At 58.1% G+C, this 99866-nt stretch carries 85 protein-coding genes and 1 pseudogene (1 of these 86 only partly in view); 38 read left to right on the top strand and 48 right to left on the bottom strand.

Annotation, left to right across the window (positions count from 1 at the left end; all coding sequences use genetic code 11):
• On the bottom strand, positions 1-337 hold the 5' portion of the coding sequence (locus ACIPL2_RS21015) for a TetR/AcrR family transcriptional regulator (RefSeq protein WP_401359193.1). The gene continues 302 nt to the left of window position 1, outside the view; only the first 337 of its 639 coding nucleotides appear in the window; the start codon lies at positions 335-337; its stop codon lies off the left edge, out of view.
• Positions 338-465: 128 nt separating this feature from the next.
• Between ACIPL2_RS21015 and ACIPL2_RS21020 the strand changes: the two genes are divergently transcribed.
• The 4 genes from ACIPL2_RS21020 to ACIPL2_RS21035 all read left to right on the top strand — a co-directional run bounded on the left by ACIPL2_RS21020 (position 466) and on the right by ACIPL2_RS21035 (position 4068).
• On the top strand, positions 466-1422 hold the full coding sequence (locus tag ACIPL2_RS21020; RefSeq protein WP_401359195.1) for an NAD(P)H-dependent flavin oxidoreductase: 957 nt from the start codon (positions 466-468) through the stop codon (positions 1420-1422).
• Positions 1419-2414, top strand: coding sequence for an NADPH:quinone oxidoreductase family protein (locus ACIPL2_RS21025; protein ID WP_401359197.1), 996 nt, complete (start codon positions 1419-1421; stop codon positions 2412-2414). Before ACIPL2_RS21020 ends, ACIPL2_RS21025 begins: the two co-directional genes overlap by 4 nt.
• Positions 2415-2429: 15 nt before the next feature.
• Entirely contained in the window at positions 2430-3191 is a 762-nt protein-coding gene (locus ACIPL2_RS21030) for an enoyl-CoA hydratase/isomerase family protein (RefSeq protein WP_401359199.1), read from the top strand.
• A gap of 70 nt (positions 3192-3261) precedes the next feature.
• Positions 3262-4068: a FadR/GntR family transcriptional regulator gene (locus ACIPL2_RS21035; protein WP_401359202.1), complete on the top strand. Its 807-nt coding sequence runs from the start codon at positions 3262-3264 to the stop codon at positions 4066-4068.
• Between the two features lie 15 nt (positions 4069-4083).
• Here ACIPL2_RS21035 and ACIPL2_RS21040 read toward each other — a convergent pair whose 3' ends face one another.
• The 4 genes from ACIPL2_RS21040 to ACIPL2_RS21055 all read right to left on the bottom strand — a co-directional run bounded on the left by ACIPL2_RS21040 (position 4084) and on the right by ACIPL2_RS21055 (position 8361).
• Positions 4084-4797 (bottom strand): cache domain-containing protein, encoded by a 714-nt coding sequence (locus tag ACIPL2_RS21040; RefSeq protein WP_401359205.1) that lies wholly within the window; start codon positions 4795-4797, stop codon positions 4084-4086.
• A gap of 467 nt (positions 4798-5264) precedes the next feature.
• Positions 5265-6017: an enoyl-CoA hydratase-related protein gene (locus ACIPL2_RS21045; RefSeq protein WP_401359207.1), complete on the bottom strand. Its 753-nt coding sequence runs from the start codon at positions 6015-6017 to the stop codon at positions 5265-5267.
• 24 nt (positions 6018-6041) lie between these two features.
• Complete coding sequence (locus tag ACIPL2_RS21050) at positions 6042-7238, bottom strand: acyl-CoA dehydrogenase family protein (RefSeq protein WP_401359210.1); 1197 nt, start codon at positions 7236-7238, stop codon at positions 6042-6044.
• Between the two features lie 10 nt (positions 7239-7248).
• Positions 7249-8361, bottom strand: a complete 1113-nt coding sequence (locus ACIPL2_RS21055) for an acyl-CoA dehydrogenase family protein (protein ID WP_401359213.1) — start codon at positions 8359-8361, stop codon at positions 7249-7251.
• Positions 8362-8605: 244 nt separating this feature from the next.
• Between ACIPL2_RS21055 and ACIPL2_RS21060 the strand changes: the two genes are divergently transcribed.
• A complete protein-coding gene (locus tag ACIPL2_RS21060; protein ID WP_401359216.1) occupies positions 8606-9418 on the top strand; it encodes a FadR/GntR family transcriptional regulator in 813 nt (270 codons plus the stop codon).
• Between the two features lie 39 nt (positions 9419-9457).
• Here the strand turns inward: ACIPL2_RS21060 and ACIPL2_RS21065 are convergent, their stop codons facing one another.
• Positions 9458-10237: a DUF2889 domain-containing protein gene (locus ACIPL2_RS21065; protein ID WP_401359218.1), complete on the bottom strand. Its 780-nt coding sequence runs from the start codon at positions 10235-10237 to the stop codon at positions 9458-9460.
• Positions 10238-10255: 18 nt separating this feature from the next.
• A complete protein-coding gene (locus ACIPL2_RS21070) occupies positions 10256-10981 on the bottom strand; it encodes a 2-phosphosulfolactate phosphatase (protein ID WP_401359220.1) in 726 nt (241 codons plus the stop codon).
• Positions 10982-11241: 260 nt separating this feature from the next.
• Between ACIPL2_RS21070 and ACIPL2_RS21075 the strand changes: the two genes are divergently transcribed.
• From ACIPL2_RS21075 to ACIPL2_RS21090, 4 genes are read left to right on the top strand one after another with little or no spacing between them, the layout of a single operon-like run.
• Positions 11242-12450: an acetyl-CoA C-acetyltransferase gene (locus tag ACIPL2_RS21075; RefSeq protein WP_401359222.1), complete on the top strand. Its 1209-nt coding sequence runs from the start codon at positions 11242-11244 to the stop codon at positions 12448-12450.
• Positions 12451-12489: 39 nt separating this feature from the next.
• A complete protein-coding gene (locus ACIPL2_RS21080) occupies positions 12490-14640 on the top strand; it encodes a 3-hydroxyacyl-CoA dehydrogenase NAD-binding domain-containing protein (protein WP_401359225.1) in 2151 nt (716 codons plus the stop codon).
• A gap of 35 nt (positions 14641-14675) precedes the next feature.
• A complete protein-coding gene (locus ACIPL2_RS21085) occupies positions 14676-15788 on the top strand; it encodes an acyl-CoA dehydrogenase family protein (RefSeq protein ID WP_401359227.1) in 1113 nt (370 codons plus the stop codon).
• 21 nt (positions 15789-15809) lie between these two features.
• Positions 15810-16982 (top strand): acyl-CoA dehydrogenase family protein, encoded by a 1173-nt coding sequence (locus tag ACIPL2_RS21090; RefSeq protein WP_401359229.1) that lies wholly within the window; start codon positions 15810-15812, stop codon positions 16980-16982.
• Between the two features lie 200 nt (positions 16983-17182).
• On the opposite strand, the gene ACIPL2_RS21095 is transcribed toward ACIPL2_RS21090, so the two are convergent.
• From ACIPL2_RS21095 to ACIPL2_RS21110, 4 genes are all read right to left on the bottom strand, one after another.
• Positions 17183-17911, bottom strand: a complete 729-nt coding sequence (locus ACIPL2_RS21095; protein ID WP_401359231.1) for a hypothetical protein — start codon at positions 17909-17911, stop codon at positions 17183-17185.
• 175 nt (positions 17912-18086) lie between these two features.
• Positions 18087-18617: a hypothetical protein gene (locus ACIPL2_RS21100; protein WP_401359233.1), complete on the bottom strand. Its 531-nt coding sequence runs from the start codon at positions 18615-18617 to the stop codon at positions 18087-18089.
• A 17-nt stretch (positions 18618-18634) separates the two neighbouring features.
• On the bottom strand, positions 18635-18940 hold the full coding sequence (locus ACIPL2_RS21105; RefSeq protein ID WP_401359235.1) for a hypothetical protein: 306 nt from the start codon (positions 18938-18940) through the stop codon (positions 18635-18637).
• 353 nt (positions 18941-19293) lie between these two features.
• Complete coding sequence (locus tag ACIPL2_RS21110) at positions 19294-19557, bottom strand: hypothetical protein (RefSeq protein WP_401359237.1); 264 nt, start codon at positions 19555-19557, stop codon at positions 19294-19296.
• 218 nt (positions 19558-19775) lie between these two features.
• On the opposite strand from ACIPL2_RS21110, the gene ACIPL2_RS21115 reads away from it, so the two are divergent.
• The gene (locus ACIPL2_RS21115; protein WP_401359240.1) at positions 19776-20924 is read left to right on the top strand and encodes a sensor histidine kinase; all 1149 of its coding nucleotides are present in this window, start codon (positions 19776-19778) and stop codon (positions 20922-20924) included.
• A 394-nt stretch (positions 20925-21318) separates the two neighbouring features.
• Here ACIPL2_RS21115 and ACIPL2_RS21120 read toward each other — a convergent pair whose 3' ends face one another.
• A complete protein-coding gene (locus tag ACIPL2_RS21120; RefSeq protein ID WP_401359242.1) occupies positions 21319-21999 on the bottom strand; it encodes a hypothetical protein in 681 nt (226 codons plus the stop codon).
• Positions 22000-22559: 560 nt separating this feature from the next.
• Here ACIPL2_RS21120 and ACIPL2_RS21125 point away from each other — a divergent pair.
• Positions 22560-22838, top strand: a complete 279-nt coding sequence (locus ACIPL2_RS21125; RefSeq protein WP_401359245.1) for a DUF1652 domain-containing protein — start codon at positions 22560-22562, stop codon at positions 22836-22838.
• Between the two features lie 284 nt (positions 22839-23122).
• Here the strand turns inward: ACIPL2_RS21125 and ACIPL2_RS21130 are convergent, their stop codons facing one another.
• The gene (locus ACIPL2_RS21130) at positions 23123-23533 is read right to left on the bottom strand and encodes a response regulator (RefSeq protein ID WP_401359248.1); all 411 of its coding nucleotides are present in this window, start codon (positions 23531-23533) and stop codon (positions 23123-23125) included.
• Positions 23534-23972: 439 nt separating this feature from the next.
• On the opposite strand from ACIPL2_RS21130, the gene ACIPL2_RS21135 reads away from it, so the two are divergent.
• Positions 23973-25547 (top strand): phospholipase D family protein, encoded by a 1575-nt coding sequence (locus ACIPL2_RS21135; protein WP_401359250.1) that lies wholly within the window; start codon positions 23973-23975, stop codon positions 25545-25547.
• 48 nt (positions 25548-25595) lie between these two features.
• The gene (locus ACIPL2_RS21140) at positions 25596-25994 is read left to right on the top strand and encodes a DUF5329 domain-containing protein (protein ID WP_401359253.1); all 399 of its coding nucleotides are present in this window, start codon (positions 25596-25598) and stop codon (positions 25992-25994) included.
• Between the two features lie 498 nt (positions 25995-26492).
• Here ACIPL2_RS21140 and ACIPL2_RS21145 read toward each other — a convergent pair whose 3' ends face one another.
• The 9 genes from ACIPL2_RS21145 to ACIPL2_RS21185 form a co-directional block, all read right to left on the bottom strand.
• Positions 26493-27398, bottom strand: coding sequence for an acyl-CoA thioesterase (locus ACIPL2_RS21145; protein WP_401359256.1), 906 nt, complete (start codon positions 27396-27398; stop codon positions 26493-26495).
• On the bottom strand, positions 27388-28155 hold the full coding sequence (locus ACIPL2_RS21150) for an enoyl-CoA hydratase/isomerase family protein (protein WP_401359259.1): 768 nt from the start codon (positions 28153-28155) through the stop codon (positions 27388-27390). Before ACIPL2_RS21150 ends, ACIPL2_RS21145 begins: the two co-directional genes overlap by 11 nt.
• A gap of 25 nt (positions 28156-28180) precedes the next feature.
• Entirely contained in the window at positions 28181-29329 is a 1149-nt protein-coding gene (locus ACIPL2_RS21155; protein WP_401359261.1) for an acetyl-CoA C-acetyltransferase, read from the bottom strand.
• 29 nt (positions 29330-29358) lie between these two features.
• The gene (locus ACIPL2_RS21160; RefSeq protein ID WP_401359264.1) at positions 29359-30531 is read right to left on the bottom strand and encodes an acyl-CoA dehydrogenase family protein; all 1173 of its coding nucleotides are present in this window, start codon (positions 30529-30531) and stop codon (positions 29359-29361) included.
• Positions 30532-30674: 143 nt separating this feature from the next.
• Positions 30675-32807 (bottom strand): fatty acid oxidation complex subunit alpha FadB, encoded by a 2133-nt coding sequence (fadB, locus tag ACIPL2_RS21165; protein WP_401359267.1) that lies wholly within the window; start codon positions 32805-32807, stop codon positions 30675-30677.
• A gap of 44 nt (positions 32808-32851) precedes the next feature.
• Entirely contained in the window at positions 32852-33844 is a 993-nt protein-coding gene (locus ACIPL2_RS21170) for an NAD(P)H-dependent flavin oxidoreductase (protein WP_401359269.1), read from the bottom strand.
• Positions 33841-34998, bottom strand: a complete 1158-nt coding sequence (locus ACIPL2_RS21175; RefSeq protein ID WP_401359272.1) for an acyl-CoA dehydrogenase family protein — start codon at positions 34996-34998, stop codon at positions 33841-33843. The genes ACIPL2_RS21170 and ACIPL2_RS21175 overlap by 4 nt, the downstream gene beginning before the upstream one ends.
• A gap of 11 nt (positions 34999-35009) precedes the next feature.
• On the bottom strand, positions 35010-37166 hold the full coding sequence (locus tag ACIPL2_RS21180) for a 3-hydroxyacyl-CoA dehydrogenase NAD-binding domain-containing protein (protein ID WP_401359274.1): 2157 nt from the start codon (positions 37164-37166) through the stop codon (positions 35010-35012).
• 17 nt (positions 37167-37183) lie between these two features.
• Complete coding sequence (locus ACIPL2_RS21185) at positions 37184-38392, bottom strand: acetyl-CoA C-acetyltransferase (protein ID WP_401359277.1); 1209 nt, start codon at positions 38390-38392, stop codon at positions 37184-37186.
• A 225-nt stretch (positions 38393-38617) separates the two neighbouring features.
• On the opposite strand from ACIPL2_RS21185, the gene ACIPL2_RS21190 reads away from it, so the two are divergent.
• The 3 genes from ACIPL2_RS21190 to ACIPL2_RS21200 are packed head-to-tail and all read left to right on the top strand — an operon-like array spanning position 38618 to position 41708.
• Complete coding sequence (locus ACIPL2_RS21190) at positions 38618-39643, top strand: phosphotransferase family protein (protein WP_401359280.1); 1026 nt, start codon at positions 38618-38620, stop codon at positions 39641-39643.
• Positions 39644-39666: 23 nt separating this feature from the next.
• The gene (locus ACIPL2_RS21195) at positions 39667-40953 is read left to right on the top strand and encodes an acyl-CoA dehydrogenase family protein (RefSeq protein ID WP_401359283.1); all 1287 of its coding nucleotides are present in this window, start codon (positions 39667-39669) and stop codon (positions 40951-40953) included.
• A gap of 2 nt (positions 40954-40955) precedes the next feature.
• On the top strand, positions 40956-41708 hold the full coding sequence (locus ACIPL2_RS21200) for an SDR family NAD(P)-dependent oxidoreductase (protein ID WP_401359285.1): 753 nt from the start codon (positions 40956-40958) through the stop codon (positions 41706-41708).
• A 328-nt stretch (positions 41709-42036) separates the two neighbouring features.
• Here ACIPL2_RS21200 and ACIPL2_RS21205 read toward each other — a convergent pair whose 3' ends face one another.
• Together ACIPL2_RS21205 and ACIPL2_RS21210 are read right to left on the bottom strand one after the other, a co-directional pair.
• Complete coding sequence (locus ACIPL2_RS21205; RefSeq protein WP_401359288.1) at positions 42037-42192, bottom strand: MbcA/ParS/Xre antitoxin family protein; 156 nt, start codon at positions 42190-42192, stop codon at positions 42037-42039.
• Positions 42193-42817: 625 nt separating this feature from the next.
• Positions 42818-43066, bottom strand: a complete 249-nt coding sequence (locus ACIPL2_RS21210) for a helix-turn-helix domain-containing protein (protein ID WP_401359291.1) — start codon at positions 43064-43066, stop codon at positions 42818-42820.
• A gap of 111 nt (positions 43067-43177) precedes the next feature.
• On the opposite strand from ACIPL2_RS21210, the gene ACIPL2_RS21215 reads away from it, so the two are divergent.
• From ACIPL2_RS21215 to ACIPL2_RS21225, 3 genes are all read left to right on the top strand, one after another.
• Positions 43178-43759: a hypothetical protein gene (locus tag ACIPL2_RS21215; protein ID WP_401359294.1), complete on the top strand. Its 582-nt coding sequence runs from the start codon at positions 43178-43180 to the stop codon at positions 43757-43759.
• Positions 43756-45141 (top strand): DEAD/DEAH box helicase, encoded by a 1386-nt coding sequence (locus tag ACIPL2_RS21220; protein WP_401359297.1) that lies wholly within the window; start codon positions 43756-43758, stop codon positions 45139-45141. The genes ACIPL2_RS21215 and ACIPL2_RS21220 overlap by 4 nt, the downstream gene beginning before the upstream one ends.
• A gap of 202 nt (positions 45142-45343) precedes the next feature.
• Positions 45344-46351 carry an inositol monophosphatase family protein gene (locus ACIPL2_RS21225; protein ID WP_401359299.1) on the top strand — a complete coding sequence of 336 codons (1008 nt, stop codon included), beginning with the start codon at positions 45344-45346 and terminating at the stop codon, positions 46349-46351.
• Positions 46352-46938: 587 nt separating this feature from the next.
• Here the strand turns inward: ACIPL2_RS21225 and ACIPL2_RS21230 are convergent.
• A complete protein-coding gene (locus tag ACIPL2_RS21230; RefSeq protein WP_401359302.1) occupies positions 46939-47280 on the bottom strand; it encodes a DUF6124 family protein in 342 nt (113 codons plus the stop codon).
• 129 nt (positions 47281-47409) lie between these two features.
• On the opposite strand from ACIPL2_RS21230, the gene ACIPL2_RS21235 reads away from it, so the two are divergent.
• Complete coding sequence (locus ACIPL2_RS21235) at positions 47410-48057, top strand: LexA family protein (RefSeq protein ID WP_401359305.1); 648 nt, start codon at positions 47410-47412, stop codon at positions 48055-48057.
• A 39-nt stretch (positions 48058-48096) separates the two neighbouring features.
• On the opposite strand, the gene ACIPL2_RS21240 is transcribed toward ACIPL2_RS21235, so the two are convergent.
• The 4 genes from ACIPL2_RS21240 to ACIPL2_RS21255 all read right to left on the bottom strand — a co-directional run bounded on the left by ACIPL2_RS21240 (position 48097) and on the right by ACIPL2_RS21255 (position 53770).
• Positions 48097-50052 (bottom strand): acetyl/propionyl/methylcrotonyl-CoA carboxylase subunit alpha, encoded by a 1956-nt coding sequence (locus tag ACIPL2_RS21240; RefSeq protein WP_401359307.1) that lies wholly within the window; start codon positions 50050-50052, stop codon positions 48097-48099.
• On the bottom strand, positions 50052-50867 hold the full coding sequence (locus ACIPL2_RS21245) for a gamma-carboxygeranoyl-CoA hydratase (protein ID WP_401359309.1): 816 nt from the start codon (positions 50865-50867) through the stop codon (positions 50052-50054). Before ACIPL2_RS21245 ends, ACIPL2_RS21240 begins: the two co-directional genes overlap by 1 nt.
• Before the next feature lie 119 nt (positions 50868-50986).
• A complete protein-coding gene (locus ACIPL2_RS21250; RefSeq protein ID WP_401359312.1) occupies positions 50987-52594 on the bottom strand; it encodes a carboxyl transferase domain-containing protein in 1608 nt (535 codons plus the stop codon).
• A 12-nt stretch (positions 52595-52606) separates the two neighbouring features.
• The gene (locus tag ACIPL2_RS21255) at positions 52607-53770 is read right to left on the bottom strand and encodes an isovaleryl-CoA dehydrogenase (protein WP_169374004.1); all 1164 of its coding nucleotides are present in this window, start codon (positions 53768-53770) and stop codon (positions 52607-52609) included.
• Between the two features lie 290 nt (positions 53771-54060).
• On the opposite strand from ACIPL2_RS21255, the gene ACIPL2_RS21260 reads away from it, so the two are divergent.
• A complete protein-coding gene (locus tag ACIPL2_RS21260; RefSeq protein WP_401359314.1) occupies positions 54061-55755 on the top strand; it encodes an AMP-binding protein in 1695 nt (564 codons plus the stop codon).
• A 9-nt stretch (positions 55756-55764) separates the two neighbouring features.
• On the top strand, positions 55765-56043 hold the full coding sequence (locus ACIPL2_RS21265; protein WP_401359316.1) for a hypothetical protein: 279 nt from the start codon (positions 55765-55767) through the stop codon (positions 56041-56043).
• A gap of 368 nt (positions 56044-56411) precedes the next feature.
• On the opposite strand, the gene ACIPL2_RS21270 is transcribed toward ACIPL2_RS21265, so the two are convergent.
• From ACIPL2_RS21270 to ACIPL2_RS21280, 3 genes are all read right to left on the bottom strand, one after another.
• On the bottom strand, positions 56412-57311 hold the full coding sequence (locus ACIPL2_RS21270) for a hydroxymethylglutaryl-CoA lyase (protein ID WP_401359318.1): 900 nt from the start codon (positions 57309-57311) through the stop codon (positions 56412-56414).
• A 129-nt stretch (positions 57312-57440) separates the two neighbouring features.
• Complete coding sequence (locus tag ACIPL2_RS21275) at positions 57441-57839, bottom strand: MerR family DNA-binding transcriptional regulator (protein ID WP_059406574.1); 399 nt, start codon at positions 57837-57839, stop codon at positions 57441-57443.
• Positions 57840-58019: 180 nt separating this feature from the next.
• Positions 58020-58949, bottom strand: a complete 930-nt coding sequence (locus ACIPL2_RS21280) for a LysR family transcriptional regulator (RefSeq protein WP_059406575.1) — start codon at positions 58947-58949, stop codon at positions 58020-58022.
• Positions 58950-59136: 187 nt separating this feature from the next.
• On the opposite strand from ACIPL2_RS21280, the gene ACIPL2_RS21285 reads away from it, so the two are divergent.
• Positions 59137-60366: an acyl-CoA dehydrogenase gene (locus ACIPL2_RS21285; protein WP_401359322.1), complete on the top strand. Its 1230-nt coding sequence runs from the start codon at positions 59137-59139 to the stop codon at positions 60364-60366.
• A gap of 125 nt (positions 60367-60491) precedes the next feature.
• Here ACIPL2_RS21285 and ACIPL2_RS21290 read toward each other — a convergent pair whose 3' ends face one another.
• Both ACIPL2_RS21290 and xthA read right to left on the bottom strand, forming a co-directional pair.
• Positions 60492-61832, bottom strand: a complete 1341-nt coding sequence (locus tag ACIPL2_RS21290) for a substrate-binding domain-containing protein (RefSeq protein WP_401359325.1) — start codon at positions 61830-61832, stop codon at positions 60492-60494.
• Positions 61833-62038: 206 nt separating this feature from the next.
• Positions 62039-62851: an exodeoxyribonuclease III gene (xthA, locus tag ACIPL2_RS21295; RefSeq protein ID WP_027925073.1), complete on the bottom strand. Its 813-nt coding sequence runs from the start codon at positions 62849-62851 to the stop codon at positions 62039-62041.
• A 321-nt stretch (positions 62852-63172) separates the two neighbouring features.
• On the opposite strand from xthA, the gene ACIPL2_RS21300 reads away from it, so the two are divergent.
• From ACIPL2_RS21300 to ACIPL2_RS21330, 7 genes are all read left to right on the top strand, one after another.
• Entirely contained in the window at positions 63173-63823 is a 651-nt protein-coding gene (locus ACIPL2_RS21300) for a GNAT family N-acetyltransferase (protein WP_401359327.1), read from the top strand.
• A 66-nt stretch (positions 63824-63889) separates the two neighbouring features.
• Positions 63890-65617, top strand: a complete 1728-nt coding sequence (locus tag ACIPL2_RS21305; protein ID WP_401359329.1) for an autotransporter assembly complex family protein — start codon at positions 63890-63892, stop codon at positions 65615-65617.
• On the top strand, positions 65614-69288 hold the full coding sequence (locus tag ACIPL2_RS21310; RefSeq protein ID WP_401359331.1) for a translocation/assembly module TamB domain-containing protein: 3675 nt from the start codon (positions 65614-65616) through the stop codon (positions 69286-69288). The genes ACIPL2_RS21305 and ACIPL2_RS21310 overlap by 4 nt, the downstream gene beginning before the upstream one ends.
• Positions 69289-69533: 245 nt before the next feature.
• Complete coding sequence (locus ACIPL2_RS21315; RefSeq protein WP_401359333.1) at positions 69534-70007, top strand: MarR family winged helix-turn-helix transcriptional regulator; 474 nt, start codon at positions 69534-69536, stop codon at positions 70005-70007.
• A complete protein-coding gene (locus tag ACIPL2_RS21320) occupies positions 70004-71473 on the top strand; it encodes an efflux transporter outer membrane subunit (protein ID WP_401359335.1) in 1470 nt (489 codons plus the stop codon). The genes ACIPL2_RS21315 and ACIPL2_RS21320 overlap by 4 nt, the downstream gene beginning before the upstream one ends.
• Positions 71474-71488: 15 nt before the next feature.
• A complete protein-coding gene (locus tag ACIPL2_RS21325; protein WP_401359337.1) occupies positions 71489-72691 on the top strand; it encodes an HlyD family efflux transporter periplasmic adaptor subunit in 1203 nt (400 codons plus the stop codon).
• Positions 72692-72851: 160 nt separating this feature from the next.
• On the top strand, positions 72852-74381 hold the full coding sequence (locus tag ACIPL2_RS21330) for a DHA2 family efflux MFS transporter permease subunit (protein WP_401359339.1): 1530 nt from the start codon (positions 72852-72854) through the stop codon (positions 74379-74381).
• A 112-nt stretch (positions 74382-74493) separates the two neighbouring features.
• Here ACIPL2_RS21330 and lpxH read toward each other — a convergent pair whose 3' ends face one another.
• The gene (gene lpxH, locus ACIPL2_RS21335) at positions 74494-75237 is read right to left on the bottom strand and encodes a UDP-2,3-diacylglucosamine diphosphatase (protein WP_401359341.1); all 744 of its coding nucleotides are present in this window, start codon (positions 75235-75237) and stop codon (positions 74494-74496) included.
• Positions 75234-75737, bottom strand: a complete 504-nt coding sequence (locus ACIPL2_RS21340; RefSeq protein WP_401359343.1) for a peptidylprolyl isomerase — start codon at positions 75735-75737, stop codon at positions 75234-75236. The genes lpxH and ACIPL2_RS21340 overlap by 4 nt, the downstream gene beginning before the upstream one ends.
• Before the next feature lie 250 nt (positions 75738-75987).
• Between ACIPL2_RS21340 and ACIPL2_RS21345 the strand changes: the two genes are divergently transcribed.
• Both ACIPL2_RS21345 and cysS read left to right on the top strand, forming a co-directional pair.
• Positions 75988-77688, top strand: a complete 1701-nt coding sequence (locus ACIPL2_RS21345; protein WP_401359345.1) for a glutamine--tRNA ligase/YqeY domain fusion protein — start codon at positions 75988-75990, stop codon at positions 77686-77688.
• A gap of 17 nt (positions 77689-77705) precedes the next feature.
• The gene (gene cysS / locus ACIPL2_RS21350; protein WP_401359347.1) at positions 77706-79088 is read left to right on the top strand and encodes a cysteine--tRNA ligase; all 1383 of its coding nucleotides are present in this window, start codon (positions 77706-77708) and stop codon (positions 79086-79088) included.
• Positions 79089-79286: 198 nt separating this feature from the next.
• Here the strand turns inward: cysS and ACIPL2_RS21355 are convergent, their stop codons facing one another.
• Positions 79287-81128, bottom strand: a complete 1842-nt coding sequence (locus ACIPL2_RS21355) for a sigma-54-dependent Fis family transcriptional regulator (RefSeq protein ID WP_401359349.1) — start codon at positions 81126-81128, stop codon at positions 79287-79289.
• Positions 81129-81497: 369 nt separating this feature from the next.
• On the opposite strand from ACIPL2_RS21355, the gene ACIPL2_RS21360 reads away from it, so the two are divergent.
• Genes ACIPL2_RS21360 through ACIPL2_RS21385 form a run of 6 tightly spaced genes read left to right on the top strand, consistent with a single transcriptional unit; the run spans position 81498 to position 87434 of the window.
• Positions 81498-82592, top strand: coding sequence for an ABC transporter ATP-binding protein (locus tag ACIPL2_RS21360; protein WP_401359351.1), 1095 nt, complete (start codon positions 81498-81500; stop codon positions 82590-82592).
• The gene (locus tag ACIPL2_RS21365) at positions 82592-83683 is read left to right on the top strand and encodes an ABC transporter ATP-binding protein (protein ID WP_401359353.1); all 1092 of its coding nucleotides are present in this window, start codon (positions 82592-82594) and stop codon (positions 83681-83683) included. The genes ACIPL2_RS21360 and ACIPL2_RS21365 overlap by 1 nt, the downstream gene beginning before the upstream one ends.
• A gap of 2 nt (positions 83684-83685) precedes the next feature.
• Positions 83686-84552 carry a carbohydrate ABC transporter permease gene (locus ACIPL2_RS21370; protein WP_401359355.1) on the top strand — a complete coding sequence of 289 codons (867 nt, stop codon included), beginning with the start codon at positions 83686-83688 and terminating at the stop codon, positions 84550-84552.
• A gap of 8 nt (positions 84553-84560) precedes the next feature.
• The gene (locus ACIPL2_RS21375; protein WP_017339615.1) at positions 84561-85361 is read left to right on the top strand and encodes a carbohydrate ABC transporter permease; all 801 of its coding nucleotides are present in this window, start codon (positions 84561-84563) and stop codon (positions 85359-85361) included.
• Between the two features lie 10 nt (positions 85362-85371).
• Positions 85372-85644 carry a DUF2160 domain-containing protein gene (locus tag ACIPL2_RS21380; protein WP_008146061.1) on the top strand — a complete coding sequence of 91 codons (273 nt, stop codon included), beginning with the start codon at positions 85372-85374 and terminating at the stop codon, positions 85642-85644.
• A gap of 47 nt (positions 85645-85691) precedes the next feature.
• Positions 85692-87434, top strand: coding sequence for an ABC transporter substrate-binding protein (locus ACIPL2_RS21385; protein ID WP_401359358.1), 1743 nt, complete (start codon positions 85692-85694; stop codon positions 87432-87434).
• A gap of 640 nt (positions 87435-88074) precedes the next feature.
• Here the strand turns inward: ACIPL2_RS21385 and ACIPL2_RS21390 are convergent.
• The 11 genes and pseudogenes from ACIPL2_RS21390 to ACIPL2_RS21440 form a co-directional block, all read right to left on the bottom strand.
• Positions 88075-88389: a helix-turn-helix domain-containing protein gene (locus ACIPL2_RS21390; protein ID WP_401359361.1), complete on the bottom strand. Its 315-nt coding sequence runs from the start codon at positions 88387-88389 to the stop codon at positions 88075-88077.
• Positions 88379-88729 (bottom strand): toxin, encoded by a 351-nt coding sequence (locus ACIPL2_RS21395; RefSeq protein WP_401359381.1) that lies wholly within the window; start codon positions 88727-88729, stop codon positions 88379-88381. Before ACIPL2_RS21395 ends, ACIPL2_RS21390 begins: the two co-directional genes overlap by 11 nt.
• A gap of 334 nt (positions 88730-89063) precedes the next feature.
• Positions 89064-90527, bottom strand: coding sequence for an NADH-quinone oxidoreductase subunit NuoN (nuoN, locus tag ACIPL2_RS21400; protein WP_401359363.1), 1464 nt, complete (start codon positions 90525-90527; stop codon positions 89064-89066).
• A 7-nt stretch (positions 90528-90534) separates the two neighbouring features.
• Positions 90535-92067: an NADH-quinone oxidoreductase subunit M gene (gene nuoM / locus ACIPL2_RS21405; RefSeq protein ID WP_401359365.1), complete on the bottom strand. Its 1533-nt coding sequence runs from the start codon at positions 92065-92067 to the stop codon at positions 90535-90537.
• Between the two features lie 40 nt (positions 92068-92107).
• A complete protein-coding gene (gene nuoL / locus ACIPL2_RS21410; protein ID WP_401359367.1) occupies positions 92108-93961 on the bottom strand; it encodes an NADH-quinone oxidoreductase subunit L in 1854 nt (617 codons plus the stop codon).
• Complete coding sequence (gene nuoK, locus ACIPL2_RS21415) at positions 93958-94266, bottom strand: NADH-quinone oxidoreductase subunit NuoK (RefSeq protein ID WP_007946416.1); 309 nt, start codon at positions 94264-94266, stop codon at positions 93958-93960. The genes nuoL and nuoK overlap by 4 nt, the downstream gene beginning before the upstream one ends.
• Positions 94267-94268: 2 nt before the next feature.
• Positions 94269-94772 (bottom strand): NADH-quinone oxidoreductase subunit J, encoded by a 504-nt coding sequence (nuoJ, locus tag ACIPL2_RS21420; protein WP_059406598.1) that lies wholly within the window; start codon positions 94770-94772, stop codon positions 94269-94271.
• A gap of 9 nt (positions 94773-94781) precedes the next feature.
• Complete coding sequence (gene nuoI / locus ACIPL2_RS21425; protein ID WP_401359383.1) at positions 94782-95330, bottom strand: NADH-quinone oxidoreductase subunit NuoI; 549 nt, start codon at positions 95328-95330, stop codon at positions 94782-94784.
• A gap of 9 nt (positions 95331-95339) precedes the next feature.
• Positions 95340-96347 (bottom strand): NADH-quinone oxidoreductase subunit NuoH, encoded by a 1008-nt coding sequence (nuoH, locus tag ACIPL2_RS21430; protein ID WP_401359371.1) that lies wholly within the window; start codon positions 96345-96347, stop codon positions 95340-95342.
• Positions 96344-99058, bottom strand: a complete 2715-nt coding sequence (nuoG, locus tag ACIPL2_RS21435) for an NADH-quinone oxidoreductase subunit NuoG (protein WP_401359373.1) — start codon at positions 99056-99058, stop codon at positions 96344-96346. Before nuoG ends, nuoH begins: the two co-directional genes overlap by 4 nt.
• Before the next feature lie 138 nt (positions 99059-99196).
• Positions 99197-99820, bottom strand: a pseudogene (locus tag ACIPL2_RS21440) (NADH-ubiquinone oxidoreductase-F iron-sulfur binding region domain-containing protein); the annotation flags it as partial.
• Between the last annotated feature and the right edge of the window lie 46 nt (positions 99821-99866).

Below are 99866 nucleotides of genomic sequence, written 5' to 3' on the forward strand. Positions count from 1 at the left end.
GGATTCGATAAACCCGAGAGCGAATGATCGATTCGTCTTCGGCCGCCAATCGGGATACAAGCGAGTAGGGATTGTTGAACGGTCGGGATCCATCGGTGAGTTTGAGTAGTTGCTGTTCAAGGCTGGCGTGCATGTGCTCGATCAGCGCTGCGCGACTCTTGAAGTGGTAGTAGGCCGTGCCTCGTGTCACACCGGCACGTTGAGCGGTGGCCTTGAGGTTGACCGCAGCTTCACCACCTTCAGCCATCAGTTCTACAGCAGCGGCAAGCAACTGTTCGCGAGTGATGCGCCCGTTCGCGCGTTCGGTGCCGGCGGCAGGTGTCGAAAGCGAGCTCAAGTGATTCTCCAGGTGTCAGGGAACAAGGCTTAATTGTACAGGCGTGAATAAATAGTTGCAGGGCAAAATCCAGCGCCGCTATGATCCAGGCAGACGCTGGACCGATACTCATAAAAAAAGGATTCCTCATGGCTTTGCCCCCTTCGATAGCACAGCGGCTGCGTTTGCCCTTGGTCGGCGCACCGATGTTCCTGGCATCGACACCAGCGCTGGTCGCGGCTCAGTGCCGGGCGGGAATCCTCGGTTCTATGCCCGCGCTCAATGCGCGCAGCAGTCAGCAATTGGACGATTGGCTGTTCTCTCTCGAGCAGCAACTTGATGACAACCATTGCGCGCCATTCGCCATCAATCAGATCGTTTCCCGTGGTAATACGCGCCAGGAACAGGACCTGGAGATTCTGGTCAAGCATCGAGTGCCAGTGGTTATCACCAGTGTCGGGGCGCCTGGGGAAGTGGTTGAGGCTGTGCATGCTTATGGGGGGCTGGTTTTTCATGATGTGGTCAGCATACGGCACGCCGAAAAGGCTGCGGCGGCCGGTGTCGATGGGCTGGTCGCAGTGTGCAGTGGCGCAGGTGGGCATGGCGGGCATCTGAATCCGTTTGCTCTGGTGAACGAAATCCGACGGTTTTTCGACGGCACGTTGTTACTTTCGGGTGCCCTGACCACCGGTAGGGATGTGCTTGCCGCGCAGATCATGGGTGCTGACCTGGCCTATATGGGCAGTCGGTTTTTGGCGACGACTGAATGTCAGATCGACGACTCTTATAAACAGATGCTCCTCGATGCCGATGCCGATGGCATCGTACCGAGCGATCTGTTCAGCGGATTGCGCGGAAATTATCTAGCCGCAAGTATTGCTCGCGCCGGGCTGGATCCCCGCAATCTACCTGGCGCTGCGACGCCGGGAGTGGGGACCGGCGGGCATGGCGCCTACAAATTATGGAAGGATATTTGGGCCGCCGGGCAGGGCGTCGGCAACATCGATGACTTGCCCTGTGTGGCTGAGTTGGTAGCGCGGCTGGAGCAACAGTACCAGGATGCGCTCGGGCGCTGCACTGAAGGAGCGGGCAGGAGGCGAGTATGACGTCTGCGCAAATGTACGCCGTTGTTGGGCAGGAATTGAAACTGGAAAGCTATCAACTGCAGCGTGTTGATGTGCCTGAACCTGGAGTCGGAGAAGTCCGTATTGCGCTCAAGTGTGCAGGGGTAGGGTTTGCCGATGGATTGTTGTGCACTGGGAAATACCAGATCAAGCCGTCGCTACCTTTCATTCCGGGGTGTGAGTTCAGTGGAGTAGTCGATGCTTTAGGTTCACAGGTCGATGACTTACACATCGGCCAGCCGGTATCAGCGATTGGTATGGGCGGCGGGTTTGCTGAGTACGCGGTGGTGCCCCGAGCGTCCGTTGCTCAAATTCCCGTAGGTCTGGATTTTGCTGAGGCGGCAGTATGCTGGGTTGATTACACCACGGCGTTGCACGCTTTACGCGACCGCGGCCATTTGCAAGCGGGAGAAACCGTTCTGGTGCTAGGTGCCGCTGGGGGCCTCGGCCTGGCGGCGATTCAGGTTGCTCTCCTGCTTGGAGCCAGGGTCATTGCGGCAGCATCAAGTGAGGCCAAGCGCGACGCGGTGTTGCGGATGGGCGCTTGGCAGGTGCTGGATTATACCGATGCCAGTTGGAGTGAGCAGCTCAAGACACTGACGGGAGGGCGGGGGGTGGATGTCATTTTCGACCCAGTCGGAGGGGCCGCACTGGAAGCTGCGTTCCGCCGACTGGCTTGGGGAGGGCGACACTTGGTGTTGGGGTTTGCCGCCGGTTCGATCCCCGCATTGCCCGCCAATCTGCCATTGCTCAAGGGGGCGTCACTGATTGGCGTGGACGTACGCCAGTTTGCACTTTATCAACCGCACGAGGCGGCCCTCGCGCGTGCCGAGTTGGCGCGCGTGATTGCCGAAAAACGTCTACAGCCCCGGATTGGCCAGCGTTACGCACTGGCTCATTTTGCCGAGGCGCTTGCGGCATCTCTTGATCGCCAGCGTATCGGCAAGACGGTGCTGGACATCATTTCCCCATAAATCGAGGTAGAAACCATGATGTCGGTCGTGCGCGAAGATATTGGACATTGTGCTGTGCTGACGCTCAATCGGCCCAACGTACTTAATGCCATCAACAACGAATTGCTCGATGAGTTGGAGCGGCATCTTGATCTCCTTGAAACTGATAGCAGCCGAGCGCTGGTGCTGACAGGGGAGGGCCGTGCCTTCTGTGCCGGCTCTGATCTCAATCAACGTCACGGTGATCCCGCGGTGCGCATGGCGCGCATGCACCGTTTGGTGTTACGTCTTCAGGCGTTTCCCAAAATCAGCGTTGCTGCGATCAATGGTGTTGCCTTGGGCGGAGGACTTGAAGTGGCCATGGCCTGTACGTTTCGCATTGCTTTGCCTGGGGTGCGTCTGGGGTTGCCGGAAATTTGCCTGGGATTGATTCCGGCTTATGGCGGTACCCAGATGTTGCCGCATCTGGTAGGTCGCAGCAAAGCGTTGCAGATGATGCTTGATGGTGCGCCAATCGAGACCGAGGAGGCGGTTCGGATCGGGCTGCTGGACAGACTCGCAGTACCTTCGTCGGGGTTGCTGGAGCAAGCGTGCACTTGGGCAGTAAGCATGGGGCGAAATGGGCTTATAGCCCAGCAGGCTATCCGACGCGCCGTGAGTGAGGGGTTGCAGATGGATTTGTCACAAGGTCTGGCGCTTGAGCTAGGATTGGCTACCAAAATTGCGGAAAGTGCCGACGCCCAAGAAGGAATTCTCGCTTTCGTCGAGCGTCGTAAGCCGGTTTTTTCTGATTGCTAATCCTATGGTGTATTTAAATGATCCAATCAGTAGAATGAATAGGACGCTCTACGGCTACCAGGATTGAACAATGAACAAAATTGGCGAAATGCCCCCCGCCTTTGGCTTGTCTTCTGCCAAGAAGCAGCCTCTGCATATTCCTAAAGCGCCGCAGATTGTTGCCTCGCGCCTGAAGAAGATGATCGTTGGCGGTGAGCTCAAGGAAGGGGATCTGCTACCTGCAGAGAGTAAATTGATGGAGGAGTTCGGCGTATCCCGGCCGACCATCCGCGAAGCCTACCGGATTCTTGAGGCCGAACGATTGGTCACAGTGTCGCGTGGTGCGCGCGGTGGTGCCGTCATTCATTCGCCAGATCCGGACCTTATTTCCAACTATGCGTTGATGGTTCTGCAGTGTGAAGGGACCAAGGTTGCCGAGGTCTATCAGGCGCGGATGGCGTTTGAGCCGTCAGTTGTGCGGCTGGTGATCAAGCAGGCGCGCAAGACTGCGCCTGATGTCTTGCGCCTGGCATTGGCCAAGGAGCGCGAGGCCCTCGGTGATGCTTCTGCCTTCGCCCAGTCCATAGCCAATTTCCACAAGGTGTTAGTGGAGTTGTCCGGCAATCGTCCACTGATCCATCTGTGGTCGGCCATTCACCAGGTGGTCGAACGTCATCAGGCACTGGTAGTGTCGGTGTACCGTCGCAATCAGGCCACTGATGACATTATTGCCAATGCTTCGGTTGGATTGCGTTCGCAAGAAAAATTAATCAAGTTGATCGAAGCCGGCGATGAGGATGAGGCTGAAAACCACTGGCGCAAGCATATGCAGGCTGCCTACAAAACCTGGGTCAGCGGCTACGAAGAAATGTCACTCTCTCAGTTGCTTCAGGACTGATGCTTGGAGCCAGGCTTAGTGCTTGGCGTTTTCAGTGGGCACTGCATAGTACCCCACCGCAACAATGTAGCGGCCACTGCGCTGTAGTAGCGTTTCTTTTGGTTCGGGTTTGTCCGTAACAGGATTGCGCCAGAAGTAGTTGGCGTGTGCTTTGTCCCGGCCCTTCAGGGCCGCCAACATCTGTTGGCCAATCGGCTGGCCATCGACCGACATTAGCTTGCGAAAATCGGTATCGATCAAACGCCGGTTGTAACCATGAGCGACCATTTTCAGATTGTCCGTATCGACAATGAAAACGTACAAGTCGTCGCGTGTCAGCCGATTGTCCAAGTGGTTGATGCGCTGAATCGTATCGCCGGGTGCCTTCTGCAGGTCCTTCACTGCATCGTCGAGCAATGCCTGCGCAGCGCTCGGGCTGGAACGGGGCAAGTAGTAGCCAACGGCAAAGACCTTGTCATCGACCCGCTGGTAATACGCCTGTTTACGCTCCACCCTGCCATCCTGCGAATTCATCCAGTGATATTCCTGACTGTGAATTGCCTGACTGGCAGGTTGATTCAACGCATTGGCAAATGCCTCGGTCAATGATGGATCGAGCAGCTCGCCGATATTGCGGCCAATATACAGCGCCGATGGGCCGCCACTGGCCAACATTACGCCGTGCGTATCGACCACGTAAACGTATTGCTCACCCTGGACAAACTCACCCTGACGGCTGAATTCGGCCAATGCCTTGTCGCCTACTTGACGATAACGATCGACCGCTTGCGCGAGCAAGTGCTGGGCTTGAACAGCCTGATTCTGATAGCTGGGCTCTACCGCAGCGTCTTGGGCTGAGGCATGAGTCAACACACTCAACCCAAGATAAAACGACAGAACAAATCCCGTGGTTTTCACACAACACTCCAATGATTAAGGACTGCATTTCGTCTCAGCGTAAGGCTGCAGGCCAGGTGGGATCGTACATGGGGGTGCACTTTGCCCCATCGCAAACCGGAGCTAAGCCGGTTGGGTCTGCTTGTCCGTGGTGGAGCTCCTGGCATCCACAGAGCATGGTCAGGCCAAATAGCAGCAGCGATCGCACGATCGTATTCATCTTCATCCCCGGATTATTGTTGTGTGAGATTCAAAGATGAATATCATTGTAATCGTATGCAGGTATAGTTCAAGGGGCTTGGACGCCGTCGATCATCCATTCAACGTCGTTTGTTTACGAAATCTTCTAGAGCCTGACGGCATTCCGGGGTTTGCAGGCGGGCAATGAAGTTTAGATTTTCTTCGCGAATGATGTTGAGCACGCTGTCTCGCAGCGGTGCTTTCATCAGGTGCTTGGCCGTTTGCAGCGCGGCGGGGGAGGCGATCGCCAGGCGCTCTGCATAGTCTCTCGCAAAGGACAGGCATTCCTGCCCTTGATCAAACAGATGTGTGCATAAGCCCAGAGTGTGAGCCTGTTCCCCATCGATGCTTTCGCCGCCTAACAGCAGGCGAGAGGCATGGCCATGACCCAATCGTTGTGGCAGTAGCAGGCTTGCGGCGAACTCCTGGCACAGACCTAGCTTTACGAATGGCGTGGCAAAGCGGCTGTTACGTGTCGCCATCACCAGGTCGCAGTGCGGCAGTAACGTAGTGCCAATGCCAATAGCTGCACCACAGACCGCGGCAATCAAGGGTTTGTCGAGCGCAACCACCGCGGCCATGAAGCGAAAGGCGGGAGCGTCGAGGTTGTTTGGGGGCGATTGGAGGAAGTCCGCGAGGTCATTCCCTGCAGTGAAGCATTCCGGGCCACCATGGATGATGACTACTCTAACGTCATCATCAGTTCCAGCAGCCTTGAGCATTTCACTCAAGCTGTCATACATGGCGTTGGTCAGGGCATTGTATTTGTCTGGACGGTTCAGTGTGATCGTCAGGCAATGCCGATGACGTTCGACCCGGATATGTTCGGTCATTCAAACTCCCTCATGACGTTAGCGTCAGCGGCATTGTGAAAAAGGTATGTTCTTGTCTACACGGATCTCTCCCGGCATACCCAGGACTCGCTCGGCGATTTGGTTGCGCAGGATTTCGTCGGTGCCACCGGCAATTCGCAGCGCAGCCGCCCACTGATATCCGTGACCGAAACGTGTCGCCGCGGCTTCGGCGTGGTCGTTGGTCATTCCCTCCAGGCCCAGGTTGTCCAGTGCCAGTGCTGACAGCTCTTGAAGCACGTTGGCATAAACCAACTTGCTCATGGCAGAAATCGGGCCCGGGGTTTCGCCTTTGGACAGGGAAGTCAGCAAGCGGAAGCGAAAATAACGCAGCCCCAATTCTCGGGTGAGGAGGCTGGCAATCTTGAAGCGATCCTGAGTGACCTGGCTGCCACTTTTTGTAATCTGCTCCAGCAGTTCGACTACAGATGGAAGTGCCTGACTTTCACCGCCAACATTGACTCGCTCATTCATCAGAGTGGTCATAGCGCACTTCCAGCCATCGCCGACCTCACCGATGCGATAGCTGTCGGGGATACGCAGATCCGTGAAGAATACTTCGTTGAATTCCGACTCCCCGGAAATCTGCTCAATAGGCCGTACATCGATACCGGGACTGCGCATGTCCACCAGGAAGAATGTCAGACCCTTGTGTTTGGTTGCTTCAGAGTCAGTACGTGCCAGTAGAATCCCCCAATCAGCGACATGCGCCCAAGAGGTCCAGACCTTCTGCCCGTTGATGACCCAATCATCGCCATCCTTGACTGCGCGAGTGCGCAAATTCGCGAGGTCAGATCCTGCCGATGGTTCCGAGAAAAGTTGGCACCAGATCAGGTCGCCATTGAGTGTAGGGCGTGTAAAGCGCTCAATCTGCTCGGCGGTTCCGTGGGTGCGCAGTGTCGGGATCGCCAGTTGCGTGCCAATAGTCACCAACGGGCCGACCGGTACTGCATAGCGAGACTCTTCTTCCTGGAAGATGACTTCCTGCATCGGTGTCCCGTCCAGCCCGCCTTCTTTGCGCGGCCAGCGGATAGCGGCATATCCCGCCTCTGCCTTTTTGCGTTGCCATTGTCGTGCATTTGCGGTGAATGCTTCGACATCCTGTTGCCCGTCGGCACCCAGTACGCTGGTAACGTTGTCCTGCAGCCAGCCGCGAACTTGTTGGCGGAATTCGGCTTCAGCCGGGGAATCGTTGAAATCCATGTTCGTCTCCTTAGTGGGCCTTCAGCAGTTTCAAGGATTCATCCGACAACAGTCGGTCGACCCAGGCCCCGGGCTCGCCCAGTGTTATGGCCAGCAAGCGCGAGCGCTTATAGAAGAAGTGGCAATCGGCTTCCCAGGTGTAACCGATGCCGCCGTGCACATGCAGGCATTCACGCGCTGCATACTCGAAGGCCTCGGTTGCACTCAAGCGGCACGTGGCGGCGGCCAGTGCGCGCTCGTCCGGGCTGCCTGCGTGCAGGGCCCAAGCACCGTAATAGGCATTGGAACGGGCCAATTCGATTTTCACTGCCATATCAGCCAGCTTGTGCTTGATGGCCTGGTAACTACCGATAGGACGACCGAACGTATGTCGCTCCAATGCGTAGTCGCGTGCCAGCTCGCAGGCTGCTTCGGCTCCGCCGATCTGTTCGAAGGCTGTCAAAATGGCGGACTGGTCGACGACCTGTTGCATCGCAGCAATAGCCTGCGCTCCAGCCAGAAGTCCAATAGCCCGGACCCCGTCGGCCTGCAGGGCGGCAAACGGAATGATTTCGTCAGGGCTGTTCAAAGGCACTGCCTGCAACCCTAGGTCACCTAGCTTTACCAGGACCACAACCGGGTGGCCGGCTTGCTGAGCTGGCAGCAATGCGTAGTGAGACTGTGCGGCATAGGCCAGAGGGCGGCTGCGGCCTTTTAGTGTCTTGCCGTCGAACTGTAAAGGTTGGTCGGCCCAGGATTGCCCAGGTGCAACCACATTCGTCGCGACGATGGCCTCTTCACCGGCGATCGCTTGCAGCAGATCTTGTGCCTCAGGGGCTGCGCTGAGCTTGAGCAGTTCTGCAGCCAAAAAAACTGTGCTTTGGAATGGAATCGGCGCCAGTGTTCTTCCGAGCTCCTCGGCCAAAACACACAGCTCCAGCATACCCAGGCCCAGCCCCCCCTGGTCCTCACTGATCGCGACTGCCGGCCAGCCTAGTCCGGCAACCTGCCTCCACAGATCCGAATTAAATGGCTGATGCGTTTGAAGCAACTGTCGCACCGTATGGAAGTCGCTGACCTCGCTCAGGAGGCGACGGGATTGATCCCGTAGCATCCGCTGCTCATCTGAGAAATCGAAATTCATGGAAGCCCCTGCGGCGTTATTGTTATTTAAACGTATTAATCATATACATAATAAAATCACGTTGTCCAGAGAAGCGTGTCGACCTTCGTTGATGCAAAAAAGATCCTGAAGCGTCCCATTATTGCGCGTTGCGCACTCATGAAGAAGCGTTATGATTTCTATGTGTTATATTTAGATCATGTTTATCATATGGCTGATTATGCTGATATGAATACGACGATTCCACTGACTCAGGGTTGAAGTTATGAGCGATTTGAAAGAGTTTTCGTTTTCTAATGGGAGAGCCCCCGGCGAGCGGCGACAAGTGCTGCATATTCCCAAGGCACCGCAGATCGTTGCCGGCCGAATCAAGAAGCAGATTGTGCGCGGAGAGCTGAAGGAAGGTGACCTGCTTCAGGCTGAAAGCAAGCTGATGGAGGAATATGGCGTATCACGACCGACCATTCGCGAAGCTTTTCGCATTCTTGAGGCCGAGCACCTGATTACCGTTGCCCGGGGAGCTAAGGGCGGTGCAGTCATTCATGCACCCGATCCGATTTTGATCGCCAATTACGCATTGATGGTATTGCAGTTCGAAGGCACTACTGTGGCGGAGGTCTACCAGGCGCGGATGGCATTCGAGCCCTCGGCCGTTCGTTTTGTGGTCGAGAATTCGGCAGAGCGCGCACCTTCGATCTTGCGTGAGGCAATAGAGCGGGAGCGAGCTTTTATCGAGGATCCGGCCGGCTTTGCCACTGAAGTGGCGCATTTTCACAAGGTACTCGTGGAGTTGTCCGGCAATAAACCGTTGATCCATCTGTGGGGAGCCATGCATGAGGTGATTACCCGGCATCAGACGGCGGCCGTGGCGTTGCAGCGGCGCAGTATTCCCGTAGAGACTTCTATCATGGCGGCTGTCGCCGGATTGAAGTCCCAGGAAAAACTCATTGCCTTCATTGAAGCGCGCGACATCGACGGTGCCGAAGCCCACTGGCGCAAACATATGATGCGTGCCACCAAAGTCTGGGTGACGGGCTTCGAGCATATGCGAATTTCCGACCTGTTCCATGCCGGTTAAATCATCGGAGCCACCGGGTGGTGGCTCAAGGCGTCGGTGTCAGGGAATCTCTCGCACGTTAATCAACATGTCCGCGGCACTAATCGCATAGTCCCGGGTTGTTCCACGGCTACGCAAGGCTTTGTGGCTGCGTTCGGGCTGAAAGCTGTAACAGAGCGCAGGTTGACCAAATTCGGCGGCATTGTGGAAGCGGTCATGGTCAATCGTTCGCCCACCAGCCACAAGGATGGCGCGTCGTAGCAGAGTGGCTTGTTCGGCGGCTTCTTCGGAAAGCGACTCGGTCCATTGGCGAAAACCACGCTCCAGTGTCTGGCCAGTAAAGGGCGCGGGACCAGTAATACAGCCGTTGTCCACCTCCCAATACATAACTTCTTCGCCATCACGCAACACGCGCGCGCGGGTCGGTCCCATAGTCGGATGAATCCCGTTCCAGGCATAAACCTCGCGATCCTCGATGGTTATCTCATAACGACGCTCGCAATCTCCGCGCTTGATATGCGCCAACGTCAAACCCGTCAAATCGTGGACATGGGTGCACTGTTGACGCATATCGATCAGCGCGCCGATATCCGAAGCGCGACTGATCAATGGGCTACCGACGAGCGCCTGCAAGGGGGCTTGGGCTCCGGAACAGGTGACCCAAGGTGAGCGCGGCGCAGCCATGCGGACAGCGGTGATGTGCAAGTCATCGTGCTCTACGGTCACGCCGAAGTGATGGAAGTCATCCTCCAGCCAGCCGACTACCTGCCCCGGTGTCTCCTGGCGCAGAATAATCAGTCGGCGCAGGCGGCCACCGCTACGCGGAAAAGTATCGCTCATTGTTAGTACCTCGAAGGGTCACAAGCAGGTGAGGTAATTGCCCTGGAGGCGAGGCACGATATCGAGCAAACCAAGCTGGGCCGAATACTCGACTTCATTAAGCATGTCTTCCTTACACAGTCGAACACCCAATTGGCTTTGCATCAGGCAGTCGTGTGGCGAGTCGCAGTACTGGCCATACACTGAACGAGCGATGTGGCAGGTATCCGACTGGGTCCAGTGACCTGGGTGAAGGGTTTCCAGTTGCTCAACAAGGTATCCGGCCAAATACAGGTCTTCCAGATTGACCCGACCAGCCGATCCTGAGCAAACCAGCACGATTGACTGGTCCTGATGTTTCTGAAGTTGTCGGATTATGGCAGGTGCATTCAGTAATGCGGCGGCATATACATGCTTGGCGGTATCCGCCTTGCGCAGCGCGACGGTGCCATTTGTGGTTGAAAATACGACATTGCGCCCTGTAAGCGATTCTTGCGCCAAGGCAAGCGGAGAATAGGCGACAAAGCCTGGAATATTCTGTAGGTGGTTTTCTCCGGCCAGTATGTAACTGTCTGGTTCCAGACCGTTTACCGCGTCGCATGCCATTTGCCGGTTAGCTGCCGGATACACGGCTCTGGCGCCGTAGTGCAGGGCGGCGACAATAGTAGTGGTAGCGAACAATACATCGATGACCACGGCAACTTTGTCGTAGAGGAAGGCTGGATCGAGGTCCTCCTTACGCAGAACCACATTGATTTTTGGCATTAAATGACGCTCCGGCATGCGGGAATCGAAAAATCAGCTTTTTTGGCTGAAAAACAGCTTAATCATACGTATCATTGTACGCAAGGCTGAATCGTCCTGTTTCGCGGCGGAGTGGCAGTTATACCCCGGCCATCAATGTGAGCTTTGTGAGCAAGCCTGTTGTTTATCATCTTAAACATACATATCATTATGATCTATGTCGTCGGGGGAACAGGCACTGGTTTGCTCGATGTTGAATGGTCCGGATGGGGAGACATACAGTGGCTCAAGCCTATATTTTCGATCATGTGCGCACGCCTCGTGGCCGCGGACGCCCCAATGGCGGCTTGCACGCGGTCAGCTCAACTGAACTGGCGGCACAGGTGCTGCGTGCCTTGCGTGACCGCAATCAACTCGACAGCGCCGAAGTCGGCGAAGTAGCGTTGGGCGTGGTCACACCATTTGGCGAGCAAGGTTCCAACCTGACGCGTCCTGCGATTTTGATGGCTGGTTACGCTGAAAGCGTGCCGGGTTTTCAATTGGACCGGGCATGTTCTTCGGGGCTCGACGCGGTCAATATGATGGCAGCCCAAGTCATGGCCGGGCAGATCGATCTGGCCATCGGCGGAGGTGTGGAATCCATGTCACGCGTGCCGATGGGCTCCCAGGGCAGCGCCTGGGCTAGGGATCCTGCTATTGCTTATGCCACCGCATTTGCACCCCAGGGGATCGGCGCCGATCTGATTGCGACACGCAGTGGTTTCAGCCGTGAAGATGTCGATGCCTACGCGCTGGCCAGCCAGCAGCGTGCCGGGCGTGCCTGGGATGAAGGCCGCTTCAAAGCTTCCGTGATACCTGTAGTGGATTCTCTTGGTTTCCCTTTGCTTGAGCGCGATGAACATATGCGTCCGCAAACTCGCCCAGAGGACCTTGCCAGCTTGCAACCGGCCTTTGCGCAGATGGGCACACTGGGCGGTTATGACGCGATTGCCCTGCAAAAATACCCTGATGTTTTCGAGATTGAGCACGTGCATACCGCCGGTAACTCGTCGGGCATCGTCGATGGTGCCGCCGGGGTACTGGTCGGTTCGCTGGAAGCAGGAAAACGGCTGGGCCTGAAGCCCCGCGCTCGCATCCGTAGTTTCGCGACCATCGGTACAGACCCGACCATCATGCTCACTGGCCCGGCTCCGGCATCGCTGCGCGCCTTGCAGCGAGCAGGAATGACCGTCGCCGATATTGACCTGTTCGAGCTCAACGAAGCGTTCGCTTCTGTGGTGCTGGAGTACATGCGCGTGTTGGACATCGGCCATGAGCGAATCAACGTCAATGGTGGTGCCATCGCCCTGGGTCACCCTCTGGGGGCGACTGGAGCGATGTTGCTCGGCACAGTCCTCGATGAACTTGAACGCACGGGTGGCACTACCGCACTGGTCAGCCTGTGCGTCGGCATCGGCATGGGCGCGGCAACCATCATTGAGCGCATCTGAATTCGATCTTCACCCCATTCTGCAAGGACGGGTCATTGCATGTTTGAAACCATTGATTTTGCGTTGGGTAAAGATGGCGTTGCCGTCGTTACCATCGACATTCCCGGCCAACCAGCCAACACCATCACCGAGCGATTTCGAGATGAGTTGGCAGAGGTTGTCGAGCGAGTTGCCGTCGATGCTGATATTCGCGGTGTTGTCATTACCTCGGCAAAGAAGGATTTCGTCGCGGGTGGTGATCTGAAGGAAATCGTCCGAACCTTGTCACGCGAATTGAGCGTGGCCGATGCTCGCGACATGGCGACGCAGATGAGTCCATTGCTGCGGCGCCTTGAGAGCAGCGGCAAACCTTATGTGGCAGCGATCAATGGCTCCGCATTGGGCGGCGGTCTGGAGATTGCTCTGGCTTGCCATCATCGGCTGGTATTGGACAATCCACGCATTTTGCTGGGCTTGCCTGAGGCCACTCTGGGCCTGATGCCCGGCGCTGGCGGCACGCAACGCTTGCCGCGTTTAATCGGTGTCGCCAATGCACTGCCACTGATGATGAAAGGAACGTTGCTGGCGCCAGAGGCGGCGCTGGCTAAAGGTATTGTCGATAGGGTGCTCAGTGTCGAGCAATTGCTGCCAGCTGCTCGCGCTTGGATCCTTGAACACACGGATGCCCAGCAACCCTGGGATAAAAAAGGTTATCAAGTTCCCGGCGGCGCGGGTTTCGCCGATGTCGAGCTGGGTAACCTGTTTAACCTGACCGCCACCCAAATTGCTCGCGACACCGGACGCAATCTACCGGCACCCATTGCCTTGCTCCGCGCTGTAGCCCACGGCACCTGTGTGCCTATCGACGCGGGGCTGCACATTGAGTCTTGCGAGTTTGCCAAACTGGTGCTTGATCCAACCGCCTGCAACATGGTCCGCACCTTGTTTGTGAACAAGGGCGAGCTGGAGAAACTCGCCCGTCGACCAAAAGCTGTTGAGCCTGCCTCGATCGTCAAAGTGGGAGTGGTCGGAGCTGGCCTGATGGGCGGCGGTATTGCCCATAGTGCTGCAGTGGCAGGGCTGCAAGTAATATTGCTCGATGCTTCTGCGGAACAAGCCCTGGTCGGACGCCAACGTCTGGTCGACGAGTTTGCCAAGCGAGTGGTCAAGGGACGCATGACTCAGGAGGCTGCAGACGCGATCATGGCCCGCATTCAGGCCACAAGCGATTACGCTGAGTTTGCCGAGTGCGATCTAGTGATTGAGGCAGTATTCGAAGATTTGCAGGTTAAGGCCGGTGTGTTTACGCAGGCGCAGGCGTTCATGAAACCAGGTGCCATACTCGCTTCAAATACCTCGACCTTGCCGATTACCGACATGGCTCGAGACCTGAACAAACCCGATGGGTTTATCGGGCTTCACTTCTTTTCCCCCGTGGATCGCATGCCATTGGTGGAAGTCGTGGTCGGCGAGCAAACCAGCGATATCACCCTGGCTCATGCGCTCGATTTCATCCGTCTGTTGCGCAAGACGCCGATAGTGGTCAAGGATTCCCGAGGCTTTTTCACCTCACGGGTGATCGCCGCGTATCTTCAAGAGTCGTTGGCAATGCTTGGCAGCGGTATCAAACCGGCATTGATCGACAATGCTGCGCGCCTGGCCGGCTTCGCCATGGGGCCATTGGCGCTGCTTGACGACATCGGGATGGAGAATGGCTACAAATCATCATTGGCTGAGCGTGCTGCACTAGGCGATGCCTGGGATGAACCCGCGGGCTTCAAAATTCAGGAGATGTTCTGTGCAATCCTGGGACGGATCGGTCGTCGATGCGGTAAGGGATTCTATGATTATCCCGAGGGTAAACGTGCTTTGTGGCCGGGGCTGGTTGAAGTCTATCCGCCCCTGGCCGTGCAACCCGATGTTGAAGAAATCAAGAAACGCATGCTCTATATCCAAGCGCTGGAAGCAGCGAGGTGCATGGAAGAGGGCGTTATCGGCAATGCCGCCGAAGGTGATGTTGGTTCGATTCTGGGGATTGGCTTCCCGACCTGGACCGGTGGCGTGTTCAGCTTGATCGATACCGTCGGCGGGACGGCATTCGTCAAGGCCTGCGATGAACTGGCCGATCAGTTCGGGGAGCGATTCCGGCCTTCGGCCTGGCTTCGTCAACGAGCTGAACGTGGTGAGCGTTTCCATGTCCGCGAACAATAAGCTTAGGCCTTATAGGGGTCTGGAGAGCGATCGCCATGAATTTTGATTTTTCTGCTGATCAGGAACAGCTGCGCGATCAGGCCAAGCGGTTATTCGCTGACGGCCTGAGCCGTGCCCGGACACTGCTGGAAAGCCCGCAGACTCATGATCAGGTGCTGTGGAGACAAGTTCAGGAGTTGGGGTGGCCGGCTGCTGCTATCGCCGAGACCGATGGTGGCCTCGGGCTCTCTGCCCTGGAGCTGTGTGTTCTGGCCGAAGAGTTGGGGCGCACATTGGCGCCGATTCCTTTTAGTTCTTCGGTGTTGCATGCCAGCACAGCGTTGCAGCAGCTGACGGATTGTCAGGTCGCTTCGACATTGCTGGGCGAGTTGGCCGCAGGCGAAAAAACGGCCAGCGTCGCGTTCACTGAACGTGGTCAAGCAGCCTGGACAGAGCGGCCCGAAGCGCGAGTCAGTGCAGGGAAGCTGAGTGGTCGTAAGGCCATGGTCGCTGATGCGCCGGTGTCGGACGTGTTTATTGTTTCGGCTTGTGCCGATGATGATGCTCAGGATTGGGGGTGGTGGCTGGTCGACGCGCAGGCAGCGGGCGTGAGTCTAGTACCGGTCGAAGCGATCGACCGTATACGTCGTTATGCGGATATTTACCTGGACGATGTCAGTTGCGTGCGATTGGGATCTGCCGGTCAGGGTAGTGCGCTTGCCGAACGTGCGCTGGATGCTGCTGCTGTACTCAGTGCGTTCGAGCAATTGGGGAGCGCCGAAGCGGCGCTGGAGTCGACCCTGGAGTACGTCAAGACTCGGCAAGCGTTCAACCGTGTGGTTGGCGGCTATCAGGCGGTCAAACATGCACTGGCCGATCTGTACGTGAAAAATCAGTTGGCACGCAGCCATTGTTACTACGGTGCCTGGGCCTTGACACAGGCTCCTGCGCATTTGCCTCGCGCCGCCGCGGGTGCGCGGCTGGCCGCCAGTGAAGCCTTGTGCCAAGCCGCTGAAACAGCGGTCGAGTTGCACGGAGGCATCGGTTTCACCTGGGAAAGCGACACTCAACTTTTCTACCGTCGTGCGCGGCTGATGGCGACCCAACTGGGAGGCCGTGCCTTTTGGGCTCGCCGTCTCAAGGCAGCCTTACTGCGCGAAGCAGCTTGATCGGACACAGGAGCGGCATCGATGGATTTTCAAGATACGCCTCAAGAAGCAGCCTATCGCGCCCAAGTACGCGCCTGGCTGAGGGCTAATGCACGCGCCTACGAAGTCAGGCCTGAAGATGGTATGGAGCATGAGCGCTTCATGGCGTTGGCACGTGGCTGGCAGCGCGCGAAGGCAGAGGCTGGCTACGTCGGCATCATGTGGCCAAAGGACGTTGGCGGGCAGGGCGGAAGCCCTATCGAGCACGTAATTTTTCACCAGGAAGAAGAGCATTTCAGTCTTCCGGTCATCCCTTTCGCCGTCGGTATCGGCATGTGCTTGCCGACGTTGTTTACCCATGGTTCGGCCGAGGTTTTGGACCGTTTCATGGCAAAAGGAATGCGCGGAGAGGAAATCTGGTGCCAGTTGTTTTCCGAGCCGGCTGCCGGGTCCGATCTGGCTGGCTTGAGAACCCGCGCCGTGCGCGAGGGCGGGGACTGGGTGATTAACGGTCAGAAAGTCTGGACGTCCTATGCCCATGAGTCTGACTACGGCATCGTGCTGGTGCGTACAGATCCTAATGCGCCCAAGCATAAAGGGCTAACCATGTTTTATGTCGACATGCGCACCCCAGGTGTGGAAGTGCGTCCGATCCGTACGCTGCTGGGCGATGCGGAGTTCAACGAAGTGTTTTTCACGGATGTGCGGATCCCTGACTCGCAGCGTCTGGGTGAAGTGGGTGAGGGCTGGAAAGTCTCTCTCAGTACCCTGATGTTCGAGCGCCTTGCCGTCGGGGGCAAGCCGTCGGGAGCACCGGTGGCCAGTGAACTGGCAGTTTTGTTCGATGCCGACGCCCTGGCACGTTTTTATGTGGCCGATGAAGGCATCACGTTGACGCGGATGCGTTCAATGACAGCGGTTTCGCGCGGTGGCGTACCAGGCCCCGAGGCTTCGATCAACAAACTGGTGATGGCAAAGAACCTACAGGACATGAGTGCCTGCGCGTTGGAAGCGTTGGGTGCAGATGGTCTTCGCGAGTTCGACGATTCCCAGGCGCGACGATTCAACTATTGGTACATGTGGTCAGCCGGGTTACGAATTGCCGGTGGCACCGATGAAATCCTGCGCAATATCATTGCTGAACGGGTGCTTGGCTTACCGCCTGAACCACGTAGTGATCGGGATACGCCCTTTAACAAGTTAGGGAAGGGCTGATCTGATAGGTCTTGAGTAGAAAAGAGGCGAGCGGATTTGTGAGCAACTTCACCAATCGTGAGGTTGCTACAGGCCCGATCAGTTAGCTCGCCTGTCGCGACATTCTTCCAATGACCCCAGAAGGCATCTCTTCAGTGCGCAACGTGGTCTTGGAAAACACAACCGGTCAGGGACTGCTATCGGCCAATGGAGGCCATTTACTAGCGGTACGGATGCGCCTCTGTTTGAAAGAGGAGTTCTTCTATGTTGAAGCTAGACTTCAGCAGCTCCCGAAGCTTTTGCTTAGCAGTCGTAAGCGCGTCTCGATGCTCACAAAGCCTGCACAAGAATGCCTTCGCTGAGTCGTGATCCTCCCAGGTTAGAACTATCTGGTGTGGCTCGTTCGTTTCAAGCCAAGCATCTGCCCAGTAGTATTTTTCACCGGCCGTTAATGCTACTGAGGCCTCGGCATACTTGGAATTCAACAGCTCCTCGCTTGTAGTTCTTTTTGGCATCTTGATGATGATCTGATCAGGAGTGTTAGTTCGATCCCAGGCAACAGTGTCTGACATCTCGCGAAGGAAATCGAACTTACTAACATATAAAGCGTCGCAACACGCCGCCAGCGCCGGATCAACGATTTGTAGGCCCGCATGAAGCTCATGTCCAAGATCAATAAACATGTTGCTGGCCAGTGCAACTTCATGCATGTGATTGTTCAAGGCATGCATAACCGCGACAGCTTCGCCAGTTTCGGTGCTGCGGAAGTCACCTGCGGTTTCGAGGATCGTTTCAGTCACGTCTTCAAGCGCCTGGAGCGAGTAGTAGAGCTTGGTTAATGAACGACATGCTTTTCGCCTATCTTTGGGTGACAACTTCCCAATAGCAATTAATGACTTTCCAACGATGAACTCAACGAGTTTGCCGATGATGATTTCCGCAGTGAGCATATTATCTCCGAGGACGCCTTGTGGGGATGGATCTTAAAATTGTAGACGCATATCGATAACTGCTTTTGGCCGATTTCTGCCTGTCACGAGGGGCAGAAAACGACCTAAAGGGGGCGTTCAAGCGAGATAAATCTCTGCCAACCCTTGTTCCTTTAACCTTCTGAGGCCGCAACCATCAAGGAATCTTAATGTTCCTTCGATTCTCTGGTTTTTTCGGGGCCAGAGGGTGGACTGAAAAATACTCATGAGATCCAGCCCAGCTGGTATCGCCCTGGTAGTTTCGAAAGATAGGCACCGACATCTCTGACGGCGTCCATGCCGGAAGGACAACAGTCATGAAAAGACTACGCTCCTCTGAGCGTTGGTTAAGCTTATCGAACACTGCTAGACCATACTGTGCCTCTAGAAGAATGTGCAGTGCCGCCACAGCATCGAGGACGTGTTCGAAGTTAGCTTCTGCGATGTTATCACCTCGATTGTGCTTGACCGCATTGTAAGCACTGTACCAAGGCAGGCTCTTGGTAGCGTTGTCTTTGTCCCATCCTTTGAACGGTACGAAGGTCTTGATAGCCGGATATTGAATTAGCTCCACCTTCCATTGATTCAGCCGGAACAGGTCCAAGCAGTGTGCGTAGTCAGTAGTTGTGTAAATAACCTTCTTCGTAAACCCGTTTTCCGTGAGTGCTTTCAGGAGGAGAAACTCCACTTCAGTGCATGCAAGAATCAAGAGTTCTCGGATTTTGTGACCATAGCTTCCGAAGTTTCTTGAATCTGGTTCAAGACATTGAATAAAGTATCCAAAGAGGCCTGTATGTTTCGGTATGCCCTTACATCTAGGTGAAAAGCGTCATTGACGTAGTTGAAGCCAACATTGCCCCTGTTGATACGAGGAAAATAGAATCCAGGTTTGTCTACCGTCGTAAGCTCAAAGACTTCGCGATTGATGGTTTCGGCATGACTTTGTAGGTAGTAGCTGATTGAGGCTGCGGAGGGGCTATCTTTGTCCCCTTGGCGATAGCCGCCTTCCACCTGGTGTCTCCAATGCGACCACTCTGAACATCCGTGGATGGGGTACCAGTGGTTTGCAACGTAGTAATGGACGGTATCTCCTTCTTTCTGAAAAACCCCATGTAGCCCGTCTCTGTTCTTGAACGCAAATGACTGTAGCATTGACCCCTCTCTGAATTGAGCCCACCCGTAAATGGCAAGTATAGGGAAATTTTTCGCCAGCTTTCGGCCTTACAAGTATGTCCGTTAGGGGGCGGTTGCAGCCTGTCTTGAAGGACGGCAACCGACCCACAGCGGACGTTGATCAACCCCCCCTTGAGCTTTGTACTGGCAGGTAACGCGCTTGTGCGAACCACCTCAAACGGGTGGTCAGCTCATAATGTCTTCGTCTCATCGACGTTTGGAAATTGCGTGTTCAACAATTCGAGATGCTCCAGTGCATCACGGTATTGCGCCTCGGCTTTCCCCCGCAGCTGTAGATAATGCAGAAACTTTTCGCTGTCGAGATCGGGAAGGTCGAGGAGTTCTGAGGCGCGTCGATTAAGCGCGTTTGCCCTCTCGAACAGCTTTTTGTTCTGCTCCATGGCCAGGCAGTGGCACGCTAATATTTGGGCAGTCGGGGGTTGGTGGGGGTACATGCAGAATTCCTCTCGCCAATGACTCCTATGAGTGGGGTGCGGTGCGAAAGCGTAGTCCGTTTACGGCGCTGAAACCCTTTCTCCCTAAATTTTTGACCACCCACTCACTGGCGAGTTGCGCTCCGCCTTGGTCTCTTCGAGCTGCTAGTATGAGCGAACGATAACCGCTGGCGGGCGGGTGTTTTCATGTCGAAACAGAATTAAACAGGGATGGGGTTATGCGCTTATCAGACTTCATTCTCGCGAATCTTGAGCCAATCCTGCAGGAGTGGGAGGACTTCGCTCGTTCGGTGAATATCCCAGGTCCGTCGTTGGACGCTGACGCCCTGCGAAATTCCGCTCAAAAAATGTTGCGTGTCATCGCCCAGGATTTGCGTACTGAACAATCGTCACAGCAGCAAGTGGACAAATCCCAAGGACATGCTCCTGCGCAGGCAGGCACGAGTCCCGCGCAACACCATGCCGTCACACGATTCGACGTCGGCTTTACGCTGGATCAGATGGTTTCAGAGTATAGGGCCCTTCGGGCTAGCGTACTAAGGCTGTGGTCGCTGCAGCCAGTGGTGGACAACGAGGCGTATCGCATGGACATGATCCGTTTCAACGAAGCGATAGATCAAGCCCTTACAGAGTCAATCGCATCTTTTTTGTCGTCGCTGGAAAACATGCGAAATACGCTTCTCGGCGTGTTGGGGCACGATCTACGTAACCCGATGGGCGCAATCTTAATGGGAACGGAAATGCTGATGCGGCCCCATGATCTAACTGAACGCCAAGAAAGGATCTGCACGCAGATCCATGACAGCGTCAACCATGCGAATCAAATAGTGGAAAACTTGCTGGACCTCACCCGCTGTAATCTGGGGGCTGGAATCAAGGTCGTGAAGGAGGCCACCAATCTCAACCCGGTGTGCACACTCGTAGTGGAAGAACTGCGTACTTACCATCCCGCCGCCAGAATCGATTTTGAATCCAAGGCAGCCGTCATTGGGCTGTTTGATCCCGTTCGCATGAGCCAGGTTTTTTCAAACTTGATCGGCAACGCGCTACGGCACGGCGACATTCAACAACCGATCAAGGTGGTGTTGCGGAGGCTCAACAGCCAAGTTCTGTTTAGCGTTCACAATCACGGCGACCCGATACCTGAAGACAAAGTGCATCTTATCTTCAACCCATTGGAGAGTTATTCCAGTCATAGCGGACGCGATCATGGCCCAGCCGCCGGCTTGGGCCTCGGTTTGTTCATCGCGGCTGAAATTGTCGCCTCGCATTCCGGAAAAATTGAAGTTGAATCGTCCCTTGAGTGGGGAACCACGTTTAGCGTGACCTTACCTATAGACGCGGTGCTGAAACCAACTGAAAGCTGAGTGCCGGCACTGAAAAGCTGGAGCAAATGCCAGAAGGAGCTATCATTTTCCGAATCGCGCATGGGTTAATTCGGAATTTCATTGCTTATAAAAAGACGAATTTGTTCCTGAAATCATTGAAACTACTCCAACCAGATTGCGTCAATTTTCTGTAACCATCGAAAAGGAACAGGGACGTTGAGAAAAGCCGTTGTGAAAACTACCCGCACACTATGTGCGGGTTTTTTACGTGAGGTCGGTGTATGACATTAACTTACTGATTTCTATCTGGTCAGAATTTCACGGTGGCTTTATTTGCCTAGTAAGGTGAGAGGAGGCCAAATTTGATCTCCTCAAAAATCAACTATGGCTTTCAGGCGAATACTGAAAATTACAGAGGATATCAATAAGAAACTTATTGGCTGATGAGGGTTTTGGCCTTTGTAAAAAACTCAGCGCGTGCCTCATCGTCATACAATTTTATTTCCGGTAGGTTGGCTCTGTAGGTAGCAATACAGCCTTCTGCCTTAGGTCTAAACATGGCGTCGACATCTACAAAGTTAGCGTCGATTTCGGTAGTGTACTTATCTACCCAAGGCTGGGTGTTGTTAAGGAGATAGTCAACATTTGAATAAACTACGCTGGCGATAGCCATGTCTATCCCACCATCGGTCAAGGTTGGATTTCCGGGTTTTCCGTGCGACTGAATTACTTGATTGAATGACGTAAAGAGAGCGGAGCACGAAGCGAATTTCATCGCCTTCGGTAGATCAAACGGACGAGGGGGACGTGTCTTTGGTTCTGGTACGGATTGTTGTTTGGCTACGCTAGTTTGGTAATTTTGGTCTGCAAAGGGCAAAATCGCCTTGATGTCAGTTTGCAGGTTCATGTAAAAATTTATATAGCCATTGTAGTAATTTTTATCTTTTTGATTGGCGCACATTGACTTAAGATAATAAAGGTCATCAACTCCTTGCTCTATCCGTTTTAATCTTACTTTCTCCAAAGCATCATTGGACTGACGAATGCCATATACATATGCTGGTCTTGTTTCACTCAAAAGGTCTGCGATCTGGCGTGGAAACACGAAAGTCATCGCCGCAGAGCATGTGGTTTCATCTGGGGCAAATTGTCCTCGAGAGGCGAATGCACGAAATCCATCTATATCTTTTAAATTAAGAGAGTCGACGGTATATATGGGGACGATGGGCTTAACTCTGATGTATTCTATAGCTGCTGAGTCGATACAGGTTTGGTAAAGTTGTCAGTGTTATCTGCTGGATAACTCAATAGAGCTCCTGTCGGTAAAGACGGGCAGAAATTCACCAAAAGTCGCCAGCAGTCGGAAGCTTTAGGGCAAAATTAGGGCAGTTTATGGACCGTCATAGACCGTCATAGACCGCCGGGCGCCTTTGAAAAAACACATGAACACCGTTTTTAAGGGCCTGTAGCGACCTACGAGCACTCACGAAGGGGTTCGAATCCCTGACCTATAATTGTTTCCAATGACCGTGTTCGACCCATAACGGACCTTCCCGTCACTCGGGAGCCTCATGGAAGGAAGGTCACAGGTGGTCGGTTTTTAGGCTGCGGCACCTAAGGGGAGACTATCCTTTATAGGCAGCAGTTCACCAACCCGACTCTGGGACGAAGGTCATGATCTCCATTCTTGAATTACGCCACATTATTGAATGTGGCTTCCTGCCCCTTTCTTGTTCTTGCACCGTGAATCCGGACGGATCGTTGATGATCAAGGTCGTCGAACCTTCTTCAGGTCGTGTGGAGCTACTGGTTACCGGCGTTTCGGCAATCACCCTGGCGTCTAGCCAGGCGATTGCCCATCTCGTCGGCGAGCTTCGCAGCGAGATGACAGCTAACCAAATAGCTTTTTCTGGCGGAGTGGTCGAACATGCGCGGGAGACTCGTAGTTTTTGAGTCAGACTCTACCCGGGTGGTACTAGCATGCTTAGCACTGAAGACTTCCGCTTTAAATCTCACCAGCTTCTTCTTGAACTTGATGGGGCGACCAACGATATGATGATGTTGGTTTCCTCTCGCGAGATGAACGGTGAGCGATGGGCGTGTGCGACACTGAGACACAGTGTCGCCTATAAGGCGTGGAATACCTTCATCAGCGAATCGTCGCCCCCCCAGTTGATAAGTCGCCTTTCTGACGCGAAGACATCGCAAACGTAGATGGAAACAGCTTCAGAGCGAGCCTAATGTTTATGAATGGGATTACCGGGCTGGAGCAGGCCTGCGATGGCAATGACGAGATCGTCCAATCCCCAGGGCTTATGCAAATAAACTGTTGAAGAAGGGATCTCGCTGGGTTTCAGCTCATAGCCTGAGGTCAAGATCGAAGCGATTGAGGGCCATTTACTTCTCACCTTCTCTATGAATTCCGCCCCTTGGATTTGGCCAGGCAAGCCTTGGTCAGCGATCACCAGAATGCATTGACCCTGTGTTTCTAAAAGATAGGTGATGGCATCGTCGGCCGTTTCGAAGGCCAGGGAGTGGGCGCCGATCTCGGTCAGAATATCCGTCATGAGCGTGCGCAGCGTGGGGTCATCCTCGATGACGAGAACGTCACCAGAGATTGGCGATAAGCCTTCCCAATTTATATTCACTCAGCTTCTCCTGTTCGAAATGTAACACTCGACTTACTCTATCGGACTTCGAACCCATATCAAAAAAGCCCAAGAGCTCAGATCATTCGCACTTGCCCTGGCTTTTTCTCCATCAAAGACCTTTTGCGCCCTTGGGAGTAGTTGCTCTCCTACACGGGGAAACGATTCTTGTGCATGAAGGGTGGTGGATATGAAATGAGTCGCGGTGTCATTTTCATAATCTTTGGCAGTTGGTTTTTTTCTTGCCGATTGCTGTCTGCAACATCTTTCCGCAGTGGGACAGATACCGCAATTGCCAGCGGATGAACTACGCTCCAAAACAACCCCGCAGATCGAAGAAACAGTGCGCAAGGTCGATGCGACCAGAGTGTTGGTGGAAACCAACTGGCCATTCTTCGGGATCCGGCATCCCTGATCGCCACCACCCGGAGTACGCTCCGTGAGAATCAAACAGCCCCTGCTTGCACTTCTGTTGCTCGCCTTGCTCTTTGGTGGCTGTACGACACTCAATGTCCCTCACGAACCCAGTCAGGCCTTGCCCGCGAGCGATTCGGCGTTCGGTCGTTCTATCCAGGCCCAGGTAGCTTCCCATCAGGGCCAATCGGGCTTTCGCTTGTTATCCGATAGTGCCGAGGCTTTCACCGCCCGCGCCGAGCTGATTCGCAACGCCCAAAGCAGCCTCGACTTACAGTATTACATCGTCCACGACGGCATCAGTACGCGGATACTGGTGAGCGAGCTGCTCGACGCCGCCGACCGCGGAGTCCGCGTGAGGATTCTGCTCGATGACACCGCCAGCGATGACCTGGACCGAATGATCGCGACGCTGGCTGCGCACCCGCAGATTCAGATCCGCGTGTTCAACCCGCTACACTTGGGCCGCAGCACCGTCATGACGCGAACGATGGGCCGGCTGTTCAATCTGTCGCAGCAACACCGACGCATGCACAACAAATTGTGGGTGGCGGACAACTGCGTGGCAATCGTCGGAGGGCGCAATTTGGGGGACGAGTATTTCGATGCGCAGCCCGATAAAAATTTCAAAGACATCGACATGCTCAGTGTCGGTCCGGTCGCAGAACAGTTGGGACATGGTTTTGATCAATACTGGAACAGTGCCCTGAGCAAGCCGATCGAGCAATTTCTCTCGACCCAGTCGACGACCAGGGACCTGAAAAACCTCCGGACCCGGCTGGACGAATCCCTGGAGGAAACTCGCAAACAGAATCATGCGCTCTACCAGCAATTGATGAGCTACACCACTCACCCACGCCTGCATGTCTGGCGCCGGGAACTGATCTGGGCCTGGAACAAGGCGATGTGGGATGCACCGAGCAAGGTCTTGTCGAAGGGCGACCCCGCCCCGCACTTGCTGTTGACCACCCAGTTGGCACCCGAGCTGGACGGCGTCAGCAAGGAGCTGATCATGGTTTCGGCCTACATGGTGCCCGGCCAACCGGGGTTGGTGTACTTGACCAATCGTGCCGACGCCGGCGTGTCGATCAGCTTGCTGACCAACTCACTGGAAGCCACCGATGTGCCCGCCGCGCACGGTGCGTACGCCCCTTATCGCAAAACCTTGCTGGAGCATGGTGTGCAGCTGTTCGAATTACGCCGCCAGTCCGGCGACAATGGCGACAGCGACAGCGGACCGCGCCTGTTTCACAGCGGATCTTCCAACAGTTCCGACTCCAGCCTGCATAGCAAGGCGATGATTTTCGACCAGCAGAAAGCTTTTATCGGCTCGTTCAATTTCGACTCGCGCTCATTATTGTGGAACACCGAAGTCGGGGTGTTGGTGGATAATCCGGAACTCGCCGGACGGGTGCGCAAACTGGCCCTGGAGGGTATGGCACCCACTCTCAGTTATCATGCCGTGCTGGAAAAGAATCAGCTGGTCTGGGTCACTGAGGATGACGGCAAACAGCATACGTTGACCAAGGAGCCGGGGAGTTGGTGGCGACGTTTCAATTCGTGGCTTAGCAGCACGATCGGGCTGGAGAGGATGTTGTAGCTGTTGGAGGTAACTCCATTCATTTCACCTTCAGGACCGGGATGAATCATGCGGATGTGGATGGGGGGCACGGCGCGGCTTATCAACCAATTGATAATGGCGGCGGGTATCAGCCTTATCGCAATCGTCACTAATGGGCAGGTTCCAGCCACCCCTCAAGCCACTCAAGAGATAAACGGCTTGCTGGACTTTGTCGAGCACAGTGAGTGTCAGTTTGTGCGCAACGGGAGCGAGTACCCAGGTCCCCGTGCTCGGGCGCATCTGGAGAAGAAGCTGAGTTATCTGGAAGGCAAGAACATGGTGAACCGCGCAGAAGACTTCATCGATCTTGCTGCCACTAAAAGCAGTATGAGTGGCCGTGCCTATGAGGTGCGATGTCCAGAAGGCGTAGAATCGGCAAGCACCTGGTTGAAGAGGGAACTTCAGAGGCTACGGCAACCTCATTGATTTTATCTGAAGTCCAAACAGTCAGTAATGCGACGTCCCCGGTGGACATAAACTCGACTGTCCGCTCCTGGCCGATTTCTGCCCGTCGCGAAGGGCAGAAATCAGTCAAAAGCAGACCATGGGCATGTTGCTACACTCTCCTCTAATGTGCCAAAAGCCATGTCGCCTTTCCGCCTCACCTAATTTCGTGTTTCTGGAGTAACAATCAAGAAAAACAGAGGTTACGCATGAGCAAAGAAGCCTATAAGGCACAAACGATAAACAGCATTTCTCCTAGCGTCGATATAGAAAACCCAATCTGACGTTTTTACACACTCTGGGCCGTTAACAGCCGGTCGTGAAGCGTTCGACCTAACGCTAACTTCTCCTCCGAGACTACGTCATGGCGTGCCATTTCTTCAGTGGAGGCGGAAGCGGGTCAACTACTCAAAGGTTGTAATAGTCGCTTGTCATGAAAGTTCAAAGGAACACCCATGCCCATCTTTTCATTTGCACGATTCAACGCAATCGATACAGGCCTTCCTGTCCTAACGTCGCCACCAATCTTCCTTTCTGATCATGCACATGACCCAAGGTCAAACCGCGCCCCAGACTGGTCGAAGGACTGTGGGCGGAGACCAGCAACCACTCATCCGCTTGCACATCCTGCTGGTGGAACCAGATCGTGTGATTGAGGCTGGAAACAAACAGGTCATCCCCCAGCTTGTGTTCGCGGTGAGGCATCAGTGCTGTGATGCCGAACCAGAAGTCACTTAGATAAGCGAGCACTGCCGGTTGCAAGCGTGCTGGTAGATTTGGGGACTGAGTGGGGCGCATCCAGTAGCTGATCTTGGCTTGATCGTCTCGGCCGAGGACAAACTGTTCCGGGTCCGTCGGGCGGATATCCACTGAACGGGTTTTACCGATGAACACCCGCTCGATGGGATTAAGTCGTTGATGGAACGCTTCGCGAACTTGCGCTAGTCCCATCAAGCTTTCCGGATCGGGCACGGGATCACAGTCCTGTTGGTGCTCCATGCCGCTTTCACCGGTATGGAAGGACAGCGTGGCGATGGCAATGGAACGTCCGTGTTGCACCAATCGAACTAGTCGCGCGGCAAAGCGCCGGGTTTGCTGGATGCGTTCGACTTCAATCGACAGCGGGGCATTGACATCGCCAGCAGCCAGAAAGCTGACTTGAAGTACATGAGGATGCAAATGCGCTTCAACGGTGGCGATCGCAGCCGCGACTGCCAGACCGAGCGTTTGCCCGCCGTAGATCGCAGCATTCTGATTGGAGTGAAAGCAGTTGCAGGTGAAGTGGTCCGGGCCCACTTCCAAAACGTCAAGCAGGGGCGCGATATCTATGCCATCCCAAGTTGCGGAGGCTGTGGCCAAGTGTTGCATGGCGGTATCAGAGCCCACGGAAAACTCCTGCACGCTTCTTGAAAAACGCTTCGCGGCCCTCGGCGAAATCTTCGGAACCGATCAGTAGCGCTTGGGTATCGGCCTCCCAATCAAGCAGGGTTTCCAGGCTCAAAGGGTGTCGCCCCAGTAAAGACTTGGTCGCTGAAAGCGGTCCAGGTGCGCTGCTGGCCAACTGTTGAGCGCGTTGGAGCGCGGTCTCCAAAACCTGGCCAGGCTCAGCCAGAAAGTCGACGAGGCCGAGTTGTGCCGCTTCTTCGCCGCCAAGAATCTGCTGGAACATGACCAGTTGGCGAGTTCGAGGAAGGCCGATACGCTGGGGCAGGGTCCACAGCGCGCCCCAGTCTGGCATAACCCCCACTTTACCGAACACTGCACCAAAGCGGCTGTCGGCATCGGCCACGACGAAGTCGCAGGCTGCCGCCAATGACAGCCCGGCACCGAATGCAGCGCCTTGCACGGCGGCGATCACGGGCACCCGGCCATTTACGATGGCACGGATCACCCGATGGCCGCAGCGCATATCCTTGCGCATAACCATCGGCCGGGTATCAAGGCCATCCAGTGGCCCCCCCGCGCAAAAATGCTGACCACCGCTAAGTACGATTACCCGGACTTGCTCATTATCTTGCAGGTTCTCAAGCTCGTCGGCCAAGCGGCGATAGAGCTCAGGAACCAGGCTGTTGCGCTTTTCCGGCAGATTCAGGCTTACCAGGGCGACAGTATCGTGGTGGGTGACAGTGACGGCTGTATTCATCATGCAACTCCTTGGGACGATGGGCTCAAAGCCGCTCGATGATGGTCACGTTGGCCAATCCACCGCCTTCGCACATGGTCTGCAAGCCATAGCGACCTCCGCTGCGCTCCAGTTCATGGAGCAGGGTGGTCATCAGTTTGGTGCCGGTTGCGCCGATAGGGTGACCCAGGGCAATGGCGCCACCGTTGACGTTGGTCCGTTCGCTCGGGTAATCCATTTCCTGAAGCCAGGCCATAGCGACGCTAGCGAAGGCTTCGTTGATCTCCACAAGGTCAATATCTGCCATGCGCAGGCCGGATTTTTCCAGGGCTCGGCGAGTCGCAGCGATAGGGGCGGTGAGCATCCACACCGGATCATCGCCAAGCACGCTCATATGGACAATGCGTGCCCGTGGTTTCAGGCCATAACGTTTGACCGCTTCTTCGGAGCAGACCAACACGGCACTGGCGGCGTCGGACATCTGGCTGCTGGTAGCCGCGGTCAGTTGGCCGTCTGGCAAAAGGGTCTGCAGCGTGGCCATTTTCTCCAGGCTGCTACGCCGGGCTGTTTCATCCATACGCAGATCGCCGTAGGGCACGATCTCATGGTCGAAACGCCCTTGCTCAATGGCCGCCAGAGCGCGTTCGTGAGAACTCAGGGCATAGGCTTCCATGTCTTGGCGAGTGAAGCCCCAATGGCGCGCAATGCGCTCGGCGGCTTCGAATTGCGCGAGCTGTTGCGTGCCGTAGCGGGCGCGGTAGGTTTGCGCTGTGGTCCAGGGATCGCTAAAGCCGAGGTCTTTGGCAATGTACAACGCGGTATTGATCGGAATCTGACTCATATTTTGCACGCCGCCAGCAATCACCACGTCCTGCGTTCCACTCATGACCGCCTGGGCAGCAAAATGCACGGCTTGCTGTGACGAGCCACACTGGCGGTCGATGGTCACGCCGGGCACGCTATCGGGCAGGCCGGCACCCAGCCAGCAAAAGCGCGCCAGGTTACCGGCATTTGGGCCAATGGCATCGATGGTGCCGAAGATGACGTCGTCATAGTTCTCGGCAGGAATCGTGTTGTGTTCCACCAACGCCTTTATTACATGAGCACCCATGTCCATGGGGTGTGCCTGGGACAGGCTGCCGGCTCGTTTGCCGGTGGGCGTGCGCAGCGCATCGACGATATAGGCTTGTTTCACGGAAAACTCCTTGATCGAGTGGGGCGCGCTCAGCGAGCCTGAGTGTGTGGACGCAGAATGTTCTTCGCGATGCTCCAGCGATGTACTTCCGATGGGCCGTCATAGATGCGGAAAGCCCGCACATCGGCAAAAATCCGCGCGACGATCGATTCGTGGGTGACGCCCTGGCCACCCAGAACCTGCACGCTGCGGTCGACCACGCGCCAGATCGCTTCGGATGAAATCACCTTGGCGATACTGGAGGCGTGCCGCCCGAGATTGCCCTGGTCCAAAACCCAAGCACAGTGCCAGACGGCAAGACGAGTGATGTGCAGGTCCATTTCGTTGTCAGCCAGCTTGAAGCCGACGCCTTCATGCTCGCCGAGCCATTTGCCGAAAGCCTGGCGTTGGGCCGCGTAGCGGGTCGCCACGTCATGGGCACGACGCGCCGCGCCGAGCCAGCGCATACAGTGGGTCAAGCGAGCTGGGGACAAGCGCACCTGAGCATATTTGAGCCCCTCACCAGGCTCACCTAGTACGTCACTGGCAGGTACCCGGAGCTTGTCGAAACGCACCACGGCATGTCCCCCGGGGAAGCATGAGTCAAGAGCATCCATTGCACGTACGATCTGAATGCCCGGACGGTCCATGTCGGCGAGGAACATGGTCGCGCGGCCATCCTCTAGCTTGGCCATGATGATGGCGAAACTCGCCCCTTCGGCCCCGGTGATGAACCATTTTTCACCGGTGATCAGATAATCGTCACCGTCGAGTACAGCAGTGGTGGCGAGCATGCCTGGGTCCGATCCCGAACCAGGGGAAGGTTCGGTCATGCAGAAGCACGAGCGAATTTCGCCCAAGGCGAGGGGCTTGAGCCAACGCTGCTTCTGGTCAGGCGTCGCGATGACTTCCATCATGTGCATGTTGCCCTCGTCGGGCGCAGCAATGTTCAGTGCTACAGGCCCCAGGGGCGAATAACCCGCCTCTTCGAAGAGAATCGCCTTCGCTCGATGATTCAGACCCAGCCCGCCCAACTCGCTGGGCATGTGCGAGGACAGCAGCCCGGCCTTGCGTGCCAGCGAGATCATTTCCCTGCGCAGGTCTTCAGTCGGGCCATGCGCCGTGCAGCGAGGATCTTTTTCGAGCGGGATAATGTGCTCGGCGATAAAGGCACGCGTACGGTTTTGCAAGTCAAGCAGTTCGGGTGACAGGGTGAAGTCCATGATTACTTCCACTTCAAATGATGGAGAGAGGCACTCACGCGCCGGCAGTGTCCAGTTCGATTAATAGCTGCGGCACGGCCGGGAATAGGTCGGCGACAAGTACCTTCACGCGCTGTGCTCCGAGAGCAGCTTCAAGAATGAACTCATGAGTAGAACTTCAGATTGTCCGCCGCCATCTCGCGCATACGAGGAGGGACGTGATATAGACCTCCGAGATTTGCGTAGTGGTCGCAACGCTCAACAAGAGCCGGCAATCCGACCCAATCTGCATACTTGAGGGCTCCACCCACTGGCTTTGGGAAACCAACGCCGAGGATCAGTGCCATGTCGATTTCAATGGCGCTTTCGCAGATGCCTTCTTCGAGTGCCCGGGCTGCTTCAATCAGCGTTGGCAGCATGATGCGCTCGACGATTTCTTCGGAGCTGAATTCACAACGTCCTTGTGGCTGCACACGGGTCAATAAAATCTGCGTGCGCGGATCAACCGATTTCACCAGCCGGCCCTTGATATCTCGGTCGTAACGGTAGAAGCCCAATCCGTTCTTCTGGCCCATGCGCTTGTCGGCGACCATGAGTTCGACAGCATGGGTAAAGCCCGGCAGCATGCGATCGCCATAACCCTGACTGATGCAATCGATCACATGGCGCGAAGTGTCCATGCCGATCACATCCTGCAAGTACGCCGGCCCCATTGGCCAACCAAAGGCTTCCATGGCCTGGTCGACGGCTTGGTAGTCTGCGCCATCATGAATCAGTCGTAAAAAGGCGAGGACGTTGGCGGTCAAAATGCGATTGACCAGAAAACCTGGGCAATCTTTGACTACGATCGGCGTTTTACCCAGCGTCGCCGCATAGCTGGCAACCGTTGCAGCCGATTGTTGGCTGGTGTGCGGGCCACAGATTACTTCGACCAGCGGCATGACTGGCACTGGATTGAAGAAGTGCATGCCAACGAAGTTTTCAGGACGTTGCAGTGCACTTGCGAGTTCAGTGATGGACAACGATGAGGTGTTGGACGCCAGTACAGTGGTAGAGGCAACCTGGGTTTCGACTTCGGCCAATACCGTTTTTTTCACGGCGAGGTTTTCCACTACGGCCTCAACCAGTACGTCGATTTTGTCCATGCCTTGATAGTCCAGCGTCGGTGTAATCGACTCCAGCACCCGTTCCGCCTGGAACTGCGTCATGCGGTTATTGCTGACTTGCTTGTCCAGCAGTTTGCCGGCTTCGGCCATTCCCAGATCCAGCGAAGGCTGAGCGATGTCTTTCATGATCGTCAATACACCGCTGGCAGCGCTGGTATAGGCGATACCGCCTCCCATGATGCCCGCGCCCAATACGGCGGCACGGGACAGCTTGCGCGAAGCCTTGGCGTACTCCCGGGTTTTCTTACGCAAGTACTGATCGTTGATGAACAGTTGTACCAGTGCCTGAGCGGCCTGGGTCTGGGCGACCTGCGCGAAGGTGCGGTTTTCTTCGGTCAATGCTTCAGCCAGGGACAATCCGGCGCTGCGTTCGAGTAGCTCTATGGCTAACAACGGCGCAGGTACCAACGGGTTACGGGCAATCATGGCGGCCTTGGCATTAGCGCTTTGTTCCGCGTCTAGCGCAAAGTGTTGGCTACGCTGGCGTCGCCGTTTTTGCCAATCGCGCTGGCCATTGACGGCCTCGGCCAACACGGACAATGCGCGTTCGCCTACGGCCCAATCATCGACCACCTCGTCGACCGCACCCAATTTTTTGGCCAAAGCTGACGTCTGCGGTTTGCCAGACGTAATCCAGTCAATACTGGAGGCTGCGCCGATTAAGCGTGGCAACCTGGCGGTACCACCTAGCCCGGGAATAATGCCCAGGCCGACTTCTGGCAAACCTACTTTTGCGGTGCTGCCTAACACTCTGTAATCGGTGGCAAGGGTAACTTCGAAACCGCCCCCCAACGCCAAGCCGTTGATAGCCGAAACCGTCGGTAGCGGTAGCTGCGCCAGCTCGTTGAACACCTGATTTTGGGCCAGATTGTAGGCTGCGAGTTCGCTTTCGGTCCGTGCAAACAGTTGAGTGAATTCGAAGATGTCGGCACCCACGATGAAGCTGTCCTTGGCGCTGGTCAAAACCAGGCCAAGGACGTCACCGGTATCGCGTATTGTATTGCAGGCGATGCGCAGCTCTTCGACTGTCAGGGCATCGAATTTGTTGACGGCCTCGCCCTTGCGGTCGAAGCACAGTTCGACCAGTTGATTGTCGAGGCGGGTCAGGTGCAGCGTTTGACCTTGATACATGCGAAAACCTGCTTTCTTGTCTGTTTTGTTAAGGCTGAGCTGATTCAGGCGTTGGCCAGCCGCGTGGCAAATGCCAGACGCTCGCGACATTCGCGAACCATGCGCTCAAGCAGTTCTTCACAGGTTGGCAAGTCGTCGATCAAGCCAATGACCATGCCCGCAGTGATGATCCCTTCGTTGATTTCACCAGCTTCCAGCGCCGCACGACCGCGAGAACCGGCCACCAATGGGCGGATATCTTCAAAGGCGCAGCCGCCAGGACGACGTTCGGTCGCAACGACTTCATCGGAGATCGCATTCTTGAATACCCGGGCGCTGTTTTTCATGCTGCGGAAGATCAGGTTGGTATCGCGCTCGGTGCCCTTAAGCAGCGCAGCCTTGATGTTTTCGTGAATCGGCGCTTCCTGGGTCAGGCAAAAGCGGGTACCCATGTTGATCCCTTCGGCACCCAAAGCGAGGGCGGCGGCCATACCTCGACCGTCACCAATGCCGCCCGAGGCGATCACCGGAATGCTCAGCACTTTTGCGGCGGCCGGGATCAGCACCAAGCCAGGAATATCTTCTTCCCCAGGATGTCCAGCACACTCAAAACCGTCGATGCTGATGGCATCCACGCCAAGTTTCTCGGCGCTCAAGGCGTGTCTTACCGCAACGCATTTATGGATGATGCGAATGCCGGCAGCTTTCAGCTTCGGCATGTAATCGACTGCTTTGTTTCCCGCAGTTTCGACGACAGTCACGCCACTGGCGATGATTGCATCGATGTACTCGTCGTAAGGAGGAGGGCTAATGGTCGGGAAGATGGTCATGTTGACCCCGAACGGGCTATCGGTCATTTCCTGGCAACAGCGGATTTCCTTGGCCAAGGCTTCCGGTGTTGGTTGTGTAAGACCTGTCAGCATGCCCAGGCCGCCGGCATTGGATACCGCCGATGCAAGCTCAGCACGGCCTACCCACTGCATACCGCCCTGGATGATCGGATAACGGATGCCAAGCATTTCGGTAATACGTGTCTTCATGGTGACTGCCTCGTTCACTTGACTTTGCGTTCATCCAGGCCGAGGGCCCGGCCAATGATTTCTTTCATGATTTCGCTGGTGCCGGCGAAGATTCGCGACACCCGCGCATCTCGGTACATGCGGGAAATTCGGTACTCCTCCATGTAGCCAGCACTGCCATGGAGCTGTACGCAGTCATCCATGACGCGGCCTTCGAGTTCCGAGGTCAGCAGCTTTGCGGAGGCGGCGGCTTCGGCACTTAGCCGACCGGCGTTGTGTTGCAGCACCAATTGGTCGATCCACGTCTGCTGGCAATCAAGCAGGGCGCGTAGCTCCGCCAGCTTGAACCGGCTGTTTTGGAAGGTGCCGACTGGACGGCCGAAGGCTCTGCGATCTTTGACATAGTCCAGGGTCAGGTCGAAGGCGACCTGGGCATGAGCTATTGACTGGCAGGCTGAAAGCAAACGCTCTTCGGCCAGACCTTCGGCGAGGTACGTAAAGCCTTTCTGCGGATCGCCAAGACCATTGGTCTTCGGAATGCGCACATCGTCGAAGAACACAATCACGGTGTCTTGGGCATCGAGGCCCATCTTCGCCAACGGCGTACGACTTATGCCCGGCCAATCCGCTTCCACCAGAAACAGACCGATTGCATAGCGTTCGCTGCCGGTCCGAGCTGCGACCACCATCAAGTCGGCATTGAGTCCGTTGGAGATGTACATCTTGGAGCCATTAAGCAGCCAGTGATCGCCACAGTCCTCCACGCGCGCTTTCATGCCTGCCAAGTCCGACCCGGCGTCAGGTTCGGTCATGGCGACGGCGAGAATGGTCTCCCCACTGATGCAGCCCGGCAGATAGCGTTGGCGCTGCTCCTCCGTGCCGAAGCGTTGCAAGTAGGGGCCGACAATGCGTGAGTGCAGGGTGAAGAACACGCCTATATCGCCGTGGCGAATCACTTCTTCGTAGACGATCTGCTCGTAGCGCAGATCATCGACGCCGGAACCACCATAAGCTTCATCGGCCCACATCAGCAGCAAACCCTGGGCACCGGCCTTGCGAAAAATTTCCCGGTCGCAACGCCCGGCCTCACGCCAATGATCGACGTGGGGGCCGATCTCCTTTTGCACAAATTTGCGGACTTGGTCGCGAAACAATTCATGGTCGCTGTCAAAGATCAGTCGATTCTGGAGCATGTACTGTCCTCTCAGGCCGCGTCGTTACGTGGGTGGAAGCGCTCACCGCGCTCGGCACGGGCACGTAGCCAGGCCGAAGGCCGGAAACGTTCGCCGAAGGCATTGGCCAACTCATCGCAACGAACAACGAAAGCTTGGGCACCCAAGGTATCGATCAATGAGAGCGTGCCACCGGTCCAGGAGGGGAAACCCAGCCCGAGGATGCTGCCCAGATCGGCATCGGCGGCATAGTTCAGCACCCCTTCCTCGACACAGCGCGCGGTTTCCAGCGCCTGGATATAGAGCAGACGGTCCTTGACAGTCTCGACATCCAGTTGTAGCGCGGCACGTGGGAAGTGCTCGGCAAGCCCCGGCCAAAGATGCTTCTTGCCACCCTGTGGGAATTCATAAAAACCACCGCCACTCTTGCGGCCCAGGCGGCCCAGGAAATTCATCAACTCGACGACTGGCCTGGCATGCAGGCGCAGAAACTTCTCCGCCAATCCATCTCTGTGAGCCTGGTCGATGACGCTTTTCTGCAGATCCAGCGAGACTTCATCGGTCACAGCCAGAGGGCTCGTGGCCGCACTGGCCAGACGCGCGGCGTTTTCGATCAGGGCCGGGTTGACGCCTTCGGCCAGCATCGCCATGCCTTCATCGGTGTAAGTGCTGAAGATGCGGCTGGTGTAGAAGCCTGGGCTGTCATTGACCAGGATCGGGGTTTTGCGCAGTTGGCCGACAAAGTCCAGGGCGCGGGCAATGGTTTGCTCACTAGTCTTCTTACCGACAATCACTTCCACCAGGGGCATACGCTCTACCGGCGAAAAGAAGTGCAAGCCGATGAAATGATCTGGGCGCTCTGAATACTCGGCCAGCCCAGTGATTGGCAGCGTTGAGGTGTTGCTCGCAAATATTGCATCGGGTGAGAGCTCGGCTTCGGTTTTGCCGATGACGGAGGCTTTTACGTCACGGTTCTCGAAAACGGCTTCGATGACCAGATCACAGCCGTCGAAGGCCGCGTAGTCAGCGCAAGGCTCGATCAGTGCGAGAATCGCATCGGCCTTGTCCCGAGTCTGGGTGCCGCGATCGACGGCTTTGTCGAGGATGCGCCGGGAGTAGTCCTTGCCCCGGGCCGCGGCGTCAGCGTTGCTATCGAGGAGCATGACCTTTACGCCAGCAGCGGCACCGACGTAAGCGATGCCGGCGCCCATCATTCCGGCACCCACTACGCCGAGTTTGCGCACAGCGCTTTTAGCCGGCGCGGCTGGTCGGCGGACAAGTTTGTCGGCGGCGCCCTTGTTGATGAACATCGTACGCATCAAGTTGCGCGCGACTGGATTGGCCAGCAACGTGCCGAAGTACTTGGCTTCGACTGCCAGAGCCTTGTCCATGGGAAGTTGAGTGCCTTCAAACACCGCCGAAAGAATGGCCAGGCGTGCAGGGTAGTTCTGCGCGCCGACGGCTTTGGCCAGCGTGGTGCCGAATTGGAAGGAACGGGTGGCGTGCGGTGCCAGACAGCCCGCACCATCGGGAATCCGATAGCCTTTTACGTCCCATGGCTGAGTTACCTGCGGGTTGTCCAGCACCCAGCGACGCGCTCGTTCTAGCAAACCGGTAGCGTCGGCCAGTTCATCGACGATCCCCCACTGCAAGGCCTGCACAGGCTTCAAGGTGTTGCCTTCCATCAACAGAGGCAAGGCCTTTTCTATACCGATCAAACGCGGCAGGCGTTGGGTGCCACCTCCGGCAGGTAGCAAGCCGACGGTCACTTCGGGCAGGCCGACGATGGCTTTCGGGTCATCGACCAACAAACGTCGATGGCACGCCAACGCCAGCTCGAGACCACCGCCCAACGCCAGGCCATTTAGCGCCGCGACGAAGGGCTTGCCGCCAGTTTCGATGCGACGCATCACCGCGTTTTCGCGATCGAAGCGGTGCGAGGCTTGCACCGCATCGATGCCTTGATCGAAAGCATCGACCAGATCCTTAAGATCGGCCCCCGCGATAAATCCGGATTTGCCCGAGGTCAGGACTGCACCGCGGATAGCTACGTTCGACAGGACTTCTTCGACCGCTGCCTGCAGATCGCTGACGAATGTGGGTGTAAATACATTCACCGGGCGATCCGGCAGGTTGATGGTAATGATGGCCACGCCATCGGCGCCCAGGTCTAGTTTCAAGGTGTTCATAGCGTTCGATTCCATGCTCAGATCCGCTCGATCAGGGTGGCAGTGGCCATCCCCGCTGCGGCACACAAAGTGACGAGGGCAGTGTTCAGGTCACGGCGCTCCAGTTCATCGAGCACGATGCCAACAAGCATCGCGCCGGTTGCGCCGAGTGGGTGGCCCATGGCGATTGAGCCGCCATTGACGTTGACGCGTTCGGGATTGAGGTTGAAATGGCGTATGTAACGCATCACTACCGAAGCGAAGGCTTCATTGACTTCAAACAAGTCGATGTCGGCGATGGTCATCCCGGTTCGGGCCAGCAATTTTTCGGTACAGGCCGCAGGGCCGGTGAGCATGATGGCCGGCTCTGAACCGATCGAGGTGTAACTGCGAATACGGGCGCGGGGGCGCAGACCTGTTTTGCGGCCGAACTCGGCATTGCCAAGCAGAATGGCCGCTGCACCGTCGACAATGGTGCTGGAGTTACCCGCGGTGTGGACGTGATGGATCGCTTCGATATCCGGATAGCGCTGCAGCATCACGGCGTCAAAGCCATTCTGGCTGCCGGTAGCCTCGAAAGCAGGTTTGAGTCGAGCTAGGTCTTCCAGGCTCGCGCCATGGCGAATGGCTTCATCTCGCTCGAGGAGGGGCTGGCCGAGCAAATCGGTGACGACGAATTGCGATCGCTTGAATCGACCTTCCACTTCGGCTAATGCCGCTCGTTGCTGACTACGCAGGGCAAACGCGTCGACGTCTGCTCGACTGTATCCGTCCTGTTCCGCAATCAGATCGGCACCAATACCCTGGGGGATGTACCAGGTTTTCCAGATTACTTGGGGATCGGTATAGACGGCGCCTCCATCAGAGCCGAGAGGAACCCTCGACATACTCTCGACACCACCGGCAACGATGGCCTGCGCTTCACCAGCGCGCAGCGTCGAGGCTGCGAGGTTGACCGCTTCAAGGCCAGAGGCGCAGTAGCGATTGAGCTGCAGGCCCGGCACGCTCTGGTCGTAGTCGGCGGCCAGGGCCGCGACCCGGGCAATATTGCCGCCTTGCTCACCGGCCGCCATGACGCAACCCAGTAATACATCGTCGACCAGGCTCGTATCGAGTTGGTTGCGATCGCGCAAAGCGCTCAAGGTCTGGGCTGCCAGCGCGGTGGCACTCACTTCATGCAGTGCGCCATCCGGGCGGCCCTTGCCGCGTGGGCTGCGTACGTGGTCGTAGATAATGGCGTCATTCACGTCAAGGATCCCTCAAGGTCTGTGCGGCGGCGAACTGCCACATGAGTCTTAAAGATTATAATCATACATATAATAGAGCAAGAGGGATGACCATCGGATTCACGTGAAACCGGGCGTTTGAAAATCACTTACGCAGATTGACAGCTGGTTAAATCATATACATCATTATGACTAGTGATATTGTTTGATCTGCTAAATCATTGCCGCAAATAAAGGAGTTCCGAAATGACCCTCGAAACAACACCTTTGCCGGACCTGGCCCGTTTACGCGATTGGCTGGAAACTGAAGTGGGCCCCGTCCAGTCCTTGAGCGTGAGCGCAGTACAGGGCGGTGCGAGCAATCTGATCTACAAAGTCGACGTCAACGATCGCCAGTTCGCGCTCCGTCGACCGCCTTTGGTAGCCAATGACGCGAGCTCCAACAACATCCTGCGCGAGATGAAACTGCTGCGTGCCATTGCCGGCACAGAGATTCCGCACACCAGGCTGGTGGCGGCTTGCGAAGATTCCGAGGTCATTGGAGCGCCGTTCGCATTGCTCGAATGGCATGCCGGTTTTACCGGTAAATCGCCTTTGCCCGACGGCATAGAAGGCAACCCCGAGGCCTCTCGGCAAATGGCGTTCGAGCTGGTCGATGCCTTAGCAGAGTTGGCAAACACCGACTGGCAGGCCATCGGCCTGGACGGTTTCGGCAAGCCCGAGCAATTTCTCGAGCGCCAGGTCTCACGTTGGAATGCGCAGCTTGAGCGCTACAAGGTTCGTGATCTCCCAGGGCTTGAACAACTAGGGCAGTGGCTCGCAGCGAATACCCCGGCAATGCAGCGTTCGGCACTGATTCATGGTGATTACCAGTTCATCAATGTCATGTATGACGCGAGTGAGCCGGTCAAGCTCAGTGCCATTGTCGACTGGGAGATGGCGACTATCGGCGACCCACTTCTCGACTTGGGCTGGATGCTTGCCGGATGGCAGGAGGCAGATGAAGAGGCGACCTATGCCAACTACATCGACTGGCAATGGATGCCCACCCGGCAGGAACTTGCGCGGCGCTACGCGGATAAAACCAGTCTGGATATTTCCCGGTTGAATTACTACATGGCGCTGTCGATGTTCAAACTGGCAATCATTATGGAGGGCGCATACGCCCGCTATGTAGCCGGCAAGTCCACCCACGAGGTCCATGCCCGGATGGAACATGACGTCCCGGCCATGGTTCAGCGCGGTTTGCGTTTCGCCACTCTTGTTTCCTGATCAACCAGCGAAGGTCGATAACCATGTGGGACTTCAGTACTGAACCGGCGTTTCAAGAAAAGCTCGATTGGATGAGTCGTTTCGTCAAAGAAGAGATAGAGCCGCTGGATACGCTCTGGCCAGATATGAGCGCACCGTACGACACCAGCAATCACGTTGCTCGAGCGATCATCAAACCGCTCAGCGATGAAGTGCGCAGACAGGAACTGTGGGCCTGTCATCTGGGGGCGGAGCTGGGTGGTCAGGGCTACGGGCAGATCAAACTGGCACTGATGAATGAAATTCTCGGTCGTTCCAGTTGGGCGCCTACCGTATTCGGGACGGCCGCACCGGATACCGGCAATGCCGAGATCCTGGCCATGTTTGGTACCGAGCAACAAAAGGCCACGTACCTGCAGCCATTGCTCGATGGAAACATCGTGTCTTGTTATTCGATGACCGAGCCGCAGGGTGGTGCTGACCCTTCCGTGTTCGCCACCACAGCGGTACGTGAAGGCGATGAGTGGGTGATCAACGGGGAGAAATGGTTCTCCTCCAATGCCCGTTATGCGGCTTTTTTGATCGTGATGTGCGTGACTGACCCGGCCGTACCGGTGTATGCCGGTACGTCGATGCTGTTGGTACCGACCAACACTCCAGGTGTCAACATCCTGCGTAACCCAGGTGTATATGGTGAAAATCCAGGGGAGGGTGCTCACGCCTATATCCGCTACGAAAACGTGCGGGTTCCAGCGGATGCCTTGCTTGGTGAAGTCGGCAAAGGTTTCGCGGTGGCACAGGCGCGCCTTGGTGGCGGTCGGGTTCACCATGCTATGCGTACGGTTGGTCAGTGCCAGAAGGCTCTCGACATGATGGCCGAACGTGCACTGTCGCGAGTCACCAAAGGTGAGCCGCTGGCCAACAAGCAGATCGTCCAGCACTACCTCGCCGACTCCTTTAGCGAGCTTCAGCAATACCGTTTGCTGGTTCTGGAGACTGCATGGAGGATCGATAACGGCCACGACTACAAGGCCAATCAGATGTACATCGCCGCGATCAAAGCGGCTGCGCCGAAGATCTACCACGACATCGTCCAGCGCACCATGCAGGTCCATGGTTCGCTCGGTGTGTCGGATGAAATGGCCCTGGGTCAAATGTGGACCTATGCCGCTTGCATGGGGTTGGTCGATGGCCCGACTGAAGTTCATAAGGTGACCGTCGCTAAAAACCTGCTCAAACGTTACCAACCGGCGCCGGGACTGTTTCCAACCGAGCATCTGGTATCGCGCCGAGCGGCGGCGTTGGATAAATTCAGGGACTACCTGGGGTGAGCATGGTGGACAAGATCGACTATTTTGACCTCTCCGGAAAAGTCGCACTTGTGACCGGAGGCAGCCGGGGCCTGGGTAGAGAAATCGCTCTGGCTTATGCCCTTCAGGGTGCTGATGTGATTATTGTCAGTCGCAAGTTTGAGGCGTGCCAAGAGGTCGCCGCCGAGATCACCTCGCTGGGTCGGAGAGCGTTGCCTCTTGCTTGTCATATGGGTAAGTGGGCGGAAATCGATGCATTGGTCGAAAAGGCATATGCCGAGTTTGGTCGCATCGACATCCTGGTCAACAACGCCGGAATGTCTCCTCTGGCGCCGGCCTCCCACGAAACTGGCGAAGCCTTGTTCGACAAGGTGGTGGAGGTCAACTTCAAAGGCCCTTTTCGTTTAAGCGCGCTGGTGGCGTCTCGTATGTCTGGCGGTGATGGCGGGGTTGTCATTAACGTAAGCAGCACAGGTGCACTACGGCCTTTGCCGGCAGTGGTGCCTTATTGCGGAGCCAAAGCGGCTCTCAATGCAATGACCGAATCCTTGGCAAAGGAATATGGGCCAAAGGTCAGGTTCAATACCTTATCCGCCGGACCATTCTTGACTGATGTGGCAAAGGCTTGGCCCGTCGAAGCGCGCGAAAAGTTCGACAATGCATTGGGGCGACCAGGTCAGCCGCATGAAGTTGTGACGGCCGCGCTTTACTTGGCCAGCCCTTTCAGTAGCTTTGTTACAGGAAGTCTTGTGCGTGTGGATGGTGGTATCAGCTGACTGGGAAATTATGTGCCAAATTGCCAGAAATCCAGATAGCTGTTTTAGGATCAGGATATAAGCTCCCAAGTCCTTTTATGGACGGTTTGGCGAGCTGGAATGGGGATCGAGATCTTTTGATTCAGCTGAGTTTCACCACGCTGTGAGTCCAAAATTTTTTGTCGCAGACCCTTTCGGGTTTGTTGTGCGCCCATATGTCGTGAGATTGACACGTTGTGCTTGAATAGCGGGCCCGAGCAAATATCGCAATACGACGAACCAATTCGATCTACCGAAAGGAGGTGTTAAGTAACGCGGCTAAAGCGCCATATGCCGAGGAATTAAAATGCTAAACCTTCTGCAATCGAACAAGCATCTTCTTAACCTGGTGGGTGCCCTCGACGGTAGAAAGCATCGTAATCGGGCTTTTCCCTGAACAGCGCTCTTTAGGCTTCGAGAGCCAACCGGTGACTTTCTCGTATTCTCCGAAGAGCGCCTCGCCCATGGCCAGAATATGCGCATGTCGAAACAGGCGGTTGCTCTCACCGGCCGTCAGGCGCTGGCCACGCGACGCCTTCCTGTTAGTGTCTTAAGTGGAATTATCTGGTTGCGCTGTCGGCTGCTTATTTTGCCGTGGTCGCAAATTCGCTTGACGCTAAACGGCGAGAAACCAGTCGCTATTGTCTTGTGGATGTACTGGTCTGAAGCGCCGTGGGTATATCGATGAGCGCTCTCAGCCGGTCTCGATAGGTACGGTAAATCTTGTCGTGCATAGATTTCGCAAGTATGGGTCGCCTCCATGTTTCGCCCTTTTTTCCCATAGTATCTAGCAATTCAAAATTGTATGAGGGGAGGCAAGTCTTGCCGACAGCCACGCCCCAAATCCTATTTTATCTTCAAGGCAGAGTGGCAGCTTAGCTTTTCAGTGCAACTGCCTCAGACACGAGCCGTGTCTTAAATCGGTCCTGTGGGTTTGGTTAGCCCCCGATAGTGATCTGCTTCGCCATATTTCACGAGGTGGGCCACCTGCGCAGCCAGCGAGACGGTGAACGCAGAAGAAATGAAGGGTGGGGTGCGAAATCTCAAACTGAGATCGCTATGGAGCCAGTTGGCTCAATGCGGATCGTTTACTAGTCCGGAAAATCGGAAGCTAACTCGTGAAGATGAAGCGTTTCCGGAAGGAGGCTCTTTGGCTCACATTCCAATGTGTTTGCTATACGGTACAGCTTCTCCACAGTGATATTCACCTCACCACGCTCAATGCGCCCCATGTAGCTTCGATCGACTTTGCAGGAAAGTGCCAAGGCATCTTGAGAGAGTCCTTTGGCCTTCCTTTTTACCCGTATCTTTTCGCCCAATGCCTTTGCAAGCTTATGCATAACCGCCTCGGTTCCCACTGAGGCGGCACTATCCTGCGTTTGCGGATAGATCAACCACGGATTATAATCCGTATTTTGGTTGTTCCGCGATTTTCCCTTCCAGGTGCCTGTATGAAATCGGATTCATTCATCGTCGACAGGCGGCTCTACGACCTGTTTCAGCAGGGGAACCATAGCCAGTTTACGACCCAGGATTTGCGCGATGCGTACGCTAAACACTTGGAGGGCATGACCTTCAGTAGCAGTGACCTGCGCAGATATGTGTATGAGCAGATCCGGCGCATGCTGCGTATCGGGTGGGTCATTCAGGACGAAAAACGTAAAAAAAGAGGTCAGATCTACCACTTGCAATCCCTTCCAGCGAACGTGCAGATCGAACTCATGGATTACGGATATGAAAACAGCGTTAAGTCTCTGAACAAACAGCTGCAAGACAGCCCTCAGAGCATTGGCCCAGAGCGGTCTGTGGCAGTCGTGACTGAGCACCTGGAATCCATACTCAAAGAGATTCGGCTCGACTTCCTTTCGTCGATGGGAGAGGCAGAGCGTTATAAGCAGCTCCTCGACGAAATGCCGCATCTCAAAGACCAAGTGGAGGGTGAATATCTCGAAGCCCGGGACCGAAGCTCTCGTCTGCTGGGTCATCTTCGAGCTGTCGAAAAGACACTGAAGACGGTGATGTCGACACGATGAGAGCATCGCCGAGAAAGTGGCAGAGCAAATGCATTGAAACTGCGCTAGAGCACTACATCACTACACCGCATTTCTTCTGTCAGGCAACACCGGGCGCGGGGAAGACGCGTATGGCGGCAGAGTTGGCCCGGTGCCTGTTAGAGCAAGGCAAGATTGATCTGGTGCTATGTTTCGCACCGTCATGTCAAGTCGTGGATGGTTTTCGGTCAACATTCTCTGCTGTGCTTGGTAAACGTCTGGATGGCCTAATTGGTGCCGTCGGAGCTGCCAGCACCTATCAAGCGATGGAGTATCAAGACGAAGCCTTCTGGAAGCTTTTCGATGACTACCGCGTTTTTGCAGTATTCGATGAGATTCATCACTGCTCTGGTTACGACCCGCTGTTGAGCAATGCTTGGGGGCAACAGATTCTCCAGAGAATGCAAGATCGTGCAGCGTTCACCTTGGCTCTATCTGGTACGCCATGGCGCTCTGATGACAGGGGCATCGCTCTGGCTCGGTACTCTAACCCTGAAGGGCGACTGATCTGCGATTATCGCTATGGGCTGAAAGAAGCCATTACCGATGGTGTTTGCCGATCTCCTCGCATCGTTCTGTTGGATAATCAGATGTTAAGGCTCACGGAAGATGTTGATAATGGCAGTACCGTCAGACTGTTTCCTAGCATCGCTAAGCTGTTGCGTGAGTCTCCAGTTTCATACGAGGACCTACTTTGTCATGAGGACGCGCTCAACCAGTTGCTCAACCTGGGAAGTGAGAAGCTTGATAGCGTCCGTAAGCTCAAACCGGATGCAGCTGGCTTGGTGGTGGCCACGAACATTGAACACGCTCACCAAGTCGCTTCGGCATTGAAGAGTAAGGGAGAAAGCTTCCAGATTGTAACCACCAGAACGCCAGATGCACAGCGGGTGATCAACGATTTCAAAAATAGTGACTGTCGTTGGATAGTTGCTGTAGGAATGGTCAGTGAGGGGACCGATATTCCCCGGTTACAGGTTTGCTGTTACCTCAGTCGTATACGAACAGAACTGCACTATCGTCAGGTTCTGGGCAGGGTTCTTCGACGTACAGGCGAGATTGATGAACAAGCCTGGTTGTTTGTTCTGGCGGAGCCATCACTAAAGCGATTTTCCCAGCGCATTGCTGAAGATCTGCCTGAGGATTTGGCAGTCCTGTGCGCAGTGGGGGAGCCTAGGCCCGATGCGTCGTTCGTAACCGATGATGCCGGTCCCTCCCCGCAAGATGAGTCGGACAAAAAATGCGGCTCTGCACCTATCGCTGCTGCGGGGCGTTTTTTATCGACGAACGATTTGGCAGCCGTAACGTCCTTTCAAATTAGTTTTTCGAAGGATTACCGTCAGCAGCTGCTGGCCGTTTTCTGATGTGCTTTGTTGAAAACGATCAAGAGGTATCATTTTTCGTAGAATGGCTCGAAAGCTCCCTTTGTGTTGACTGTCGCAAGCAACCAGCGTCTGAGTTCGGTCGGCCTAATCCTTACTAAATCGCGTTGGTGAAAGAGGGGGGTATTTAATCTCGAATAAACGACATCAGGCGCTATTTTTTATCAAGCGTGCAGGGGCGGCAATGAAAGGAAGACGCAAAGCAAAAACAAAGAAATGGTCTATGAAGGTTCAATTTGAGACAGAAGCCCAGCGATTGATGGCTACGAGATCTACTAATGCCACGAATCGATTTTTGGATGCTGTTGTACGACTCGGTGCGTTATATGAGACAACAGGAAGACTCAGTGGTGCGCTGAACAAACCTCAACCGGAAAAATTTGACCTTACAACGCTGCTTTCCCAAGTCATTGATGCGGTTTTGCGGGTAGGGCAACTACTTTCAACAGAATGGGAGCGGGTAGATGGGCCAAGGGGGCAGGGCGACAAAGCAGTAGTGGATGTCGAAATTGAATTTGTTTTGCGTCAACAATTAATTGGCCTGCATTCCTGCGACTTCTGGGGTGAGGAAACCGGACACATCCTTACGGGACACCCTTGGTGTTGGGTTGTTGACCCTAATGACGGCACAAGTGATTTTCTGAGGGGGCTCAAAGGGTCAGCTATTTCAGTTGGCCTCCTATACAAACAAATCCCAGTATTGGGTGTAGTTTATGCACCCGTGACAATAGAAGGTATCCCTGACTACATCGCTTGGGCTGAAGGCTTGCCCAACTTGTTGCGCAATGGCAAGCCAGTGATGACCAAGCTTACGGGTAAACAGTTATCGAGCAGCACTTGCGTGATGGTCAGTTCAGCTGCCGTGAACCTACCAAGTATCAATCGCGAACTTTGCTCGCCCAGCCGCTTTGTTGCGATGCCCTCAATTGCCTATAGGCTTGCAAAAGTAGCTGCAGGAGATGGTATTTGTGCTGTTTCTCTCTGCGCGGTATCTGCACATGACGTAGTTGCCGGGCATGCATTGTTAAGAGGAGCGGGCGGAGTTTTTCTTGACGAGCAGGGAGAGCCAATTTGCTATGTAACTGAATCAAAGATGATGGCTGTCTCGCGACGCTGCTTCGGTGGATCAGAAACCGCGTGTCGGGAATTGGTAGTTCGAGATTGGAGTCGTGTTTTCGCAGCTGAGCATTGAGCAGAGCAACCCTGTCTTTCGGTGTGCACTATATGGAAGATCGTCACATATCAGCCCCAGGATTTCCATATAGCGTAGTGGCCACTCTACGAGCCTAGAGGCCAATCATGGTCAGGTGTTGGAATATCCATATAGCGGTGCGCAACGCCTATGAGTCCAAAACCGGGGGAAATTGCGGGGTGAAAGGGGGGCGTCCTCCTTGACGCCGACGCAGCTTAGAGACTGTGCAATTGATTCTCAAGTGCTATTTTTCATTAGTTTGGCCCAATGATGCCGGGCATCTCTTGCCAACGGACATTCTTTTGATATCATCCGCGCCATTCGAATTTGCAGCACCTAAAGACTTCATTAGCCTGAAGGTAAAGCCAGAATAACTGGCAAAAAAAAGACCCGGCAAAAAGCCGGGTCAAAAACCGTGATTAGCCTGATGAGGAGAGAGTCCAGGAGACCGACCTAAGGTCCCTTGGACAATCGACTGATCTCGCGACCAGCTGCATGCAATAATAATCATTCTCGTTTGCAAGTCAAATGATTTTATCTGCGCGATTGGAAAATTCTTTCCCGTCCTCCTTGTAAACACCCTCGCTTCACCCGTTCTGATGGCCCTCCAGGGACCGATCCACCATCGCCTTGGCCATGTCGATCATGTGCACGGTCGAAAACGCCAGATCCCGAGGTGCGCCTTGCAGGTTGTTGGCTGACTCGAAGGCGGTCGCGGCGGCACAACGCAGCAGATCCGACGCATGGACCAACGCCTCTTCGCAGCTGATGTTGCGGTTCACATCAAAGAAACGCTCCTCGACCACCTCTTCTGACACAGCTGGTTTCAAGTAATAGTCCAGTGCGCGCTGCGCGGCGGCAGAGCCTTGAGGGGAAGTGAGGCTGGTGTCGATTTGCAGGTCAGGCAGGTCATTGCTGGGGATATTCATGGCGGGGGCAAGCTCCGTGTTAGATTCAGATCCGTGAACCAATCCTAGTACGAAGTGTATTTGTGACGAGAATTTAAATACTACAAGTTGTGTTTTGATGGCCGGAGGCGCCCACGTATCGTGCCGCACATGGATAAATGGATTGAATTGGTCAAGGCCAAGATGAGTGAACTCAAAATCACTCAAGAGATACTCGCTGAACGCCTCGGGATGTCCCAGGGCGGCGTCGGCCACTGGCTGAATAAACGCCGCGAGCCCGGCATCGATAACATGAATCGCGTGTTGAAAGCGCTCGGAATGGACTTTCTCGAAGTGGCGCTGGTGATCCGCGAGCCACTCGTCCCGGACGCTGACGAGATGCCGCTGGCGCACAAGTACAACCCGTACTTCCGCTATCCGGTCAGCGACTGGCGGGAGCCGGCTGAGGCGCGCGAGGGTGAGCTGAAGCTGTGCAGCAAGGAGCGCTATGAGCTGACCGACTACCACGCCCAGGGTCCGGCTTTCTGGCTGAGTGTGGTGGGTGATGCGATGACCGCGCCCAGCGGCATCAGTATCGCCGAGGGCATGATGATCCTGGTGGACCCGGCCATTGTGCCGGAACCCGGAAAGTTGGTGATCGCGCGGTGGCAGGACAGCGCCGAGGCGACGTTTCGCAAGCTGATCGAAGAGGGCGGGCAGCGTTACCTGGTCCCGCTCAATCCGACGTATCCGAAAGCCCTGTTTACCGAAGAGTGCCGAATCATCGGCGTGGTGGTTCAGGCAACAGCCAAGTTCTGATCAGATCGGTCCTCGCAAGTCGTAGGACCGATCTTCGTTTCAGGCTTCTTCCAACTCGACCAGCGCACTGCCTTCGCTGACCATTTCGCCTTCCTGGCAATACAGCGCTTTGATAACGCCTGCGTGTGGCGCACGAATGCTGTGCTCCATCTTCATTGCTTCCAGCACCACCAACTGTGCACCGGCTTCGACCGTTTGCCCGACCTCGACCAAGACCCGCACGATGCTGCCGTTCATAGGCGCGGTGAGCCCGCCTTGATGGCTATGACTGGCTTCGACGGCACTGATCGGGTCATAAGACTCGATGCGGCGCAATTCACCTTCCCATTGCAGGTACACGAAATCACCACGGCGGATTGCCCGAAGCTGGCGGCGCACGCCATCGTGCTCGGTCAGCAATTGTTCGCCCTTGAGCTGTGCCGTGTGCGCATCGGACACGCCCAGAGTCAGCGCGCGGTCTTGTCCTTCGCAGCTCAAGTGCAGGGTGATTTCTGTCGGCAGGCCCGCGCGGAAACCGTTGCTGTTGGCCCACGGCGAACTCAGGTCATCGGCGCGGGTTGTACGCGGCTGGCTCTGGGCAAACGCCTGGGCGGCGGCTTGCCAGAACTCATCGCTAAGGTCGGCAGTTGCTGGCAGCAGTTGTTCCTGATAGCGCGGAATGAATCCGGTATCCAGTTCGGCGGCGGCAAACGCCGGGTGGCCGATGATCCGGCGCAGAAAGTTGATGTTGGTCTTGAGCCCGCCAATCGCAAATTCATCGAGCATGCTCAGCAGGCGCAAGCGCGCCTGTTCACGGTCCTCGCCCCAGGCAATCAGCTTGCCGAGCATCGGGTCGTAGAACGGCGAGATCTCATCGCCTTCCTCGACGCCACTGTCGACCCGTCGTCCCGGGCCTTCGGCGGATTCGCGATACAACTCCAGACGCCCGGTGGCGGGCAGGAAATCATGGCTCGGGTCTTCGGCATACAGCCGCACTTCGATCGCATGACCCACTAGCGGAACCTCGGCCTGTGTCATCGGCAGCGCTTCGCCACGGGCGACGCGTATCTGCCAGGCCACCAGGTCGAGGCCGGTGATGGCTTCGGTGACCGGGTGTTCGACTTGCAGGCGCGTGTTCATCTCCATGAAGAAGAACTCGCCGCGCGAATCCAGCAGAAACTCCACGGTACCGGCGCCGACGTAACCGATGGCCTGTGCCGAACGCACGGCGGCTTCGCCCATGGCGCGACGCAGTTCGGGGCTCAAACCGGGCGCCGGTGCTTCTTCGACGACTTTCTGGTGCCGACGCTGAATCGAGCAGTCGCGTTCGTTGAGGTACAGGCAGTTGCCGTGTTGATCGGCGAACACCTGGATCTCCACGTGGCGCGGCTTGAGCAGGTATTTCTCGACCAGCATCCGCGAATCGCCGAACGAGGATTTCGCTTCACGCTGGGCCGAGGCCAGGGCTTCGGCCAGTTGGCTGACGTCCTCGACCACCTTCATGCCTTTGCCTCCACCACCGGCCGTGGCTTTGAGCAGCACCGGATAACCGATGCGTTCGCAGGCATCGCGGAAGGTGTCGAGGTCTTGCGCTTCACCGTGATAGCCCGGCACCAGCGGCACGCCGGCGGTTTCCATCAAGGCTTTGGCGGCGGATTTGCTGCCCATTGCGTCGATGGCCGAGGCGGGTGGGCCGAGGAAAATCAGGCCCGCTGCTTCGATGGCGCGGGCGAACCCGGCGTTCTCGGAAAGAAAGCCATAACCCGGATGAACCGCCTGGGCGCCGCTGGCCTTGGCGGCGGCGATCAGTTTGTCGATTTGCAGGTAGCTGTCGGCGGCTTTACTGCCACCGAGGTCGACGCGGATATCCGCTTCGCGGCTGTGCCGGGCGTCACGGTCGGTGGCGCTGTGCACGGCCACGGTGGTCAGGCCCAGGGCCTTGGCGGTGCGCATCACGCGGCAAGCGATTTCGCCACGGTTGGCCACCAGCAGCGAGGTAATGACAGGTGCGCTCATCAACGCGGCTCCTTGGTGGTGGTTGCGGCTTGCCAGCTCGGCGGGCGTTTTTGCAGAAAGGCCCGCAGACCTTCCTGGCCTTCGGGACTGACGCGAATTCGGGCGATCGCGTTTTCGGTGTAGCGTCGCAGGGCCGGGGTCAGTGCACCGTTGCCGACTTCACGCAACAAGTCCTTGCTGACGCGCATGGCGGCCGGGCTGTTGAGCAGCAGGTTGTCGATCCACTGTTCGACGATCTGTTCCAGTTCAGTGGCCGGATAACTCTCGGACAACAGGCCGATTTCCCGTGCCCGTTGCCCGCGGAAACGTTCGGCGGTCAACGCGTAGCGCCGCGCCGCGCGTTCGCCAATGGCTTGCACCACGAACGGACTGATCACCGCCGGGGCCAGGCCGATGCGCACTTCCGACAGGCAGAACTGCGCGTCATCGGCACCGATGGCCATGTCGCAGCAACTGATCAGGCCCAGCGCGCCGCCAAATGCCGCGCCTTGCACAACGGCGAGGGTCGGGATTTTCAGCTTCGCGAGGTTGTACATTAACTCCGCCAGTTCCCGGGCGTCGTCGAGGTTGGTGTGGTAATCGAGTTCGGCCGATTGCTGCATCCAGGCCAGATCGGCGCCGGCGCTGAAGTGTTTGCCACGGCCGCGCACCAACAGGAATCGCAGGCTGGCATCGCTCGACACCTTGTCCAGGGCGAGGATCAGTTCGCGGATCATTTCGGCATTGAACGCGTTGTTCTTTTCTTCACGGCTGAGCCACAGGGTCGCAAAACCCCGTGGGTCGGTCAGCAGTTCGAGGGTGTTGAAGTCGCTCATGTGTTACGTCTCCACAACTCATTCGTGTAGGAGCGAGGCTTGCCCGCGAAAGCAATTTGTCAGTCACATCGATGCTGGATGTACCGACGCTTTCGCGGGCAAGCCTCGCTCCTACAGGATCACATCCGGAACACGCCGAAGCGGCTCGATTCGATTGGCGCGTTCAGCGACGCCGACAAGGCCAGGGCCAGTACATCGCGGGTCTGTGCCGGGTCGATGACGCCGTCGTCCCACAAGCGAGCGCTGGAATAATACGGATGCCCCTGCTCTTCGTACTGGTCGAGGATCGGTTGCTTGATCTCGGCTTCCTGCTCGGCGCTGAAACCCTGGCCACTGCGTTCGGCCTGTTCCCGCTTGACCTGCACCAGCACGCCGGCGGCTTGTTCGGCACCCATCACGCCGATCCGCGCGTTCGGCCACATCCACAGGAACCGCGGATCGTAAGCCCGGCCGCACATACCATAGTTGCCGGCGCCGAAACTGCCGCCGATGATCACGGTAAATTTTGGCACCTTGGCGCAGGCCACGGCGGTCACCAGTTTCGCGCCGTGCTTGGCGATGCCACCGGCCTCGTATTTCTGGCCGACCATGAAGCCGGTGATGTTTTGCAGGAACAGCAGCGGGATGCCACGCTGACAGGCCAGTTCGATGAAGTGCGCGCCTTTCTGCGCGGCCTCGGCGAAGAGGATGCCGTTGTTGGCGAGGATCGCGATCGGGTAGCCGTGCAAGTAGGCAAAGCCACACACCAGCGTCGTCCCGAACAGTGCCTTGAACTCGTCGAACACCGAACCGTCGACCAACCGCGAAATCACTTCGCGCACGTCGAACGGCTGCTTGGCGTCCGCCGAAACAACGCCGTACAACTCGTCACTGCTATAAAGCGGGGCGATTGGCGCGCGCTGCTGCACTTCGCCGAGCTTGCGCCAGTTGAGGTTGGCGATGCTGCGTCGGGCAATGGCCAAGGCGTGTTCGTCGCTCTCGGCATAATGGTCGGCGACCCCGGAAATCTTGCAGTGCACATCGGCACCGCCGAGGTCTTCGGCGCTGACCACTTCACCCGTGGCGGCTTTTACCAGCGGCGGGCCAGCAAGGAAAATCGTCGCTTGCTCGCGCACCATGATCGCTTCATCGGCCATGGCCGGCACATAAGCACCGCCGGCCGTGCACGAACCCATGACCACCGCGATCTGCGGAATGCCCATGGCGCTCATGTTGGCTTGGTTGAAGAAGATCCGGCCGAAGTGTTCGCGGTCCGGGAACACTTCATCCTGACGCGGCAGGTTGGCACCGCCCGAGTCCACCAGGTAAATGCACGGCAGGCGGTTTTGCTGGGCGATGGTCTGGGCGCGCAGGTGTTTTTTCACGGTCAGCGGGTAGTACGAACCACCTTTCACCGTGGCATCGTTGGCGACGATCATGCATTCGACGCCTTCCACACGGCCGATCCCGGCAATCACGCCAGCGGCTGGAACGTCTTCGCCGTATACCTCGTAGGCCGCCAATTGGCTGATCTCGAGAAACGGCGAGCCCGGATCGAGCAAACGATTGATGCGCTCGCGGGGCAGCAATTTGCCCCGCGAAGTGTGGCGTTCTTGAGCTTTCGGGCCGCCACCTTGCTGCACTTGGGCGAGCAGGGTATGCAGGGCGTCGACCTGTTTGAGCATCGCCGCGCTGTTGGCGGCGAACTCCGCCGAACGGGGGTTGAGCTGGGTATGCAGGATAGCCATGGACAGCTCCGTTTAGCGGGTTTCGTTGAACAGTTCGCGACCGATCAGCATGCGACGGATCTCACTGGTGCCGGCGCCGATTTCGTACAGCTTGGCGTCACGCAGCAGACGACCGGCCGGGAATTCGTTGATGTAGCCATTGCCACCGAGAATCTGGATCGCGTCGAGGGCCATTTGCGTGGCGCGTTCGGCGCTGTAAAGGATTACCCCGGCGGCGTCCTTGCGCGTGGTTTCGCCGCGTTCGCAAGCCTGGGCCACCGCATACAGGTAGGCGCGGCTGGCGTTGAGTTGGGTGTACATGTCGGCGACTTTGCCCTGGATCAGCTGGAATTCGCCGATGCTTTGGCCGAACTGCTTGCGGTCGTGAATGTACGGGACGATCAGGTCCATGCATGACTGCATGATCCCGGTCGGGCCGCCGGACAGCACGACGCGTTCGTAATCGAGGCCGCTCATCAGCACTTTCACGCCGCCGTTGAGCACGCCGAGGATGTTTTCTTCCGGCACTTCAACGTCGTCGAAGAACAGTTCGCAGGTGTTCGAGCCGCGCATGCCGAGCTTGTCGAATTTGTTGCTGCGGCTGAAGCCTTTGGAATCCCGTTCAACGATGAACGCGGTAATGCCGTGGGGGCCTTTTTCCAGGTCGGTCTTGGCGTAGATCACGTAGGTGTTGGCGTCCGGGCCGTTGGTGATCCAGGTCTTGCTGCCGTTCAGGACGTAATGATCGCCGCGTTTGTCGGCGCGCAGTTTCATCGACACCACGTCGGAACCGGCATTCGGCTCGCTCATGGCCAGGGCGCCGATGTGCTCGCCGCTGATCAGCTTCGGCAGGTATTTGCTTTTCTGCTCGTGATTGCCGTTGCGATTGATCTGGTTGACACAGAGGTTGGAGTGCGCGCCGTAGGACAGGGCGACCGAGGCCGAGCCACGGCTGATTTCTTCCATGATGACCACATGCGCCAGGTAACCCAGGCCAGCGCCGCCGTACTCTTCCGGCACGGTCACGCCGAGCAGGCCCATGTCGCCGAATTTGCGCCACAGGTCGGCGGGGAACAGGTTGTCGATGTCGATCTGAGCGGCGCGCGGGGCGATCTCTTTGGCGACGAAGGACTGAACCTGATCGCGCAGCATGTCGATGGTTTCACCGAGGGCAAAGTTCAGGGATGGGTAGCTCATGGGTCACCTTTTGGCTTTTTTGTAGGGCGGGGAGGGCTGTGATTTGGCTCTCACCTTTACGTTAACGTAAGCCTGTGACGAATGGCTGTCAATCACCCTTTACGTTAACGTCAACTTGAGCGAGAGTAGAGCCAGTTCATAAAGGTGAGCCAACCCTGTGGGAGCGGGCTTGCTCGCGAAAGCGGTTTGTCATTCAGCATTGATGTCGACTGATCCGACGCTTTCGCGAGCAAGCCCGCTCCCACAAGGGGTCGCCGTAATACCCACTAATAAAGACAATAGGGGTCGTCATGGATCAACCCAGTGCAAGCCCGCAGCGCAGCTATACCCGTGGTTCTCAGGAAAAATCGCTGCTGGCGATGACCATCGGTCAGGCATTCGATAACACCGTCGCCCAGTACCCGAACGGGGAGGCGCTGGTCGTGCGTCATCAACAGTTGCGCTATACGTGGCAGCTACTGTCCGCAGCCGTGGACTTACACGCCCGGGCGCTGTTGGCGTTGGGCTTGCAGGCCGGTGATCGTCTGGGCATCTGGGCACCGAACTGTGCCCAATGGTGCATCAGCCAGTTTGCCAGTGCGAAAATCGGCGTGATTCTGGTCAACATCAACCCGGCCTATCGCAGCTCCGAACTCGAATACGTATTGAAGCAATCCGGCTGCCAATGGCTGGTCTGCGCCGGTGCCTTCAAGACGTCCGACTACCACGCCATGCTGCAAGGCCTGGTGCCGGAACTGGCAGAGCAATCCATCGGCAAGTTGCAGTGCGAGCGCCTGCCGGAGTTGCGCGGAGTTATCAGCCTGGATGCGCAGCCACCTTCGGGTTTCCTGCCGTGGTCGCAACTGGCCGATCTGGCTAATGGCATCTCGGTTGAACACTTGCACGAACGCCAGGACAGTCTGCATTTCGACCAGGCGGTGAACATCCAGTACACCTCCGGCACCACCGGTTTCCCCAAGGGCGCCACCCTCAGTCACTACAACCTCCTCAACAACGGTTACATGGTCGGCGAAAGCCTCGGTTTGACCGCCAATGATCGGTTGGTGATTCCGGTGCCGCTGTATCACTGCTTCGGCATGGTCATGGGCAACCTCGGTTGCATCACCCACGGCAGCACGATGATTTACCCCAACGATGCGTTCGATCCGCTGCTGACCCTGAGCACCGTCGCCGAAGAAAAGGCCACCGCGCTCTACGGCGTACCGACCATGTTCATCGCCATGCTCGATCAGCCAAAACGCGCCGAATTCGATCTGTCGAGCCTGCGCACCGGGATCATGGCTGGGGCGACCTGTCCAATCGAGGTCATGCGCCGGGTCATCAGCGAAATGCACATGAGCGAAGTGCAGATTGCCTACGGCATGACGGAAACAAGTCCGGTGTCGTTGCAAACCGGTCCGTCAGACGAGCTGGAATTACGCGTTACCACTGTCGGCCGCACCCAGCCGCAACTGGAAAGCAAAATCATCGACGAAGCGGGCAACCTCGTGCCGCGCGGCACCATCGGTGAGCTGTGCACTCGCGGTTACAGCGTGATGCTCGGCTACTGGAACAATCCGCAAGGGACGGCGGAAGCCATTGACCAGGCGGGCTGGATGCACACCGGTGACTTGGCGAGCATGAACGACGAGGGCTACGTGTGCATTGCCGGGCGGAACAAAGACATGATCATCCGCGGCGGTGAGAATATTTACCCGCGCGAGCTGGAAGAGTTCTTCTTTACCCACCCGGCGGTGGCGGACGTGCAGGTGATCGGCATTCCGTGTTCGCGTTATGGCGAAGAGATTGTCGCCTGGATCAAGTTCCACCCCGGCCACAGCGCTACCGAGCAGGAACTGCAAGCCTGGTGCAAGGAGCGCATCGCGCATTTCAAGACACCGCGTCACTTCAAGTTCGTCGAGGAATTCCCGATGACCGTGACCGGCAAGATCCAGAAATTCCGGATGCGCGAGATAAGCATCGCGGAGCTCAAAGCGAAGCCGTAGGAGCGAGGCTTGCCCGCGAAGACGATTCATCATTCAACATTGATGTCGACTGAGCGGGCGCTTTCGCGGGCAAGCCTCGCTCCTACTGGTTTTGTAAAACGCAGACAGCACAAAGGGGAGCCGAAGCTCCCCTTTAATTTTGTCGTTGCGCGTGCTCTTTTTTTATTATTGAGGGGCGGTCTGTTTTTGTTTTTAGCAACCGTGACCCTTTACCGCTGTTTTTATCGATCCCCATCCGGGATCAAGAGCAAACGTATTTTTTTGAGCGCTGATCTACTTTTTCGCTGAGCGATCCAACCAGTTCGGGAGCTACCTGAAGGTAGTTTTATTGTTCTCTGCCCGGTTGCGGGTTACTTCGAAAAGCACCCTGAAAAGCACATCCTCTCCAAAAAAATCTGTTAGCTGCGTCTCTGCCGTGTTGTTTTTGTTATGTCAGAGTCGTTACGTCTTATTTTTATTAGGTTTGCCGCTTTTTTTGTTCTTGTTATGCAGTAGAGATAGCAGAAGCCGTGCCAACTTTTAAAAACCCTTTAAAATCAATAGTTTGTGATTTTGCAGGATTTTTCGTTCGGCCAAACGCCGGCATTTTGTTTCCGTGTTACTCGCTTTCGCCCACGTTCCTGAGGGTGCGGTAACACCCGGACACATCCACGCGCTCACTGTGCGCTGCGAGCCTTGGCCACGCGCGAACCAGTAGGGCGGCCCAGCACGCTGCAAATCTGTTGGCCGGCCACAATCAATGCGTCCAGGTCGATTCCGGTGTGGATGCCCAGGCCATTGAGCAGGTACACCACGTCTTCGGTGGCGACGTTACCGCTGGCGCCCTTGGCGTAGGGGCAGCCGCCAAGGCCGGCGATTGAACTGTCGAACACCGCGATGCCTTCGAGCAGGCTGGCGTAGATGTTGGCCATGGCCTGGCCGTAGGTGTCGTGGAAATGCCCGGCCAGTTTCTCCCGTGGCACCTCGGCCGAGACCACGTCGAACATCTTGCGGGTTGCGCCGGCGGTACCGGTGCCGATGGTGTCGCCGAGGGACACTTCGTAACAGCCCATGGCATAGAGCTCGCGGGCGACCCGGGCGACTTGTTCCGGTGCGACGTTACCTTCGTAGGGGCAGCCCAGCACACACGAAACGTAACCGCGCACGCTGACGCCATGCTGTTTGGCGGCGTCCATGATCGGCACGAAACGCTCCAGGCTTTCGCTGATCGAGCAATTAATGTTGCGCTGGGAAAACGCTTCGGACGCCGCCGCAAACACCGCGACTTCCTTGACCCCGGCGGCGATCGCGTCTTCAAACCCGCGCAGGTTGGGGGCGAGTGCGCCATAGGTCACGCCGGGCTTGCGCTGGATCTGCGCGAAGACCTCGGCGGAACCGGCCATCTGCGGCACCCATTTGGGCGAAACGAAACTGCCGACTTCTATATAGCCCAGGCCAGCAGCGGTCAGCGCGTCGACCAATTGCACCTTGTCCGCAACGCTGATGGGTTGGGCTTCGTTCTGCAAACCGTCGCGGGGACCGACTTCGACCAGGCGTACGTGAGTGGGTAGGGACATGGGAATCGACCTGTGCTGAGTGTCTGAATGCGGTGAGAATCCTGTAGGAGCAGAGCTTGCTCGCGAAAGCGGTATTTCCTTCAACATCGATGTCGGCTGACCTGACGCTTTCGCGAGCAAGCTCAGCTCCTACACGAGCTGCTGGCTTTTGATGGTCTGCTCCAACGCCTGGACGCAGCGCTCCTGCGCGGTGTCCAGTTCCAGCTTCATCTGCTCGATGTCGAGCATCTGTTGTTCCAGCTGTTCGCGACGCTCGGCGATTTTGGTCAGCATGGTTTGCAGCTGTTTCTGATTGCCGCCGGTCGGGTCGTAGAGTTCGATCAGTTCGCGGCATTCGGCCAGTGAAAAGCCGATGCGCTTGCCCCGCAAAATCAGCTTCAGGCTGACCTTGTCGCGGGGCGTATAGATGCGCTCCTGGCCACGGCGCTCGGGGCTGAGCAAGCCTTGCTCTTCATAAAAGCGAATGGCCCGGGTGGTGATGTCGAGCTCGCGGGCGAGGTCGGAAATGCTATAGGTCTGGCTGCTCATGGAAGCGCTCGAATAAGGTCATGGCGCTAAGCTAATGGCAGGTTGACGTTTACGTCAAGGGGCAGGGATTTATGGTGCGGCTGACGGCCCCTTCGCGGGCAAGCCTCGCTCCTACAGGTTTTGCACAATTCCTGTAGGAGCGAGGCTTGCCCGCGAAGAACGATGACGCGGTACAAAGCCCTACACCTTATCGAGCTTCTTCTCATGCGCCGTCACCTGCTGGCACAACTCGATCATCTGCTCGCGCATCCAGCGATTGGCCGGGTCCTGGTCGGTGCTTTCGTGCCAGTAAAGGTGGGTTTCCACCGGCGGCACATCATTGACCGGCAGATTAAACGCGTGCAACTCATGGCGACGGGCAAAGCGCTCCGGCACGGTCATGACCATGTCGGTCTGTTGCAACACTTGCGAGGCCATCAGGTAATGCTGGGAGCGCAAGGCGATCTTGCGCTGAATCCCCATCTTGCCCAGCGCCAGGTCGACATGCCCCAAGCCGCTGCGGCGGCTGGAAATGTGGATGTGCGTCAGCGACAGGTAATCATCGAGGGTGAACTTCTCCTTGCCCGCCAACGGATGACCCTTGCGCATCGCACACACGTACCGGTCTTCCATCAACTTGACGTGGCGCACTTGCGGGTCGGTGTTGAGCGGTGCATCCACGGCGAAGTCGAGGCGCCCGGCCGCCAGTTCCTTGGTGGTCTCGCGGCGCTTCGACAGGAAACTCTCGATGATCACCGTCGGCGCCAGGCGACGCAGGCGCTGGAACAACGGCGGCAGAATCACCGCTTCAGTGAGGTCGGTCATGCTGATGCGGTAGGTCTTGACCGCCTGCAACGGGTTGAAGATGCGGCTTTCCTGCACCGACACCCGCAGCAACGAAAGGGCGTTGCGCACCGGCCCGATAATGTTCTGGGCCATCGGCGTCGGGACCATGCCCTGAGCCGTGCGCACGAACAACGGATCGTTGAAGGTTTCGCGCAGTCGGGCCAGAGCGTTCGAAACCGCCGGTTGAGTAATGCCGACAATCTGTCCGGCGCGGGTCAGGTTGGCTTCGGTGTAGATCGCGTCGAAGACGATGAAAAGGTTGAGGTCGACCTTGCTCAGATTCATTGCGCTGCACTCTTATTGTTGGGGCGTTTTGATAAGGCCGGGGGCCTTGGCAATCACCCGATCATATATCGGTGATGAATGTTAATACACGCCGAGAATAGGCTAGGTAAATTTTCGTAGCTGTTCTAGCATCGATTCCATGACCTGAACAACCCCTCTCAACCCCCGTTAAAAGGTAGAGCTGCCCATGGATTTCGCTTATTCGCCGAAGGTGCAAGAACTGCGTGAGCGCGTGACCGCGTTCATGGACACCTACGTATATCCCGCCGAAGCCGTGTTCGAGCGCCAGGTCGCCGAGGGCGATCGCTGGCAGCCGACGGCCATCATGGAGGAGCTCAAACTCAAGGCCAAGGCGGAAGGCCTTTGGAATTTGTTTCTGCCTGAGTCGGAACTCGGCGCCGGCCTGACCAACCTCGAATACGCACCCCTGGCGGAAATCATGGGGCGTTCGCTGCTGGGCCCGGAGCCGTTCAACTGCTCCGCACCAGACACCGGCAACATGGAGGTGCTGGTGCGTTACGCCAACGAAGAACAGAAACAACGCTGGCTCGAACCGCTGTTGCGCGGCGAGATCCGCTCGGCGTTCGCCATGACCGAACCGGACGTTGCGTCCTCCGACGCCACCAACATGGCTGCCCGTGCCGTGCGCGATGGCGACGAGTGGGTGATCAACGGTAAAAAATGGTGGACCTCGGGCGCCTGCGACCCGCGCTGCAAAATCCTGATCTTCATGGGCCTGAGCAATCCCGACGCGCCGCGCCATGCCCAACACTCGATGATTCTGGTGCCGGTGGATGCCCCAGGCGTGAAAATCGTGCGTCCGCTGCCGGTGTTCGGCTACGACGACGCGCCGCACGGCCACGCTGAAGTGCTGTTCGAAAATGTCCGGGTACCGTACGAAAACGTCCTGTTGGGCGAAGGGCGCGGCTTCGAAATCGCTCAAGGTCGCCTTGGCCCTGGCCGGATTCACCACTGCATGCGTTCGATCGGCATGGCGGAGCGTGCGCTGGAGCTGATGTGCAAACGCGCGGTGAACCGTACGGCGTTCGGCAAACCGCTGGCTCGCCTGGGTGGCAACATCGACAAGATTGCCGATTCGCGGATGGAGATCGACATGGCGCGCCTGCTGACATTGAAAGCGGCGTACATGATGGACACCGTCGGCAACAAGATTGCCAAGAGCGAAATTGCGCAGATCAAGGTCGTCGCACCGAACGTCGCTTTGCGGGTGATCGACCGGGCGATCCAGATTCATGGCGGGGCCGGGGTGTCCAACGATTTCCCGCTGGCCTACATGTATGCCATGCAACGCACCCTGCGCCTGGCCGACGGCCCGGACGAAGTGCACCGCGCGGCGATCGGCAAGTTCGAGATCGGCAAGTACGTGCCTAAAGAAATGATGCGTAGCGGGCAGTAAGACCGCAGCGCCTGCCATTCGCGAGCAAGCCCGCTCCCACATTTGATCTCCAGTGTTCACACAATCAATGTGGGAGCGGGCTTGCTCGCGAAGGCGTCAGCCGATTCGTCACAGCAACATCTGACTCAATACACCCAAACCTCAACCCGCCGATTCTTGATCCGCCCCTCATCCGCGCTATTGGCCGCCACCGGCATCTCGGCGCCAAAGCCGCGAATCTCGCGAAACACCACGCCGCTTTTCACCAGTTCTCGCCGCACCGCCATGGCCCGCAACTTCGACAACAGATCGGCGCGCGCCGGGTCGCTCTTGGCATCGCCAAACCCCACCAGCGTCACCTCCCGGTTGGCCTTGTCGTGCTGCTTTATATAGTCGAGCACCCGCGACAGGTCCTGTCGGGCCTTGTTGTCCAGGCTGGCGCTGCCTTCCTCGAAGCGGAAATTCACCGACAGCCGTTGGGCATGACGACTGAGCGCCTGATAACCCTCAGGCATCAGCGCGTTCGGCGTGACGGCCATGGCCTGGACGGTCTGGGCAATAAAACCATTGGCGGCGACGATAGCCTGACCCTTGTTGCTCTGGGCGAATGCCACCAACGCTTCGGCCCAAGGGTTTTTCCCAGTGGGCGGCAAGTAAAAGAACAGCCGTCGCGACAACGGATAGTCTTCCGTGGCGATCAGGCTATACAGCGGCAACATCGCTTGGGATTGGCCATCAGCAATCGCCACGGCTTTGGCCTGGCGCACGTAAGGCAGGCCGATGAAACCGATGCCTTGCGGGTCCTGGCTGACGGCGTCGGACAATTGCTCGCTGGATTCGAAGCGTTTCGCCGCGCTGTGAAGCGTTTTCCCACGACGACTGAGGACCAATTCCTTGAAGGTGTCGTAGGTGCCGGATTGATCATCCCGCGCGTAGAGATGAATTGTCCCACCGCTGCCGCCGAGTTCTTCCCAGGTTTTGGCTTCGCCGCTGAAGATTCGCGCCAGTTGTTCGGTGTTGAGTTGGTTCAGCGGGTTGTGCGGATGCAGGATGATCGCCAGCCCATCGATGGCAATGACTTGCTCGGCGGCGTGGCTTTTCAAATCGCCCAGGGTTTTGAGGTCTGCCAGCTCGCTGTCCTTGATCGGACGCGACGAGGCGGCGAGGTCGGCGGTGAAGGCTTTCAGCGCTGTGAATCCGGTGCTGGAGCCGTGGGCTGCGACCTCCACCAGCACTCGCCGGCCTTGAGCGGTTTCGCCGATGACACGCAATTCGTTAACGGTGGCCGAGGCTTCGCTGTGCACCTTGAGCAGGCCCTGTTCGCGCATCAACCCTTCGACCAGCGCCGGGCCCAATGCCGCGCCGATGGTGTTGGAACCCTGGATGCGCAGCACGGGGCCGTTTTCGGGCATCGGCAAATCGCCGGCCGACGCCATCAACGGCTGCCAGACGCAGAGCATCAACAGGAACAACACGCGCAGCGTCATGCCAGCACCTTATAGAGCCAAAGGAAGTGCCGGGAGAATAAGTCAGTAAGGTTTCCGAAAGATGACAGTTTTCAAATGTGGGAGCGGCGGTGCGGCGATCCGACTTGCTCGCGAAGGCGGTTCATCATTCAACGTTGATGTCGACTGATCCACCGCCTTCGCGAGCAAGCCCGCTCCCACATTTGATATATGCAGGTCTGTAGGGATCAGCTCAACTCGAGCCAGATCGGCGCATGATCCGATGGTTTTTCCATTCCGCGCAGGTCGTAATCCACGCCGGCATCCTTGACCCGTGGCAGCAAGCCGTGGGACGCCATGATCAGGTCAATCCGCAGGCCACGCTTGGGTTCGTCTTCAAACCCGCGACTGCGGTAGTCGAACCAGCTGAAACGGTCGGCCACGTCCGGGTTCAGGTGGCGGAAGCTGTCCACCAGGCCCCAGTTCTTCAAACGCGCCATCCACTCGCGTTCCTCCGGCAGGAAGCTGCACTTGCCGGTTTTCAGCCAGCGTTTCATGTTGTCCGGGCCGATACCGATGTCGCAGTCTTCTGGGGAAATGTTCACGTCGCCCATCACTACCACTGGCTGGTCGTTGCTGAACTGGCTTTCCAGCAATTGCTGCAGATCGCTGTAAAAACGTTCCTTGGCCGGGAACTTGGTCGGGTGATCGCGGCTTTCGCCCTGTGGGAAATAGCCGTTCATAATGGTCACCGGCACGCCATTGGCGTCGGCGAACGTGCCCCAGATGAAGCGTCGCTGAGCGTCTTCTTCATCGGTGGCAAAACCTTTGTGCAGCGCCAGCGGTTCTTTACGCGAGAGCAGGGCGACGCCGTAATGGCCTTTTTGCCCATGGAAATACACGTGATAGCCCAGCGCCTGGACTTCGGCCAGCGGGAACTGGTCGTCGTGGACCTTGGTTTCCTGGAGGCCGATCACGTCTGGCTGGTGTTTCTCGATCAGCGCCGCCAGCTGATGCGGGCGAGCGCGCAGCCCGTTGATGTTGAAGGAGACGATCTTCATGGTCGGCAGTCCTGGCAAAAGGGCGATGCTAGCTGACATGTAGGAATGGGGCCAGTGTGGGGTGAGGTGATTCACTGTGTTCTGTCAGATCTATATGGGCAGTGCTGGCCTCTTCGCGAGCAAGCCCGCTCCCACACTGGATCTTTGTAAGGACCCTGAAATCGCCAGTCTGGTCTATACCTTTGTGGGAGCGAGCCTGCTCGCGATGACGGCTCAAGCCGCAACACTGATTCGGATCAGCAAGGAACTGTGCCGCTGCTTATAGGCTCGTACCAAGAAGAGCGCAGTCATTTGAGCTGTGCCCCGGGGAGAAATACCGTTATGCCCGAAACCTCGACCGCCATCGCCGATATTCACATGCTCGACAGTGGCTACTCCCGCGAAGCCCGCTCCCTGTTGTACCAGGCCTACCGGCACGAGCCGACCTTCGGCTATCTGTTCGAAGCTGAACGCCCCGGTTATGAACAGCGGGTGCGCGCCACCGTGCGCGAACTGGTCAAGCAGCATTTTCTGCAGGACTTGCCCGCCATCGGCCTGCTGGTCAACGACCGGTTGATCGGCATTGCGCTGATCGCACCGCCGCAACGGCGCCTGGGCATCACTGAAAGCTGGGCATGGCGTTTGCGGATGGTGCTCAGCACCGGCTTTCGCTGCACCCGCCGCTACCTCGAATACCACGATGCCGTGATGGCGTGCGTGCCGTCCGACTCGGTGCACTTGCTGCCGCTGCTGGGGATTCATCCGCAATTCCAGGGCAAGCACTTCGGCGAACAACTGCTGCAAGCGGTGCACAACTGGTGCGCGGTCGATGAGCATTCTCAGGGGGTGGTGCTCGATACCGGGAATCCTCGTTATCTGGCGTTCTATAAACGCCAGGGCTATGAGGAAATCGGCGAGGTCGCCGTAGGACCGATCCGCGAGCACGTGTTTTTCCACGCCAATCCCCAGGTGGTGCAAACCGCCAGCGCATAGAGGGTCGAACTTTCCGCGCACGCCAGGCTCTATCACGCTCCCACGCTCGTGATAGCATCCGCGCCTATGAAGTTTCCAGGAAGAATTACCAGTGGCGTGCTGATGCTGATTACCAGCTGCACGGCGCTGGCGCAAAGTGAATTGGATGTGCGGATCAAACCGTCCAACGATGAACTGAAGGCCAATATAGAGGGCTATATTGGCAGCCTCGGCGATCGAGATGAAGAAGCCTTGTTGCGCTTCAGTCGTGGCGCCGAGGAACAGGCGCGCAAGGCCGCCCAGGCCTTGGGGTATTACCAACCGCAGATCGACACCGACGTGAAGGGCGGCAAGACGCCGCGCCTGATCCTCAACATTGATCCTGGCGAACCGATCCATTTGCGCAACGTCATCGTGCGCGTCGACGGACCGGCCGCATCGCTCAAAGCCTTTCGTGTGCCCAAAAGCAATGCGCTGAAAACCGGCGCCGTGCTCAACCACGGCCATTACGAAGACGCCAAACGACTGATCCAGAACCAGGCCTCGCGCTACGGTTTTTTCAGCGGCTACTTTTCCAGTCAGAAACTGTTGGTCGACCCCCGCGCTGGCGTCGCCGACATCGAACTTATCTACAACAGCGGCCCGCGTTATTCACTGGGCAAGGTCAGTTTCGAGGGCGACACGCCGTTCGACGAAGACTTGCTCAAACGCATGGTGCCGTTCAAGCAAGGCGCGCCTTACGACTCCGAACTGATCGCCGAACTCAATCAGGCGATGCAATCGAGCGGCTATTTCGAAAGTGTGCGGGTCGACGCGGCACCGACCGCGGCGAAGAACGATGTGATCCCGGTCGAGGTTAAACTCGAAACCCGCAAACCACGGACCATGGGCCTCGGGCTCGGTTATTCCACCGACGTCGGCCCACGGGTCAAGGCCAACTGGACCCGGCACTGGGTCAATCCCCAAGGGCACAGCTACGGCTGGGAGACTGAAGTCTCGGCGCCCCGGCAGAACGTCGGGGTGTTCTACGACATTCCCCTGGACCCGCCGCTGACCGACAAACTGCGCTTCGCCGGGGGTTACCAGAATGAAGAAATCGCCGACAAGGACTCCCTCAGCAAACTGCTGACCGTCGGTCCCGAGTGGCACAGCAAGTTGCCCAGCGGCTGGCAGCGGGTGGTGTCGCTGAAGTGGCAGCGCGAGGAATACCGGCTCGGCGACGACTCTGGGCTCAGCACCTTACTGATGCCGGGCGTCAGCTATTCCTACTTGAAAAGCGATAACCGCATCGACCCGCACAACGGCTATCGCCTGGCGTTCGAGACCAAAGTCGCCAAAGAGGGTTTGGGTTCCGATAACAATCTGATTTACGGCACGGCACTGGTGAAAGGCCTGACCACGGTCTTCGACAAACACCGCTTCCTCGGTCGTGTGCAGGTCGGCGGCAGCGCCACCAACGGCTACAAATCGGTGCCGCCGTCGCTGCGCTTCTTCGCCGGTGGCGATCAGAGCGTGCGCGGTTACGACTACCAAAGCCTGTCCCCGGAAAACTCCGAGGGCGACCGCATCGGTGGCCGCTACATGGTCGCCGGCAGCGTCGAGTATCAATACTCGGTCGCTGAAAAATGGCGGGTCGCGACCTTCATCGACCAGGGCAACTCCTTTAATACCCTTGAACTGCCAAACCTCAAGACCGGCGTCGGTATCGGCGTGCGTTGGGTCTCGCCAGTGGGGCCGATTCGCCTGTACCTGGCCCACGCGATGGACGACGACGGCGGCATTCGATTGCACTTTTCCATGGGGCCTGAGCTGTGAAGCGTGGTTTGAAAATAACGCTGCTGGCGATTCTGGCGCTGCTGATGCTGGTCGTCCTGAGTGTGGCCACGGTGCTCGGTACGGCGACGGGCAGCCGCTGGGCGCTGGGGTTTGTGCCGGGTTTGACCCTGGACAACTTTCAGGGCCGGCTGGGCGGACAGTGGAGCGCCGACCATGTGCTGTGGCAGCAGGACACCAGCCGGGTTGAGCTGAACAAAGTCATTTTCGCCTGGTCGCCGTTGTGCCTGACGCGCATGACCCTGTGCATCGAACAGCTCAAGGCTGATCAGGTCAGCCTGCAATTCCCGCCCGGCACAGAAGAGGACAGCGGCGGGCCGATCACGCTTCCGGATTTGAAATTGCCACTGGCCATCGAACTGGGTGACGTCCAGGTCGGCAGCCTGCTGTTCAACGGCAGCGAAGCACTCAAGGGCCTGCAACTGGCAGCACACTGGACAGTTAACGGTTTGCAGATCGACTCGGTGAAATTGCAGCGCGACGAGCTGAGCCTGAATCTGTCTGGCTTGCTGCAACCGAGCGGCAACTGGCCGCTGAAAGCTGAAGGCAAACTGACTCTGCCGGCGCCGGGCACCGAGCCTTGGGCGCTGGCCTTGAAAGTCGACGGCGATTTGCTGAAAACCCTGAACCTGAAAGCGGACAGCAGCGGTTACCTCAACGGGAAACTGACCGGCGAACTGCAACCGCTGGTGGACAACTTGCCGGCCAAAGTGCGGATCACCGCCGACGGCTTCAAGGCCAGCGCCGATCTGCCGGACACTTTGCTACTCAATCAACTGGAACTCACCGGCGTTGGTGACCTGAAAAACGGCTACCAATTGCACGGCACCGCTTCATTGCCCGCAGAAGCCGGCCCGGTCGCGCTGATGCTGAACGGCAAGGTCGACGCCAACGGCGCACAGATCGCCGCGCTCGATCTGACGGCCAACGACAAGCAAAGCCTCAAGCTCACCGGTAACCTCGACTGGAGCAAAGGCCTCAGCGCCAATGCCAAAATCGATTGGCTGGATTTCCCATGGCATCGCCTCTATCCGCTGATCGACGAGCCGGAAGTGGCGTTGCGCAGCTTCAACGGTGAAGTCTCCTACACCGATGGCAAATACATCGGCAACTTCAAAGCCGCACTCGATGGCCCGGCCGGCGCATTCAGCCTGACCAGCCCGTTCAGCGGCGACCTGACGACAATCTACCTGCAACAAATTCAACTGGTGGCTGGGCAGGGCAAGGCCGAAGGGCACCTGAACCTGCAATTCGCCGATGGCCTCGCCTGGGACACCGCGCTGGACCTGTCGGCGATCAACCCGGCGTACTGGGTTGCGGAACTGCCGGGCATCCTGGCCGGGCCGCTGCGCAGCAAAGGCGAGTTCAAGAATGAGAAACTCAGCCTCAGCGCCGACCTGGATTTGAAGGGCAAACTGCGTGGCCAGCCCGCCGTTCTCCAGGCCAAGGCTGACGGCGCCGGCGAGCAATGGAACCTCAACGCGTTGCAGATTCGCCTGGGCGACAACAGCATCACCGGCAAGGGCAGCCTGCAACAGAAACTCGCCGGCCAGATCGATATCAAGCTGTCGCGCCTGGCCCAGCTCTGGCCGCAATTGCGCGGTCAGCTCAATGGCCGCATTGATGTCGCCGGCACGCTCAAGGCGCCGCAAGGCAAGCTCGGGTTGCAAGGCACGCAACTGGCGTTTGCCGACAATCGCCTGCAAAGCCTGAACCTCGACGCCACCCTCGACAGCGTGCAACGGGCCAAGATCGACCTCAAGGGCAGCGGGATTCAGGCCGGTGACACGTCGCTGGGCACGCTGACCGCCAGTGGCCAGGGCGATATCAAAAACCAGAAGCTTGCCCTCGACCTGCAAGGACCGAAGCTGAAACTCGCGCTCGGCCTCGATGGCAGTCTGGACCAAGGCAACTGGCGCGGACGCCTGGCCAGTGGCGATATCCAGGCCGGCGGTCAGGACTGGAAGCTGCAAGGTCCGGCGAAGCTGGAACGGCTGGCGGACGGCAAGATCAACTTTGGCGCCCATTGCTGGACCTCCGGCACGGCCAGCCTGTGCGGTGAAGACCAGCGCCTGATGCCGGAGCCGAAGCTGCGTTACCACCTCAAACAATTCCCGATCGACAGCCTGGCGCAATGGTTGCCGAAGGATTTCGCCTGGAAGGGCCGGCTCAATGCCGACCTGCAACTGGACCTGCCGGCCAGCGGCCCGAACGGCCAGGTCAGCATCGATGCCAGCGGCGGCACCTTGCGCGTGAAGGAAAAGGATCAGTGGCTGGACTTCCCGTACCAGACCCTGATCCTCACCAGCAAACTCACGCCCAAGCGCATCGACACCGACCTCAACTTCGTCGGTGGCAAGCTTGGCGAACTGAGGGTGCAGGCGCAGATCAATCCATTGCCGGCGAACAAACCGCTGACCGGTTCGTTCCGCTTGAATGGCCTGGACCTGTCCGTGGCGCGGCCGTTTGTGCCGATGGTCGAGAAGCTCACTGGACGCTTGAATGGCAGCGGCACGATTGCCGGTACGCTGATGGCGCCGCAAATCAACGGCAATCTGCTGCTCAGCGACGGCGAGGTGTCCGGGCCTGAACTGCCGATGGAGCTTCAGGCCTTGCAACTGCGTGCGGTGATTGCTGGCGAAACCGTTCAAGTGGACGGCGGCTGGAAAAGCGGCAAGAGCGGGCAGGGCAGTCTGAACGGCAATATCGCCTGGGGTCAGGCACTGGTGGTGGATCTGACGCTCAAGGGTTCGCAATTGCCGGTCACCGTCGAGCCATACGCCAAGCTGGAAGTGGCGCCGGACCTGAAGATTTCACTGAAGGACGACAAACTGGCGATCGTCGGCAAAGTGCTGGTGCCCAAAGGCGAGATCACCGTGCGCGAGCTGCCGCCGTCGACGGTCAAGCTTTCGGATGACACGGTGATCGTCGGTCAGCAGACCGAAGAGGGCAAACCGCCGATGGCCATGGCGATGGACATCGATGTGGTCGTCGGGCAGGACAAGTTGAGCTTTGCCGGGTTTGGCCTCACCGCCAATCTGCAAGGCCATGTGCACATCGGCGACAACCTCGACACCCGTGGCGAGCTCTGGCTCAACGACGGGCGTTATCGCGCCTACGGTCAACGGCTAACGGTGCGCCGGGCGCGCTTGCTGTTTGCCGGGCCGATTGATCAGCCGTACCTGGACATCGAAGCGATTCGCCAGACCGACGACATCATCGCCGGCATTCGCCTGAGCGGCAGCGCCGAGCAGCCGACCACGCAAATCTTCTCCGAACCGGCCATGAGCCAGGAGCAGGCATTGTCCTATCTGGTGCTGGGGCGTCCGTTGGCCAGTAGCGGCGAAGACAACAACATGCTCGCCCAGGCGGCGCTCGGGTTGGGCTTGATGGGCAGTTCGGGGGTGACCAGCGGCCTGGCGAAAAACCTCGGGATTCAGGATTTCCAGCTCGATACCGAAGGTAGCGGCAACGCCACCAGCGTGGTCGCCAGCGGCAATATCTCCGAGAAACTCAGCCTGCGTTATGGCGTGGGCGTGTTCGAGCCGGCCAACACGATTGCCTTGCGCTACAAGCTGAGCAAGAAGGTCTACCTCGAAGCAGCGGGCGGCGTCGCCAGCTCGCTCGACATCTTCTACAAGCGGGATTTCTAGACTCCGCTCTCTCCAGAACCGAGGCGCTCCTTTCGCGAGCAAGCCCGCTCCCACATTTGATCTGCGGCGTACACAAATCAAATGTGGGAGCGGGCTTGCTCGCGAAGGCGGCAGTGCATCCACCAAAAATCCATAGCCATTTATCACCTAAATACCAAGCAACCTAACTATTACGTTGACATTCGCTGCCTAGGCAGTAACATCTCGTCATACATTCACTGCCTAGGCAGCTAATTGGTGGCTCGATGAAACACTTCACCCCAGACGGATTCCACAATTGCCATCTCGGCCTCTTGCTCGGGCGCGCCGCGCTGCTCAAGGACCGGATCATCGACACCCACATGGAACCCCACGGCATCACCGCCGCGCAGTTCAAGGTGCTGATCATCATGGCCCAGTTTGGCGTCGATACCCCGGCCGAACTGTGCCGGCACCTGTCCCTGGACAGCGGTTCGATGACGCGCATGCTCGATCGTCTGGAACAGAAAGGTTTCCTCGCCCGCCAACGTTCCGAGGCGGATCGCCGTCAGGTGCAGCTGGTGCTGACCGAAGAAGGGCAGAAGCTCGCTGACCGCCTGCCGCACATCGGTGCCGACGCCATGAATGAACTGGCAGGCGCCATCAGCCCGGAAGAGCTGGCAACCCTGGAACAGATCCTGAAGAAAATCTTGGTGGCAGCCGGTGACTCGATCACCTTGCTGCGGGTAGGTGACAAATGAGCAGCAAAACCCTGCGTACCAGCCTGAGTGCGGTGTTGTTGGCCATGAGCCTGGCCGGTTGCGCCAGTTACAGCGGCTTGAACACCGAAGGCGTCAACCTGGAAGCGAAAAACCTCAAGGCCGGACAATCCCTCAGCGGCGTGACCCTGTCGCCAGCGGCCTGGCCGAAAAGCGATTGGTGGAAAAGCCTCGGCGATCCGCAGCTCGACGGTCTGATCCGCGAAGCCCTGCACGACAGCCCCGACATGCAAATTGCCGACGCCCGCGCCCATCAGGCCAGCGCCGCCGCGTATGCCGCCGACGCCGCGCGGATGCCGACTCTCGATGCCAGCGCTGGCATCAGCCGTTCTCGCCTGGCCAAAGATCAAGACCCGAGAGGCCAGGGTGATGCGTACGCCACCGTGCGTAACATCGGCGCCAGTTTCAATTACAACTTCGACCTCTGGGGCGGTCAGCGTGACGCCTGGGAAGCCGCGTTGGGCCAGGCCCGCGCTGCTGAAGTCGATCAGCAGGCCGCGCAGCTGACCTTGTCTGCCGATGTCGCCCGCGCTTACAGCGATCTGGGTCAGGCGCACATCGTCTATGACCTGGCCAGTGAAGACCTCAAGCGCACCCGGCAAATGCTCGACCTGAGCCAGCGTCGCCTGAGCTCGGGCATCGACAGCCAGTACCAGTTCCAGCAAACCGAAAGCCTCGAAGCCACCTCCGAAGCCAGCCTGATCGACGCCGAAAAACGCCTGCAAAGCGCGAAAATCGCGTTGGCCGTGCTGCTGGGCAAAGGCCCGGATCGCGGCAACGAAATCGCCCGACCGAAAATCCTCCAGGCCAGCGCCGTGGCATTGCCGTCGGTACTGCCCGCCGAGTTGCTCGGTCGTCGTCCCGACCTGGTGGCCGCGCGCTGGCGGGTCGAGGCAGCGAGCAAGAACATCGACGCCGGCAAAACCCAGTTCTATCCCAACCTCAACCTGAGCGCCGCTGCCGGTGCCGAGTCGTTGCTGGGCGATGCGATGTTCGGTTCGGCGAGTCGATTCTTCAATGTCGCGCCGACAATTTCGGTACCAATTTTCGACGGCGGCCGCCTGCGTGCCGACCTGGATTCCCGCGACGCCGACTACGACCTCGCCGTGGCGCAGTACAACAAAAGCCTGGTGAAAGCCTTGGGCGATGTCAGCGACACCATCAACCAGTTGCGCGACATCGGCCGGCAGATCGGGGCGCAGCAACACGCCACCGACATTGCCCAGGATTCATACAACACCGTGGTCCAGCGCTACGGTTCCGGCATCGGCAACTACCTGGACGTGCTCAGCATCGAGCAGCAATTGCTCCAGGCCCAGCGTCAGCTGGCCAACCTGAATGCCGAGCAGATCGACCTGTCGATCCAACTGATGCAGGCGCTGGGCGGTGGCTTCCAGGGCGAAACCCTGGCCGCCGCCAAGACAACCCCAGCCACGCTGACCCACTAATTCAAGGTAACTGTCATGGCCACTGCCGAAACAACTTCAAACCCTGACAACGCACCCGACACCAGCAATCCGCGCAAACGCAAAGTGATGCTGGTGGTCCTCGCGATCGTGGTGATCCTCGCCGGTATCGGCGTCTGGGGTTATCACGAATTCTACGGTCGCTGGAATGAAAGCACCGACGACGCCTACGTGAACGGCAACGTGGTGGAAATCACCCCGCTGGTCACCGGCACCGTCGTCAGCATCGGTGCCGACGATGGCGACCTGGTTCACGAAGGCCAGGTGCTGATCAACTTCGACCCGAACGACGCCGAAATCGGTCTGCAAAATGCCCAGGCCCAGCTGGCGCGCACCGTGCGCCAGGTTCGCGGTTTGTACAGCAACGTCGACGGCATGAAAGCCCAGGTCAACGCCCAGCAGGCTGAAGTGCAGAAGGCTCAGGACAACTTCAATCGGCGGAAGAATCTGGCTGCCGGCGGGGCGATTTCCCAGGAAGAACTGTCCCACGCTCGCGATGACCTGACCTCGGCGCAAAACGCCTTGGCCAACGCCAAGCAACAACTCAAGACCACCAGCGCGCTGGTCGATGACACCGTGGTGTCGTCGCATCCGGACGTGATGGCCGCCGCCGCGCAACTGCGTCAGGCGTACCTGAACAACTCGCGCAGCACCTTGATCGCGCCGGTCACCGGTTACGTCGCCAAGCGTTCGGTGCAACTGGGCCAACGGGTCCAGCCGGGTACGGCGCTGATGGCCGTCATTCCACTGGATCAGCTGTGGATCGACGCCAATTTCAAGGAAACCCAGCTGCGTGACATGCGCATCGGTCAACCGGTGGACATCCAGGCCGACCTGTACGGCAGCAGCGTGAAGTACAGCGGCACCATCGACAGCCTCGGCGCCGGTACCGGCAGCGCGTTTGCCCTGCTGCCGGCACAGAACGCCACCGGTAACTGGATCAAGATCGTCCAGCGCGTGCCGGTGCGGATTCACATCAACCCCGAAGAACTGGCCAAGCACCCGTTGCGGGTCGGCCTGTCGACTCAGGTCGATGTGAACCTGCACGACCAGAGCGGCCCGGTGCTGGCGCAACAGCCGCCGCAAAAGGCTTCATTCAGCACCAACGTCTATGACCGTCAGTTGGCCGAGGCCGACGCGATGATCGCTCAGTTGATCCACGACAACAGCGCCGTGGTCAGCAAGACCGCGCAACGCTGATTATCACGCCGACCCTGTGGGAGCGAGCCTGCTCGCGATAGCGGTGGATCAATCAACAAAGATGCTGAATGTTAATCCGCCATCGCGAGCAGGCTCGCTCCCACAAGGTCAGCTGCGTCCGTAACCGGCGCGGCACCCATCAGGTTTCAAAGGATTCGCGATGAGCAATAACGCGTCTTTCACGCCGCCCAGCCTGCTGCTCAGCACCATTGGCCTGTCGCTGGCGACTTTCATGCAAGTGCTCGACACCACCATCGCCAACGTGGCGCTGCCGACGATTTCGGGCAACCTGGGCGTGAGTTCGGAGCAGGGCACCTGGGTGATCACTTCGTTCGCCGTGAGTAACGCCATCGCGTTGCCGCTGACCGGTTGGCTCAGCCGGCGTTTCGGTGAGGTGAAGCTGTTTCTGTGGGCGACCATCCTTTTCGTAATTGCCTCGTTCCTTTGCGGTATCTCGACCTCGATGCCCGAGCTGATCGGCTTCCGTGTGCTGCAAGGCCTGGTGGCGGGTCCGCTGTACCCGATGACTCAAACATTGCTGATCGCGGTTTATCCACCGGCCAGGCGCGGCATGGCCCTGGCGTTGCTGGCGATGGTCACGGTGGTGGCGCCGATTGCCGGGCCGATTCTCGGTGGCTGGATCACCGACAGTTACAGCTGGCCGTGGATCTTCTTTATCAACGTGCCGATCGGGATTTTCGCGGTGATGGTGGTGCGTTCGCAGCTCAAGGCGCGCCCGGTGGTGACCAGTTACCAGCCGATGGATTACGTGGGGTTGATCACGCTGATCATTGGCGTTGGCGCGCTGCAGGTGATTCTCGACAAGGGCAACGACCTGGACTGGTTCGAATCGAACTTCATCATCATTGGCGCCGCTATCTCGGTGATTGCGCTGGCGGTGTTCGTGATCTGGGAAATGACCGACAAACACCCGGTGGTCAACCTGCGGCTGTTTGCCTATCGAAACTTTCGCATCGGCACGATCGTGTTGGTGTTGGGATACGCCGGGTTCTTCGGCATCAACCTGATCCTGCCGCAATGGCTGCAAACCCAGATGGGCTACACGGCGACGTGGGCCGGGTTGGCGGTGGCACCGATCGGGATTCTGCCGGTATTGATGTCGCCGTTTGTCGGCAAATACGCGCACAAATTCGACCTGCGGCTGCTGGCCGGCCTGGCATTCCTGGCGATTGGCCTGAGTTGCTTCATGCGTGCCGGGTTTACCAACGAAGTGGACTTCCAGCACATCGCCCTGGTGCAGTTGTTCATGGGGATTGGTGTGGCGCTGTTCTTCATGCCGACGTTGAGCATTCTGATGTCGGACTTACCACCGAGCCAGATCGCCGACGGCGCGGGGCTGGCCACGTTCCTGCGGACCTTGGGCGGCAGTTTTGCGGCATCGCTGACCACCTGGATCTGGATTCGCCGGGCGGACCAGCACCATGCGTATTTGAGTGAAAGCATCACCACGTATGAGCCGGCGACCCGGGAGGCGTTGAACAACCTGGGTGGGGCGGGCAATCCGGCGTATGCGCAACTGGATCATGTGCTGACCAGCCAGGCGTACATGCTCTCCACCGTGGATTACTTCACGTTGCTGGGGTGGGCGTTCATGGGGCTTATCGTGATCGTCTGGCTGGCGAAACCGCCGTTCGCGGCGAAGGCCGGGCCTGCAGCCAGCGGTCACTGACCCCGCCACACCCCTGTAGGAGCGAGGCTTGCCCGCGAAGGCGTCATATCAGGCGACACATTTGCTGACTGACACGACGCCTTCGCGGGCAAGCCTCGCTCCTACAGGGGGCTCATTCGAGGCTCAGGCGCGGGTGACCAAAGTCAAACGGCGCCAACGCAAACCCTTGCTCATCCACCTGCAACGCCCAGCCCTGGCGATCCCAATCCCCCAACACAATGCGCTTGGCCGCCTGCTCGCCAATCTGCAACTTGTGGATAGCGGGGCGATGGGTGTGCCCATGGATCAAGGTTTTCACGCCGTAGGCCTGCATGATCCGCGGCACTTCGCCCGGGGTGACATCGACGATGTCATTGGCCTTCATCCGCGTCTGGGCACGGCTTTCGCTGCGCAGTTTGCGCGCCAGTTTCTGCCGGGTGCCCAAGGGCAAATGCCGCAGGATGAACAGGGTGATCGGGTTGCGCAGGTAACGACGCAGCTTCATATAGCCAATGTCGCGGGTGCACAGGCTGTCGCCGTGCATCAATAGCACCGGCTCGCCGTTGAACTGCACGACACTCGGGTCCTTCAGCAAGGTACAACCGGCCTGTTTGCAAAAGGCCCGCCCAAGCATGAAGTCGCGATTGCCGTGCATCAGAAAAATTGCCGTGCCGCTGTCGCTGAGATCGCGCAGGGCCTGGCAGATGGAACGCTGGAACGGCGTCATGGCATCGTCGCCAATCCACGCCTCAAAAAAATCGCCGAGGATGTACAACGCACTCGCCGAACGGGCGCGTCCGGCGAGCAAATCCAGAAACGCCCGGGTAATGTCCGGGCGCTCCTCTTCCAGATGTAAGTCTGAAATCAGCAGTATCACTCAATGATCTCGGCTTTCTCGATGATCACGTCGTCTGCTGGCACGTCCTGGTGGCCGGACTTCATGGTGGTGGAAACACCTTTGATCTTGTCGACAACGTCAGTGCCGGCAACCACTTTGGCGAATACCGCGTAGCCCCAGCCCTGGGTGGTCTTGGCGCTGTGGTTGAGGAAGCTGTTGTCAGCCACGTTGATGAAGAACTGGGCGGACGCCGAATGCGGCTCCATGGTGCGCGCCATGGCCACGCTGTACTTCTCGTTCGGCAGGCCGTTGTCGGCTTCGTTCTGGATGCTTGGGCGCTTGTCTTTCTTTTCTTTCATGCCTGGCTCGAAACCGCCGCCCTGGATCATGAAGTTACCGATGACGCGGTGGAAAACCGTGTTTTCGTAGTGACCGGCTTTAACGTATTCGATGAAGTTGGCCACGGTGATCGGGGCTTTTTCAGCGTTCAGTTCCAGGACGATGTCGCCATGGTTGGTGGTCAGTTTGACTTGGGTCATGATCGGTACTCTTTCTAGGAATTCGTGGGTTTCGGGGCGTTACAACCCCCAACCGGTCTGGCCAGCAACAGCCAAGGTGCGCAGTTTAGCGCGACAGACGGGAATTTCGAGGCTGTTTTTCATGTGCATCCGATTAAATGCAGCCGTTTTCGGGCCCGCTCTGTCAGCGACTTGACGGCATCGGCTATGATAGGCCCCTTTGTTTTGTCAGGCCCGTCTCCGGCCGCGCACTTGTACGTCCAAGGATCCTATGAGCAAGCCCACTGTCGAACCTACCTCGAATTCCAAGACCGGCCCTGCCGTGCCGGTCAATTTCCTGCGCCCGATCATCCAGGCGGACCTGGACTCGGGTAAGCACACGCAGATCGTCACCCGTTTCCCGCCTGAGCCCAACGGCTACCTGCACATCGGTCACGCCAAGTCGATTTGCGTGAACTTCGGCCTGGCCCAGGAATTCGGCGGCGTCACGCACCTGCGTTTCGACGACACCAACCCGGCCAAGGAAGACCAGGAATACATCGACGCGATCGAAAGCGACATCAAATGGCTGGGCTTCGAATGGTCCGGCGAAGTGCGCTACGCCTCGCAGTATTTCGACCAGTTGCACGACTGGGCCGTTGAGCTGATCAAGGCCGGCAAGGCCTACGTTGACGACCTGAGCCCGGAGCAGGCCAAGGAATACCGCGGCACCCTGACCGAGCCGGGCAAGAACAGCCCGTTCCGCGACCGTACCGTGGAAGAAAACCTCGACTGGTTCGCCCGCATGAAGGCCGGCGAATTCCAGGACGGCGCACGCGTGCTGCGGGCCAAGATCGACATGGCCTCGCCGAACATGAACCTGCGCGACCCGATCATGTATCGCATCCGTCACGCGCATCACCACCAGACCGGCGACAAGTGGTGCATCTACCCGAACTACGACTTCACCCACGGTCAGTCGGACGCCATCGAAGGCATCACCCACTCGATCTGCACCCTGGAATTCGAAAGCCATCGTCCGCTGTACGACTGGTTCCTGGACGCCTTGCCAGTACCGGCGCACCCGCGCCAGTACGAATTCAGCCGCCTGAACCTGAACTACACCATCACCAGCAAGCGCAAGCTCAAGCAACTGGTTGATGAAAAGCACGTGTTCGGCTGGGACGACCCGCGCATGTCCACGCTGTCGGGCTTCCGCCGCCGTGGCTACACCCCGGCGTCGATCCGTAACTTCTGCGAGATGGTCGGCACCAACCGTTCCGACGGCGTGGTCGACTACGGCATGCTTGAATTCAGCATCCGTCAGGACCTGGATCAGAACGCTCCGCGCGCCATGTGCGTGCTGCGTCCGTTGAAGGTGGTGATCACCAACTACCCGCAAGACCAGGTCGAAAACCTCGAACTGCCGCGTCATCCGCAGAAAGAAGAACTCGGCGTGCGCAAGCTGCCGTTCGCCCGTGAAATCTACATCGACCGCGATGACTTCATGGAAGAGCCGCCAAAAGGCTACAAGCGCCTGGAACCGAATGGCGAAGTGCGTCTGCGCGGCAGCTACGTGATTCGTGCCGACGAAGCGATCAAGGACGCCGAGGGCAACATCGTCGAACTGCGTTGCTCCTATGATCCGGAAACCCTGGGCAAGAACCCTGAAGGCCGCAAGGTCAAAGGCGTGGTGCATTGGGTGCCGGCAGCAGCCAGCATCGAGTGCGAAGTGCGTCTGTACGATCGCCTGTTCCGTTCGGCCAACCCTGAGAAGGCCGAAGACAGCGCCAGTTTCCTGGACAACATCAACCCTGACTCGCTGCAAGTTCTCACAGGTTGTCGTGCCGAGCCTTCGCTGGGCGACGCACAGCCGGAAGACCGTTTCCAGTTCGAGCGCGAAGGTTACTTCTGCGCGGATATCAAGGACTCGAAACCGGGCGCTCCGGTGTTCAACCGTACCGTGACCTTGCGTGATTCGTGGGGCCAGTGATTCAAGGAAACTGACAAGTGCTGACGATCTACAACACGCTCACCAAGAGCAAAGAAGTCTTCAAGCCGCTGGATGGCAACAAGGTGCGCATGTACGTCTGCGGGATGACCGTGTACGACTACTGCCACCTCGGCCACGGCCGCAGCATGGTCGCGTTTGACCTGGTGACCCGCTGGTTGCGGTTCAGCGGCTACGACCTGACCTACGTGCGCAACATCACCGACATCGACGACAAGATCATCAATCGCGCCCGTGAAAACGGCGAGTCGTTCGAAGCGCTGACCGAGCGCATGATCGCGGCGATGCACGAAGATGAAGCGCGCCTGAACATCAAGAAGCCGGACATGGAGCCGCGCGCCACCGGCCACATCGCCGGCATGCACGCGATGATCCAGACCCTGATCGACAAGGGCTACGCCTACGCCCCGGGCAATGGCGACGTGTACTACCGCGTCGCCAAGTTCATGGGCTACGGCAAGCTGTCGCGCAAGAAAATCGAAGACCTGCGCATTGGCGCGCGGATCGAAGTCGACGAGTCGAAACAGGACCCGCTGGACTTCGTGCTGTGGAAAGCCGCCAAGCCGGGTGAACCAAGCTGGGCATCGCCGTGGGGCGACGGTCGTCCGGGCTGGCACATCGAGTGCTCGGTGATGTCGACCTGCTGCCTCGGCGAGACCTTCGACATTCATGGCGGCGGCAGCGACCTCGAGTTCCCGCACCACGAAAACGAAATCGCCCAGAGTGAAGCGGCCACCGGCAAGACCTACGCCAACGCGTGGATGCATTGCGGCATGATTCGCATCAATGGCGAAAAGATGTCCAAGTCCTTGAACAACTTCTTCACCATTCGCGACGTGCTGGAAAAGTACCACCCGGAAGTCGTGCGTTACCTGCTGGTGTCGAGCCACTACCGCAGCGCGATCAACTATTCGGAAGACAACCTCAAGGACGCCAAAGGCGCACTCGAGCGTTTCTACCACGCGTTGAAAGGCCTGCCGAACGTGGCGCCTGCTGGCGGCGAAGCGTTCGTCGAGCGTTTCACCCAGGTGATGAACGACGATTTCGGCACGCCGGAAGCCTGCGCGGTGCTGTTCGAGATGGTGCGCGAGATCAACCGTCTGCGCGAGAGCGATCTTGATGCAGCGGCCGGTTTGGCGGCGCGCTTGAAGGAACTGGCCAGTGTGTTGGGTGTGTTGCAGCTTGAGGCGGATGACTTCCTGCAGGCCGGTGCTGAAGGGCGGGTTGATGCGGCTGAGGTGGATGCGCTGATTGCGGCGCGTCTGGCCGCTCGTGCGGGTAAAGACTGGGCCGAATCCGACCGCATCCGCGACCAGCTCACCGCCATGGGCGTGGTTCTGGAAGACGGCAAGGGCGGCACGACCTGGCGTTTGGCTGACTGATTGTTGTGTTCGTTACAAACAAAACCCGCCTTGTGCGGGTTTTTGTTTATGCGCAGGGCACTAGGACTGCGGTGACAAGGCTGACGCCTTCGCGAGCAAGCCCGCTCCCACATTTGATTACGGCGTACACGAATCCAATGTGGGAGCGGGCTTGCTCGCGAAGGTCTCAACCCGAACACCGCCAGCGCGGTTCACCTGTCATTCCGTCTGGCGCAACCGCTTGTAAAGGGTATTGCGGCTCACCCCGAGCCTACGAGCTAAATGGGAGATATTCCCCCCAGCCGCCTGCAACAACCGATTCAAATCCTCGGCATCATTCAAATCCACCGCCAGCGGTTCCGGGGTCTCAACCGGCTCCATCTCCAGATCGACAAAAAAATCATCCGGCAAATGCTCCGGCCGCACCGGTTGTTCTTCGGCCATGGCCAGCGCCACCTGCATCACGCTGCTGACCTGACGCAAATTCCCCGGCCACGGATGACGGCTGAACAATTCCATCACCTCACGGCTCAATCCCGCCCACTGCGACGGCTCGCGGTGCTGTTCCCACAGCCGCTTAAACAGCGCCTGCTTGTCTGAGCGTTCCCGTAGCGGCGGCAACTCCAGGGTCAGGCCGCCGATGCGGTAGTACAAATCCTCACGGAAACGCCCCAGTTGCACCTGCTCACGCAACGAGCGGTTAGTCGCCGAGATGATGCGGATGTCCACCGGGAACAGCTCGCTGCTGCCCACCGGTTGTACGCAACGCTCCTGCAACACGCGCAACAGCCGGGCCTGGGTCGGCAGCGGCATATCACCGATTTCATCGAGGAACAGCGTGCCTTTGTCGGCCTTGCGGATCAGCCCGATGCTGCCTTTCTGATTGGCACCGGTGAATGCGCCTTTCTCGTAGCCAAACAGCTCGGATTCCACCAGTTCGGCGGGGATCGCTGCACAGTTGACGGCAATGAACGGTTGTTTGCTGCGGGAACTGGCTTGGTGCAACGCTTTGACGAAAACTTCCTTGCCGACGCCAGTTTCACCGTGGATCAGCAGCGGAATGTCTTTCTCCAGCAAACGCTCGGCCTGACGCACGGCTTTTTCTACGCGACTGTCACCGAAATGCAGGGTGTTGAGGCTGATCGCCGCCGGTGCCGCCGATTCGATGCTCTTGGGTTCAGAAAACACCCGGGCCTGAATCGGCACCTGTTTCGGTCGCTTCAACAGGCATTGAAAGCGATTGCGCCCGGAGGCTTGCAGGGCGAAGGGCAGGCCATCGGGCTGGTTCAACAGCTCCAGCAAGGACACCTTGAACAGGCTCTCGACGCTGACCCGAGACAGGCTGATGCCCAGCAAATTATCGGCCCGGCGATTGGCCGACAGCACCTGGCCGGTTTCATCGAAGATCAGCAACCCGGCCCACTGGCTGTCGAGGTTGTTCAGCCCGGTGTTGAAGGTCAGTTGGAAATGCTGGCCATGGAACAGGTTGAGGATCAGCCGGTTTTCCACGGTCTGGCTCATCATCTTGACCATGCCGAGGGTGTGGGACGGCGGCAGGTAGCTGTCGCTGGACACATCCAGCACCGCGATCACCTTGCGTTCGGCATCGAAAATCGGCGCGGCGGAACCGGTCATGAAGCGGTTGGCCTTGAGAAAGTGTTCATCGTGCTCGATGTGCACCGCTTGCTCGCAGGCGAGCGCAGTGCCGATGGCGTTGGTGCCGCTGCAACGCTCCATCCAGCTGGCCCCGGCGCTGAAACCGCGGGTCAGGCTCGGCTCGATAAAACGTTGGGTGCCCCAGGACGTCAGCACCTGGCCCTGGTTGTCGGCCAGCATGATCAGGCAATTGGAATTGCTCAGGATGTTTTCGTAATACGGCAGGACTTCCTGGTGGGTGGTCTGCACCAGTGAATGCTGGCTCTCCAGCAACTGCGCGATGCCTTCGGCCGGCAACTGGTCGAACGCCGGAGCGCTCTGATGATCGAGGCCGAACGCGCGGCAACGGGACCAGGAGTCCTGGATGATGGCGTCGTGGGAGAGCGGCGAGGCAGGTGCGGCCATGGCAGGCAATCTCTGAGCAAAGCTTTATTGTTTTTATGGAGTCTGCATCACGTTCAAACGCTACATAACTGTAGGAGCCAGGCTTGCCGGCGAAGGCGATTTCAAAGACGCCTTCGCCGGCAAGCCTGGCTCCTACAGGGGCGATGTGTGGCTGAAAAGTGTTTATAGAGTGTTGTTCACTATTGTTCATTGTCAATCTTTGAACTGTTCAATTGTTCATTCGAGGTTGTTCATTTCTGTTCAGCAACGAAAGCGGTGTTTCCTCCATCTGCAGGATTTTCAAGCCGGATCAAAGGCTTGCCATTTCTGGCACGAAAGTCGCTCTACTGCTCAGGTCGCTTGACTCCAAATAATAAAAAAGGCCGAGCCATGTCATTAACCCTGGAGCACGTCAGCCGCACCGTCGAGGGCCAGACCTGGATCGACGATGCGTGCCTGAGTTTCGAACCCGGATCCTTCAACGTTTTGCTCGGTCGCACGCTGTCCGGCAAAACCAGTCTCATGCGCCTGATGGCCGGCCTGGATAAACCCGACAGCGGCCGCATCCTGATGAGCGGCGTCGATGTCACGCAGCGCCCGGTGCGCCTGCGCAACGTGTCGATGGTTTATCAGCAGTTCATCAATTACCCGACCATGACCGTGTTCGAGAACATCGCCTCGCCGTTGCGCCAGGGCGGTGTTTCCAACGAACTGATTCAGAGCAAAGTGCTGGAAACCGCGAAGATGCTGCGCATCGAGAAATTCCTCCAGCGCTATCCCCTCGAACTCTCCGGCGGTCAGCAACAGCGCACGGCCATGGCCCGGGCGCTGGTCAAGGACGCCGAGCTGATCCTGTTCGACGAGCCGCTGGTGAATCTCGATTACAAACTGCGCGAAGAGCTGCGTCAGGAAATGCGCGAGCTGTTCAAGGCGCGGCACACCATTGCCATCTACGCCACCACAGAACCCAACGAAGCCCTGGCCCTGGGTGGCACCACCACCATTCTTCACGAAGGCCGGGTGATCCAGAGCGGCCGATCCACCGAGGTTTATCACCAGCCACAAACGGTGCTGGCGGCCGAGTTGTTCTCCGAACCGCCGATCAACCTGATGCCCGGACGCATTGCCGGCAACGAAGTGAGTTTCGCCAATTTCGTGCATTTCCCGTTGAACGTGGACCTGCGACCGGTGGGCGAGGGCGAGTTCCGCTTCGGTGTGCGGCCGAGCCACATCTCGCTGGTGCCCAGCAACGACGACGATCTGGAACTGGCAGTGACCGTCGAGGTGGCCGAGATCAGCGGTTCGGAAACCTTCCTGCACGTGCGCAACGAGCATTTCCTGTTGGTGCTGCACCTGCCGGGTGTCCACGAATACGACGTCGATGCGCCGATTCGCATCTATATCCCGACCCATAAATTGTTTGTGTTCGATAAGCAGGGGCGGCTGGTCCAGGCGCCCGGTCGCCGTATCGCGAGGGTTGCCTGATGGCTGAAATTCGTTTGCAACACCTCGCCCACAGTTACACCCGCACGCCGAGCGGCCCTGAGGATTACGCGATACGCGAGATGGACCACGTCTGGGAGCAGGGCGGTGCCTACGCCTTGCTCGGGCCATCAGGCTGTGGCAAGTCGACGTTGCTCAACATCATTTCCGGGCTGCTCAGCCCGTCCCAGGGGCAGGTGTTGTTCGACAGCAAAGTGGTCAACGACCTGACCCCGGAGAAGCGCAACATCGCCCAGGTTTTCCAGTTTCCGGTGGTCTACGACACCATGACGGTGTTCGACAACCTGGCCTTTCCGCTGCGTAATCAGGGCATGGCCGAGGCGAAAATTCACAGCAAGGTGCAGGAAATCGCCGAGGTGCTCGACCTCCAGGCGTTGCTGAGCAAAAAGGCCCGCAACCTCACCGCCGATGAAAAACAGAAAGTCTCCATGGGCCGTGGGCTGGTGCGCGATGACGTCTCGGCGATCCTGTTCGACGAGCCGCTGACGGTGATCGATCCACACCTGAAGTGGAAGCTACGGCGCAAGCTCAAGCAGATCCACGAGCAGTTCAACATCACCATGGTCTACGTCACCCACGATCAGCTGGAAGCGTCGACCTTTGCCGACAAGATTGCGGTGATGTATGGCGGGCAGATCGTGCAATTCGGTACGCCGCGCGAGTTGTTCGAGCGGCCAAGCCATACCTTTGTCGGCTATTTCATCGGCAGCCCGGGGATGAACCTGATCGAGGTTCAGCCGCAGGCGGGCGGTGTCGGATTCGCCTCGACCCATTTGCCGCTGTCCGAAGCGATGCAGAAACGTATCGAAGAGTCCGAGTGGAAAACCCTCAAGGTCGGCATCCGTCCGGAGTTCGTGCATGTGTGGGACGAACCCTTTGATGACGCGATGCAGGCACGGGTCGTCCACGTCGAAGACCTCGGCACCTACAAGATCATGACCCTGAACCTCGATGGCACACCGCTGAAAGTGCGCCTGGCCGAAGACAAACCGGTGCCCGAGGGCATTGCGTACATCAGCTTCCCGGGCCAGTGGCTGATGGTCTATGCCGACGACTACCTGCTGGAGGTATAGCCATGAACAAGGTGCAGAACAACAAGGCGTGGTGGTTGGTGTTGCCGGTGTTTTTGCTGGTGGCGTTCAGTGCGGTGATCCCGATGATGACGGTGGTCAACTACTCGGTGCAGGACATCTTCGACCAGTCCAGCCGCTACTTCGTCGGCGCCGACTGGTACAAGCAGGTGCTGCTCGATCCACGGCTGCATGACTCGCTGCTGCGGCAATTCATCTACTCCGGCTGCGTGTTGCTGATCGAGATTCCGCTGGGCATCGCCATCGCCCTGACCATGCCGACCAAGGGCCGCTGGTCCTCGCTGGTGCTGATCATTCTGGCGATTCCGCTGCTGATCCCGTGGAACGTGGTGGGCACGATCTGGCAGATCTTCGGGCGGGCCGACATCGGTCTGCTCGGTTCGACCCTCAACGCCATGGGCATCAGCTACAACTATGCGGCGAACACCATGGACGCCTGGGTCACGGTGCTGGTGATGGATGTCTGGCACTGGACGTCGTTGGTGGCGTTGTTGTGCTTCTCCGGGCTGCGAGCGATTCCGGACGTGTACTACCAGGCGGCGCGAATTGATCGGGCATCGGCCTGGGCAGTTTTCCGGCACATCCAGTTGCCCAAGCTCAAGAGCGTGCTGTTGATCGCGGTGATGCTGCGGTTCATGGACAGTTTCATGATCTACACCGAGCCGTTCGTGCTCACCGGTGGCGGGCCGGGGAATGCCACGACCTTCTTGAGCCAGACCCTGACGCAAATGGCGATCGGGCAGTTTGACCTTGGTCCGGCGGCGGCTTTCTCGCTGGTGTACTTCCTGATCATCCTGTTGGTGTCCTGGCTGTTCTACACCGCCATGACTCACTCTGACGCCAACCGCTGAGGCCTGCCATGAGTAAAAGAAAGCTCATTCCGCTGCTGATCTACATCCTGTTCCTGCTGGTGCCGATCTATTGGCTGCTGAACATGTCCTTCAAGAGCAACACTGAAATCCTCAGTGGCCTGACCCTGTTTCCGCAGGATTTCACCTTCGCCAACTACAAAGTGATTTTCACCGATCCGGCCTGGTACACCGGTTACCTCAACTCGCTGTATTACGTAAGCCTGAACACGGTGATCTCGCTGAGCGTGGCGTTGCCGGCGGCGTATGCGTTCTCGCGCTACCGTTTTCTCGGCGACAAGCACCTGTTCTTCTGGCTGCTGACCAACCGCATGGCGCCGCCAGCGGTATTCCTGTTGCCGTTTTTCCAGTTGTATTCCTCGATCGGGTTGTTCGATACCCACATTGCCGTGGCGTTGGCCCACTGCTTGTTCAACGTGCCGCTGGCGGTGTGGATCCTCGAGGGCTTCATGTCCGGCGTGCCGAAGGAGATCGACGAAACGGCCTACATCGACGGCTACAGTTTTCCCAAGTTCTTCGTGAAGATTTTCGTCCCGCTGATTGGCTCCGGCATCGGCGTCACGGCGTTTTTCTGCTTCATGTTTTCCTGGGTCGAACTGCTGCTGGCGCGCACGCTGACCTCGGTGAACGCCAAGCCGATCGCGGCGGTGATGACCCGCACGGTTTCCGCGTCGGGCATTGACTGGGGCGTGCTGGCGGCGGCGGGGGTGTTGACCATCCTGCCGGGCATGCTGGTGATCTGGTTTGTTCGCAACCACGTGGCCAAGGGCTTTGCCCTGGGCCGGGTCTGAGGAGCTGATGATGGAATGGATGAGTTGGACCGGCCCGACGGCGGCGTTCTTCAGTGTCATTGCCTTGATCCTGGTGGGAATGACGACCTGGGAATTGCGTTCGCCGAGCATTCTTCGGCGTGGTTTGTTGCCGATTGCCACCACCCGTGGCGATCGGCTGTTTATCGGTCTTCTCGGCAGCGCCTACCTGCATTTGCTGGTAATCGGCGTCACCGACTGGAGCATCTGGGTTGCGTTCGCGTTGTCCCTGGTGTGGCTGTTGGCTGTGATGCGTTGGGGCTAGTCGAATCGCTCGGCAAAGTTGCTCCGAAACCCTATAAGGAGGTCTCTATGTTCGACAAAAACAATAAGCTGCGACATAGCATTTCATTGGCAGCCATGCTGGCACTCAGCGGTTTGAGCGCGTCTGCGTGGGCCGATGCCTACGAAGACGCGGCGAAAAAGTGGATCGGCAGTGAGTTCAAGCCGTCCACCCTGACGGCCGATCAGCAGCTGGAAGAATTGAAGTGGTTCATCAAGGCGGCGGAGCCCTTCCGCGGAATGAGCATCAAGGTGGTCTCGGAAACCATCGCGACCCATGAATATGAATCCAAAGTGCTGGCCAAGGCCTTCACCGAGATCACCGGGATCAAGCTGACCCACGACCTACTGCAGGAAGGCGACGTGGTGGAAAAGCTGCAGACCGTGATGCAATCGGACAAAAGCATCTATGACGGCTGGGTCAACGACTCGGACTTGATCGGTACGCATTTTCGGTACGGCAAGACCGAATCGATCACCGACCTGATGGCTAACGAAGGCAAAGACTTCACCTCGCCGACACTCGACATCAAGGATTTCATCGGCATTTCCTTCACCACTGCACCGGACGGCAAGATCTACCAGTTGCCTGACCAGCAGTTCGCCAACCTGTACTGGTTCCGTGCCGATTGGTTCGAACGCGCGGACCTCAAGGCCAAGTTCAAGGAAAAGTACGGCTACGACCTGGGCGTACCGGTGAACTGGTCGGCCTATGAAGACATTGCCAAGTTCTTCAGCGAAGACGTCAAGGAAATCGACGGCAAGCGTGTCTACGGGCACATGGACTACGGCAAGAAGGATCCGTCCCTGGGCTGGCGTTTCACCGATGCCTGGTTCTCCATGGCCGGTGGCGGCGACAAGGGCATTCCCAACGGCTTGCCGGTGGACGAGTGGGGCATTCGTGTCGAGGACTGCCACCCGGTGGGTTCCAGCGTGACCCGCGGCGGCGACACCAACGGCCCGGCGGCGGTGTTCGCCACCACCAAGTACGTCGACTGGCTGAAAAAGTACGCGCCACCGGAAGCGGCGGGCATGACCTTCTCCGAATCCGGCCCGGTGCCGTCCCAAGGCAGCATCGCCCAGCAGATTTTCTGGTACACCGCCTTCACCGCCGACATGACCAAGCCAGGCCTGGCGGTGATGAATGCCGATGGCACGCCGAAATGGCGCATGGCGCCGTCACCGCGAGGCCCGTATTGGGAGGAGGGCATGAAGCTTGGGTATCAGGACGTGGGTTCGTGGACGTTCATGAAATCCACGCCTGAGAAACAGAAACTGGCGGCCTGGCTCTATGCGCAGTTTGTGACGTCGAAAACGGTATCGCTGAAGAAAACCATCGTCGGCCTGACGCCGATTCGCGAGTCGGACATCAACTCTCAAGCGATGACTGACCTGGCACCGAAACTCGGTGGTTTGGTGGAGTTCTATCGCAGCCCGGCCCGTGTGCAATGGACCCCGACCGGGACCAACGTGCCGGACTATCCGCGTCTGGCACAATTGTGGTGGAGCCACATCGCCGAAGCCGCCAGTGGCGATAAAACTCCGCAACAGGCGCTGGACGGTTTGGCCAAGGATCAGGATGCAATCATGACCCGCTTGGAACGGTCGAAAGCGCAAACCACGTGCGCACCGAAGATGAACCCTGAGCGTGATGCGCAGTATTGGTTCGATCAGCCGGGCGCACCGAAGCCGAAATTGGCAAACGAGAAGCCTAAGGGTGAGACTGTGAGCTATAACGAGCTGCTGAAATCTTGGGCGGATGCGCGTAAGTAAAGTGGTTGTACGATGAAATGCGAACGGCACCGAGAGGTGCCGTTTTCATGGGTGCCGGTTTTACCGCATTTTCCTTGAACGAACGCGGTCCCCCTGTGGTAGCTGGCCTGCCAGCGATGGCGGCCTGATAGCCGACCATGTTCTTTCAGGGGTACATATCCATTTCTGCGGTAACGGCTGCTTAGGGTCTCGCCCTTACGGCGACTCACTTTTTTTTCAAACGCCAAAAAAAAGTAAGCAAAAAAAGGCTCGCCCCGGCGTCCGGCCCCTCGCTTAGGCTCGGCGTTCCTTCGCTCCGGTATTCATCTGGGCGCATCGCCTCCGGTCTGCTTCGCGACGACCTCCTCTCGATGTGTTCGACTGCGTCGAACGGCGCTACGCGCCTGCCCCCAGATGAACACCTCCACTCAGCCTCCCGAAGGGGCGGACAGATCAAAATCAAAAGCGGCAAGCGAGCTAACGCTCGGCCTGTTGAGTGGTGGGAATCAAAAGCGTACGCCGCTGTGCTTTTGATTTTCTGTAGGAGCGAGGCTTGCCCGCGAAGGCGGCCTGGTAGCCGACCAGTCTCTCGCAGATGTACCCGGCCCCCATTGTGGAAACAAGCCAGCTCGCGAAGGCGTCATCAGCCATCGCACTGGAATCAAGTCAACGCCGCCAGTTGTTCTACCGTTTCTGGAAACCGCTCGACCAGTCGAATCAAGGTCGTGGCCTGGGCATTTGGTTTTGCCCGTCCCTGCTCCCAGTTTTCCAGCGTTCGGGTATTCGTACGCAAATACATCGCGAATACCGATCGGGAAAGATTGAGCTGTTGACGGATGGCTACCACTTCCTCGGCAGTGATGGGCACCAGTTTTGGCAACTGAACTTTGTGGGTTCGCAAAGTGATTTTGCCTTGGCGCTCATCTGCAAGGGCTTCGAGGCCATCCATCAGTTCGGAAAAAATGTCACGTTTCATAGTGGGATCTCGTTTTGATTTCTTTTTCCAGCGCTTGTCTGAACAGTTTTTTCTGGGAGGGCGACAGGTCGTCTTGTACATTTTTGTCGTACACGGTGAACAGCCAGAATTGATCGAAGCCTGACCACCAGTAGTAAATCACCCGTAATCCGCTGCGCTTGCCTTTGCCTCGTCGTTGATCGCAGAAGCGGATTTTGCGCAGTCCACCGGTGCCCTCAATGAGATCGCCCGCTTCCGGATTCCTCAGCAACTCCAGTTGAAAGCTGCGAAACAGATCGTCATCCAGGTAATCGTCTCGATGTTTCTGAAACATACGTAATTCGATAAAAAGAGCATCCATGTTCTGTACGCTACCTACGTATAGTTTTGTCTCGATAATCGAATCGGTCAAGGCGTCTGTGCCTGCCAATTCGTTCAAGTCATTACGTTAAGGTTGGAGGCAGGATAAGGATGTAGGACGCGGCTGATTTGTCTGCGGGGTGATTCTGGATGTGGGGGGAGGAGGCATTGGAGATCAAAAGATCGCAGCCTCGTTTCACTCGACAGCTCCTACAGGGAACGCATTCCAATGTAGGAGCTGTCGAGTGAAACGAGGCTGCGATCTTTTGACTTCAAAACGCAAAAACGGCACCCGAAGGTGCCGTTTCTGTTTTCTACCGAATCACGCTAAGCGATCAACCCGCCAGGCCCGCCTGCTGAACCAGGTTCAGCAATGGCTGTGGGTACAGACCCAGGAAGAACGCCAGTGCGGCGATGGCCAGCAGCATCACGCCGCCCGCACGTTGTTCCCAGTGCAGTTGGGCATCGTGGCGACGCAGGTTCGGTTCGATCAGGTACAGGGTCACCATGACGCGCAGGTAGTAGAAGACGCCGATGGCGCTGCCCAGTACCAGGGAACCGACCAGCCACCATTGGTGCGACTCGACACCGGTGGCGATGATGTAGAACTTGCCGATGAAGCCCGCGGTCAGCGGGATGCCGGCCAGGGACAGCATCATCACGGTCAGTACGGCGGTCAGGTACGGACGGCGCCAGAACAGGCCGCGGTATTCGTACAGGGCATCGGCGTCACGGCCGTTGTACGGCGAGGACATCAGGGTGATCACGCCGAACGCGCCGAGGCTGGTGATCACGTAGGTGACCAGGTACACGCCGATGGCTTCCACGGCCAGGCCTTTGCTCGCCACCAGGGCGATCAGCAGGTAGCCGAAGTGAGCGATGGACGAGTAACCCAGCAGACGCTTGAGGTTGCTTTGGGTCAGTGCCAGCAGGTTACCGAACAGGATCGACGCGATGGCGATGATGGTCAGCACGTTGCTCAGGACACCGCTGCTTGCCGCTGGCGAGATCTGGAACAGACGCACCATCACCGCAAATACCGCGACCTTCGAAGCGGTAGCGAGGAACGCCGCCACCGGTGCCGGAGCCCCTTCGTAAACGTCCGGGGTCCAGAGGTGGAACGGTACCAGCGACAGTTTGAACGCCAGGCCGATCATCATCATGCCCAGGCCCAGTTGTGCCAGCGAGCTTGGCAGACCGGTGGCCGCCAGCGCCTGGCCGATACCGACGAAGCTCAGGCTGCCGGAGTCGGCGTAGAGCAGGGCCATACCGAACAACAGGAACGCGGAACCGGCGGCCGACAGCACCATGTACTTGATACCGGCTTCCAGCGAACGCTTGTTGAAGAAGGCGTAAGCCACCAGACCGTAGACCGGCACCGAGAGCAGTTCCAGACCGACGAACAAGCCGGCCAGGTGCTGCGCGCTGTCCAGAACCAGGCCACCGGCGGCGGCCATCAGGATCAGCAGGTACAGTTCTTCACGGTTGCCCGGGTAACCCGAACCGCCATCGCCGAGGTAGGCGTGGGCGAGGGTTACACAAGCGAGGGTGGCGACCAGGATCAGCGCCATGTACAGACACGCGAAGCTATCGATTTGCAGCAGCGGGGTCACGGCCAGGGGCGCGACCTTCAAGGCTGGCAGGATCGACAGCAACGCCAGGTTCAAACCCGCCACGGAAATCAGGAAGGTCTGCGAGTGGTTGCGGCGCCAGGCGATCGCCAGCATCACCACGATGATCGTGGCGCTGGTGATCAACAACGGCGCAAGCGCGATAAAGTGTTGAGTCGTGAATTCCATAGCGCTCTTACCGGGCCGAAGCGAGTTGAGTGAAGGCGGTGCCGAGCCACTGCTGCACGCCATGCATCGTCGCGGCAGAGGTGTCGAGGAACGGCTGCGGGTAGACGCCGATGTAAATCAGCAGCGCCGCCAGACCGACCACCATGATCAGTTCGCGACCGTCCATGCCATGCATCACCGCGTCCGATTTGGACGGGCCGAAGTAGGCACGGTGGATCATGATCAGCGAGTAGACCGAACCGAACACCAGGCCCGACGTGGCGATCACGGTCATCCATGGCGCAGCGGCGAAGGTGCCGATCAGGATCAGGAACTCACCGACGAAGTTACCGGTACCCGGCAAGCCCAGCGACGCCGCAGCGAAGAACAGGCTGATGGCCGGCAGGTAAGCGATCTTCGACCACAGGCCACCCATTTCACGCATGTCGCGGGTGTGGGTACGTTCGTACAGCTGGCCGCTGAGGATAAAGAGTGCCGCGGCCGACAGACCGTGCGCCAGCATCTGCATGACTGCGCCCTGCAGCGCCAGTTGGCTGCCGGAGTAGATGCCGATCAATACGAAGCCCATGTGGGAAACGGAGGAGTAGGCGATCAGACGCTTGATGTCGGTTTGCGCGAACGCCAGGAACGCACCGTAGAAGATCCCGATCAGACCGAGGGTCATGGCGATCGGCGCAAATTCGGCCGAGGCATTCGGGAACAGCGGCAAGGCAAAACGCAGCAGACCGTAAGCCGCCGTCTTCAACAAGATACCGGCCAGGTCGACCGAACCTGCGGTTGGCGCCTGGGCGTGAGCGTCAGGCAACCAGGAGTGGAACGGCACGACCGGCAGTTTCACCGCGAAAGCGATGAAGAAGCCGAGCATCAGGATGTACTCGGTGGTGAGCGACATCTTGGTTTTCAACAGGTCGGCGTAGTTGAAGGTAATCACGCCGGTGTCGTTGAAGTTGACCAGGACCAGACCGAGGATCGCCACCAACATGATCAGGCCGGAAGCCTGAGTGAAGATGAAGAACTTGGTCGCCGCGTAGATCCGGGTTTTCTTGCCGTCCGAAGAACTGTGACCCCAGAGCGCGATGAGGAAGTACATCGGCACCAGCATCATTTCCCAGAAGAAGAAGAACATGAACAGGTCGAGGGCGAGGAATACGCCGACGACACCGCCCAGGATCCACATCAGGTTCAGGTGGAAGAAGCCCACGTGACGCTGGATCTCTTTCCACGAGCAGAGTACCGAGAGGATACCCAGCAGACCGGTCAGCAGGATCATCAACAGCGACAGGCCGTCGAGGGCCAGGTGCACGCTGATGCCGAAGCGCTGGATCCAGATGTGCTTGAACTCAAGCACCCAGGTCGGATCCGCGCCAGGCGCCGGAGCAAATGAGTAATTACCGTGGGCCCACAGCCAGAGGCCGAGCGCGAGTTCCAGGGTCATGGTCAACAGCGCAATCCAGCGGGGGAGGGTGGCGCCGAAGCGCTCACCCATCCAGCACAGCAGGCCGCCGATGAAGGGGATCAGGATTAGCCAAGGCAGAATCATGACGGGCTCAATTCCTTTCGCAAGTTCGCAAGGTTCATATTCAGACCGCTACCAGCACAATGGCGCCGATGACCAGCACGGAGCCGGCTGCCATCGAGGCAGCGTACCAACGCAGTTGACCGGTTTCGGTACGGCTCAGGGCGGTGTGGCCGCCCTTGGCCATACGCGGGATCAGACCGATGGTCTGGTCGAGCGGGTCTTTGCGCAGTGCGTGGCTGATCGCAAGGTATGGCTTGACGAACAGTTTGTCGTAGATCCAGTCGAAGCCCCAGGCAGCGAACCACCAGGCCGAAAGGAAGCGGCCAATGCCGCTGTTGGCGATTGCAGTGACGAAACGCCGCTTGCCGAGGAACAGCAGCGCGGACAGCAGGATACCGGCCAGGGCAATGGCGCCCGAAGCGATTTCCAGACTGTGCTTGGCTTCGCCACCGGCATGGCCGACGCTTTCCGGCAGCACGCCGTGCAGTGGCGGAACGATCATGGCGCCGACGAAGGTCGACAGCACGATCAGCACCGACAGTGGCAGCCAGTGAGCGATGCCGTGACCGGCGTGCGCTTCGGTCTTCGCTTCACCGTGGAACGCGATGAAGATCAGGCGGAAGGTGTACAGCGACGTCATGAACGCACCGACCAGGCCGGCATACAGCAGACCGTGGTTGCCGCTGGCGAACGCTTCCCAAAGGATTTCGTCCTTGGAGTAGAAGCCCGCGGTTACCAGTGGCAGGGCCGACAGGGCCGCGCCGCCGACGATGAAGCTGGCGTAGGCCAGTGGCAGTTTCTTCCACAGGCCGCCCATCTTGAAGATGTTCTGCTCGTGGTGGCAGGCAACGATCACCGAACCGGACGCAAGGAACAGCAGCGCCTTGAAGAAGGCGTGGGTCATCAGGTGGAAGATCGCGCCATCCCAGGCACCGACGCCCAGCGCCAGGAACATGTAGCCGATCTGGCTCATGGTCGAGTAGGCGAGGATACGTTTGATGTCGGTCTGGACCAGGGCTGCGAAGCCCGCCAGAACCAGGGTCACGCCGCCGACGATGCCCACCAGGTGCAGGATGTCCGGCGCCAGGGTGAACAGGCCGTGAGTACGGGCGATCAGGTAGACACCAGCGGTCACCATGGTTGCGGCGTGGATCAGTGCCGAAACCGGGGTAGGACCGGCCATCGCATCCGCCAGCCAGGTTTGCAGCGGCAGTTGCGCGGATTTACCGACAGCGCCACCCAGCAGCATCAGGGTGGCCATGACCATCCAGAAGTCGCCGGCCTGGAATTTCTGCGGTGCCAGCACCAACAGTTCCTGGATGTTCAGCGTGCCCAACTGCGCGAACAGGATGAACAGGCCGATGGCCATGAACACGTCGCCGATACGGGTGACGATGAAGGCTTTGAGTGCCGCGTTACCGTTGTTGCGGTTGCTGTAGTAGAAACCGATCAACAGGTACGAGCACAGGCCCACGCCTTCCCAACCGAAGTACAGGAACAACAGGTTATCGCCCAGCACCAGGAACAGCATGCTGGCGATAAACAGGTTGGTGTAGGCGAAGAAGCGCGAATAACCGGCTTCACCGCGCATGTACCAGGACGCGAAAAGGTGGATCAGGAAGCCGACGCCGACGACCACACCGAGCATGGTCACGGACAGACCATCCAGGTACAGCGCGAAGTTCGGCGTAAAGCCTTCCACCGCCATCCACTGCCACAACACCTGGGTGTAGTGACCGCCTTCAGGCGGCGCAACGTTGAACTGCCAGATCACATAAGCAGTCACGATGGCCGACAAGCCAATGGAGCCGACGCCGATCAGCGCCGAAAGGTTTTCCGAGAGGCGTCCACGGGAGAACGACAGCAGCAGGAAACCAATGAGAGGGAATACGAAAGTCAGATAGAGAAGATTCATCCGCGCATCTCGCTGGCAGCGTCGATATCGAGAGTGTGGAAGCGGCGATACAGCTGCAACAGAATCGCCAGGCCAATACTGGCCTCGGCGGCTGCCAGGCTGATCACCAGGATGAACATGATCTGTCCATCCGGCTGCGCCCAGCGGCTACCGGCGACGATGAAGGCCAGTGCGGAGGCATTCATCATGACCTCCAGGCTCATCAGCACGAAGAGAATGTTGCGGCGGACCATCAGGCCGACCAGACCGAGGCAGAACAGGATGCCGGCGACCGCCAGACCATGCTCCATAGGGATAGCAGGCATCGTCATTGCTCCTTGGCTTCGTTGCGGCCCAAGTGGAACGCCGTGACGGCTGCGGCGAGCAGCAGCATCGAGGCGAGTTCGACCACCAGCAGATACGGACCGAACAGGCTGATGCCCACGGCCTTGGCGTCTACGGTGGTGTGGCCGACGGCCTGGCCGCTGTCGTGGCTGAACAGCACGTACAGCAGTTCAGCCAGCAGCAGGGCGCCGAGAATCACCGGGCCGAGCCAGATGCCGGGCTTGAGCCAGACGCGCTCTTGCTGAACCGAGGCGGGGCCGAGGTTCAGCATCATCACCACGAACACGAACAGCACCATGATGGCGCCAGCGTAGGCGATCACTTCCAGCACACCGGCGAACGGTGCGCCGAGGGCGAAGAACGTCATCGCCACGGCGATCAGCGAAATGATCAGGTAGAGCAGGGCGTGCACAGGGTTGGTGTTGGTGATCACACGAAGCGTGGACACCACCGCGATACCCGATGCGAAATAGAAAGCGAATTCCATCTTTCTTCCTTAAGGCAGCAAGCTCTTCACGTTGATCGGCTGGGCTTCGTTCTGCGCGGAGCCTTTCGGCTTCCCGGCAATCGCCATACCTGCAACACGATAGAAGTTGTAATCAGGGTTTTTGCCGGGGCCGGAGATCAGCAGATCTTCTTTCTCGTACACCAGGTCCTGACGTTTGAACTCGGCCATCTCGAAATCCGGTGTCAGCTGGATCGCGGTGGTCGGGCAGGCTTCCTCGCAGAGGCCGCAGAAAATGCAGCGCGAGAAGTCGATGCGGAAGAAGTCCGGGTACCAGCGACCGTCTTCGGTTTCAGCTTTCTGCAGCGAGATGCAACCGACCGGGCACGCCACGGCGCACAGGTTGCAGGCTACACAACGCTCTTCGCCGTCGGGGTCGCGGGTCAGGACGATACGGCCACGGTAGCGCGGCGGCAGGTACACGGCTTCTTCCGGGTACTGCAGCGTGTCGCGCTTGCGGAAGGCGTGGCCGAAAATCATCACCAGGCTGCGAAGCTGGGTGAAGAAGCCATGCACGATGTCAATAATGTACTTCATGATTCTCTATCCTCACTGAGCCGCGACGGCGGGCGTGTTGAGCAACACGATCGCAGCGGTCACCAGCATGTTGACGAGGGTCAGCGGCAGGCAGAACTTCCAGCTGAAATCCATCACTTGGTCATACCGTGGGCGCGGAATCGAGGCGCGCAGCAGGATGAAGATCATGATGAAGAACGCGGTTTTCAGCGCGAACCAGATGAACGGGATCTGCGGCAGAATGCCGAACGGACCGTGCCAGCCACCGAAGAACAAGGTCACCAGCAGCGCCGAAATCAACACGATGCCGATGTATTCGCCGACGAAGAACATGCCCCATTTCATGCCGGCGTATTCAATGTGGTAACCGTCGGCCAGTTCCTGCTCCGCTTCCGGCTGGTCGAACGGGTGACGGTGAGTCACGGCGACGCCAGCGATGAAGAAGGTCAGGAAACCGAAGATCTGCGGAATGATGAACCACAGGTTCTGCGCTTGATATTCGACGATGTCGCGCATGTTGAACGAGCCGACCTGAATCACGATGCCCATCAACGACAGGCCCATGAACACTTCGTACGACACGGTCTGTGCCGAGGCCCGCAAGCTGCCCAGCAAGGCGAACTTGTTGTTACTCGACCAGCCGGCGAACAACACCGCGTAGACCGACAGACCGGCCATGGCGAAGAAGAACAGGATACCGATGTTGATATCCGCCACGCCCCAGGTCGGGGTGATCGGGATGATCGCGAAGGCAATCAGCAAGGCGCTCATGGCCACGACCGGTGCCAGGGTGAAGATCATCTTGTCGGCGAACGGCGGGGTCCAGTCTTCCTTGAAGAACATCTTGATCATGTCGGCCGCGATCTGGAACGCGCCGAACGGGCCGACGCGGTTCGGACCGTAACGGTCCTGCCAGAGGGCGAGCAGACGACGCTCGACCCAGCTGAGCAGCGCGCCGCACACCACCACGGCGAGCAGAATCACGATGGCCTGGATGACCGCGATGATCACGTCGATCACTTCAGGAGTGAACCAAGTCATAGCGCTGCCTCCTGCAGACCATCAACGGTTTTGCCAAAGATCGCGGGCGGAATGCCGGCGATACCCGCAGGCAAAGCGACCAGGCCAGCACCCAGCTCTTCGTTGATGCGCAGTGGCAGACGCAAGGTCTGGCCAGCCAAGTTCAAGCTCAGCAGTGCACCGTCATTGACACCCAGACGGTCGGCTTCGGACTTGGCCAGCGACACGTAGGCGGCCGGAATGCGTTCTTGTACCGGTGCGGCTTTGGAAGAGTTCTCTTCGCTGCCGAACAGGTGGAAGAACGGCACAACCTGCCAGGTGCCCTGGGCCGGATTGAACGCGCGCGGAACACTGGCGAACCAGTTCAGCGAGTCACCGGTGCTTTCGATCAGGCGGGTGCCCGGGTCGCCAGCGCGGATGTGACCACCGACTTCGTCCTGGAACTTGTTCCAGGCTTGCGGCGAGTTCCAGCCCGGCGACCAGGCGAACGGCACTTGCTGACGCGGTTCGACCGAGCCCGAGTAACCTTCCATGGAAAACGAGAACGCGGTGTCGTTGTCCTGGGAAGTACGCGGTTCGTGCACGTTGATGTCAGCGCGCATGGCGGTACGACCGGAGTAACGCAGCGGTTCGCGAGCCAGTTTCAGGCCTTTGATACGGAACGCGGCGGACGGCGCGGCATCGACGATGCGCGCCAGTTGCGGGGTGCTTGCAGCAACGGCAGCGGTGACGTGGTCCAGTTGGGTCCAGTCGATCGGCTGGTTCAGCAGGGTCGCGCGCAGGGCATGCAGCCAGCGCCAGCCTTCGTGAACCAGGATGCTCGCATCAAGGTAAGTCGGGTCGAAAACCTGGAAGAAGCGCTGGGCGCGGCCTTCCTGGCTGACCAGCGTACCGTCGCCTTCAGCGAAGCTGGCGGCTGGCAGAACCAGGTGCGCGCGATCGCTGGTGGCGGTTTTCTGATGGTCGGCAACGATCAGCACTTTCGCGGCGGTCAGGGCAGCATCGACCTTCGCTTTGTCGGTGCGGGTGTACAGATCGTTTTCCAGCACGACGATGGCGTCGGCCTTGCCGTCGATCACGGCTTGCAGCGCGTCGTCGACGGAGTTGCCGCCGAGCATGGCCAGGCCGAGGCTGTTGGCTTCCGGCACGATCAGGCTGATGGAACCGTTCTTCTCACGCAGCTTCAGGGCCTTGGCGATGTTCGCCGCGGCTTCGATCAGCGCCTTGGAACCCAACGAGGTACCGGCAATGATCAGCGGACGCTTGGCCGCGAGCAGGGCGTCGGCAATGCGCTTGGCCAGGTCCAGAGCTTCAGTGTCCAGGCCTTCAACGGCCGGCGCGCTGGCGTCGAGGGCGTGAGCCACGGCGAAACCGATGCGGGCCAGATCGTCTGGCGCGGCGTGTACGCATTCTTCAGCGATGTCGTCGAGCTTGGTTTCAGCCAGGCTGGCGATGAACAGCGGGTTCAGCTCGTGCTGACCGATGTTCTTCACGGCGGCGTCGAGCCAAGGCTGGACGCGCATGGCGTCGGCCATGTCTTCGGCCTTGCCCTTGACCGATTGGCGCAGGGACAGGGCCATGCGTGCAGCGGTCTGGGTCAGGTCTTCACCGAGGACGAAGATCGCGTCGTGGTCTTCGATGTCACGCATGTTCGGGATCGGCAGCGGGCTGTCTTTCAACACCTGCATGACCAGGCGAATGCGTTCCAGCTCGGCGGCTTCAATACCGGAGTAGAAGTGCTCGGCACCGACCAGTTCGCGCAACGCGTAGTTGCTTTCGAGGCTGGCACGTGGCGAACCGATACCGACGATATTGCGACCGCGCAGCAGGTCCGCTGCTTTATCCAAAGCTTCGTCGAGGGTCAGCTTGGCGCCGTTGGCCAGTTTTGGCTGGCGCGGGCGGTCTTCGCGGTTGACGTAGCCATAGCCGAAACGGCCACGGTCGCACAGGAAGTACTGGTTGACCGAACCGTTGAAGCGGTTTTCGATCCGGCGCAGTTCACCGTAGCGTTCGCCCGGGGAAATGTTGCAACCGCTGGAGCAGCCATGGCAGATGCTCGGCGAGAACTGCATGTCCCACTTGCGGTTGTAGCGCTCGGAGTGCGTCTTGTCGGTGAACACACCGGTCGGGCAGACCTCGGTGAGGTTGCCGGAGAACTCGCTTTCCAGGGTGCCGTCTTCAACGCGACCGAAGTACACGTTGTCGTGGGCGCCGAACACACCGAGGTCGGTGCCGCCCGCGTAATCCTTATAGAAGCGCACGCAGCGGTAGCAAGCGATGCAGCGGTTCATCTCGTGGGAAATGAACGGGCCCAGTTGCTGGTTCTGGTGGGTGCGCTTGGTGAAGCGATAACGGCGCTCGTTGTGGCCGGTCATCACGGTCATGTCTTGCAGGTGGCAGTGACCGCCTTCTTCACAGACCGGGCAGTCGTGAGGGTGGTTGGTCATCAGCCATTCAACGACGCTGGCGCGAAACACTTTCGCTTCTTCGTCGTCGATGGAGATCCAGCTGCCGTCGGTGGCGGGCGTCATGCACGACATGACGATCCGACCACGCTTGTCGTTCTCATCGGTGTACTGCTTGACTGCGCACTGGCGGCAAGCGCCAACGCTGCCAAGGGCTGGGTGCCAGCAGAAATAAGGGATATCGAGGCCTAGCGACAGACATGCCTGTAACAGGTTGTCTGCCCCATCGACTTCGAGCTCTTTGCCGTCTACGTGGATAGTGGCCATGGTTCAAAGGTCTTCGTTGGCCCGGTGTCAGCGGGCGTGGCTAATGGAATCTTGTTATTCGCGTGAATCAACACAGCCGTTCAAGGCGTCATCACACGAGAAGGCGAAGGGCACGGACCCTTCGCCTCTTTTAAGCGTTTACGCGCCGACTACGATCGGCCTTGCCAGAGGCGGGACGACGGCGCTGGTAGGCGCGATGCCGGCTTCGAACTCATGGCGGAAGTATTTGATTGCGCTGCCCAACGGCTCCACGGCGCCCGGTGCGTGAGCACAGAAGGTCTTGCCAGGGCCGAGGAAGCCGACCAGACCCAGCAGGGTCTCGATATCGCCGGCTTGCCCTTCGCCGTTCTCGATCGCGCGCAGGAGCTTGACGCTCCATGGCAGACCGTCACGGCACGGGGTGCAGAAACCGCAGGATTCACGGGAGAAGAACTCTTCCATGTTGCGCAGCAAGGACACCATGTTGACGCTGTCGTCCACCGCCATGGCCAGGCCGGTACCCATACGGGTGCCCACTTTGGCGATGCCGCCGGCGTACATTTGTGCGTCCAGGTGCTCCGGCAACAGGAAACCGGTACCGGCGCCGCCTGGCTGCCAGCACTTGAGCTTGAAGCCGTCGCGCATGCCACCGGCGTAGTCTTCGAACAGCTCGCGACCGGTGACGCCGAATGGCAGTTCCCACAGGCCCGGGTTCTTGACCTTGCCGGAGAAGCCCATGAGCTTGGTGCCCATGTCTTCACTGCCTTCGCGGGCCAACGATTTTTAGCAGTTCTGTAGTTCGTCTTTTATGGAATGATTGTTGGACTGT

The organism is Pseudomonas sp. NPDC086251 (assembly GCF_044746405.1).
In the GTDB taxonomy this organism is placed as follows: domain Bacteria; phylum Pseudomonadota; class Gammaproteobacteria; order Pseudomonadales; family Pseudomonadaceae; genus Aquipseudomonas.

Bases quoted from the DNA above. Each gene is read 5' to 3' on its own strand.
- ACIPL2_RS21030 (WP_401359199.1), top strand. From the start codon at position 2,430: ATGATGTCGGTCGTGCGCGAAGATATTGGACATTGTGCTGTGCTGACG.
- ACIPL2_RS21290 (WP_401359325.1), bottom strand. From the start codon at position 61,832: ATGACGCTGCGCGTGTTGTTCCTGTTGATGCTCTGCGTCTGGCAGCCG.
- ACIPL2_RS21095 (WP_401359231.1), bottom strand. From the start codon at position 17,911: ATGCTCACTGCGGAAATCATCATCGGCAAACTCGTTGAGTTCATCGTT.
- fadB (WP_401359267.1), bottom strand. From the start codon at position 32,807: ATGTATCAAGGTCAAACGCTGCACCTGACCCGCCTCGACAATCAACTG.
- ACIPL2_RS21150 (WP_401359259.1), bottom strand. From the start codon at position 28,155: ATGAATACAGCCGTCACTGTCACCCACCACGATACTGTCGCCCTGGTA.
- ACIPL2_RS21240 (WP_401359307.1), bottom strand. From the start codon at position 50,052: ATGAGCGCACCTGTCATTACCTCGCTGCTGGTGGCCAACCGTGGCGAA.
- ACIPL2_RS21255 (WP_169374004.1), bottom strand. From the start codon at position 53,770: ATGAGCTACCCATCCCTGAACTTTGCCCTCGGTGAAACCATCGACATG.
- ACIPL2_RS21205 (WP_401359288.1), bottom strand. From the start codon at position 42,192: ATGGGCGAGGCGCTCTTCGGAGAATACGAGAAAGTCACCGGTTGGCTC.
- ACIPL2_RS21060 (WP_401359216.1), top strand. From the start codon at position 8,606: ATGAGCGATTTGAAAGAGTTTTCGTTTTCTAATGGGAGAGCCCCCGGC.
- ACIPL2_RS21020 (WP_401359195.1), top strand. From the start codon at position 466: ATGGCTTTGCCCCCTTCGATAGCACAGCGGCTGCGTTTGCCCTTGGTC.
- ACIPL2_RS21115 (WP_401359240.1), top strand. From the start codon at position 19,776: ATGCGCTTATCAGACTTCATTCTCGCGAATCTTGAGCCAATCCTGCAG.
- ACIPL2_RS21190 (WP_401359280.1), top strand. From the start codon at position 38,618: ATGACCCTCGAAACAACACCTTTGCCGGACCTGGCCCGTTTACGCGAT.
- ACIPL2_RS21250 (WP_401359312.1), bottom strand. From the start codon at position 52,594: ATGGCTATCCTGCATACCCAGCTCAACCCCCGTTCGGCGGAGTTCGCC.
- nuoL (WP_401359367.1), bottom strand. From the start codon at position 93,961: ATGAATCTTCTCTATCTGACTTTCGTATTCCCTCTCATTGGTTTCCTG.
- ACIPL2_RS21195 (WP_401359283.1), top strand. From the start codon at position 39,667: ATGTGGGACTTCAGTACTGAACCGGCGTTTCAAGAAAAGCTCGATTGG.
- ACIPL2_RS21180 (WP_401359274.1), bottom strand. From the start codon at position 37,166: ATGAACACCTTGAAACTAGACCTGGGCGCCGATGGCGTGGCCATCATT.
- ACIPL2_RS21385 (WP_401359358.1), top strand. From the start codon at position 85,692: ATGTTCGACAAAAACAATAAGCTGCGACATAGCATTTCATTGGCAGCC.
- ACIPL2_RS21365 (WP_401359353.1), top strand. From the start codon at position 82,592: ATGGCTGAAATTCGTTTGCAACACCTCGCCCACAGTTACACCCGCACG.
- ACIPL2_RS21085 (WP_401359227.1), top strand. From the start codon at position 14,676: ATGAATTTTGATTTTTCTGCTGATCAGGAACAGCTGCGCGATCAGGCC.
- ACIPL2_RS21140 (WP_401359253.1), top strand. From the start codon at position 25,596: ATGCGGATGTGGATGGGGGGCACGGCGCGGCTTATCAACCAATTGATA.
- ACIPL2_RS21200 (WP_401359285.1), top strand. From the start codon at position 40,956: ATGGTGGACAAGATCGACTATTTTGACCTCTCCGGAAAAGTCGCACTT.
- ACIPL2_RS21340 (WP_401359343.1), bottom strand. From the start codon at position 75,737: ATGACCCAAGTCAAACTGACCACCAACCATGGCGACATCGTCCTGGAA.
- ACIPL2_RS21395 (WP_401359381.1), bottom strand. From the start codon at position 88,729: ATGGATGCTCTTTTTATCGAATTACGTATGTTTCAGAAACATCGAGAC.
- ACIPL2_RS21160 (WP_401359264.1), bottom strand. From the start codon at position 30,531: ATGGACTTCACCCTGTCACCCGAACTGCTTGACTTGCAAAACCGTACG.
- ACIPL2_RS21260 (WP_401359314.1), top strand. From the start codon at position 54,061: ATGGATCAACCCAGTGCAAGCCCGCAGCGCAGCTATACCCGTGGTTCT.
- nuoG (WP_401359373.1), bottom strand. From the start codon at position 99,058: ATGGCCACTATCCACGTAGACGGCAAAGAGCTCGAAGTCGATGGGGCA.
- ACIPL2_RS21055 (WP_401359213.1), bottom strand. From the start codon at position 8,361: ATGAATTTCGATTTCTCAGATGAGCAGCGGATGCTACGGGATCAATCC.
- ACIPL2_RS21065 (WP_401359218.1), bottom strand. From the start codon at position 10,237: ATGAGCGATACTTTTCCGCGTAGCGGTGGCCGCCTGCGCCGACTGATT.
- ACIPL2_RS21270 (WP_401359318.1), bottom strand. From the start codon at position 57,311: ATGTCCCTACCCACTCACGTACGCCTGGTCGAAGTCGGTCCCCGCGAC.
- ACIPL2_RS21245 (WP_401359309.1), bottom strand. From the start codon at position 50,867: ATGAGCGACTTCAACACCCTCGAACTGCTGACCGACCCACGGGGTTTT.
- ACIPL2_RS21090 (WP_401359229.1), top strand. From the start codon at position 15,810: ATGGATTTTCAAGATACGCCTCAAGAAGCAGCCTATCGCGCCCAAGTA.
- ACIPL2_RS21220 (WP_401359297.1), top strand. From the start codon at position 43,756: ATGAGAGCATCGCCGAGAAAGTGGCAGAGCAAATGCATTGAAACTGCG.
- ACIPL2_RS21370 (WP_401359355.1), top strand. From the start codon at position 83,686: ATGAACAAGGTGCAGAACAACAAGGCGTGGTGGTTGGTGTTGCCGGTG.
- ACIPL2_RS21045 (WP_401359207.1), bottom strand. From the start codon at position 6,017: ATGACCGAACATATCCGGGTCGAACGTCATCGGCATTGCCTGACGATC.
- nuoN (WP_401359363.1), bottom strand. From the start codon at position 90,527: ATGGAATTCACGACTCAACACTTTATCGCGCTTGCGCCGTTGTTGATC.
- ACIPL2_RS21080 (WP_401359225.1), top strand. From the start codon at position 12,490: ATGTTTGAAACCATTGATTTTGCGTTGGGTAAAGATGGCGTTGCCGTC.
- ACIPL2_RS21035 (WP_401359202.1), top strand. From the start codon at position 3,262: ATGAACAAAATTGGCGAAATGCCCCCCGCCTTTGGCTTGTCTTCTGCC.
- ACIPL2_RS21120 (WP_401359242.1), bottom strand. From the start codon at position 21,999: ATGACTTTCGTGTTTCCACGCCAGATCGCAGACCTTTTGAGTGAAACA.
- ACIPL2_RS21110 (WP_401359237.1), bottom strand. From the start codon at position 19,557: ATGTACCCCCACCAACCCCCGACTGCCCAAATATTAGCGTGCCACTGC.
- ACIPL2_RS21320 (WP_401359335.1), top strand. From the start codon at position 70,004: ATGAGCAGCAAAACCCTGCGTACCAGCCTGAGTGCGGTGTTGTTGGCC.
- ACIPL2_RS21380 (WP_008146061.1), top strand. From the start codon at position 85,372: ATGGAATGGATGAGTTGGACCGGCCCGACGGCGGCGTTCTTCAGTGTC.
- ACIPL2_RS21300 (WP_401359327.1), top strand. From the start codon at position 63,173: ATGCCCGAAACCTCGACCGCCATCGCCGATATTCACATGCTCGACAGT.
- xthA (WP_027925073.1), bottom strand. From the start codon at position 62,851: ATGAAGATCGTCTCCTTCAACATCAACGGGCTGCGCGCTCGCCCGCAT.
- ACIPL2_RS21325 (WP_401359337.1), top strand. From the start codon at position 71,489: ATGGCCACTGCCGAAACAACTTCAAACCCTGACAACGCACCCGACACC.
- ACIPL2_RS21375 (WP_017339615.1), top strand. From the start codon at position 84,561: ATGAGTAAAAGAAAGCTCATTCCGCTGCTGATCTACATCCTGTTCCTG.
- ACIPL2_RS21345 (WP_401359345.1), top strand. From the start codon at position 75,988: ATGAGCAAGCCCACTGTCGAACCTACCTCGAATTCCAAGACCGGCCCT.
- ACIPL2_RS21285 (WP_401359322.1), top strand. From the start codon at position 59,137: ATGGATTTCGCTTATTCGCCGAAGGTGCAAGAACTGCGTGAGCGCGTG.
- nuoJ (WP_059406598.1), bottom strand. From the start codon at position 94,772: ATGGAATTCGCTTTCTATTTCGCATCGGGTATCGCGGTGGTGTCCACG.
- ACIPL2_RS21230 (WP_401359302.1), bottom strand. From the start codon at position 47,280: ATGAATATCCCCAGCAATGACCTGCCTGACCTGCAAATCGACACCAGC.
- ACIPL2_RS21175 (WP_401359272.1), bottom strand. From the start codon at position 34,998: ATGCTCCAGAATCGACTGATCTTTGACAGCGACCATGAATTGTTTCGC.
- ACIPL2_RS21280 (WP_059406575.1), bottom strand. From the start codon at position 58,949: ATGAATCTGAGCAAGGTCGACCTCAACCTTTTCATCGTCTTCGACGCG.
- ACIPL2_RS21315 (WP_401359333.1), top strand. From the start codon at position 69,534: ATGAAACACTTCACCCCAGACGGATTCCACAATTGCCATCTCGGCCTC.
- ACIPL2_RS21025 (WP_401359197.1), top strand. From the start codon at position 1,419: ATGACGTCTGCGCAAATGTACGCCGTTGTTGGGCAGGAATTGAAACTG.
- ACIPL2_RS21210 (WP_401359291.1), bottom strand. From the start codon at position 43,066: ATGCATAAGCTTGCAAAGGCATTGGGCGAAAAGATACGGGTAAAAAGG.
- ACIPL2_RS21235 (WP_401359305.1), top strand. From the start codon at position 47,410: ATGGATAAATGGATTGAATTGGTCAAGGCCAAGATGAGTGAACTCAAA.
- nuoM (WP_401359365.1), bottom strand. From the start codon at position 92,067: ATGATTCTGCCTTGGCTAATCCTGATCCCCTTCATCGGCGGCCTGCTG.
- ACIPL2_RS21215 (WP_401359294.1), top strand. From the start codon at position 43,178: ATGAAATCGGATTCATTCATCGTCGACAGGCGGCTCTACGACCTGTTT.
- ACIPL2_RS21390 (WP_401359361.1), bottom strand. From the start codon at position 88,389: ATGAAACGTGACATTTTTTCCGAACTGATGGATGGCCTCGAAGCCCTT.
- ACIPL2_RS21275 (WP_059406574.1), bottom strand. From the start codon at position 57,839: ATGAGCAGCCAGACCTATAGCATTTCCGACCTCGCCCGCGAGCTCGAC.
- ACIPL2_RS21355 (WP_401359349.1), bottom strand. From the start codon at position 81,128: ATGGCCGCACCTGCCTCGCCGCTCTCCCACGACGCCATCATCCAGGAC.
- ACIPL2_RS21050 (WP_401359210.1), bottom strand. From the start codon at position 7,238: ATGGATTTCAACGATTCCCCGGCTGAAGCCGAATTCCGCCAACAAGTT.
- nuoH (WP_401359371.1), bottom strand. From the start codon at position 96,347: ATGACTTGGTTCACTCCTGAAGTGATCGACGTGATCATCGCGGTCATC.
- ACIPL2_RS21070 (WP_401359220.1), bottom strand. From the start codon at position 10,981: ATGCCAAAAATCAATGTGGTTCTGCGTAAGGAGGACCTCGATCCAGCC.
- ACIPL2_RS21125 (WP_401359245.1), top strand. From the start codon at position 22,560: ATGATCTCCATTCTTGAATTACGCCACATTATTGAATGTGGCTTCCTG.
- nuoK (WP_007946416.1), bottom strand. From the start codon at position 94,266: ATGCCTGCTATCCCTATGGAGCATGGTCTGGCGGTCGCCGGCATCCTG.
- ACIPL2_RS21225 (WP_401359299.1), top strand. From the start codon at position 45,344: ATGAAAGGAAGACGCAAAGCAAAAACAAAGAAATGGTCTATGAAGGTT.
- ACIPL2_RS21305 (WP_401359329.1), top strand. From the start codon at position 63,890: ATGAAGTTTCCAGGAAGAATTACCAGTGGCGTGCTGATGCTGATTACC.
- ACIPL2_RS21360 (WP_401359351.1), top strand. From the start codon at position 81,498: ATGTCATTAACCCTGGAGCACGTCAGCCGCACCGTCGAGGGCCAGACC.
- ACIPL2_RS21330 (WP_401359339.1), top strand. From the start codon at position 72,852: ATGAGCAATAACGCGTCTTTCACGCCGCCCAGCCTGCTGCTCAGCACC.